Origin of the sequence: Yersinia proxima, assembly GCF_902170785.1 — a bacterium.
Classification (GTDB): Bacteria; Pseudomonadota; Gammaproteobacteria; order Enterobacterales; family Enterobacteriaceae; genus Yersinia; species Yersinia proxima.
Genome location: NZ_CABHYG010000004.1, coordinates 115344 through 230686, shown reverse-complemented (window position 1 = coordinate 230686; position 115343 = coordinate 115344). Strand labels below are relative to the sequence as shown.

Here is a 115343-nt window from a genome sequence, read left to right as displayed (position 1 = left end):
CAATGATGCCGTGAATGGTAACTTCCGCGGCATACTTATGCAATCTTTGTGCGTTAAAATTTATTAATAACCAGCATCAGGGGCAAAAAATAGCATAACATTTGGATTTGAATGCCATCAGAGGGAATTTGTCATGCGATGAATTAATCTGACAGAGCAACCGCAGCAATGGGTTAAAAAATAATCAAAATGAGAATATGTTTGTAAATCAAGGAGTACCGGTTTACTGGAATAAAACCGGTACATACCCGTCATCTTTCAAATTGTAGGTGTGTTGGCCGCTCTCACTTACCCGAATCACTTACTTGAGTAAGCTCATCGGGATGCGTTCGCTTGCCGCCTGCCTACAACTTGAAATCTATAGGGGATACTCTTTTTTTTCAAAATAGCAGGGGTGATGTTGGCTGCATTTTGGTCTGGTTAGTGATCACCCAGAAGTTGGCGCAGGCTGCTGGCTGGGGCTGAGATGCCCATAAAGCGGATATCATCGACCACCCAGCAGGTTCCTTCGCGGATCATCAGCACTTCGTCTTGCCACACCACTGACTGCCCACCGGCCGACTGATGCGTCAAATTGACGCGCAATGGAATATTCCGCGCATCGGTATTGGGAATGGTTGAAGCACTGGCAACATCCGCACTGGTGTTGCCTTCACGCAAACTGCTGAAGATATCGCCATTAATGGTTTGTGTGGTATTTACCGCAGAGGTGCGATTACCCACTTGCTTTCTGGCGGTTTGAATCTGTTCATAAAGCGCCTGACTCAGATAAGGGCGAAATTGGGCTGACAGATTATCATCGGGCAAGCCACTCTTATTACCGACTTGCTGAATTCGCAAGTCATAGAATTTTTGCGCTACTGTGTCCGGCCCACCGTCAATACAAGGTGCCGTGCGACTGCTGATATCTTTGTATGCTGGATCAACGGTATTACTACAAGCGCTAAGCAAAATGGCAAGTGGAAGAATCAGGGCAATATTTTTCTTTTTCATATGATGACCTTAAGTGGAAGAATCTGTTATGAAAGCGATTGTGGTTATTAACGTTATATTAGTATAAACCTATTTCCTGCACTGTCTTTTGCTGCTATTCCGGGCTAAGCGGCTAGTTATTATTAATATTAATCTGAGATTTATATTTTTTACCGGGTTTGCCTTGCAAACCGACAATCCCTTCTGATGGGGCTTTTCGGGCATAACTGACAATTTTAGTGGCTGAATTTAGCCGGGCGCTGCTTGCCATTATTGCACTGTCTTTGCCACATGCATGGCAAACGGTGGTGTTGGCTATATTCATGGAACCACAAAATGGACATTTTATTTCAGGTAGATGCTTCTTAAGATCTTTTTTAGATATGACGCCTAAGGGGGCAACATCTGCTGACACTGACCAAACGAAAGCCGCAGCCCAGCCGATTAATGTCCATCCAAACAGCAGGTTAGCTATAAAAATAGAAGCTGTTTTATTATGGTTGCGATTTTTGGCAATAATAAAAGGAATAAAATAAAGAATAATCAGGATCAAGCTGTTGATGATAGAAGACATGGTTGAACGCCCAGAGTTTTATTATCTATTTAATCACTTACCCTATCAGAGAATGTCTGCGATAAATAAGTGTTGGCTCCCTTTATAACAATGATGGGAGGCGATAACCTTAACATAGATAATGTCGGGTGAGGAAAACACCCGATTTGCTAAAGGCGATTATCAACCACGCAACTTGCCGTGCTCTTTTAACCAACGGGCTGTGCGGATAATGCCTTCATCCAATGACACCTGCGGGCGATACCCTAATTCCAATTCAGCACGGTGAGTATCCAGCGTCAGATCAAAATTAAGTTTAGCGACACCATAATGGGTCAATATCGGTTCCTTTTCGGCTTTATTTCCCAGTTTTTCCATAGTTCGGGCCATGATATCCATCATTGGGTAGGGCACTGAGCGAATACGACACGGCATATCCAACTCTTCCAGCAGATGTTGCACGATGGTGCGCAGCGGGCGGGGTTGCTGATTAGTAATATTATAAACCCTACCAGACTGTGTATTCTGGCTTTGGGTTGCTAACCACATCGCATGTACGGCATTTTCCTGGTAGGTCATGTCCACCAGTGCATCACCGCCACGGGGTAGCAGCAGAGTGCCATAATACTTAATCATTTGCAGCAGACGCGGCAGTATCACGGTATCGTGCGGGCCGAAGAGACCTTGCGGGCGCAAAATAGTGAAATGAGTTTGCGGGTTGGACAGCGCTAATTGCTGAATCACTTCCTCTCCTGCCGCCTTGCTTCGCGCGAATTCATTGGCGAAACGTGCTGGGCGGAAGTCTTCCTGAATATTACGATGGTGGTGATAATCGAAATAAATGGCAGGTGAGGAGATATGAACAAAATTCTCCACACCATAAGCGGCGGCCCATTCGCCCAGGCGGCGTGTGGCGCGGACATTAGCCAGTTCGAAAGCCTGCTCTGTGCCCCATGGCGAGGTAAAACTGGAGCAATGCCACAACGTATCGACATCAGCCAGCATGGCTTTCGCCTGCGAGGAAACCAGATTCGTCAGGTCTGCATGAATAAATTCAGCGCCCATTTTTGTCAATAATGTACCCATCGCCGGGTTATTGCCGGTGGCGATAACTTTGATACCCTGACGACGGAGATATTCAACGGCATTTCGGCCTAACCCACAGGTTGCACCGGTGACCAATACCTTCATAGCGAATTCGGTTCCCACCAAAAATCAGAATGCTAGAGCTTTTATCTATTCATCCAGCAAATAAGATGCCATTCTTTCGTGAAATGCAGCGCTATGCAATCAGAATCCCCCGCTTACTTGAAGTTGCAGCGTTGTTGGCTGCAACTCCAATTAATTTTGGGATGTTGTGCATACTTGAATTTGCAGTGTTATTCGTCGCTCTTGTGGTTGCGTTCGCGGTCATATTGCACCGCTAGCGTAGTGATGCGTTTTGCCATTCCACGGAAAATAAACAGATGAGCTGGCATCATCACAAACCAATACAGTAATCCATTAAAGCCCGCCGGATGCCACCATGCCCGAACATCAAAACTGCGTCGTCCACCCAAATCCTTGATGGTAAAGGTTAACCGACCAAGGCCTGGTGCTTTCATGCCAAACATCATGGCCAACTGACGCAGCGGTTTGAGCGTGATAACTTTCCAGCCATCAATCAGATCACCTAATTCCAGTGTTTCTCTGTCCGGACGGCCATAAACGACACCGCCACCGGCAAGGTCATCCATCCAGGCGCGGGTTTTCCATAATGGGTTGCCATAGAAATACCCCTCTTTGCCGCCAATTTGCTGTACCACATGCCACAATGCTTCGCTGGAAGCCGAGGTATAGAGTTGGCAGCCAGCTTGTTTGGGATAAAAGCCATAACCCGGTCGCCAACGGGCGCGAGCCTCGGGGTCATAGCCCCAGTCGGGCGAATCCACCACTTCGTCTTCACGGCGCAATGTCTCTTTGACAGCATCGTCAAAGCTGATCAGTTGCTGGGGGATAAGTGCTTGTAACGCCTTACCATCCGCAGGTAGATCGTGATTTAGCCCTTCAATCAATGCGCTGGCAATCGATGTAGGCACCGACGTGACCATGTTAATAAAATAAACCGAGATAAAGCGGGTAGGGAGCGGAATGGGAACCAGCCAGCGCCGCTTACCACTGATGGCAATAAAGCGCTCGAACATCGTTTGATAGCTAATGTATTCTGGCCCGGCGACATCAAAAATGCGGCTTTCTAAAGCCGGATGATTGAGTATTTCCGTTAAGTAAACCAACAGGTTTTCCAGCGCAACCGGTGATGATTTCGACCTAACCCAGCGCGGTGGTGTCAGAATTGGCAGGTTATAAACCATATCGCGCATGATTTCAAAAGCGGCAGAACCCGGGCCGACGATAATACTGGCGCGCAGCTCCGTGACCGGAATACCACTTTGACAAAGCAGGTCACCGGTTAGTTTACGGGCAATCAGATGAGGGGAACTGTTATCATCCGGCTGTAATGCACTGAGATAAATGATCTGCTTTACTGACGGACTTTGTTGGAGCGCCGCTTTCATATTGGTAGCGGCCAGGCGTTCCTGCTCAATCAAATCCTGTCCGTCGCCCATACCATGTACCAGATAATAGACGACATCAATATCTTGCAGCGCGGTAATAAGGGTTGAGGGCTGATAAAGATCGACAAAACGGCAATCGACCCCCGGCCAGGGTTGCTCTTTTAGCCACTCGATACGACGAGCTGCCGCCGTGACCCTATGCCCTTGCTGGCTGAGTCTCGGCACCAGATGCTGACCAATATAGCCACTGGCGCCCAGCACCAATATCCGCTGCGGTGTCATGAGCACTGCTCGCTCAAAAACTCACGCCATAGCGTGACGACTTTTTCCAAATCCGTACGGCTAATATTGATGTGAGTAATCATTCGGGTGATGGGGCCAGCACTGATTAATACCCCACGTTCGCGCATCCACGGGCCCAGTTTGGCGGCTAATTCAGCGGATTGTTTAATATACAGCACATTGGTTTGCGCTCCCGGAGCCACTATCTCTACCCCTAGCGCACGCAGTTGTTGTTCCAGCCAGAGGGCATTGTCATGGTCATCTTTTAGTCGCGTGACATTGTGCTCTAATGCATATAGCCCTGCTGCTGCCAGAATTCCGGCCTGCCGCATACCGCCGCCGGTCATTTTGCGCCAACGACGCGCGCGTTTAATGTATTCAGCGCTGCCACACAGTAATGAGCCAACAGGCGCGCCTAACCCTTTGGAGAGGCAGATTGTCAGGGTATCGCAATATTGTGTGATTTCGCTCAGCGGGACATTCAATGCCACGGCGGCATTAAAAATACGAGCACCATCAATATGTAGTGCCAGTTTCTGTTCACGAGTCAATGCCCATGCCTGCTGTAAGTAACTCAGTGGCAATACTTTTCCGCTGTGGGTATTTTCCAAACTTAACAGCCGGGTTTGGGCAAAATGAATATCATCGGGCTTGATCGCAGCTAAAACTTTATCCAGTGGCAAAGTACCGTCATCATTTGCATCAATAGGCTGTGGTTGAATACTACCAAGCACTGCAGCTCCACCGGCTTCATACAGATAGTTATGCGCTTTTTGCCCGACAATATACTCTTCACCACGCTGACAGTGAGTCAACAGTGCCACCAAATTTGCTTGTGTGCCGGTCGGCAGGAATAATGCGGCCTCTTTACCTGACAACCTGGCGGCTTGGGCTTCCAAAGCATTCACCGTCGGGTCATCGCCATACACATCATCGCCGACTTTGGCATTAGCCATGGCCTGGCGCATGGCGGCATCAGGTTGCGTAACGGTGTCACTGCGTAAATCGATCAGCATAATTTTCTCGCGAACAGGGGAAGAGTGGCTTCATCATAGCGAGAATATTAAAACAAAGAAGCCCGACCAAATATTATTTACTTTAAATCGGATATTCATCTCGCAAGTAAGGTCTGTTCGCTGATTTTATTCTGGTTTTTATTTAATTCCATGGGCAATCGCTAGTGCTTTATTCAGTTTACCCAGTACAGTCCCTTGCTTATTGGTGAAATAACGCTGTTCCAACGTGCTGGCATCGGCATCGTAATACAATTTCATATGATACTTATTGAGAAAAGTTTCCAAGTGTCCTTTTTCGATGCCAAAAATCCAGTGTTCACCAATGTTCTTTAATCCTTCTAAAACTTCGGCTGAACCATATGAGGTATTTTCACCGGCGAGGACGTCGGAGTAAACATAATCGAAAATGATTTCACTGCCGTCGGGGGCACAAGAGTCGATGGCTGAAAAAATACGGTTCACCGTGCTGGGAGGGAGATACATAATTAACCCCTCCAATATAAACAGACTTTTCTCACCTTTTTTTCGCGGGATTTCTTGTAGGATAGTGGTTAAATCCTGTTGATTAAAATCAATCGGGATATAACGTAAATTCTCTGGGGTTGGAATGCTAAGTTCTTGTAATTTTGCTATTTTATTCTTTTGAGATATCGGGTGGTCGAGTTCGTAAACTCGGTTTTGCTGTAGCTGATTTTGGAATCGAATCGCCCTGGAATCAAAGCCTGCACCCAGAATGAAAATGTTGGCGAATTCGCTGGCACGCGATTGAAATAATTCGTCTATGTATTTTATCCGGCTAATTAAAAACTCATAGCTACCTGCGGGGATCTGCGGAGAAAGAATATTGCCAGGCATCAAAAAAGATTTTTGTGTCATGGAAAAGAAAGAGGTTAGAGAGTGCGAAATTAATAACGAGATATAATCATCTGTTTTGTATCCTTCTCTTTTCTCACTGTAAGATTTTGCTCTGAGTATGCAGATTAACTCCGCTGAGGGTGAGAAATCTGACATAGTGCTTTTTGTCATTTTATTTATCCCCAATACAAATTCGACTTAATTAAGATTTACGCCGTACATTATGAATGAGGATTTAAATAAAGCAGCCTCATGCGCCCGCTTAATTTTTATCTGGATAGGATATGAAAACTGTTAGCTGGATGGGAAAATGACAACAATTATTTGCCACAGAAGCCGGTATAAAACCGGCCTCCATGACAGGAGAAACAGAAAAGTCACTCTGATGGCGTGAAATCTGCGTCCTCAGCGTAACCAGTTGGTTTTGGCCAGTTCGACTACTTCATCACCTCGGCCATTAATGATAGCTCTAAGCATGTACAGGCTGAATCCTTTGGCTTGCTCAAACTTGATTTGTGGCGGCATTGACAGTTCTTGTTTGGCGGTGACCACATCCACCAAGACTGGCCCTGGATGGGCAAAAGCGCTTTCCAGTGCCGCATCTAACTCAGAGGCTTTTTCTACCCGAATACCTTTGATACCTGCGGCATTGGCGATGGCGGCGAAGTCAGGGTTATGCAAGTCTGTGCCATCGGTTAGATAGCCACCGGCCTTCATCTCCATGGCAACAAAGCCCAATACACTGTTATTAAATACCACAATTTTTACCGGTAATTTTAGCTGCGCCAAGGTGAGAAAATCCCCCATCAGCATGGTGAAACCGCCATCACCACATAAGGCTACAACTTGTCGATTCAGGTCGGTAGCTTGTGCGCCAATGGCTTGTGGCATGGCATTAGCCATAGAACCGTGGTTAAACGAACCCAGTAAACGGCGCTTTCCGTTCATTTCCAGATAACGGGCGGCCCACACGGTTGGCGTGCCAACATCACAAGTGAAAATGGCGTCATCTGTGGCATGGCGGCTGATTTGCTGCGCGAGATATTGCGGGTGAATAGGTTGGTTATCATTGGCGGTGGCCAGCCCATCGAGATCTTTGCGCGTGGTGCGATAGTGCTCCAGTGCCTTGGTCAAAAAGGTATTATCACTTTTGGCTTCTAGCTGGGGTAACAGCGCACTCAACGTGGTTTTGATATCACCGACCAGCGCCATATTGACCGGGCAGTGAGCGCCGATGCTGCCGGGATTGATATCAATCTGAATAATATTTGCATGGGTGGGATAAAACGCGCGGTAGGGGAACTGTGTCCCCAGTAATACCAACGTATCAGCATTCATCATGGCATGATAGCCGGAGGCAAAACCAATCAGCCCGGTCATGCCTACACTGTACGGATTGTCCCACTCAATATGTTCTTTACCACGCAGCGCATGTACTACTGGGGCTTGCAGCATTTCAGCCAGTTTCACCACTTCATCATGGGCATCCGCGCAGCCACTGCCGCACATTAGAGTGATGTTTTTGGCTTGGTTTAATGTCTCGGCCAAGATATTCAACTCACTCATCAGTGGCTGAACTAAAGGCAGTTTAGGTGTTTGCCACACCACGGCGGCATCTTCCGGAGCCGGTTGTAGTGCGACATCACCTGGCAGCACAATCACTGAAACACCACGGTTAAGAATGGCTTTGCGCATGGCAATTTCTAGCACGCGAGGCAATTGCTCCGGATTTGAAACCAATTCACAGTAGTGGCTGCACTCGCGAAACAGTTCCTGTGGGTGAGTTTCTTGGAAATATCCGCTACCAATCTCACTGGAGGGAATATGAGCGGCGATTGCCAGCACGGGCACATGGTTGCGATGACAATCAAATAAGCCGTTAATCAGATGCAGGTTACCCGGGCCACAAGAACCCGCACAGACAGCGAGTTGTCCGGTAAGTTGTGCCTCCGCGCCAGCAGCGAAAGCGGCAACTTCTTCATGGCGTGTTCCCAGCCACTCGATAGTTCCCATGCGGTGCAAGCTATCACTCAGACCATTGAGTGAGTCGCCGGTTACGCCCCAGATTCGCTTAACGCCAGCTTGTTCCAACGTTTTTGCGACCAGTGTTGCCACGGTTTGCTTCATAGTTGTTCCCTCAAGGATTAATGGCGAGTCATTATTCTATACCCGTCATACTTTAAGTTGCTTGCGCGTTGGCTGCTTTCGCTCACCCCAGTCACTTACTGATGTAAGCTCCCGGGGACTTACTCAATTGCCGCCTTCCTGCAACTCGAATTATTTAGAGTATATGAGGCCAAAGTATGGCGCGTTTGACGATTATTGCCGTATTAACCGCATTAATGGAGCAAGAATGATTCTATCAAGCCAGCTGAATATCCCCCTGCAACTGGCAACTGCATGCCAGAACATAACCCTGAGCGATCTCTTCCGGTGTCAGTGTCATGGTGCTGCTGGTGGTGTATTCGCCGTGCAGAATGCGGGTTTTACACGAGCCGCAAACACCCGCGCGACAAGCGGCCATCACTGGTACTTTGTGTTGCTCCAAAGCAAATAACAGCGAAGTGCCAACCGGGACTTTCACACTGCGTAGCGGGTGACTGATAGTCATCGTCAATTCATTGCTACTGTCGATAGCTTCATCGGATGTTCGGAATTGCTCTTTCTGGAAATGGTCACTCGGGACTGCGTGTTCGCGACAATACTGCTCAACCCAATCCATATAAGGTGCAGGCCCGCAAGTCATGACGCGGCGGTGAGTGATATCCGGCGCGACCTGTTGCATCACTTGAGCATTAATTCGCCCGGCTATAAATCCATCCGTCGCATCTGACTCGGCCATCAACGTGAGCTGCAACTGCTGGGGATACTGCTGCAATAGTGTTTGCCAGGCATCGGCAAAAATGACATCTGCCGGAGTGCGGACATTAAAAATGACCCGGATATCGGCTTTTGGCCGTTGCGCGAGTAAATAACGGCACATCGACATCACTGGTGTAACACCGCAACCGGCAGCACACATTAAATAGTGGTCATCATCAAAATGAGCACAGGTAAACTCACCCTGAGCATCGGACAGCCACAGATAATCACCTGCTTTGACCTGCTGAGTCAGCCATTGTGAGCCTTCACCATCCGCTAAACAACGCACGGTAAGCTGGATAAATGGGCTTAAACCAGGTGTAGACGAGAGGGTATAAGCACGCAGGGTTTCATCACTGTTACGAATACTCACCAAAGCATATTGCCCCGGCAAATAAGGATAAAAATCATGATTAATCAGCCTCAGGCTCCAGACGTCGGGGGTTTCTTGCACGATGGAGTGAACTTGCATACGGTTGGGCGTGATAGCAGTAGGGCAATCAGTAGGGATAAAATCAGTCATGGATACCTCATAACAAATCAGGTCATTTGGGGCAAAATATGATTTATGCCCAGCCAGCACAGCAAAGCGCATTGGCCGGGCATAAGGCGGTGACTTAATGACCTAAAATTGCATTCATATCTTGTTCTACGGTAGTAATTGGCCGCATTCCAAATTTCTCATACAGGATTGCCATCAAATTATCGGTCAGGAACCCAGGAGCGGTCGGGCCGGTATAGATATTTTTCACGCCTAATGACAGCAAGGTCAGCAGGATAACAATGGCTTTTTGTTCAAACCATGACAACACCAGGCTGAGCGGTAAGTCATTGACGGTGCAACCCAGTTTTTCTGACAATTTAACCGCCAGCATGATCGCAGAATAGGCATCATTGCATTGACCGACGTCCAGCAGACGCGGTAACCCTTCCAAAGTGCCGAAATCGAGCTTATTGAAGCGATATTTACCGCAAGCCAAGGTCATAATGATGCAATCTTGTGGCACACTGCGGGCAAAATCGGTGAAATAGCTACGTTCTGTGCGGCTGCCATCACATCCGCCGACCAAAAAGACATGGCGCAGTTTTTTAGTGGCAACCAGATCAATCACGGTATCTGCAGCATTTAGCAAGGTTTGACGACCAAAACCGACAGTAATCAAATGTTCCAACTCGTTATACGGGAACCCTGCCATACCCAACGCCTGCTCAATTACTGGTGCAAAATCCTCACCTTCCAGATGATTGACACCCGGCCAGCCAACAATACTGCGCGTCCAAATGCGGTCGCCGTAATTTCCTACATTTGGGTCAATAATACAGTTGGATGTCATCAAGATAGGGCCGGGGAATTTGGCAAATTCTGTCTGCTGATTCTGCCAGCCACTGCCATAGTTACCGACTAAATGTGGATAGCGTTTTAATTCTGGGTAGCCGTGGGCGGGTAACATTTCGCCGTGAGTATAAATATTCACTCCGGTTCCCTGAGTTTGCTCCAACAGCATTTGTAAGTCTTTGAGATCATGACCAGAAATCAAAATAGCTTTACCGGCTACAGGGCGTACATTCACTGATGTCGGTTGCGGGTCGCCATAGGCGTGGGTTTCACCACGATCCAAAATAGCCATGACATTGAAGTTCATTTTGCCAATGCCCATGGCGTTATTCAGTAAGGTATCAACATCGCGCGGTTGTGTGCCCAACCAAGCCATATAGGCATGATATTGCGCATAAATTTGCTCATCGAACTGACCCAGAACATGGGCGTGTTCCATATAAGCAGCCGCCCCTTTCAGGCCATACAGGCACAACATTCGCAGACCATGAATATCATCACCGACCTCAGCTTTGTCATTATTCAGTGCAAATTGCTGGGCTTGTTGTTGCAGGGTAGGGATGTCGTCGGAGTGCAGTTGTAGCTCGGCCAGCGGGTGATCGACTGTAATCGTGCTGTCAATCAGGCGGCAACGAATAGCCAATGATTGGCGCAATAAAATGGCTTCTTTGGCATAACCGACGATGCGATCTGAGTCAAAGTTCACATTGGTCAGCGTGGAGAAAAAGGCTCTGGGTGCAAAGCTGTCAATCTCATGGTCAACAATGCCCAGCTCGCGGGCGGTTAATGCCCAAGCGGACAGCCCTTGTAGTACGGCTACTAATAAGTCTTGTAAATCAGAGGTTTCAGCGGTTTTACCGCACATCCCCTGCGCGTAAGAGCAGCCATTACCCACAGGCGTCCGGATAGTTTGTTCACATTGCACACAGAACATAATTATTTTTCCTTTTAAAGTTGCATTTGTAATGCTTGTTTAAAAGCATAGATGTGCATAAGAGGTTTAAAAAGGCTTTTCTAATGCAACTTTAACTTGTTTTGATTTGGCGCAATTTTTGCTGCGAATGAGAATTTATTCACTATTGGCAGGGAATCACGCAGTGAACCGAGTGGCTCACTGCGCGAATGAAGAATTATGAAGAGAAGAAAGCAATCAAGATTGGCGCGAGCAAGCTCAGTAAAAAGCCGTGCACAATAGCGGCTGGCACCATTTCCAACCCGCCACTGCGTTGTAATACCGGCAGCGTGAAGTCCATGGAGGTCGCGCCACACAAACCCAGCGCGGTGGAACGACTGCTGCGCACCAGTGTTGGAATCAACATAATGGCCACTAATTCACGCGCCAGGTCATTGAAAAATGCCGCACTCCCAATTACAGGGCCGAATGAATCAGTCAATAAAATGCCAGATAATGAATACCAACCAAAACCAGACGCCATCGCCAGTCCGGTTTTAATAGGCAAGCCCATCAATGCTGCAGCGAGCATTCCGCCCGCCAATGCGCTGATCGCCACCACAAAGGCCACAATGGTGCCACGGCGGTTCAATACAATTTGGCGCAGTGTCATCCCGCTATTACGTAATTGAATCCCAACTAAGAAAAGCAAGAAGATCAGTGCCAACTCGCTGCCTTTAGCGGCAAACTGCAACCACGCCCATTGGCTCAATCCCAGTAAGAAACCGACAATGACTACGCCGCATAACTTTAATGATTCCAACGCCATATGTAGACGAGACGGTAATGCTTCCTGACGATGGGTATTTTTCCACGGCGTTTTGCGTTCGAGCAAAAATAACGCCAGTAAATTGGCACAAAAAATACATAGGAAGAAGACACCGGTGTATTGGAAAATAAGCAGCAGGTTCGCACTGAGATTTTCGAGAAATGCCAGGCTGATCCCCATAAAGAATAAAATAACGTAGACCATCCAGCTTAATAGGCGGTTGATCAATTGAATTAATGTTTTGCGGCTAAGTGGGATGAGATAACCAATAATTAACGGCAAAAGAATGATCAGCAATCCTGAATACACGAGTTATACCGTCCTATACCCTTCTCATTGTCGTAATTTGCCGTGCTGTAACGGCAATGACATTGGGTATCATATGCAGATGAATAATGGGCTGTGGCGCAATAAACTATCTAAAATCAAAGGAAGAGTAAAGCAGCACCGGTTATCAGGAGACTTGACCTATAAGGTTTTTTACCTGAGATAATCAGGTAATAGGTTAACGCGGTAATCTGATAGTATCGGTATGAATAAATTCGCACCGGAGGCGTAGCATGTATCTTGAACGCGTAGATATTGTCGGTTTTCGTGGTATTAATCGTATTTCATTGAACCTTGACGATAATACGGTGCTGATCGGTGAGAATGCCTGGGGTAAATCCAGTCTATTAGATGCTCTCACGTTACTTTTATCCCCCGAACCTCAACTTTATCATTTTACCTCGCAGGATTTTTATTACCCAGCGGGTGATGAAAGTGCTAAAGAGCGTCACTTACAAATTATTTTCACCTTTTGCGAAAAAGATATCGGCCATTGGCGCGCCCCTCGTTATCGCCAGTTGACGCCGCTATGGATAAAAAATGACGATGGTTTACATCGTATTTACTATCGAATTGAAGGGGAGCAGGCTGATGATGGCACGGTATGTACCTGGCGCACTTTCCTCGATTTAGAAGGGTGCCCACTGGAATTGCACGATATTGAAAAACTGGCGCGTGGGGTGATTCGCATTCATCCGGTATTGCGCCTGCGAGATGCACGTTTCATCCGCCGGTTGCGTAGCACCACGACTGAAAACAGTAATCAGCCAGATAAAGTGGCATTGAATCAGCAATTGGATCAGTTAAGCCGTGAATTGGTACGGAATCCACAAAAACTGACTAACAACCAACTGCGCCAGGGTTTGGAGGCGATGCGTCAACTGCTAGAACACTATTTCGCCGAACAAGGGTCACAGTCTGCTAACCTGCGTAACCACCGTCACCGGCCACAACCTGAACGTGAAGCCTGGCTCGCCCTCGATAGCATCAATCGTATGGTGGCCGAACCTAACAGCCGCAGTATGCGGTTGATACTTTTGGGTATGTTTTCAACGCTATTACAAGCGAAAGGCTCGCTGAGCCTTGATCCCCATGCACGCCCATTGTTGTTGGTGGAAGACCCGGAAACCCGTTTGCACCCGATTATGTTGTCTGTTGCCTGGGGGTTACTGAGCCAACTGCCGCTCCAGCGCATTACAACTACAAACTCTGGGGAACTCATTTCATTAGTGCCCGTTGAGAGCATTTGCCGATTAGTGCGTGAATCATCCAGAGTCGCCACTTACCGTATTGGTCCTCGTGGCATGAGTTCTGAAGATAGCCGTCGTATCGCTTTTCATATTCGTTTCAATCGCCCCTCAGCGTTGTTTGCCCGTTGCTGGCTATTAGTTGAGGGAGAAACCGAAATTTGGTTGCTGAATGAATTGGCTCGTCAGTGCGGTTACCACTTTGAAGCGGAAGGCGTAAAAGTGATTGAGTTTGCTCAAAGTGGCTTACGCCCGTTACTCAAATTTGCCAACAGAATGGGGATCCAGTGGCATGTGCTGACTGATGGCGATGACGCAGGGAAAAAGTATGCCGCGACAGTACGCAATATGGCGGACAATGAGCGTGATCACGAGCGGGATCGCTTGACCATTTTGCCCGCCCCGGATATGGAGCACTTTTTATATCGCTCGGGCTTTGATGAGGTATATCACCGAATATCCGGTATTCCTGCCAATGCCAAAATGCAGCCACGCAGGGTGATAGAAAAAGCCATTCACCGTACCTCAAAGCCAGACTTAGCGATTGAAGTGACTGGCTACGCCAGAGAACGGGGTATCGAATTCATCCCGCCCTTGTTGAAAAAAATGTTCTCTCGCGTAGTCTGGCTGGCGCGCGGCCGGGCAGACTAGCGGGAAAAAGATTAAATCTGAGTATTCCTAATCACGCGGGAAATGCGCGGCTAAGCCATTTTCGAGTTGTTCAAGTAACTGATAGCGGCGGCGATATTCTGCGCGTTTTTTACTGGCAACGTCCTCAATAGGCTTACGTGCAATTCTGGCGGGTAAATTGAAATGGCCTTCTGAGCACTTCTCCCCACCCAGTGATATCCAGAAGCTATCGTAATCTGCATGTAATTTATCTTTCTTTTTCGCCCGATAGCGCCAGTTTTGATAAATATGGGTGGCGTTACCGACGGCAATAATTTGTGTTATTCCCATCAGTTCAGCCAGGTAACAGGTGGCTTCTAATACTAATCGTTTCGGGAATAATCCATGACAGGCTTTAGTGCAAGCATGAATTTCACTATGTGGGGTTTCGTTATCTGCACCTTGCAACCCACCGATAAACAGCGTTTTTTGGTTTTGGTAATAAGTGAGGCTAAATGTAAGTAATGCCAGGGTTTGTTGTTGCTCATTGGCAAGCATCAGCGTAATTTCACCCTCCTTATTGAGTTTTGGAATAACACCCAAATAAAGAGAATACTTTTCCTCATTTTTGCCAGCTAATTCGGTCAATTTATAAGGCGAATGATGCAAATAGTTGCGGCGTAATAATTCTGGCATACACTGGTTTTCTAACTTGAAATGAGCTTGTAGTACTTCCAGTTTTTGTCGATTACTGAGCGTGTTAGCTAAATATGGGCGATGCAACTTACAGGGTAAGTCTGGTTGGGCGCGTAACATGCTATTGAGAGACGGTTGCTTCACCAGTACACCCAGCAAGTTAAAGGTTAGTTTGGGGCTGATTAAAGTTCGGGCGATAAATTTAAGCCGAAACTGCGATTTTTGCCATGAACCGCCCAGCGCCTGATGACCTTTGAACAGCAATGTAATTAGTCTCCAACGGTTAATATTGTTAGGGATTAATATTGGTGTGTTGTTGATAAGCATGATTAAGTCCGTTATATCAATGTATTTCCGGTGCTAATTGGAACAAATGGGAACTAAACGGAGTCTCAATGCATCTTAGATTCCAACTGTAGTCTGGTGGGCATTTATGTGTTGTTTAGCTAAATGAGTACTGCCGATGTTATTTTCAGCGAGTTGATAAATTTAAAATTAAAAAAGGTAATTGATTTGATGCAGTTCAGTAGCAGTCAGCGCCGATGGTTTATCGCCATTGCCGTTTTAATTATCGGCGGTTTTTTCATTATCAGGCACCTTACGGCACCCACACCGGTTCAATTTCAAACAGTAAAAGTCGCCCATCGTGACTTGCAACAGAATGTATTGGCAACCGGCAAGCTAGATGCAGTGCGCAAAGTTGATGTCGGTGCTCAGGTCAGTGGCCAGTTGGAAAAACTCTATGTGGAAATTGGCGATCAAGTTAAGCAAGGGCAATTGCTGGCGATGATCGATCCGCAACAGGCGCAGAACCAAATCAAAGAAGTGGAAGCGACATTACAGGACTTGAATGCACAGTTGGGGCAGGCGAAAGCTGAACTTCAATTGGCTGCGGTCACCCTGCGTCGCCAGCAAGACCTGGCAAAATTACAAGCCGTGTCACGTCAGGATTTGGATCAGGCGATCACTGCACTGGCAGTGAAAAAAGCGCAGGTTGAAACCATTAATGCGCAAATTAATAAAACCAAAGCGAGTTTGGATACTGCCAATATTAATTTGGATTACACCAAGATTTCGGCCCCGATGGGCGGTGATGTCGTGCAAATCACGACTTTACAAGGCCAAACTGTGATTGCTGCACAGCAAGCACCTAACATTCTGACACTGGCAGACATGAGCACGATGCTGGTGAATGCACAGGTTTCAGAAGCAGATGTGATTCATTTAAAACCCGGCATGAAAGCCTCGTTTACTGTATTGGGGGACCCAGGAAAGCGCTTTGATGGCGTATTAAAAGATATTCAGCCAACACCGGAAAAAGTGAATGACGCAATTTTCTATTCAGCGCGTTTCGAAGTGCCGAACCCCGATCGTCTATTGCGACTGCAAATGACCGCGCAGGTGTCAATTCAGTTGGCAAATGTCCCACAGGCGATGGTTATCCCATTATCGGCATTAGGTGATGAATTAGGGACTAATCGCTATCAAGTCGCGGTACTTAAAGACGGCAAGGAAGAAAAACGCGAAGTGACTATTGGTATCCGCAATAACGTCGATGCGCAGGTTATTTCTGGTTTGAATGTGGGTGAAGAGGTCATCGTTAGCCGCGGTGGCACGGAGGAGGCGTAATGACGGCATTGCTTGAATTAAAAGGCATCCGTCGTAGCTATCAGTCCGGCGAAGAAACCGTGGATGTATTGCAGGATGTCTCACTGACTATTAATGCTGGTGAGTTGGTGGCAATTATTGGTGCCTCTGGTTCCGGCAAATCGACATTGATGAACATCCTCGGCTGCCTGGATAAGCCCAGTGCGGGCATTTATCGTGTGGCTGGTCAAGATGTTGCGGCATTAGACAATGACGCATTGGCTGCATTACGTCGCGAGCATTTCGGTTTTATTTTCCAGCGCTATCATCTGTTACCTCACCTTAGTGCGGCCCATAATGTTGAAGTTCCGGCAGTTTATGCTGGGCTGGGGAAAAATGAGCGTCGTGAACGGGCGAACATGTTATTAACCCGACTGGGGTTGGGGGAGCGCGTCAGTTATCAACCCAACCAGTTATCTGGCGGGCAACAGCAGCGTGTCAGTATTGCCCGAGCTTTGATGAATGGCGGCCAGGTTATTCTTGCTGATGAACCGACAGGTGCGCTGGACAGTCATTCCAGTGTTGAGGTGATGGCTATTTTGAAACAGCTTCAACAGCAAGGGCATACGGTCATTATTGTTACTCATGACCCCACTGTTGCAGCTCAGGCTGAGCGGATTATCGAAATTAAAGATGGCCGTATCATGGCCGACTCTGGTTCGAAAATAACGCAAGACGTTGTCTCTTCTGACGCAATTAGCCTGACGCCACCAGCACCTTCCTGGCAGCAATTAGCCGGGCGCTTTCGTGAGGCATTATTGATGGCCTGGCGCGCAATGTCAGCCAATAAAATGCGTACCGCCCTGACGATGTTAGGCATCATTATTGGTATTGCCTCGGTTGTTTCCATATTAGTGGTCGGGGACGCAGCTAAACAGTTGGTGTTGGCGGATATCAGAGCTATCGGCACGAACACTATTGATGTCTACCCTGGTAAAGACTTTGGCGACGACGATCCCAGTACCCGGCAGGCGTTGGTTTATGACGATATGGCCGCGCTAAAAGCACAGTCATACGTCAGCGCAGTATCTCCAACTATTGCCGGCAGCATGCGGTTGCGTTATGGCAATATTGATGTGGCGGCCAGTGTTTCGGGTGTCAGCGAGCAATATTTCCGGGTGTATGGTATGAAACTAGAACAAGGTACTGCCATTACCCACGAGCAGGTGGAGCGTCAATCACAAGTAGTTGTTATTGATCGTAATACACAGCGCCGCCTGTTCCCCCATATCAAGGATGTTGTGGGACAAGTGATTTTGATTGGCAATATGCCTGCTACTGTTGTTGGCGTGGTGGAAGAAAAACAATCCATGTTTGGTAGCAGTAAAGCACTGCGGGTGTGGGTGCCTTACAGCACCATGGCGAGCCGTTTGATGGGACGATCCTACTTTGATTCGATCACTATCCGGATTAAAGAGGGCTATAGCAGTAAAGAAGCCGAACAACAGTTGGTTAGATTGTTGGCTATGCGCCATGGCAAAAAAGATATATTCACCTACAACATGGATAGTTTGCTGCAAACCGCAGAGAAAACGACTCGTACCATGCAGTTGTTCCTGACACTGGTGGCTGTTATCTCGCTGGTGGTCGGTGGGATTGGAGTGATGAACATTATGTTGGTATCGGTAACTGAACGTACCCGTGAAATTGGTATTCGGATGGCAGTGGGGGCGCGATCCAGTGATGTTATGCAGCAATTCTTAATTGAAGCTATTTTGGTCTGCCTGGTAGGAGGAGCACTCGGTATTTCATTGTCTTTCGCCATTGGCTTGATAGTAGAAATGTTTTTACCCAACTGGCAAATTGCTTTCCCTCCACTGGCACTATTCAGTGCATTTTTGTGTTCAACCGTCATCGGGGTCGTATTCGGTTATCTACCGGCACGTAGCGCAGCTCGGTTAAACCCTATTGATGCTTTAGCGCGTGAATAAATAGGGCAGAGGTTGATTTTGGTTTATATAGCCGCATATTAGATGTATTGGAAATAAAAATGCCAGTCATTATTGGCTGGCATTTTGAATTGTCATAAATGTTGCACTGCGACAAACCGCTTTGGAAATACCTTTGGCCCCAAAGTGTTGAGGTGAGAGTCAGTCCAAGATGTTCAGGAAGATAAATACGCGGTGTCAGGCCAATACAGCGTGTTCCTGCGGTATGGCTTCTTGCAGTACCACATCTAATCCTAGTGGTACAATCAGGCTGGCATGGTTCCCTTTTGGCCCTTGATGGACATCAAAGTTAACCATCTGGCCCGCTTTTAACGTTCGGTAGCCATCCATCTGGATAGTTGAATAGTGAGCGAATATATCTTCGCCGCCGCCCTCAGGGCAAATAAAGCCAAAACCTTTGGCATTGTTGAACCATTTAACAGTACCCGTCTCCATACTTCTACGTTCCTCGCAAGGCTATTCTAGTTCGAGATGAGGTAATCACTGGTTAAAGTGAGCGCGAATTGGTTAAAACTCCAACAGCTCACGAAAATACACTCTAGTGGAAATGGCCTTAACGTCAAGGGGGGCGCTTTTGTCAGAGTAGGGCAGTTCTTCAAAGTTTGATGTAGCTAACGCTATTGTCTTTATTTGGATACAATTTAACCGTCCTTAAGGCGAAAATGCTGACTTCTTTCTCTGGCGGCGTTATGGCATAAGTGATGTTAAAATAATAATAGATATCTGCATGAAATGGTCTTATAACCGGAGTGAGGTATTGCTCCTGTGTGGTTCAGTGAAACGATGGGCAGGCAATGGGTAAGAACAGCGACTGGCTAAATTTTGAACATTTGGTCAAAGATAAACAAATCGAGGCGCTCAAACCGCCATCTATGTATAAAGTGATACTTAACAACGACGATTACACACCGATGGAATTTGTGATTGACGTTCTGCAAAAGTTCTTTTCTTATGATATTGAACGTGCAACACAGCTGATGCTCAATGTGCATTATCAAGGAAAGGCGATTTGCGGTGTTTTTACTGCCGAAGTGGCAGAGACGAAAGTCGCACATGTAAATCAATACGCCAGGGAGAACGAGCATCCGTTGCTTTGTACGCTGGAAAAAGCCTGATTAAGGCAATTATTGGGAGGTGCCTATGCTCAATCAAGAACTTGAACTCAGTCTCAACATGGCTTTCGCCAGAGCGCGCGAGCACAGACACGAGTTTATGACCGTGGAGCACCTGTTGCTGGCATTGCTAAGCAATCCAGCCGCGCGGGAAGCGCTGGAGGCGTGTTCGGTTGATCTGGTGGCGTTACGCCAGGAACTGGAAGCGTTTATTGAACAAACTACACCGACCTTACCCGTCAGTGAAGAAGAGCGCGACACCCAGCCGACGCTCAGTTTCCAACGCGTGTTACAACGTGCGGTCTTCCACGTGCAATCATCAGGACGCAATGAAGTTTCTGGTGCCAACGTGTTGGTCGCCATCTTCAGTGAACAAGAGTCCCAGGCGGCCTACCTATTGCGTAAGCATGATGTCAGCCGTCTGGATGTAGTGAACTTTATTTCCCACGGCGCCCGTAAGGACGAGCCGGGTCAGGCACCGAATACAGAAAATCCGGTGAATGAAGAACAGGCAGGAGGGGAAGACCGTATGGAGAACTTCACCACCAATCTGAACCAACTGGCCCGTGTTGGCGGCATTGACCCACTTATCGGCCGCGATAAGGAGTTGGAGCGCACCATTCAGGTATTGTGCCGTCGGCGTAAAAATAACCCACTATTGGTGGGGGAATCTGGCGTTGGTAAAACGGCCATCGCTGAAGGTTTGGCCTGGCGTATCGTGCAGGGCGATGTTCCTGAAGTTATGTCAGAATGCACATTATATTCCTTGGATATCGGGTCACTTCTGGCCGGAACTAAATATCGTGGCGATTTTGAAAAACGCTTCAAGGCGCTGCTGAAACAGTTAGAAAATGACAAAGATAGCATCCTGTTTATCGATGAAATTCATACTATTATCGGTGCAGGCGCTGCCTCTGGTGGGCAAGTAGACGCTGCTAACTTGATCAAGCCGCTACTTTCAAGCGGCAAAATTCGAGTCATTGGCTCCACCACGTATCAGGAATTCAGCAATATCTTTGAAAAAGATCGGGCGCTGGCACGTCGTTTCCAGAAAATTGATATTACTGAGCCGACGCCGGAAGAAACCGTTCAGATTATCAACGGCCTGAAACCAAAATACGAAGCGCATCATGATGTGCGTTATACCGCAAAAGCGATCCGTGCGGCAGTGGAGTTATCGGTCAAATATATTAATGACCGTCATCTACCAGATAAAGCCATTGATGTGATTGACGAAGCTGGTGCACGTAGCCGCCTGATGCCGGTGAACAAACGCAAGAAAACGGTTAATGTCTCGGATATTGAGTCTGTGGTTGCCCGCATCGCCCGTATTCCGGAAAAAACGGTGTCAGCCAGTGATCGCGATGTGCTGAAAAACCTGAGTGACCGCCTGAACATGCTGGTGTTCGGTCAGGATAAGGCCATTGAGGCGTTATCTGAGGCTATTAAAATGAGTCGGGCAGGCTTGGGGCATGAGCACAAACCTGTTGGTTCATTCCTGTTTGCTGGCCCAACTGGGGTTGGTAAGACAGAAGTGACGGTGCAATTGGCCAAAGCGCTGGATATTGAGCTGTTGCGCTTTGATATGTCTGAATATATGGAGCGCCACACGGTTAGCCGCTTGATTGGTGCGCCTCCAGGCTATGTTGGGTACGATCAAGGTGGCCTGTTGACTGATGCGGTTATTAAGCACCCTCATGCGGTTCTGCTGCTGGATGAAATTGAAAAGGCGCATCCGGATGTGTTTAACCTGCTGTTGCAGGTGATGGATAACGGGACGCTGACCGATAACAATGGTCGTAAAGCCGATTTCCGTAACGTCATTTTGGTGATGACCACCAATGCCGGTGTGCGCGAAACTCAGCGTACTTCCATTGGTTTTAAACAGCAGGACAACAGCACTGATGCGCTGGAAGAGATCAAAAAAGTGTTTACTCCGGAATTCCGTAACCGGTTGGATAACATTATTTGGTTTAACCACTTGTCACCTGCCGTTATTCAGCAAGTGGTCGATAAATTTATCGTTGAGTTGCAGGCGCAATTGGATGCTAAAGGCGTTTCACTGGAGGTTAGTGAAGAAGCTCGTGATTGGTTGTCTGATAAAGGTTATGACAAGGCGATGGGTGCGCGGCCAATGGCTCGGGTGATTCAGGAAAACTTGAAGAAACCGCTGGCTAACGAATTGTTGTTTGGCTCTCTGGTTGATGGTGGCTCAGTCACTGTTGGACTGGATAAAGAAAAACAACAGTTGGCTTATGAGTTCCAGAGTGCGCAAAAACGCAAAACTGAAGGTGCAGTTCACTAAGTTAGCTATCTACTAACTGTGCTGTAGTAACATATTTAGAACAAAATAAAGGGCGATAAGCTAATTCAGCTATCGCCCTTTTTATTTCTTTGCACATTTTGCTTTTATTTGTGTGGTGAATAAATGCACTAAATAGACAAATAAAAGAAAACGCAAAACGCCCTGCCATTAATGGAAAGGGCGCCGGAGGTGGGGACTACATCCTCAGAACTCGCCAGCCTTAAACTGGCGACAGGTTAGCCGATTAACGGCTACGGAAGACAATGCGGCCTTTGCTCAGGTCGTACGGGGTCAGCTCTACAGTGACTTTGTCACCCGTCAGGATGCGGATATAGTTTTTACGCATTTTACCGGAGATATGAGCGGTTACCACGTGCCCGTTTTCCAATTCAACACGGAACATGGTGTTCGGCAGCGTATCAAGAACGGTGCCCTGCATTTCAATATTGTCTTCTTTGGCCATCGAATCCTCTAGGTGTAACTACCTTAGTTTTTAACCGGCAAGATAATGCCGAAAAACCCACATTATGTAAAGAAGTGTTGGCGGTCATCGCACCATTTCAGCAAAATTAGTCTGCCGGTAAGAGGGGATAAAGCCTAATGTGGGGTTCTTTTTAACAGTTGAGTTTTACCTGCATCGTGGATGAAAAATCCAACGATTGCGGTAACCAGCATTCAGCCGGTAGTGGACTAAACTGGAGTTGACTCAACTGTTGCAAAAAAAAGCTGCGTGGGATCTCAATCGCACCCAGCGACGCAGTGTGAGCGTTGAGGACCTGACAGTCAATCAGTTCTCCACCATGATGGGTAAAATGATGACAAAAAACCATTAAAGCGCTTTTTGAGGCATTATTAGCCCTGCTAAACATGGATTCACCACAAAACAGGGTGCCTACTGAGATACCATACAAACCACCAACCAGCTCATTTTCCAGCCAAACCTCTATGGAATGGGCGTGACCCAGAACATGCAACTGGTAGTATGCCTGTTGTACATCATCGCCAATCCAGGTTCCTTCATCACGTTGAGAGGCACAGGCACGAACAACATCTTCAAAAGCGTGGTTGAGCGTAAATCGATAAGGGCAGTTGCGCAGAAAGCGCCGCATACTCCGGCTGATATGTAAATCTTCTGGGTACAATACAGCTCTAGGGTCAGGTGACCACCATAAAATCATTTCTCCAGGATTGAACCAAGGGAAAATCCCCCGTTCATAGGCGGCCAACAAACGAGGAGGCGACAGATCTCCCCCCAGGGCCAACAATCCGTTTGGTTCGCGCAGAGCCAGATCAGGCGAGGGGAACGCAAATGATTGAGAAGATAGCTGTGTGATGCGCATAAATCCCCTTGGTGACACTTACAAGCCCATTTGGGCATCCCCGTTGCTTTTGGAGCCACATCGCTATTGACGATGTACTCACCGCCATTTTCGGCTGTGGCTCTAATGATGGTTTTGGATATGATCATCAATAACAATAATACTGCTTTGGTTTCAGCAGGTTTACTTAATATTAGCTATAAATTTGCTGATTATCTGCCTATGTTTATATCCGTCATACTTCAAGCTGTATGTGCGCTGGCTGCCTTCGTTCACCCCAGTCACTTACTTATGTAAGCTCTTGTGGATTATGAGCCTCATCAGAGGCTCACCTTACGGGCCAGCGCAAGCGCTGTTCAAAATGGTTTACAACCAATTTGTCACTCAGTTGCTGCCTTCCTGCAACTCGAATTATTTAGGGTATAAGCGCTTTATTTACACATCATCTTCATATTAATGCCGCTGATGGAATTGGTAGTAGCGCCCCTTGTTTTGTAACAAGTTTTGGTGACTGCCTTGCTCAACTATCTTCCCTCCATCCATTACACAGATTCGATCCATATATTCCAACCCATACAAGCGATGCGTGACAATAATCAGGCTCTTATGCTGACAGTGTTGGCGCAATAACGTGAGAATATGTTGCTCAGTTTCTGCGTCTAATCCTTCAGTTGGCTCGTCGAGAAGCAGCAGTGGTGCTGGATGCAGTAGCGCACGAGCAATGCCTAGACGGCGTTGCTCACCCCCGGATAATGGTCGCCCACCATCACCCATCCAGGCATTCAGCCCTTCATCGTTATCTAGCAAATTAGGCAAGCCAACTTGTTCTAAAACAATTTTCAGCTGTTCATCTGTTGCAGTAGGACAGGCTAGCAATAGATTTTCTCGCAATGTGCTGCTGAAAATATGCACCCGCTGACTGACCACTGTCATCATTTGGCGCAGTGTCGTTTCATCAAAATTGGCTAAAGGTCTTCCGTTTAGCGTGATGACACCTTCATTGGCATCCCATGCCCGGGTTAATAACTGCAATAGTGTGGACTTACCACAGCCGGTACGGCCTAATAGCGCAATATGCTCCCCAGCGGTCAGTGACAGCGATATATTCTGTAAAACAGGTAATGGCTGCTGTGGGTAAGTAAAACTCAGCCCTGTCACTTCTAGCGCCACCTGCGGGGCTACTGTGGGGCCGCTAACTGGGAATGTTACTTCGGGTTTTTGTTCCATTAGCTGACCAACGCGGGTCGCTGATGCAATGACTTGTCCCAAGTGTTGGAAAGCACCCGCAACGGGTAATAGAGCTTCAAACGCTGCCAACGATGTGAAAACGAACAGTGCCAACAATGCACCAGGATGGCTGTCACTTCCTATTCCGGCAGCGGCAAGCCATAAAATTAATGTAACGGTCAAACCTGAAGCGAGAATCATTAAAGCCTGAGCTAAACCCGCCAATGATGCTTGTTGCTTTTGGCGAGTCATCCAACGCTGCTCAATATCTTCTAATGAAGCGCGAAAACGGTGTAATGCCCCGAAAACCAACAGTTCAGCTTGACCTTGCAACCAAGACGTCAGTTGTGAACGATAACGGCCACGCAGGTCAGTTAAATCACGACCAATGGGTTTACCAGCACGATAGAAAATCAACGGCACGAGCAATAACAACCCGAGCAGAATGGCACCGAGTGTCAGTGCTAAATTGACATCGATGTAACTCAGGCCAAAGGTAACAGCTGCTATGATAACAACGGCGGCAACCAATGGAGATATTACCCGCAGATAAAGATGGTCGAGTGTATCGACATCGGCGACCAGGCGGTTCAGTAACTCGCTCTGGCGAAAGCGAGCAATACCGGCTGGGGAAAGTGGCAAAATTTTCTGGAATGCAAATACCCGCAGATGTGCCAGCACTCTAAATGTCGCGTCATGGCTGACAACACGTTCGGCATAGCGGCCCGCTGTTCGGGTAATTGCAGCACCTCGCACGCCAGCTGCAGGGAGCAGATAGTTAAAAGTATACAATCCTGCGGGGCCAGCAATGGCAGTTCCTGCCAGGAACCAACCGGATAAAGTGAGCAACCCGATACTGGCGAGTAGGGTGATGATTGCCAATACAATACCGAGGCAAATTAGGAACCAATGGCGGCGATACAACGCCAGAAAGGGGAGAAGTGCTCGCATGATTAAAGCTCCTCACTGCGGTGGGACAGCAGATTGGCAAATGAACCGTCAACTTGACTTAAGCTGGAGTAATCACCTTGTTGAATTAAAAGGCCATTATCCATCACCCAGATTTGATCATATCCCAGCGTATCTTCCAACTGATGAGTGACCAGTAACGTCGTTTGCTTACGAGAGGCTTCTTCAAGCGCTTTCATGACCAATTGCTCACTATGTGCATCCAAACTGGCCGTAGGTTCGTCTAATAGCAAGAGTCGACATGGGTTCAGCAATGCTCTGGCAACAGCTACTCGCTGGGCTTGCCCAACAGAAAGTCGCGCTGAATGGTCACCGACCTCCGTATCTAACCCTTGCGGCAAGTCATCGAGAAATTCATTGATATACGCGCGCTCAATCGCTTGTTGTAGTTGGTCATTGCTGGCATCAGGTTGGCCTAACAAAATATTGGTGACCAGCGTCTGCTCCGGCAAGTGCGGATTCTGTCCGACCCAGCTAAGTTGGCTACGCCAGATTTGCGGATCCAGTTCCCGCAATTCTATGTTGTTGACTTTTACTGAGCCGCGATAAGGTAAAAAACCCAATAGCAAGTTAAGCAATGAGCTTTTGCCCGCACCACTCAGGCCAACGATAGCCACTCTTTTTCCCGCTGATAGGGAGAATGTTAGTGGCCCAGCTAAACGAGTACCTGTAGGAGATAATATTTCCAGTTCACTAGCTTCGAGAGCGATGGAACCGGTGCCATCAAGAACTTTATCACCCCGTCCAATAGTTTCACCGTCAGTGTTCAAAAAGGTAACCAGTGATTCAGCAGCACCGACAGCTTGTGCTTTGGCGTGATAAAACGTACCTAAATCGCGCAATGGCTGGAAGAATTCAGGTGCCAAGATTAAAACCAGAAAACCTGCAAACAGTGTTACACCAAGGCCGTAGCTGCCAAAATTCAACTCCCCCAAATAGGAGAAACCGAAATAAACAGCGACGACTGCGATGGAAATGGCGGCGAAAAACTCCAATACGGCAGAGGAGAGGAAGGCCATTCGTAGCACTTCCATCGTGCGGCGGCGAAAATCTTCTGAGGATTCGCGAATTTGGTCTGTTTCCGCTTTGGCGCGGTTAAATAGCCGTAAAGTGTCCAAACCGCGTAAACGGTCGAGGAAGTTACCACTCAGACGGGCCAACGCCACAAAGTTACGCCGGTTAGCATCGGCCGCCCCCATTCCCACCAGTGCCATAAATAAGGGGATCAGCGGCGCGGTGACAAATAGAATTAAACCTGCCGCCCAGTTGATCGGGAAGACAGCAATGAGAATCAGCACCGGAATAAGAACAGCCAAATACATTTGTGGCAGATAGCGAGAATAGTAATCCTGCATATCTTCAATCTGTTCCAAAATAATCGTCGCCCAACTTCCGGCTGGTTTGCCTTTTACCCAGGCGGGGCCGAGTTGTTCTAATCGGTCTAACACCATTTTGCGGATTTGCTGACGCACTTTCATGCCGCAAATAAACCCCACTCGTTCACGTAACCAACTGATCACGGCACGCACGGCGAAGGTTCCTGCCAGCAAACCAAAATCAGTGATTAATTCTGCACGGGGGACTTTGTCGATAATCAAAGATTGCAGCAAGGTGGCCAACAGCCATGCTTGAGCAATAATCAATAACCCGCTGAGGAGGCCAAGTAACATGGACAGGCGGAGCCAACGTTGCGCCGGGGCGCTTTGTTTTTTCAGCCAACGAATCAACTCATACTGTCGTGTTTTATTCATCGGGCAATTTGTCTGCGCAAGGTACGGGAGAATGTCAAAAATGGTTGTCACCTTTCGAGATGGCAAACCAGCGAGGGGCAATATTACCTCGTCACGGCATGAGGTGAAACCATAATGCTTGTGATAGTTGCCGCATTAGGCGATATCTATAATTTGCTGTTTTTCATTGACATGCCGAGATACAAAATAAAGGGTCAATAGAAAGACAAACGGGCAGCCCACATATTTGTCAGCTGCCCGTTTGTCATGATTGAATCAGTTATGTCAGATGCTATTTATCGTTAACTAACCCATCCAAATAGCGCTCTGCATCAAGCGCAGCCATACAGCCTGTACCCGCAGAGGTGATTGCCTGGCGATAGATGTGATCCATAACATCACCTGCAGCGAATACACCCGGAATTGAGGTTTGTGTTGCATTGCCCTGAATACCTGATTGCACTTTAATGTAACCATTTTCCAGTGCCAACTGGTCGCCAAAGATAGCGGTGTTAGGACTATGTCCGATAGCAATAAATACGCCAGCTACCGCTAACTCTTCGGTTTCATTGTTTTTGGTCGATTTCAGCCGCACGCCTGTTACGCCCATATCGTCACCCAGCACTTCATCTAACGTACGGTCAGTATGTAGCACGATATTGCCGTTTTTCACTTTTTCCATTAGACGGTCGATCAGAATTTTTTCCGAACGGAAGCTATCACGACGGTGAATTAGATGAACTTCAGCGGCGATATTGGCCAGGTACAGTGCTTCTTCAACGGCGGTATTGCCGCCGCCGACGACGGCAACCTTTTGGTTACGGTAGAAGAAACCATCACAAGTTGCACAGGCAGAGACTCCTTTACCCTTGAATGCCTCTTCTGATTCCATTCCAAGATAGCGTGCAGATGCACCTGTTGCGATGATCAGTGCATCACAGGTGTACTCGGCACTATCGCCAAATAGGCGGAATGGGCGGTTTTGTAAATCGACTTTATGAATATGGTCGAACAGGATTTCTGTCTGGAATTTTTCTGCATGTGCATGCATCCGTTCCATCAGCGCCGGACCGGTAAGTCCTTCCGGGTCACCAGGCCAGTTCTCGACGTCGGTGGTGGTGGTCAATTGACCGCCTTTTTCCATTCCGGTAATCAATACGGGATTCAGGTTGGCTCGTGCCGCATAAACTGCCGCAGTATAACCCGCAGGGCCAGAACCCAAAATAATCAATTTGCTATGTTTAGCCGTACTCATGAATACCTCTTTCCCACAATGGCGGACAATGTTAACGATTGTAGGGAAATTCGGGCATTAAAAAAAGCAGACAAAAATGTTGTTAGCGATTTGTTTGATAGGTAATGCCTATTTAATGAACTAAGTGTATTAAGAATCGACAGTTAGGGGATAAACAAAGTTGAGCAACGGGCAAATTAGACCAAAATTCATTTTTACGTTATGGGCAAAACAGCCTTAAAAGCCTTTGACCCCATAAAAAATGTGGCTTGCAAGCCGATAACGCAAAAAAAAATTGCCATTTCCCCATGCCAATTTGCACCATTTTATAGCAAATAAATGGTGAAAAAATAGGTTAGGGAAGGGGACTGAGATTTTAATTCTGGCACGTTCTACTGATTTAACTTCTTTTACTTTGACAATCGGCTGTGCATTTGCGAAAACATCATAGGAAGAAGAAATTATCTGCGCGCCATAATTTCAGATTTGGTATCAGTGATACCAAGCGAAAACCCTGGAATGTTTTCGATTAATACTGGATGGCATGTGGAGTATGTTTCCGAGCAACCATAGGGGGGATGTTTCTGCGGTTGTTCGTGATGCGCTATCTCTTCCTCAACGCTAATAATCATCGAGTACCTCGCATGCGGTTGGACAGACAGGGTGTGAGATAACAACGTGTTGATATATTTGCATAAAACAGGCTGCGGGTCGTTGTTTGCAACAAGTCCTCAATCTATTGCAGATTGGAGACTGTCGCAGACTCAAGGAAATTAAGAGAGACTATAAGATGATAGATAATAAAAAACGCCCGGGGAAAGAGCTTGATCGTATAGATCGTAACATCCTGAATGAATTACAAAAGGATGGGCGTATCTCCAACGTTGAGCTTTCAAAACGAGTAGGGTTGTCACCAACACCATGTTTGGAACGGGTTCGCCGCTTAGAGCGTCAGGGCTTCATTCATGGCTATACCGCATTGCTTAATCCACAGTATTTGGATGCATCTTTGCTGGTTATCGTTGAGATTACTCTGAATCGTGGCGCTCCGGATGTGTTCGAGCAATTTAATGCTGCTGTAAAAAATCTTGAGGAAATTCAAGAGTGTCACCTGGTTTCCGGCGATTTCGACTATCTGTTGAAAACCCGTGTGCCTGACATGTCAGCTTACCGTACTTTACTCGGTGAGACCTTGCTTCGCCTACCAGGCGTGAATGACACCCGCACCTATGTGGTCATGGAAGAAGTGAAGCAGAGTAACCGCCTTGTTATTAAAACTCGGTAAACAGGCAGGTGCAAAACCTGAGTAATTTGGTTACACTCCTGTTTATTCATACAGTTTCAGCGCCGGGAGGGTTCTCGGCGTTGTTACTCATACCAATCAACAGGAACCTGGAGAGCCTTTCTTGAGCCAGGAATATACAGAAGATAAAGAAGTTACTTTGAAAAAACTCAGCAGTGGGCGCCGTTTGCTTGAGGCTGTTTTGATTGTAGTAACGATTTTAGCAGCCTTCCTTATGGCCGCGCTGCTCAGTTTCAATCCTTCAGACCCGAGTTGGTCGCAAACCTCATGGCACGAGCCTATCCATAACCTTGGAGGGAGTGTGGGTGCCTGGATGGCCGATACATTGTTCTTCACTTTTGGTGTGTTGGCTTATGCAATCCCTGCCATTATGGTGATGTTGTGTTGGGCCGCATTTCGCCAACGTGATGCCAGTGAACATATCGATTACTTTGCTCTCTCGCTGCGCCTTATTGGTACATTAGCGCTGATTTTAACGTCATGCGGGCTAGCTGCATTAAATATTGACGATCTCTATTACTTTGCCTCTGGTGGGGTAATCGGTAGCCTATTTAGTAATGCCATGTTGCCGTGGTTTAATGGCGTTGGTGCTACCCTGACGTTGCTTTGTATCTGGGCTGTCGGTTTGACACTTTTCACTGGCTGGTCATGGTTGGTTATTGCCGAAAAAATTGGTGGGGTCGTTTTAGGTTCTTTGACATTTATGACCAATCGCTCACGTCGTGAAGAACGTTATGACGATGAAGATGACGATTACCAAATTGAAGAAGCGAATACCGTCGAGCAAGATAAGAGTGTTGGTGCCGCTAATAAAGCGCTAGCAGGTGTCGCCGCGGCTAGCGCGCTGGCGGCCAATTCAGCCCATGCAGATGACGACGATGTTTTGTTCTCGGCACCATCTGTAACTGACACACCTGTCAGCCCAATATTAGATGGGGCAATTCCGACAGATAAAATTGCGGCTGAAAACGATGAACTATTAAATCATTATGATCCATTACTGAGTGCATTACGTGCGACAGATAATGGTAAACAAGCGGTATTAGCTCCTACAGAAAATCCGTCTGAACCCACTATCAACCACAGTGCAGCGCCGATGGCTGATAATGTAGACGCAACGCCGCCACTTTATTCTTTTGAGATCCCACAAGAAGCGACGTCCCCTGCGCCAACACGTATTGTACCACCGGTTGAACGGCCTGAGCCTCAACTGGGTTCATGGGATAAGCCAACAAGCCCTGCCAGCCATTCACCATTCGATTTTTCTGCTGCACAGCGCCATAGCGATCAGGTGGAAAATACACCTTATATGAACCCAGGATTAGGCGCGGATACAGATAGTCTGGCCGCTATGGGTGCCCTCAATCGCTCTGAATCTACTGCGGGGATTGTCGCGGCAAGTGCAGCCGCAGCTACGTTTATGCCAGCATTTACCGCTACCAGTGATAGCAGTTCGCAGATTAAACAAGGTATAGGGCCGGAGTTACCACGGCCTAATCCTGTCCGCATCCCTACAAGGCGTGAGCTGGCATCTTTCGGTATTAAACTTCCGTCTCAACGTATGGCGGAGCAAGAGCAACGTGAGCAAGAGGCACAAGCGCCTCAAACGTCGTTCACAGCAGGTGCTACATCTGAGGATGATGATGCATTAGAGCAGGCAATATTACGTAAAGCCTTTGCCGATCAGCAAGCTGTGCGTTATGGACAATCAGTCGATGCGGGAGTGAATACTTTTTCTGCGGTTGAGCCGGAGGATGAACTAGCTTTGCAAGAGGCGTCATTGCGACAAGATTTTGCCGCGCAGCAGCAACATCGCTATGGCGTAACGCAGGGTGAAAATAGTGACAATAGCCAATATGAACATGCTGTTGTTGAAGAGATACAACCGGTAGATACTCGCAGTGCCTTCACGTTCTCGCCTGTTGCCGATCTGGTTGATGAAAGCCCGCGTGAGCCTTTGTTCACACTGTCTCCGTATGTTGACGAAGCCGCACAGCCTGCACCCGTGCAAAGTTCTTCAGCACCAGAGCACATTGAACAGGTCTCGGCCTATCAGCCACCAGAGGCAAATCAAACTCACCAAGCATATTCAGGTCAATCAACACCAGTGCAACCTACGGCAACGGCACCAGCACAGCCAGTATCACCGGTGCAGCCAACTCCGGCGATGGATAGTTTGATTCACCCGTTCCTGATGCGTAATGACCAGCCTTTGGTCAAACCGACAACCCCATTACCTACGCTGGACCTCCTTTCTTCACCGCCAGCGGAAGAAGAACCGGTTGATATGTTTGCTTTGGAGCAAACAGCTCGCCTGGTGGAAGCACGGCTAGGGGATTATCGGGTGAAAGCGGAAGTAGTCGGGATTTCGCCAGGACCGGTGATTACCCGTTTTGAGTTGGATTTAGCTCCAGGGGTTAAGGCTTCACGCATATCCAATCTTTCTCGTGACCTGGCCCGTTCGCTATCTGCCATTGCTGTGCGTGTGGTTGAGGTCATTCCTGGCAAACCTTATGTCGGGCTTGAACTGCCCAATAAACATCGCCAGACCGTCTATTTGCGCGAAGTACTTGATTGTGCCAAATTCCGTGATAACCCATCACCGTTAGCTATTGTGTTGGGTAAAGATATTGCCGGGCAACCGGTAGTGGCTGATCTTGCAAAAATGCCGCACTTGCTGGTGGCGGGTACAACCGGTTCCGGTAAATCGGTTGGCGTCAACGCTATGATCCTCAGCATCTTGTATAAAGCCACGCCAGATGATGTGCGCTTTATCATGATTGACCCGAAAATGCTGGAATTGTCGGTGTATGAGGGTATCCCTCATCTGTTAACCGAAGTGGTTACGGATATGAAGGATGCGGCGAATGCATTGCGCTGGTGTGTCGGCGAAATGGAACGGCGCTATAAGTTGATGTCTGCGTTGGGCGTACGTAACCTCGCCGGGTACAATGAGCGAGTTGCACAAGCTGAAGCTATGGGGCGGCCAATTCCAGATCCATTCTGGAAACCCTCCGATAGCATGGATATCTCACCGCCAATGCTGGTGAAATTGCCTTATATCGTCGTCATGGTGGATGAGTTTGCTGACTTGATGATGACGGTGGGCAAGAAAGTTGAAGAGCTGATTGCTCGTTTGGCGCAAAAAGCCCGAGCTGCCGGTATTCATTTGGTTCTGGCAACTCAGCGGCCATCCGTGGATGTGATTACTGGCTTGATTAAAGCCAATATTCCAACCCGTATCGCATTTACGGTATCCAGCAAGATTGACTCGCGAACTATCCTTGATCAGGGCGGAGCAGAATCACTACTGGGCATGGGGGATATGCTGTATATGGCACCTAACTCCTCAATTCCGGTGCGTGTTCATGGTGCTTTTGTCCGAGATCAGGAAGTGCATGCAGTCGTTAATGATTGGAAAGCGCGAGGCCGGCCTCAATATATTGAAAGCATTCTCAGTGGCAGCGATGAAGGTGAAGGCGGTAGCCTTGGCCTGGATAGCGACGAAGAGTTGGATCCACTGTTTGATCAGGCGGTGAATTTTGTTTTGGAGAAACGTCGTGCATCTATCTCCGGTGTGCAACGCCAGTTCCGTATTGGGTATAACCGTGCTGCACGCATTATTGAACAGATGGAAGCCCAACAGATTGTTAGTACACCGGGGCATAACGGTAATCGTGAAGTATTGGCTCCGCCGCCACATGAGTAGCCATATTTTGCTCTGAGGCAGTTATTATAGACAGGGCCGCTTTGCGGCCCTTATGCAAAAAAGCGTACACCCCATATTTATCAGAGAATTTTATAAGGTATTCAGAATAATGAAAAAATTGCTTGTTGCTTGCTGTCTGTTATCGGGGTTGATTTCGGCTCACGCGCTGGCCGATGCCAGTTCCGACTTACAAGCTCGCCTGAGCAAGGTGAACAGTTTCCATGCTAACTTCTCGCAAAAAGTGACCAGTTCAGAGGGTACTGCTGTACAAGAAGGCGAGGGTGAATTATGGGTGAAGCGACCTAATTTATTTAATTGGCATATGACTTCCCCTGACGAGAGCGTTTTGATTTCTGATGGTGAAACATTATGGTTCTATAACCCATTTGTCGAGCAAGCAACGGCGACCTGGCTGAAAAATGCGACAGGCAATACGCCATTTATGCTTATCACCCGTAATAATCCGGATGATTGGAAGCAGTATAATGTGAAGCAGAAAGGCGACGATTTTGAGCTGACACCAAAGAGTGCCAGCGGCAATCTGAAGCAATTTGCAATCACAGTAACGCCAACGGGCACCATCAAAAGTTTTACTGCGGTTGAGCAAGATGGGCAACGGAGCGCTTATACGCTGAAAGGCCAGCAAAACAGCTCAGCGGATGCCGGCAAATTTAAGTTTACCCTACCAAAAGGCGTGACGCTGGACGACCAGCGGCAGTGAGGTCAGCGTGAGTAATATGTCCCTCGACTTTTCCCAAAATGAGTTTCAGCCATTGGCCGCCCGTATGCGGCCTTTGACGTTGGAGCAATATATTGGCCAGCAGCATTTGCTGGCTCCGGGTAAACCGTTACCGCGGGCAATCGTTGCCGGGCAATTACACTCAATGATCCTCTGGGGGCCTCCGGGAACCGGCAAAACCACCTTGGCAGAAATTATTGGCCGTTATGGTCAAGCTGATGTCGAGCGTATTTCTGCAGTAACCTCCGGCATTAAAGAAATTCGTGAAGCGATTGAACGCGCACGACAAAATCGCGATGCGGGGCGACGAACAATTTTATTTGTCGATGAAGTCCATCGCTTTAATAAAAGCCAGCAAGATGCATTCTTACCCCATATCGAAGATGGCACTATCACTTTTATTGGTGCCACCACTGAAAATCCGTCGTTTGAACTGAACTCGGCATTGCTCTCCCGAGCCCGTGTCTATTTGCTAAAAGCGCTGACCGCCGCAGATATTGAAAAAGTTATCGATCAAGCGATGTCAGATAGTAGTCGGGGTTATGGTGGGCAGAATATAAAACTGCCAGATGAAACCCGCCGCATGATGTCTGAATTGGTGGGAGGCGATGCGCGCCGTGCTTTGAATAGCCTTGAAATGATGGCGGATATGGCAGAAATAGATGCCAACGGGATGCGAGTATTAACCCCGGATTTGCTGAAAGAAGTCTCAGGGGAGCGCAGCGCTCGCTTTGATAATAAAGGTGATCGTTATTACGACCTCATCTCGGCAGTCCATAAATCAATTCGTGGTTCCGCACCTGATGCGGCCCTGTATTGGTATGCGCGAATTATTACGGCGGGCGGTGATCCACTTTATGTTGCCCGGCGTTTACTGGCCATTGCATCAGAAGATATTGGCAATGCCGACCCTCGCGCGATGCAAGTGGCGATATCTGCGTGGGATTGTTTTACTCGTGTTGGCCCGGCTGAAGGTGAGCGAGCGATTGCTCAGGCAATTGTTTATCTGGCCTGTGCACCGAAAAGTAATGCGGTTTACACGGCGTTTAAAGCAGCAATGCAAGATGCGCGTGATAAACCTGACTTTGATGTGCCGGAACATCTGCGTAATGCACCGACTAAGCTCATGAAAGAGATGGGTTTGGGGGCTGAATACCGTTATGCCCATGATGAACAACATGCTTATGCGGCTGGCGAGAACTATTTTCCGCCAGAAATGGCCTCCACGCGCTACTATTTACCGTCATCCCGAGGTCTGGAAGGCAAAATTGGTGAAAAGCTGGCATGGCTGGCTGAGCAGGATCAAAATAGCCCGATAAAACGCTACCGCTAGCCTTGCTGTTGCGGTAAGGTTAGCGCTATATAGGACTGCTAAGCGGCTGTTTATGCTGCTTACGTGGTGAAATTCTTTTCAATAACCCTTTATACCCTAAATCATGGTGTTGCTAACAATACTGCAATTCCAGTTCAAGGGTGTAACCATAACTACAAGCACAGGACTAGCATGCTCGATCCCAATATGCTGCGCAATGAGCTAGACGCAGTTGCCGAAAAACTGGCTCGCAGAGGTTTTAAACTTGATGTTGAGATGTTGCGCCAACAAGAAGAGCGCCGCAAAGTTTTACAGGTTGAAACAGAAAGTCTGCAAGCAGAACGTAACTCCCGATCGAAACTGATTGGTGCGGCTAAGGCGCGTGGCGAAGATATCGAACCATTACGTCTTGAAGTCAACGAGTTGGGTGAAAAGCTGGATGCAGCCAAGGCTGAACTGGACAAGTTGCAAAACGAAATCCGTGATCTGGCATTGTCGATTCCTAATCTGCCGGATGATTCGGTTCCAGTGGGTAAAGATGAAAACGATAATCTTGAAGTCAGCCGTTGGGGCGAACCACGCCAGTATGACTTTGAGGTGAGAGATCACGTTTCTTTGGGCGAAATGGCTGGTGGGCTTGATTTTGCCGCCGCGGTGAAACTGACTGGTGCGCGTTTTGTGGTGATGAAAGGGCAAATTGCTCGTATGCACCGCGCATTGGCACAGTTCATGCTAGACCTGCACACAGAAAAACACGGTTATCTGGAAACCTATGTTCCTTATTTAGTTAACCATGCGACTCTGTATGGTACTGGTCAGTTGCCTAAATTTGGTGGTGATCTTTTCCATACCAAGCCACTGGAAGAGGAATCTGACAGCAGCAACTATGCATTGATTCCAACGGCAGAAGTGCCGGTGACCAATCTGGTGCGTGATGAGATTCTGGAAGAAGAGTCTCTGCCATTGAAAATGACGGCTCATACGCCTTGCTTCCGTTCCGAAGCGGGTTCCTATGGTCGTGATACCCGTGGCTTGATCCGTATGCATCAATTCGACAAAGTTGAGATGGTGCAGATAACTCGTCCAGAAGATTCTATGGCGGCACTGGAAGAGCTAACCGGTCACGCAGAGAAAGTACTGCAATTACTGGAGTTGCCATATCGCAAAGTGCTGTTGTGTACTGGTGATATGGGCTTTGGCTCCAGCAAAACTTACGACCTGGAAGTGTGGTTGCCAGCGCAGAATACGTATCGCGAAATCTCTTCATGTTCAAACATGTGGGATTTCCAGGCTCGCCGTATGCAAGCACGTTGCCGTAATAAAACTGACAGAAAAACCCGTTTGGTTCATACCCTGAATGGTTCTGGTCTGGCGGTGGGGCGTACTTTGGTTGCAGTGCTGGAAAACTACCAGCAGGCTGATGGCCGTATTCAGGTGCCAGAAGTTTTGCGCCCTTATATGGGTGGTTTGGAATTTATTGGTTAGTCACAGCGAGTCAATATGTCTCGCTTGATTATCAAGTAGTTATAAAGCGCCTTCGGGCGCTTTTTCTTTTTTGGGTTATGGCGGATACACAAAATTTAGCGTGCAGGGATTTATCCAACAACATATCGTGCTATCGACTCTCGTGATGTAATTGACTTTTTTATCACCAGTGGCATGATGCGCTCACTTTTCTTGTCCCGACGGCTTCAATCTTACTATGTCCGCATATTCTCGCCCGGTGCTGCTTTTGCTCTGTGGGCTTTTGCTGTTTACGATTTCTATCGCGGTTTTAAATACATTGGTTCCCTTATGGCTATCTCATCAACAATTGCCGACCTGGCAAGTGGGGATGGTAAGTTCATCGTATTTTAGCGGGAATCTGGTTGGGACATTGATTGCCGGGCGGATTATCCAACAACTCGGTTTTAATCGCAGCTACCATTATTCCTGTATTTTATTCGCGCTGGCGACATGTGGGTTAATGCTGTCGGTTGATTTCTGGAGCTGGTTAGGCTGGCGCTTTTTCGCTGGTGTGGCGTGTGCATTAATTTGGGTTATTGTCGAAAGCGCATTACTACGTAGTGGCACGGTAACCAACCGAGGGCAACTGTTGGCGGCCTATATGATGGTTTACTATCTGGGCACCGTCACTGGTCAGTTACTCTTGGGGGTAGTCTCGACTCAACTACTCAGTGTTATTCCGTGGGTCAGTGCATTGGTCATTACCGCAATGTTGCCGCTGTTATTTGCGCATTTTTCTCATCAAGATAGCGGTGATGTACCCCATATCGCCGTTTGGCCGATGCTGAAGCGCCGTAGTGCGCGTTTGGGGATTAATGGCTGCATTATCTCCGGCGTGTTATTAGGTTCGCTCTATGGTCTGCTGCCGTTGTATTTATCGCATCAAGGAATGAGTGACGCCAGTGTTGGATGGTGGATGGCGTTGCTGGTCAGTTCAGGGATTATTGGTCAGTGGCCAATAGGCAAAATGGCCGACCGCTATGGTCGTTTGTTGGTACTGCGGATTCAGGTGTTTGTGGTGATTCTCGGTAGTATCGCGATTCTGGGTAACTATGCGCTGGCACCGGCACTGTTTATTTTGGGGTGCGCTGGTTTTACCCTTTATCCGGTAGCCATGGCGTGGGCATGTGAAAAGGCGAGTGCTGATGAATTGGTCGCAATGAATCAGGCACTATTGATGAGTTATACCATCGGTAGTCTGACCGGTCCGACCATGACTTCATTGTTGATGCAGCGCTATTCAGACAATCTATTGTTCATCATGATTGCGGGTGTGGCTTTGGTGTATTTAATGATGTTGCTACGTAAACCCGATCAGCAAAAAACACCATTCGCTGCGGTGTAACCACCAAAAAAATACCGCCAGCGAGAAAATCTTGCATGGCGGTATTGATTGAAAATCAGCTAATGTTCTGATGATTATTAGTAGATCACTTTGTGACCATAGCTTTCAAGAATACCTTTCACGCGGTCCATAATCTCCGCGGTAGGGGGCTTGACCCCATCCAGTTTGTATTCTTCGCCCATGGCAATCCATTTGTGCTTACCTAGCTCATGGTAAGGCAACAATTCGATTTTCTCGATATTAGTCATGTTCTGAGTAAATTCACCCAGCATATGAGCGGATTTGTCATCATCTGACCAACCCGGCACAACCACATAACGGATCCAGGTTTTTTGATTGCGTTTTGCCAGGTAACGAGCAAATTCCAAGGTTCGGTGATTGGATACGCCGACCAGATTCTGATGCACGCTGTCATCCATCTGTTTTAAATCCAGCATCACTAAATCAGTGGCATCCAGTAACTCATCAATCACGGGGTCATAACGGCGCACAAAACCATTGGTATCCAGGCAAGTATGAATACCTTCTTCGTGACAGGCGCGGAACCAATCACGGACAAACTCAGCCTGTAAGATGGCTTCGCCACCGGAGGCAGTAACTCCGCCACCAGAAGCATTCATAAAATGACGATAGGTAACGGCTTCTTTGACCAATTCTTCAACGGTAACTTCCTTACCGCCATGGGTGTCCCAGGTATCACGGTTATGGCAATACAGGCAGCGCATGAGGCAACCCTGGAAGAATACGATAAATCGAATACCAGGGCCGTCAACGGTGCCACAGGATTCGAATGAGTGAATGCGGCCAAGTACGGACATTGCAGGTTACTCCAATACTGGATAAATAAAGGCCCCACGAAGGTGGAGCCTTTTAGTCTAATCTATTTTAGTTAGAACTTATATTGACTGTGTAAATGTACGTGTAATCACATCTTGCTGCTGTTCTTTAGTCAGCGAGTTGAAACGAACAGCATAGCCTGATACACGGATAGTCAATTGCGGATATTTTTCCGGATTTTCCATCGCATCTAACAGCATTTCGCGGTTCATTACGTTCACGTTCAGGTGTTGACCACCTTCGATGGACGCCTCGTGATGGAAGTAACCATCCATCAGACCTGCCAGGTTAGCTTTACGAACTTCATCGTCTTTACCCAGTGCGTTTGGCACGATGGAGAAGGTGTAAGAAATACCATCTTTCGCGTAAGCAAACGGCAGTTTAGCCACAGAAGTCAGAGAGGCAACAGCACCTTTCTGGTCACGACCGTGCATTGGGTTAGCACCTGGACCGAATGGAGCACCAGCGCGGCGGCCATCTGGGGTGTTACCGGTTTTCTTACCATAAACCACGTTAGAGGTGATGGTCAGCACAGACTGAGTTGCGACTGCACCACGGTAAGTACGCAGCTTCTGAATTTTCTTCATGAAGCGCTCAACCAGGTCACAAGCGATGTCATCAACGCGTGAGTCGTTGTTACCAAACTGTGGATATTCGCCTTCGATATTGAAGTCGATAGCCAGGCCATCAGCATCACGAATGGTGCTTACTTTGGCATATTTGATAGCAGACAGGGAGTCAGCAGCAACAGACAGACCTGCGATACCACACGCCATAGTACGGTAAACATCACGGTCATGCAGAGCCATCAGTGCAGCTTCGTAGCTGTACTTGTCATGCATGTAATGGATGATGTTCAGCGCAGTAACATATTGTTTAGCCAGCCAATCCATAAAGTGATCCATGCGTTCCATGACTTTGTCATAGTCCAGCACTTCATCCATCATTGGCGCTTCTTTCGGGCCAACCTGGATCTTCATTTTTTCATCAACGCCGCCGTTAATTGCATACAACATGGTTTTCGCCAGGTTGGCACGCGCGCCGAAGAACTGCATTTGTTTACCGACAATCATCGGGCTAACACAACATGCGATGGCATAGTCATCGTTGTTGAAGTCAGGACGCATCAGGTCATCGTTTTCATACTGTACAGATGAAGTATCGATTGACACTTTAGCTGCATATTTTTTGAAGTTCAGTGGCAGTTTTTCAGACCACAGAATGGTCATGTTCGGCTCTGGAGACGGCCCCATGGTGTACAGGGTGTTCAAGAAGCGGAAGCTGGTTTTAGTCACCAGAGTACGGCCATCAACGCCCATACCAGCCAGAGACTCAGTTGCCCAGATTGGGTCACCAGAGAACAGCTCATCATACTCAGGGGTACGCAGGAAGCGAACCATACGCAGTTTCATTACCAAATGGTCAATCAATTCCTGCGCTTCGATTTCAGTCAGTTTACCTTCTTTCATATCACGTTCGATATAAACGTCGAGGAAGGTAGAAACACGGCCGAAGGACATGGCAGCGCCGTTCTGAGATTTAACCGCAGCCAGGTAGCCGAAGTAAGTCCACTGTACGGCTTCTTTGGCGTTAGTTGCCGGACCAGAAATATCACAACCATATTTGGCTGCCATTTCTTTGATTTGACCCAGAGCGCGATGCTGTTCAGCAATTTCTTCACGCAGCTGAATGGTCATTTCCAGGTCTTTACCGTTTTCCAGGTCATCCTGCAAAGAGTTGAACTGAGCCAGTTTGTCTTTCATCAGGAAGTCGATACCGTAAACGGCTACACGACGATAGTCACCGATGATACGGCCACGACCATAAGCATCTGGCAAACCAGTCAGTACACCAGATTTACGGCAGTTCAGGATGTCTTTGGTATAAACGTCAAACACACCTTGGTTATGTGTTTTACGGTATTCGGTGAAGACTTTTTTCAGTTGCGGGTCAAGTTCGCGGCCGTAAACTTTGCAAGAGCCTTCTACCATTTTGATGCCGCCGAATGGGATCAGGGCACGTTTCAATGGTTTTTCAGTCTGCAAACCAACGATGGTTTCCAGATCTTTATTAATGTAGCCAGCATCGTGTGAAATGATGGTCGCTGCTACGTCGGTATCGAAATCAACTGGCGCATGAGTGCGGTTTTCCAGTTTGATACCTTCCATAACTTGCGCCCACAACTTGTCGGTCGCTTCGGTAGAGCCGGCAAGGAAGGACTCATCGCCTTCATAAGGGGTGTAGTTTTTCTGGATGAAGTCACGAACGTTGACTTCTTTTTGCCAGTCACCTTGGGTAAAACCTTGCCATGCTTTGGCCAATTTTTCATTAAGTTCGGTCATAATGCATCTACCTTTTAATGTGAATTTCTTCGAAAACCGTGTGCGGCCACACTTAGTGTTGCTGGTCACCGCGCAGATAAATTACCCAGTAAGTCAAACCTACCAATAATCCGCCACCAATGATGTTGCCGATAGTGACTGGGATCAGGTTATCAATAATAAAGTTACTTACGGTTAAGTTAGCAAATTGCTCAGGTGCTGCTCCTATGGATTGCCAAAATTCTGGGGGCGCGAAGTTTTTAATCACGATACCCATAGGAATCATAAACATATTTGCGATGCTATGCTCAAAGCCGCTGGCAACAAACATGCCCACCGGTAAAATCATCGCAAACATCTTGTCCATTATGGTACGGCCGGAGTAACTCATCCAAACCGCCAGGCAGACCATTAAGTTGGCCAAAATACCTAAACATACTGCTTCAACAAAAGTATGGTGCAATTTGTGGTCGGCTGTTTGTAAAACATTCAAGCCCCATTGACCATTTGCCACAGTATATTGGCCCGCGAACCAAATAAGGCACACGAAGAATAGCGCACCGCACAGGTTCCCAATATAGACATTAACCCAGTTGCATCCCAGTTGACGCCAGGTAATACGGCCACTGGCCTTGGCCACTGTAGTCAGAACAGTAGAAGTGAAAAGATCACCTCCACATACCACCACTAACATTAGCCCCAGGGAGAAACAAATACCACCTACCAACTTGGCAAAGCCGAAAGGCACGCCAGCAGTACCGGTAGTCGCTGTAATATAAAAAACAAACGCAATTGAAATAAACACACCAGCAGTAATCGCTAAATAAAAAGTTTTTAGCGGATGCTTGGTGGCTTTATAGACACCGGCATCTTCGGCTACTTTAGCCATTGCCGCAGGTAATAATGCATCGAAGGGGTTGTCAGCTTTCACACTAACTCTCTCTTAAGGGTTAATAAAGCACAACGAGATACTAGCAAAGCAGTATAGCGTGAAAATTGATGTGGATCATATTGCGAGAGTTTAATTAGCTCTAAAACACTACAAAATGTGTGTCTAATAAGGTTAACTATTTGATTTTTAGGGTAAAAAAATATTTTAAGATTTACAAAAAATTTTGATTTTACTGTTTTAAAGCCGTTGAGAACGTTAACTAAAAGTAGTATTTGTAGCTATTTTAATTCATCGTTGTCATTAAATATTAACTATTTATTCACCTCTTTGTTTGTTTTCTCTGATGGGCAAATAATGTTTGTTTAAAGATGCTGTTTTTACCCTAGAGCGGCGTCAAAAAATAACGTTTTTTTATGACAAAAACAATTATTGGCTGGTGTCATTGGTATTTATTTTGATTAGGAATAATTGCAGAAATTAATAGCCGAAAAATTTGCCATAAAAAAGCGGCGAATGCCGCTTGAGGTTAATGACAAAGTTGCTGATAGTTCAGTGAGTGAAGGGGTTGCCGCACCTAGGGGCGCTCTGGCGACTTACGTCGCTACGACCCCAACGGCACGATCCCCCTTCAATAGACTTTGCCAGCTCCGACAGATAATTAACTGAAATCTATAGAGCCGAAGGGTTACTCGCTTTTTGCCCAATAACGGCGTTTCGCCGCCTGCAATTTAGCGTAAGCACCCAGCAGCGCTTGGTGTGCTGGCAGGGCTTTGAGATCTTCATCCACACTGAACAGGCCATTGAAGCGCTCTTCACCGGCGATGGCAGCGGATGCAGCCTCTACAGCTTCCTGGCCATACATTTTCACGAATGCATTGTAATATTGAGCAGGGTCGCGATCTGGCTCTTGGGTCAACAACAACAGAGTTTGTAGGCAACGATAGTAGTTCGCCTGTTTCGCCGTGAAGACTGAAGAGTTGAAATCTTGTGTCCATTCCACCCAGATCAGCGCTTGCTCCAAATCACCGCCAGCCAGCGCCAGCATAGATTTCAACTCACCCACCCGCAGTGTGTACCAGCCGTTATCTTTACCAGAGGCGATACCCAGCAGCTCACGGACGCGGGCGAAATCATCCAACCCTTCATCATCCAGGGTCTGAATGAGTTCCAGATACTGCTCTGGTTGCCAATCACTGTCTGGTAGCGCTAGTAAGGTATCACGCAGGTGCACACCCATGGTGTTGTTCGCCATCAACAGATCTTCAGCTGGATAAATATCAGACATCCCCGGCACCAAGATTCGGCAAGCATACACCCCTAAGTGTTCATAATCGGCGATGTACACTTCGGCGTCTTCTTGCTTGAAGATAGCCATTAAGGTGGCAAATTCTTCTTCTGTCGTGCCTTTAAAGCTCCAATCCACGAAGGGATAATCAGCCTCTTGTTTAAACATATCCCAGCTGATTAGACCGCTTGAATCGATAAAGTGTGTTTCCAGATTGGTATGTTCGGCGACTTCTTCATCATCAAAGGTTGGTGCGGTGAAGACATCTAAGTCTTTGAGGCTACGGCCTTGCAACAGCTCAGTGACGGTACGCTCAAGAGCCACACCGAAGTCGGGATGTGCGCCGAATGAAGCAAAACATGTTCCGTTTGACGGGTTAAACAACACCACACAAATTACCGGGTATTTGCCACCTAAAGAGGCATCGTATGACAGGATCGGGAAACCTTCCTCTTCCAGTTTTGCGATAGCTTCTACCACGCCCGGATAGCGGTTTAACACCTCGGCCGGGATCTCCGGCAAGCTGATAGATTCCGCGATAATGCGATTTTTCACTGAACGTTCAAACACTTCAGACAATGCCTGTACGCGAGCTTCATTGGCGGTATTGCCCGCAGACATGCCGTTTGAAACATACAGATTGCCGATAATATTCATTGGAATATAGACGGTTTCTAAATCTGACTGGCGAGTGAATGGCAGAGAACAAATACCGCGCGCCGCATTCCCTGACTGCAAATCCACCAGGTCACTGGCGACCAGTTCGTTTTCCGGATCGTAAAACGCCAGCAGACGCTCATCCAGAATGCCTTCCGGCAACAAATCATCTTCAGGAATTGGGAACCATTTCTCATTTGGGTAGTGAACGAAATCACCTTCAGCAATGGCTTTGCCCAGATAGAAGTCGGCAAAGAAATAGTTAGTGGATAAACGTTCGAAATATTCGCCCAAGGCCGATGCCAGTGCGGCTTTCTTGCTGGCACCTTTACCGTTGGTAAAGCACAACGGGCAGTCACGATCACGGATATGTACCGACCAAACGTGAGGAACTGGGTTTAGCCAGGAGGCTTCTTCAATATTAAAACCGAGGTCGCTCAGTTTTTGCTGAAAGCGGGAGATGGAGTCTTCCAGCGCGGCGTCTTTGCCGGGAATAAAGGTTTGGGTCATGGTCTTCACTTTTTTGGCGGTACTAAAAACGCGCAATCATACGGGGTTTTAGTTAATAGCTCCATGTATTCCTAAAGCACAGTAAATGTCACAGTTTTAGTATGGATATTCCGGATAATTCACTAGCTTATAAATAATGGAGTCATAATATGAAATCTATAAAGCTAACTGTTTTAGCCGGAATCTTAGCAGGGATCAGCGGTTCGGCCTTTGCTCTGCCCAATATCACCTTATTGGCGACCGGGGGAACTATCGCCGGTGGCGGTGATTCAGCCACCAAATCTAACTATACTGCGGGCAAACTAGGGGTCGATGCTCTGGTTAATGCCGTGCCAGAAATGAAAAAACTCGCCAATATTCAAGGTGAGCAAGTGGTGAATATCGGCTCTCAGGATATGAATGATGAAGTTTGGTTGAAGTTGGCGAAAAAAATTAATGCTGATTGTGCCAAAACCGACGGATTCGTGATTACTCATGGGACTGATACATTGGAGGAAACCGCCTATTTCCTCGATTTAACGGTTAATTGTGATAAACCCGTGGTGATGGTTGGGGCCATGCGCCCGGCCACGGCTCTGGGTGCTGACGGCCCACTGAATCTCTACAACGCCGTAGTGGTTGCCAGTGACCCTAACTCCGCTAAACGCGGCGTGCTGGTGGCGATGAATGATACGGTGTTAACCGGCCGTGATGTCATGAAAACTAACACCACGTCGGTGCAAACTTTCCAGTCACCTAATACTGGCCCACTGGGCTATATCTATGATGGTAAAGTGAATTATCTTCATCAGCCTGCACCACGCCAGCCTGCCTTTGATATCAGCAAGCTCAATGAGTTACCGAAAGTGGGCATTATTTATAACTATGCCAATGCCTCTGACTTACCCGCTAAGGCATTGATTGAAGATGGTTATAAAGGAATTGTCAGTGCCGGTGTGGGTAACGGTAACCTGTACAAAACAGTATTCGATACACTGGCAACGGCGGCACACAATGGCGTCGCAGTCGTGCGTTCATCCCGCGTCCCCACTGGCTCTACCACCGAAGATGCTGAAGTTGATGATACCAAATATGGCTTTGTTGCTTCTGGCTCACTTAATCCACAAAAAGCACGGGTACTGCTGCAATTGGCATTAACCCAAACGCAAAAACCACAAGATATTCAAAAGTTGTTCCACGCGTATTGATAGATCCAATCTTTGACGGAGGCTTCGGCCTCCGTATCTATTTATTACCTGTAATCTGAAATAAAAATGCTAACTCCATCAACCAGCTACCTTTAATGGGAGTGCGGCAATGCTTTGTCTCTTTTTAGCTGGCAGGATAACAATAAATGAAAACTTTCGATTTCAACCGGATGGCACTGGATAAATTCCCAATCGAATTTTTAGCCGAGGTGGGTATCCGGTGTTTATTCACCTTTGTATTGGTCTTTTTATTTCTCAAACTGAGTGGCCGCCGCGGTGTGCGGCAGATGTCACTATTTGAAGTGGTTATCATTCTGACTCTTGGCTCAGCCGCCGGTGATGTCACTTTTTATGAAGATGTGCCGATGCTGCCGGTGGTCATGGTATTTATCAGTATTATGTTTTTGTATCGCTTATCCACTTTTCTTATGTCGCGCAGCGAAAAAATCCAGCAGTGGATGGAAGGGAAGCCGCTCATCATTATCAGTGATGGGATATTCGTTTGGGAAACCATGCAGCAGGAAAATATTACGCACGATGAGTTTTTTATGGAGTTGCGCCAACAAGGTGTCGAACATCTTGGTCAAGTGCGGCTGGCTATTCTGGAGGTCAATGGCGCTATCAGTGTCTTTTTCTTTAGCAAAGATAAAGTTAAGCCTGGTCTGCCTGTACTCCCTAAATGCTGTATTAAGCCATTAGTTAATATAGAAAAACCGGGTGAATACGCCTGTAGCCAATGTAGCCTGATTATCACGTTATCCAATAATTCTAGCGCGACTTGTCAACGCTGTGGTCACCACCACTGGGTCGAGGCGTTGCGTCATCAACGGGAAAAATGAGTTATCTATCATGCAACAAGGTCATGATTGAGCCACTTTTGGTGAATAACTTCAAATTAATGGCAGCTTAGCGCACAGACTGCTGTCGTAGCGGCCAGGCGTTTCTCCTTTGCTGGCGAATAACCGTTGCAGCAGGCGGAGTCGAATGATAAAACCGAGTGAGGATTTATAACGATGGCAATCTCAGTTGAGTGTGGTGAGGGGAAATGACACAGGTTTATAATTTTAGCGCAGGGCCTGCAATGCTGCCGGTCGAAGTTTTACGTCGTGCGGAACAGGAATTACGTAACTGGCATGGTCTGGGTACGTCGGTCATGGAGATCAGCCATCGCAGTAAAGAATTTATGCAGGTAGCTGAAGAGGCAGAAAAAGATCTGCGCGACCTGATGCAGATCCCAGCCAATTATAAAGTGTTATTTTGCCATGGCGGAGCACGTGCGCAGTTTGCCGCAGTGCCACTGAATTTACTGGGTGACAGCCGCAGCGCTGATTACATTGACGGTGGTTATTGGGCGCACAGTGCGGTCAAAGAAGCTCAGAAATATTGCACGCCGAATGTGATTGATGTGACGACGCATGATAACGGCGTGACAGGCATTGCTCCGATGAAACAATGGCAATTGAGTGATAATGCCGCCTATGTGCATTATTGCCCGAATGAAACCATTGACGGGCTGGCTATCAACGAAGAACCTGACTTTGGCAACAAAGTTGTGGTTGCCGATTACTCCTCATCCATTCTCTCTCGCCCGATTGATGTCAGCCGCTATGGTGTCATTTATGCCGGTGCCCAAAAGAATATCGGCCCAGCTGGTCTGACAGTGGTTATCGTGCGCGAAGATTTGCTTGGTAAAGCGCGCACTGAGCTGCCATCTATCCTTGATTATAAGGTTTTGGCAGAGAACGACTCTATGTTCAACACGCCGCCGACTTTCGCCTGGTATCTGTCCGGTCTGGTATTTAAATGGCTGAAAGAACAGGGTGGTTTAGGCGAAATGGAGAAACGTAATCAGGCTAAAGCTGAATTATTGTATGGCGCTATCGACCGCACTGATTTCTATCGCAATCAGGTCGCGACCGCGAATCGTTCCTGGATGAATGTGCCGTTCCAAATGATTGATCCTTCACTGGACAAATTGTTCTTGAGTGAAGCAGAGGCCCAAGGTCTGCAAGCCTTAAAAGGCCACCGTGTTGCCGGGGGAATGCGTGCCTCTATCTATAACGCGATGCCAATTGAAGGCGTAAAAGCATTAACCGATTTTATGGCTGACTTTGAACGTCGCCACGGTTGATTGCTCTGAGCAGATATCTATCTGCTCAAATTTATTTATCATTATGATTTAAATGTATTTATTTGGAATAACAACAGCCCCGTCCTGTGCGGGGCTGTTGCTCATAAAAGACTGGAGAGTGCTTTTCCCATGCTGGAATCCCTGACTTTACACCCCATTGCCCTGATTAATGGCACCGTTAATTTACCCGGTTCTAAAAGTGTTTCTAACCGTGCACTTCTTCTGGCAGCGCTGGCCGAGGGGACAACCCAGCTGAATAACTTGTTAGACAGTGATGACATTCGCCATATGCTCAATGCTCTACAGGCATTGGGGGTGAAATATCGCCTGTCTGCTGATCGTACCCGCTGTGAGGTTGATGGATTGGGCGGTAAGTTGGTTGCAGAGCAGCCATTAGAACTATTTTTAGGCAATGCGGGCACGGCCATGCGCCCATTGGCTGCGGCACTGTGCCTGGGGAAAAATGACATTGTATTAACCGGCGAACCACGCATGAAAGAACGGCCAATTGGTCATTTGGTTGATGCATTGCGCCAGGGCGGAGCACAGATTGATTATCTGGAGCAAGAAAACTACCCGCCGTTGCGCATACGTGGGGGCTTTCGTGGCGGTAAACTCACCGTAGACGGCAGTGTTTCCAGTCAATTCCTCACGGCACTTTTGATGACCGCTCCCTTAGCTGAACAAGATACTGAAATTCAGATCCAAGGGGAGTTGGTGTCTAAGCCTTATATCGACATTACGTTGCATCTGATGAAAGCCTTCGGTGTGGATGTCGTGCATGAAAACTATCAGGTTTTCCATATTAAAGGCGGGCAGACTTATCGCTCACCGGGTGCCTATCTGGTTGAAGGCGATGCATCTTCTGCCTCTTATTTCCTCGCCGCTGCTGCTATCAAAGGCGGAACCGTTCGCGTAACCGGTATTGGCAAAAAAAGTGTGCAAGGTGATACCAGGTTTGCCGATGTACTGGAGAAAATGGGCGCTAAAATCAGTTGGGGTGATGATTATATCGAGTGCAGCCGTGGTGAATTACAGGGTATCGATATGGATATGAACCATATTCCTGATGCTGCGATGACCATTGCTACCACTGCACTGTTTGCTGACGGCCCGACTGTTATTCGTAATATCTATAACTGGCGAGTGAAGGAAACCGACCGCTTATCCGCGATGGCGACTGAGTTGAGAAAAGTGGGCGCGGAAGTCGAAGAGGGGCAAGACTATATTCGGGTGGTGCCCCCTGCGCAGCTAATTGCAGCCGAAATAGGGACTTATAATGACCACCGCATGGCGATGTGTTTTTCGCTGGTGGCTTTATCTGACACGCCGGTCACTATCCTTGACCCGAAATGTACCGCGAAAACATTTCCTGACTACTTTGAACAACTGGCCCGATTAAGCCAGATGGCCTAATCATCAGCTTAAGATGGGTGTCGCTCGACACCCATTTCTTATTGGTTATATCGGCTAGAAAATAAATATTTCCTGTCTATCTTTCTTATCTCTTCTACACTTCTGCTACCGCCGATGGTTTTATTTTCAGCAACTAAACACCGCAGGGTAACAGTTCACTCCGATGCAGCGTATAATACTGCTCCTGTGTTTGCCCTGCCGGGTAGACAAGAGGTTTTGCCTACCGAAAGGAGAGAGAAATGACGGCGTCAGCCCCGGTGATAACCGTTGATGGACCAAGTGGTGCAGGTAAAGGTACGCTTTGCAAAGCATTGGCTGAATCGTTGGACTGGCGTTTGCTGGATTCTGGTGCGATTTACCGTGTTTTAGCTTTGGCTGCGTTGCATCATCAAGTTGATATCAGCACCGAAGAGGCATTAGTTCCACTTGCCGCACATCTCGATGTTCGTTTTGTCTCACAGAATGGGCAGTTAAAAGTGATTTTAGAAGGTGAGGACGTCAGTAATGAGATCCGCACCGAAACTGTGGGGAATACGGCATCTCAGGCGGCAGCGTTTCCTCGGGTGCGTGAAGCACTACTGCGCCGCCAGCGGGCTTTCCGTGAACCGCCCGGTCTGATTGCTGATGGTCGTGACATGGGAACCGTGGTGTTTCCAGACGCGCCGGTGAAAATATTTCTTGATGCAAGTTCGCAAGAACGAGCACACAGACGTATGCTACAGTTGCAGGAAAAGGGGTTTAATGTTAACTTTGAACGTCTTTTGTCCGAGATACAGGAGCGAGATGATCGCGATCGTAATCGGGCTATTGCACCTTTAGTCCCTGCTACAGATGCGTTGGTACTGGATTCAACCAGTATGTCCATCGAGCAGGTGATCGAACAGGCGCTGGCTTATGCCCAACGAATTCTGGCGTTGCCGTTAAAAAAATAACGACAATGCGGTCAGTTCTGAGCTCTCAACGATTTATTTTTTAAATAAAATTATTTTTGATGAGCACTTTAACCTTGCTGCAAGGATGTGTGGCGAGGCATGTGAAACAACCCCATCCGGCGGGATGCTAGATGGACGTTAAACTTAAGAATCCTGAAGATTATAAACATGACAGAATCTTTTGCTCAACTCTTTGAAGAATCCCTGAAAACAATTGAAACACGTCCGGGCTCTATCGTCCGTGGTGTTGTTGTTTCTATCGATAAAGATATCGTACTGGTTGACGCCGGTCTGAAATCTGAGTCAGCAATTCCAGCAGAACAGTTCAAGAACGCGCAAGGTGAACTGGAAATTCAAGTCGGCGACGAAGTTGACGTTGCACTGGACGCTGTTGAAGACGGCTTCGGTGAAACTCTGCTGTCCCGTGAGAAAGCTAAGCGTCACGAAGCATGGCTGATGCTGGAAAAGGCTTACGAAGAAGCTGCAACCGTTACTGGTGTGATCAACGGCAAAGTGAAGGGCGGCTTTACAGTCGAACTGAACGGCATCCGTGCGTTCCTGCCTGGTTCACTGGTTGATGTGCGTCCAGTTCGCGATACTCTGCATCTGGAAGGCAAAGAGCTTGAGTTCAAAGTCATCAAGCTGGATCAGAAACGCAACAACGTCGTTGTTTCTCGTCGTGCAGTTATCGAATCTGAGAACAGCGCTGAGCGTGATCAATTGCTGGAAAACCTGCAAGAAGGCATGGAAGTTAAGGGTATCGTTAAGAACCTGACTGACTACGGTGCATTCGTTGATCTGGGTGGCGTTGATGGCTTGCTGCACATTACTGACATGGCTTGGAAACGTGTTAAACACCCAAGCGAAATCGTCAATGTGGGCGACGAAATCACTGTTAAAGTTCTGAAATTCGACCGCGAACGTACTCGTGTATCCCTTGGCTTGAAACAGCTGGGCGAAGATCCATGGGTTGCTATCGCTAAACGTTACCCAGAAAGCACCAAGCTGACTGGTCGTGTAACTAACCTGACTGATTACGGCTGCTTCGTAGAAATCGAAGAAGGCGTTGAAGGTCTGGTACACGTTTCAGAAATGGATTGGACCAACAAAAACATTCACCCGTCTAAAGTTGTTAACGTTGGCGACGTAGTGGAAGTTATGGTTCTGGACATCGATGAAGAACGTCGTCGTATTTCTCTGGGCCTGAAACAGTGCAAATCTAACCCATGGCAGCTGTTTGCAGAAACCCACAACAAAAACGACCGCGTTGAAGGTAAAATCAAGTCTATCACTGACTTCGGTATCTTCATCGGCCTGGACGGCGGCATCGATGGCCTGGTTCACCTGTCTGACATCTCCTGGAACGTTGCAGGCGAAGAAGCAGTTCGTGAATATAAGAAAGGCGACGAAATCGCAGCTGTGGTTCTGCAAGTTGACGCAGAACGTGAGCGTATCTCCCTGGGCGTGAAACAACTTGCAGAAGACCCGTTCAATAACTACCTGTCTGTTAACAAGAAAGGTGCTATTGTTACTGGTAAAGTAACTGCAGTTGACGCTAAAGGTGCTACAGTTGAATTGGCAGGCGGCGTAGAAGGTTATCTGCGTGCTTCCGAAGCAACTCGCGACCGCGTTGAAGATGCAACGCTGGTTCTGAACGTCGGTGATGAAGTTGAAGCCAAATATACTGGCGTTGACCGCAAAAACCGCGTAATCAGCCTGTCTGTTCGTGCTAAAGACGAAGCTGATGAGAAAGATGCTATTGCTACAGTTAACAACAAGCCAGAAGAAGGCAACTTCTCTAGCGCAATGGCAGAAGCGTTCAAAGCTGCAAAAGGCGAGTAATAATAACGGGGGCGGTTTTGTCCGCCCCTATACGGTAGTTTAGCTGCAAAGCTTGGAGGTAATATGACCAAGTCTGAACTTATTGAAAGACTTGCTGGCCAGCAATCTCACGTACCGACTAAGGTCGTTGAGGATGCAGTGAAAGAAATGCTTGAACATATGGCTGGAACACTAGCTGAAGGTGAGCGCATTGAGATCCGCGGATTTGGCAGTTTTTCTCTTCACTACCGTGCTCCGCGTGTTGGCCGTAATCCAAAGACCGGCGCTAAAGTTGAGTTGGAAGGTAAGTACGTTCCACACTTTAAGCCAGGTAAAGAGTTACGCGATCGCGCGAATATCTACGGTTAAGTTGTTTTCAACTAATCGCGTTATTATGTAAAGCTGATCGAAACGGTGCCTCTAAGGGCGCCGTTTTTATTTTGGCGTTTCATTCTTTATCCCTTCTAATTTGTTCGTCATAAAACAAGCCTCCTCAATAACACTCCAACACGTTCTCGCTTATTTTAGATACATCCCGCATTTCTTCTGCTGATTCTGTAACACGATCAAATTGTTAGCGAGTCTGCTCGGAACTCCTGTCATTGATACTGGCTCTATAGCCCCTCCATAGCGAAAATCAGCTTGTTACCCATAGGGTGAACGGATGGCAATGAGGCTATTCGGGAGTCATAAAACGGACGGTTGTTTATCACTTTATCAATTGATCATGTTGCACTCGCTATTATTGCCGGACTTTTGCCCCTTATTGCGCTACCTCAGCTGCCTGGTGTTAGGGTTATCAGCATATTGCTGATATTGGGGGCACTGCTATGGGTTAGCGGCAATGCCTATTGTCAGTGCCTGACATTGGCTCTGATGAGTTTTGTATGGGGATGCTGGCAAGGAGATAACCTGTTGATGCAGATTGACCAACTGACTCAGGGAGAGCAGCAAGTCATCGCCACAATAAATACCTCACATTTAGCATGGGTGGAAGTTAATAAGGTCTTATTAGATATTCAACAGGTCAATGGGAAGAGAGTATTCCCGCCGATAAAAGTCACCGTAACATGGCAAAAGGGTCTAAATTACTGTGCCGGGCAGCAATGGAAGTTTTGGTTACGAATGCGAGGAGTGCATAGTCTGCTCAATGAAGGCGGTTTTGATAGCCAGCGCGGGGCGATAGCAAACCGTCGCCCATTACAGGGGCGAATCATTCGGGCTGAATTACTGAATGAGTCCTGTAACGCTCGCCAGCAAACTATCCGTGTTGTTGAACAGCAACTCGGATCCTATGAACAGCGTGAGATACTGCTGGCATTGGCTTTTGGCGAACGAAGCCAACTGGCTCCTCAGTATTGGATGCTGTTGCGCGATACCGGCACAGCTCATCTGATGGCAATTTCAGGTTTGCACATTGCGATGGCCGCGCTATTTGGTGGAATACTGGCGCGAGCGGTTCAGTTTTTACTTCCTGTCAGTCGTGTTGGGCCTCTGTTTCCGCTCATCACCAGTTGGTTTGTTGCACTTATTTACGTCTGGTTAGCGGGGGCGAATCCGCCAGCAGTGAGGGCGGCGATGGCATTAACACTATGGCTGCTACTCAGGATTTTTAGTGTCTCCTGCAGTGCATGGCAAATATGGTTATGGGCATTAGCGCTTATTTTGCTTAGTGAGCCTCTCGCGATACTTTCGGACAGCTTCTGGCTCTCCTGTCTGGCGGTATTTAGTTTGATATGCTGGTTTTACTGGGTTCCGCTTGCCCCGCGTTTTAAAACGGGCTGGCAGGGGCTGGTTATTCGTGGGATTCATTTACAGTTCGGCATGATGCTACTGTTAATGCCACTGCAAATAGTTTTGTTTCATGGCATTAGTTTATTTTCGATACCTGCAAACTTGTGGGCAGTGCCTCTTGTCTCCTTAATTACTGTTCCTTGCGTCTTGCTAGCGCTAGTTTTTACTCTACTTCCCTTTGTCTCTGAAGTGTTCTGGTCGTTAGCGGATATATCGTTAGCTGCGGTGCTTTGGCCGTTGAATCCGATGAGAATGGGCTGGCTATATACTGGCTCGGCATCAATTGCTATCGGATTTGGTGGTTGGCTTGCCATGCTTATCTGGCGTTTTGAATGGTGGCGTAATGACTTCATCGGGGTCATGGTGCTTTGTGTGAATTTAGTATTGTTCACCCAGCGTCGTGATGAATATCAATGGCGTGTTGATATGCTGGATATTGGACATGGTTTGGCGGTGGTAATTGAACGAGAGGGGAAGGCTATTATCTTTGATACAGGTAATCGCTGGGATACCGGTAGCATGGCGTCCAGGGTGATTTTACCTTATCTACGCTGGCGGGGTATCACTATTGAGCAAATTATTCTCAGCCATGACCATCAGGATCATACCGGGGGGATTGCTGAAATTCAGGCCGCTTATCCTATGGCTACGGTTCGTGCTCCTTTTCCCATAAAATACGCGCCAAATGCTTTGCCTTGTAAGCAAGGCTTGGTATGGCAATGGCAAGGTTTGAATTTCGAAGTTTTATGGCCTCGTAAGCAGATTATTAATGCTCAGAATGATGATTCGTGTGTTATCCGTATTGATGATGGAAAACACAGTTTATTATTGACGGGTGACCTCGAGATGAGGGGTGAAAAAGCGCTGATTAAAAGTTCACGGACTAAATTAGCCTCAACATTGCTACAAGTTCCCCATCATGGGAGCAATACATCTTCAACGCCACCTTTTCTGCGGGCTGTGAAGCCGGAATTGGCTTTTGCTTCTGTTGCACGCTATAACCAATGGCATCTTCCGGCGAGAAAAGTGATACAACGTTATCAAAAAAATAACATTATCTGGCGTGATACATCGGTGTCTGGGCAACTAAGTGTCCATTTTTACAGCGATAATTGGCAAATTAATGGTTATAGGGAACAATTAATACCTCGCTGGTATCACCAGCAATTTGGCGTTAGAGGCCATAATGAGTAGAATGGGTCGCTATTTCTTCTGGTGCTGGTATTTGCATGATGAATGATAAAGATCTATCCACTTGGCAGACGTTTCGTCGCCTCTGGCCATTGATCTCTCCTTATAAGACAGGCCTTGTTGTTGCGGCAATAGCATTAATTCTTAATGCTGCCAGTGACACTTTTATGCTGTCGTTACTGAAACCCTTGCTCGACGATGGTTTTGGCAAGGCTAACAGCTCTATTCTAAAATGGATGCCTCTGGCTGTTATTGGCTTGATGGTGGTTCGTGGTGTAACTGGTTTTGTTTCTAGCTATTGCATCTCATGGGTATCTGGCAAAGTGGTGATGCATATCCGTCGCCGCTTATTCAGCCATATGATGGGGATGCCTGTTTCCTTTTTTGACCAGCAATCAACCGGCACGCTGTTATCGCGCATTACTTATGACTCTGAGCAGGTAGCAGCATCTTCTTCTGGCGCACTGGTTACAGTGGTGCGGGAAGGGGCCTCGATTATCGGTTTGTTTATTATGATGTTTTATTACAGCTGGCAGTTGTCGCTGATTTTAATCGTCATTGCACCAATCGTGTCGGTTTCTATTCGCCTGGTTTCTAAGCGTTTTCGTAATATCAGCAAAAATATGCAAAGTACCATGGGGGAAGTGACCACCAGTGCAGAGCAAATGCTGAAAGGGCATAAAGAAGTTTTGATCTTCGGTGGCCAGAAAGTTGAAACTGAGCGCTTTGAAGCTGTCAGTAACCGTATGCGTCAGCAAGGGATGAAATTGGTTTCTGCGTCTTCTATTTCAGACCCTATCATTCAGTTGATTGCTTCCTTTGCCCTGGCATTTGTACTGTATGCAGCAAGTTTCCCAAGTGTAATGGAAACCTTGACCGCTGGTACTATTACCGTGGTTTTCTCAGCCATGATTGCATTGATGCGCCCGTTGAAGTCACTGACCAATGTGAATGCTCAATTCCAACGTGGGATGGCTGCTTGTCAGACATTGTTCACCATTCTGGATATGGAGCAGGAAAAAGACGAGGGTAAACTGGAAGTTGATCGTGCTAAAGGCGAAATAGAATTCCGCCATGTGACGTTCTACTATCCGGGCAAAGATACTCCAGCACTGAATGACATCAATATGCATATTGAAGCCGGTAAAACGGTTGCATTGGTGGGGCGCTCAGGTTCGGGTAAGTCAACTATCGCCAATTTAATGACCCGTTTCTATGATGTCAGCGAAGGCAGTATATTGTTGGATGGCCATGATTTGCGCGATTACCGACTGGGGGCATTACGCAATCAGGTCGCATTGGTGTCGCAAAATGTTCATCTGTTCAATGATACGGTTGCTAATAACATTGCTTATGCCCGTGATGAGCAATACAGCCGTGCTGAAATTGAAGAAGCTGCACGCATGGCCTATGCGATGGACTTTATCAATAAAATGGAAAATGGCCTGGACACTGTTATTGGTGAAAATGGCGTCATGCTCTCCGGTGGTCAGCGCCAGCGTATTGCGATTGCACGAGCGCTCCTACGGGATTGCCCAATATTGATTTTGGATGAAGCCACCTCGGCGCTGGATACTGAATCTGAGCGGGCAATTCAGTCTGCACTGGATGAGTTGCAAAAAAACCGGACTTCACTGGTTATCGCCCACCGGTTATCAACTATTGAGAAAGCCGATGAGATCCTGGTGATTGAGGATGGGCGCATTGTGGAACGTGGTATGCATGCTGAATTGCTAGCGAAAAAGGGCGTTTATGCTCAGCTTAACCGTATGCAGTTTGGCCAATGATTGAGCGTATCTGGTCGGGAAAGTCTTGGCTATATTTGCTCCTGCTGCCGCTGTCCTGGCTATATGGTGCTATCACCTGGCTTATCCGCATCAGTTATACTTTGGGGCTGCGCTCTGCATGGCGCGCCCCTGTGCCGGTTATCATTGTGGGTAACTTAACTGCGGGCGGCAATGGCAAAACACCGGTCGTTATTTGGCTGGTGGAACAGCTTAAACAGCGGGGTTATCGCATTGGTGTTGTGTCCCGTGGTTACGGTGGCAAATCAGATGTGTATCCATTACTGCTCTCAAACAGCACTACAACGTCTCAAGCTGGCGATGAGCCAGTTTTGATTTATCAGCGCACCGGTGCCCCAGTTGCTGTCTCGCCAAAGCGCTCTGATGCAGTCAAAGCATTACTGAAATCTCATGATCTGGATTTCATCATCACTGATGATGGTTTACAGCATTATGCATTACAGCGAGATTTTGAGCTGGTGGTGATTGACGGTGTGCGCCGCTTTGGCAATGGTTGGTGGCTACCGGCTGGCCCGATGCGCGAACGAGCTGGGCGATTGCGCTCAGTTGATGCAGTGATAACCAATGGTGGTATCGCTGCAACTGGCGAGATACCGATGCACCTGGTTGCACGGGAAGCTGTCAATTTGGTGACGGGGGAACGTTGTCCGGCACAGCAACTACAGCATGTTATTGCCATGGCCGGTATTGGTCATCCCCCACGTTTTTTCGCCACATTGAATCTGCTTGGTCTTGCCCCCAAAAAGGAATATGCCTTCGCCGATCATCAGGATTATTCATTAGCCCAACTGAGTTCGCTGACTTCCGGGCCACAAATTTTGCTGATGACTGAAAAAGATGCTGTTAAGTGCCGGGCTTTTGCTCAGCCCAACTGGTGGTATTTGCCGGTAGATGCGCAGTTACCTCCTGATCAAGCTGAACAATTACTGCTGAAGATCCAGGTACTATCCCGCCGTTCTGCGTAATCTCAGTTAGAGACTCAGGGATGCGAGCTTCAGGGCTGCTGCGCATGCAGTGAGCGAACGTTGCTGAGTTTCTTCATATAATTGCAGTTCATCGATAATTTCAGCCCCCAAGTCGTGTTGGAAATTCTGCTTGCTGGAGTGCCCGGTAAAATGACTTTTCTCTTTATCGCCTAAATTTGATTGGAAAATACCGGCGGCACTAACTGGCAGAAAATCTTCATAAACCAACGGCTCGAATTGGATCAATCCGGCATCAATTAACTCATCTAAGGTTAAACCTTGCATTAGGTCTGTTGGGGCTTTAAGGCTTTTCTCTGTCGGGAAATAGCGGAAGAAAGCCAGTTTCTGAGCGCGTATTGTCGGGTAATCATCCGGAAATTGGCTGAACTGCTCGCTAAGAATAGCCATATATTGCGCCGCATTTTCCTCATTCGCCGGAACTTGTAGTTGATCTTGTGCTGCTTGCAGCAAACGGTCATAGAGATGGCGGCCTTTCGCCGTCAGTGCCGCACCGCGCTGCTCTATTTCACCAAAACGGGCAGTATGATGCCCCTGAATAATTTCGCCATTGGGCGAGATAAAAGCGACTTTTTCCTCCATGGCCTTGAAACTGGTTTGTCGCAGCAATATTGGGCAATGGCGTGGAGGTGGCCCTTCGATTACTGCTTTAGGGGTAATGTTGTGCTGTGGCATGGCAATTTGTACTGCGTCTATATCCAGTGTCCTTGGGGTTAAGTGGTTAATATGCGGTCCCTTAAAAGCCACAACATCTGCAATTAGTCGATGCTGATCATGGAGTTGCTGATAAATCTCTGCACTGACAGTCGCCTGGTTATGCCAGCGGAATGTTTCCAGTGACTGAATAATAAAATCATCTGCCTCCTGGCTGGTCAGCCCTCCTGCGGTTTCATGCTTAACAATCAATTCAATAGCACGTGGCGTGAAAATGTTTCTTTTAGCAAGAATATCCGCAGCCCGTTGCCGTAATTGCGGTTGTTCAATCAACTCCAAACGCAGTAAAGAAGTAAAAATTCTGAATGGGCTGGCTTGTAGTGAAGCCTCATGCACAGCACGAAATGCCGTAGAGTGAACGGGGACCCCAGCCGGGGCCAGGTCATAATAGCCAACTGGAAACATACCCATAACGGCAAACAAACGGCGCAAGGTTGCCAGTTCGGCGGCAGTTCCCACCCGGATTGCGCCATGCCGTTCCAGATTTAATCGTTCAATTTCACCGGTTTGACGTAAATGGCGACTCAGCTCTGGCTGTTGCTCCATAGTGTGGCGATTCGTTTCGGCGACTAATTGCAATAAAGCCCCGTATAACGGAACTTCAACCTGATACATATCCGACATTGCACTGGAGAATCTGGCGCGAATCTCGTCGGGTGGGACAAATGGCTGATGGCTCATAATCAGGTTGCTCCTTTGGGCCAACTGAGGCACAAAATTGCCAAATAATGGCGTAGATGTTCAGTTTTTATTTTAGGTTGATATCGGTAAATTGCGGGGATCTCGCGGATAATATTGGTTTTTTATGCGTGGCATCTCATTGATACTACTGTTTGCTACATATTTCCGGATAAAGTAGTTGCATGGGGATATATTTTGTGAGTAAATAGCTGCCGGCCTGTATTACAGACCTATTTATGTGTAAGAGTGTACGAGAGTAAAGCAAAGCAGTTCCTCCCAAGACGTTATCTTTTGATGCCGCTTCAAAGACGAACCTCCTAGTATCTCCGATAAGTAACTCCCATAAGTAATGTTCCTGTTGCAGACCCGCTATTCCAATGGCGTAGAGTGCCTTATGGCAGATTTATTAGTATTTGTATTTGATAGTAAAGGTAAGAATTATGTCTAAGAAGACTGGTCAAGTTAAGTGGTTCAACGAAGCTAAAGGTTTTGGTTTCATTGAACAGCATGATGGCGGTAAAGATGTGTTTGTTCACTTCTCTGCTATCGCAACTGATGGTTTCAAGACTTTGGCTGAAGGCCAGCGTGTTTAATACACCATCCAAGACAGCCCGCGCGGGCCGGCTGCTGCAAACGTTGTTGCTCTGTAATACAGAAATATAATGTTTGAATGATCCTGGAAATTGATGATGCTGATGTGTTAGTCATCTCTCCGGATAGCAAAATTCTAAAACCCGCGATTATGCGGGTTTTTTCATATAATCAAGCTCATAGAGGTTTAATCAGAAAACTTTAGGATGGGCAACTGCATCTAAACAATAAATAAAAATGAGTTGTTAGGATGCCCAGTAAAAGGAAATTTATTATGACGTTAAAAATGGGTCGCGTGAAATGGTTCAATCAGTCTGAAGGCTACGGTTTTATTTCACCACACGACGGTAGTTTGGATGTGTATGTCAGCAAGACAGCTATTGCCAACACCAAAAACAAATCACTAAGTGAAGGGCAGAACGTTGAATTTTCTACTTATCGTAGTATTCACGGGCCGTCAGCAGCAGATGTGATCGCTTTCTAAGCAAACGGCTACCCAAGGGTAGCCGTTAGTTTTTTTGCCTCTGTTCGACAGTTTTTCTGTCGCCGGGCTTTTTTGCAGGTGCTTCTATTTGTTTTTTGCGGTTTAGTTGCTGAAGTTAGCAAACAGCGCAATAATTTTATGGAATACTTTCATTTCTTACTCGATGTACATAATTGTGTGATGTCAGTCACAAAATAATACTCCTCGAAATTCAACATATCAATAACAAAACCAACATTTATTATCCCGACCGTGGGTTGTATTTACTTATCTTGAGGTTGATTAACATAACCCTTTGTTATCAATATCTGATATGCATGATGGCATCGACGCAGTTAACCTGAATCGGCGGATATGGTATCCTCGACCACTTTCCTGCTGGCTAAACTCCATTTTGGAGGATGTATGGACCACCGTTTACTCGAGATCGTTGCCTGTCCTGTCTGCAACGGTAAGTTGTACTTCAATAAAGAAAACCTTGAATTGGTATGCAAAGCTGACAATCTGGCTTACCCGGTGCGTGATGGCATCCCGGTATTGTTAGAAAACGAAGCCCGCCCACTGTCAATTGATGAGAAACACGCATGAGTTTCATTGCTATAATTCCCGCCCGTTATGCTTCAACCCGTCTACCTGGCAAGCCACTGGCGGATATCGCTGGCAAACCGATGGTAGTACATGTGATGGAGCGAGCGTTGGAGTCAGGTGCTTCCCGGGTGATTGTGGCAACAGACCATCCGGAAGTGGTGAAAGCGGTTGAGGCGGCGGGCGGCGAAGTGTGTCTGACCCGGGCCGATCATCAATCTGGTACTGAGCGCTTAGCAGAAGTCATTGAACGCTATGGTTTTGCTGATGATGATATTATCGTCAATGTGCAAGGGGATGAGCCATTGGTGCCGCCAATGATTATCCGCCAGGTTGCTGATAATTTAGCAGCCTCTCATGCAGGTATGGCGACATTGGCTGTGCCGATTGAAAGCAGCGAGGAAGCCTTTAACCCTAATGCCGTGAAAGTGGTGATGGATGCACAAGGCTATGCGCTGTATTTCTCGCGCGCAACTATCCCGTGGGAAAGAGAGCGCTTTGCGCAGTCTAAAGAAACCATCGGCGATTGTTTCTTACGGCATATTGGTATTTATGCTTATCGCGCCGGCTTTGTGCGCCGTTATGTTAATTGGGCACCGAGTCAACTTGAGCAAATTGAGCTGTTAGAGCAATTGCGAGTGTTGTGGTACGGTGAAAAAATTCACGTAGCTGTGGCAAAAGCGGTGCCGGCAGTTGGTGTTGATACTCAAGAAGATTTGGACAGAGTTAGAGCTATTATGCTCAATAAATAATTATTGTTCAGATTTCTACGCCAGACTGATAGGGTCTGGCGTCATTATTCCTGCCTTTATATCCCCACTTTATTCCGATTCTACGGGTTTGATTTTTATTGTGGATGTTATTTGATCTGCATTCTGGAAATATTCAGCCCATCATCTCATTATGAATTATCTATTTCGTCAGATAATCGGACAAAGCCTTATGGAACAGCTGAAAGCTGAGTTGAGTGTCGTGCTTGGGGAGTCTATTACCCGCCTTGAACGCATCAGCGAGCAGCCCTATGCCCACTTGTATGCGATGTATAATCAGCAGGGGCAGGCTATCCCATTGTTGGCAAAGAGTTATGTCTGTCAGGGGATTGCACAGCAAGAGGCCTATAAATTGTCAATGCTCGCGCGCGAAGGCGATATCCGTTTGCCGACGGTGTACGGTTTGGTCATGACCCACCAATCCCCTTATAAAGAAATTCTGTTGATGGAACGCTTACGGGGTGTTTCAGTAGAAGCGCCCACTCGGACAGGAGAGCGTTGGAATGCGCTGATGGATCAGATAGTTGAAGGCGTATTAGCCTGGCACCGGATTGATAGCCATGGCTGTGTCGGCAATGTTGACAGCACACAAGAGAATGATTGGTTTAGTTGGTATCAGCAACGAGTTGAAGTGCTGTGGGCCACGCTATCTAATATGAATTCGCCGGTGATGACTTTGGAAGATCGCGCGGTGCTTTATCGTGCACGGGCATCGTTAAATGCACTTTTCGCCGGTTTTGACGACAGTTCGGTACTGGTTCACGGCAATTTGACTTTGCGCAGTATGCTCAAAGACCCCCGCAGTGATCAATTATTGGCGATGCTTAATCCCGGCCCAATGCTCTGGGCACCGCGCGAGTATGATTTATTCCGCCTCAGTGAAGATGGCATGCCAAGTCAGCTATTTTATCGCTATCTTAGCAAAGCGCCGGTCTCTGAATCCTTTGTGGCGCGCCGCTGGCTTTATACTCTTTGGGAACTGGTTTCCCGTTTTATTCATACCGGCAATTTGGACCGCACTTTATTTGATAATGCTACGCGACAGCTTCTCCCTTGGTTGAACTAATTTATTCATCATTTTTGTTGCCCGTTAACTTTTGCCACAGTAGCCCCAATGTTTCATACCAGGCGCGCTCGGAATGGCCTAAATAGGTTGCTGCCGGAATAGTGCGCTCCCAGCTATGTAATGGGGTAGTAATAGCTAATTGATTGGCTGGGGCAGGAATAGGGTGCAGCCCCTTGGCGGTAAAGAATTTTATCGCTCTGGGCAAATGACTGGCTGAAGTGACTAACAAAAAAGGTTTATCACCCACCACGGTTGCTACTGCTGCCGCTTCTTCAACAGTATCTTTCGGCTGTTCCAAGGCAATAATATCTGCTGCTGGAACCCCTAAACTTTCCGCTACCTGTGCCGCTGTTCTCGCGCTGCTTTGGCTGTTCGGCCCGGCGCTACCGGTAAACACCATTTTGGTGTTGGGATGGGCGCGATATAGCCTGACTCCCTCCGTTACTCTAGGCAAACTATTTGCGAATAAATTAGCACTTGGCGCCCAATTCGGATTAAACGTGTAGCCGCCACCGAGGACAACAATGTAATCTACCGGGTCGTTTCCCTGATATGTGGCGTATTGTTTTTCCAGCAGTAATAATAGGCGATCAGCGACTGGTTGCAGGCTAATAAGTAATAATACCAGCCAACTTAGTGCGAAAAGCGTTTTGCCGCTTTTTTGCCAGCGGGTAAACCACAATAAGATTAACGCCAACCCCATAACGATAAGCAGAAAGGGCAGTGGCATTAATAAGCCGCCGACAAACTTCTTTAGGGTAAAAAGCATAAAAACGGGGACCTTTTGGCTGAAAAAACGGCATTTGGTGATGATTACGGGTCAAGAAGATTTATTCTAAGTCAGGCTGTGCCAAAATAGCAGGTTGGTAGTCATTCTTTTTGTTATAGCCATTGATTTGCGAGTTTCTATCAAGCAAGGGCGGCAAATCAATAGTGATAGCGGAGCAAGTGTCCATGCAGGATCGCAATTTCGATGATATTGCCGAGAAGTTCTCGCGCAATATCTACGGTACGACGAAGGGAATGATCCGTCAGGCGGTGGTGTGGCAAGATATCACCGAGCTGTTAGCGCAGTTGCCGCAACGCCCGTTACGGATCTTAGATGCAGGTGGTGGTGAAGGGCATATGGCTTGCCAATTGGCGGCATTGGGCCATCAGGTTCTATTATGTGACCTGTCTGCCGAGATGATCCAGCGTGCAAAAGTTGCGGCTGAAGAAAAAGGTGTGAGCCACAACATGCAATTTGTACAAAGTGCGGCTCAGGACATCACCCAACATTTAGCACAGCCCGTTGATCTGATATTGTTCCATGCGGTTTTAGAATGGGTTGCAGAGCAACAACAAGTTCTGCAAATACTTTTTAATGCGCTAAACCCAGGTGGCGCGCTATCGTTGATGTTTTTCAATGCCAATGGACTGGTGATGCGTAATGCGGTATTAGGTAACTTTCAATTGGCGATACCGGGCGTTAAAAGACGTCGGCAGCGCTCGTTGTCGCCGCAATACCCTTTAGATCCCCCGACGGTATATGGTTGGCTTGAGCAAATGGGTTTATCCATTAGCGGTAAGACGGGAGTGCGGGTGTTTCACGATTACATGAAAAATAAACAGCAACAAGTTGATGAGTTTGCTGAATTATTGGCGTTGGAACAGCGCTATTGCCGGCAGGAGCCCTTTATCAGTTTGGGGCGCTACGTGCATGTCATGGCGTTTAAGCCGAATCTGAAGGACCCATTATGAGTGAATTTTCCCAGACAGTACCCGAACTGGTCGCCTGGGCGCGGAAAAATGATTTTTCGATTACTCTGCCAACAGAGCGTCTGGCCTTTCTTATGGCTATTGCTACCTTAAACGGTGAGCGGCTGGACGGTGAAATGAGCGAAGGCGAGTTGGTTGATGCATTTCGTCACGTCAGCAAAGGTTTTGAACAAACGACAGAAACCGTGGCAGTGCGCGCTAATAACGCCATCAATGATATGGTGCGCCAGCGTTTGCTTAACCGCTTTACCAGCGAAATGGCCGATGGCAATGCTATTTATCGCCTGACTCCATTGGGCATTGGTATCACCGATTACTATATCCGCCAACGTGAGTTTTCCACTCTGCGGTTGTCGATGCAGTTATCGATTGTGGCGCAAGAGCTGCAACGGGCTGCCGAAGCAGCAGAAGAGGGCGGTGACGAATTCCACTGGCACCGTAATGTCTTTGCCCCACTTAAATATTCAGTTGCTGAAATCTTTGACAGTATCGATATGACGCAGCGTTTGATGGACGAGCAGCAACATAGCGTCAAAGAAGATATCGCAGCACTACTGAACCAGGATTGGCGTGCCGCCATTGCCAGTTGCGAAATGCTGCTGTCAGAAACCTCCGGTACACTGCGCGAACTACAAGATACGCTGGAAGCGGCTGGTGACAAACTTCAGGCGAATTTATTGCGTATTCAAGAAGCCACCATCGGCAATGCCGGTTTGGAGTTGGTTGATAAATTGGTCTTTGATTTACAAAGTAAACTTGACCGTATTATCAGTTGGGGTCAACAGGCGATTGATCTGTGGATTGGCTATGACCGTCATGTGCATAAATTTATCCGTACTGCGATTGATATGGATAAAAACCGGGTATTCGCTCAGCGCTTGCGCCAGTCAGTGCAAAATTATTTTGATAGCCCTTGGGCCTTAACCTACGCCAATGCAGATCGTTTGTTGGATATGCGCGATGAAGAGTTGTCGCTGCGTAGTGAAGAGGTAACTGGGGAACTGCCGCCGGACCTGGAGTTTGAAGAGTTTAATGCCATCCGTGAGCAGTTGGCCGCCATGATTGAACAGGCGTTGTTAGTGTATCAACAACAAAAACTGCCGCTCAATCTGGGGGAAGTCATGCGCGATTACCTCGCGCAATATCCGCGTGCTCGTCATTTTGACGTGGCTCGTATCCTGGTCGACCAGGCAGTTCGCCTTGGTGTGGCCGAAGCCGATTTCTCAGGGTTACCAGCCGAATGGCTGGCAATCAATGATTACGGAGCCAAGGTGCAGGCACATGTCATCAACAAATATTGAAGTAGTAATGCCGGTTAAGCTGGCTCAGGCATTGGCCAATTCACTGTTTCCGGCACTGGATAGCCAGTTGCGCGCTGGTCGTCATATCGGCATTGATGAGTTGGATAATCATGCTTTCCTGATGGATTTTCAGGAACAATTAGAAGAGTTCTATACCCGTTATAACGTGGAGTTAATTCGCGCACCAGAAGGTTTCTTCTATCTGCGGCCACGTTCTACCACTCTTATCCCGCGCTCAGTGTTATCTGAGTTGGATATGATGGTGGGTAAAATTCTTTGTTATCTGTATCTCAGCCCGGAACGTCTGGCTCATGAAGGTATCTTCGCCCAACACGAGTTGTATGAAGAGCTGCTGAGCCTGGCTGATGAGAGCAAATTGCTGAAGTTCGTTAACCAGCGCTCAACCGGTTCGGATTTAGATAAGCAGAAGTTGCAGGAAAAAGTACGCACCTCACTCAACCGGCTACGCCGTTTGGGCATGATCTACTTTATGGGCAATGACAGCAGCAAGTTTCGTATCACTGAAGCGGTGTTTCGTTTCGGTGCCGATGTGCGCAGTGGTGATGACCCACGTGAAGCTCAGTTGCGCATGATCCGCGATGGTGAAGCCATGGCGGTCGAAAATAGTCTGTCACTCCATGATGAAAGCGATGAAAACGACATCACCATGAGAAATGCAACGGACAGTGCAGAGGATGAACAGGAATGATTGAACGCGGTAAATTTCGCTCACTGACCTTGGTTAACTGGAATGGCTTCTTTGCCCGAACATTCGATCTTGATGAGTTGGTTACCACCTTATCCGGTGGTAATGGTGCGGGTAAATCCACCACCATGGCGGCTTTCGTCACAGCATTGATCCCAGATTTGACCTTGCTGCACTTTCGTAACACCACCGAAGCGGGTGCTACCAGCGGCTCTCGTGATAAAGGTTTGCACGGTAAATTGCGCGCCGGCGTATGTTACTCCACGTTAGATGTGGTCAACTCCCGCCACCAGCGCGTGGTTGTCGGGGTACGCTTGCAACAAGTCGCAGGGCGCGATCGTAAAGTTGATATCAAACCTTTTACCATTCAAGGGCTTCCAACTGCGATCCAACCAACACAGATCCTCACCGAGGTTGTCGGTGAGCGCCAGGCGCGCGTGTTGTCATTGCAAGAGCTGAAAGAACGTGTCGAAGAGATGGAGGGGGTGCAGTTTAAACAATTTAACTCCATCACCGATTACCATTCACTGATGTTTGATTTGGGTGTGATTCCAAAACGCCTGCGCTCTTCTGCTGACCGCAGCAAATTCTATCGTTTGATTGAAGCCTCATTGTACGGTGGTATTTCCAGCGCCATCACCCGCTCGCTGCGCGACTATTTATTGCCAGAAAACAGTGGTGTACGTAAAGCCTTCCAGGATATGGAAGCGGCGCTACGCGAAAACCGTATGACCCTTGAGGCCATCCGTGTCACCCAATCTGACCGTGACCTGTTTAAGCATCTGATCTCCGAGGCGACTTCCTACGTTGCCGCTGACTATATGCGCCATGCCAATGAGCGACGCATTCATCTTGATGGCGCGTTGGTGTTGCGCCGTGAGTTGCTGGCCAGCCGTAAGCAACTGGTGACCGAGCAGTATCGCCATGTTGAAATGTCCCGCGAATTAGCCGAGCAAAGTGGGGCTGAATCTGATCTCGAAACGGATTATCAGGCCGCCAGCGACCACCTGAGTCTGGTGCAAACCGCGATGCGCCAGCAAGAAAAAATCGAGCGCTACCAAAGTGATTTGGAAGAGCTGACTTACCGGCTGGAAGAGCAAAATGAAGTTGTCGCAGAGGCCAGCGAACAGCAGGCTGATAACGAAGCCCGTGCCGAAGCCGCTGAGCTGGAAGTGGATGAACTGAAAAGCCAGTTGGCTGACTATCAGCAAGCGCTGGATGTACAGCAGACCCGCGCCATTCAGTATCAGCAAGCATTACACGCGCTGGAACGCGCTCGTGAGTTGTGCCAGCTACCTGAATTAACGGCGGATAACGCCGAAGATTGGCTGGAAACTTTCCAGGCCAAAGAGCAGGAAGCTACAGAGGCGTTATTGCAGCTTGAGCAAAAACTGAGTGTTGCTGATGCCGCACACAGCCAGTTTGAGCAAGCCTATCAGTTGGTGGTGAGCATCGCCGGTCAGGTTAGCCGCAGTGAGGCCTGGCAAACTGCCCGCGAATTATTGCGTGATTGGCCGTCGCAGCAACATTTGGCCGAACGCGTTCAGCCATTGCGTATGCGGTTGTCCGAGTTGGAGCAGCGTTTACGCGCCCAGCAAGATGCCGAGCGTTTATTGCAAGAGTTCTGCAAACGTCAAGGACAAGCCTATCAGCCGGAAGAACTGGAAGAGCTGCAACGTGAATTAGAATCACAGGTTGAAGAGCTTTCCCTCAGTGTTAGTGATGCCGGCGAGCGGCGCATGGAAATGCGTCAGGAACTCGAGCAAATTAAGCTCAAAATTCAGGAATTGACGGCGCGGGCTCCGGTTTGGCTGGCGGCACAAGATGCCCTAAGCCAACTGAGTGAGCAGAGCGGTGAAGCGCTGGAAGACAGCCGTCAGGTGACGGAATATATGCAGCAGTTGCTGGAGCGCGAGCGTGAAACCACCGTCGAGCGTGACGAAGTGGCGGCAACTAAACGGGCTATTGATGCACAAATTGAGCGCTTGAGCCAGCCAAGTGGCGCTGAAGATTCGCGGATGATTGCGTTGGCCGAGCGTTTTGGTGGCGTGCTGTTATCCGAGATTTACGACGATGTGACTCTTGATGATGCGCCATACTTCTCCGCGCTGTATGGCCCGTCTCGCCACGGTATCGTGGTGCCTGATTTGTCATTGGTCCGCGACCAATTGGCCGGGTTGGAAGATTGCCCGGAAGATTTGTATCTCATCGAAGGGGACCCGCAGTCATTTGATGACAGTGTCTTTGCCGTCGAAGAACTTGAAAAAGCGGTGGTGGTGAAAATTGCCGATCGCCAATGGCGTTACTCCCGCTATCCCGAAGTGCCACTGTTTGGTCGTGCAGCCCGTGAAAATCGACTGGAAGCGCTGTATCAAGAACGCGATAGCCTGGCAGAGCGCTATGCGACGCTGTCGTTTGATGTGCAGAAAACACAACGTTTGCATCAAGCATTCAGCCGGTTTATTGGTTCTCATCTGGGGGTAGCATTCGACTCTGATCCGGAAGCAGAGATTCGGTTGCTGAATACCCGCCGTGGTGAAATCGAACGCGCTCTGAACGCGCATGAAGAAAAAAATCAGCAACAACGTCAGCAATTTGAACAAGCCAAAGAGGGCATTTCAGCCCTTAACCGTTTGATCCCGCTGGTTTCGTTACTGCTTGACGATACTCTGACAGACCGTGTTGAAGAAATTACGGAAGAGCTGACAGAAGCACAAGAAGCGGCACGCCATATTCAGAAACACGGCGCGTCCCTGACTAAACTTGAACCGCTGTTGGCGGTGCTGCAAAGCGATCCGCAGCAACACGAGCAGTTAAAAGAGAACTATACACAGGCGCAGAATAGTCAGCGTCAGGCCAAGCAGCAAGCATTCGCCTTAATTGAAGTGGTGCAGCGTCGCGCGCACTTCGGTTATACCGACTCTGCGGGCATGTTGACCGAAAACTCTGATCTCAATGATAAACTGCGTCAGCGCCTGGAACAGGCAGAAGCGGAGCGCACTCGCGCCCGTGAGCAGTTACGTCAATATCAGGCGCAGTTTACTCAATACAATCAAGTGCTGGCGTCATTGAAAAGTTCATATGATGCCAAACGTGACATGCTCAAAGAGTTGAGTCAGGAATTGGTGGATATTGGCGTTCAGGCTGATGCCGATGCTGAAGCCCGCGCCCGCACCCGTCGTGATGAACTGCATGCTGCACTAAGCACTAACCGTTCGCGCCGTAATCAGTTGGAAAAACAACTGACTTTCTGTGAAGCCGAGATGGACAGTTTGCAGAAGAAACTGCGTAAACTGGAGCGGGATTATCATCAGATCCGCGAGCAGGTGGTTAATGCGAAAGCGGGTTGGTGTGCGGTGATGCGCATGGTGAAAGATAATGGTGTTGAGCGCCGTTTACATCGCCGAGAGCTGGCCTATATGGATGGTGATGAGTTGCGTTCTATGTCGGATAAGGCGCTGGGGGCATTGCGTCTGGCGGTAGCGGATAATGAGCATTTGCGCGATGTGCTGCGCATGTCTGAAGATCCCAAACGGCCTGAGCGTAAAATCCAGTTCTATATTGCGGTGTATCAGCATCTGCGTGAGCGTATTCGTCAGGATATCATCCGCACTGATGATCCAGTTGAAGCCATTGAGCAAATGGAAATTGAGCTGGGTCGTTTGACCGAAGAGTTGACCGCCCGCGAACAGAAGCTGGCCATCAGTTCGAAAAGTGTGTCGAATATCATTCGTAAAACCATTCAGCGCGAGCAGAACCGGATTCGTATGCTGAATCAGGGCTTGCAAGCGGTATCATTCGGCCAGGTTAAGAGTGTGCGGCTGAATGTAAATGTGCGCGAAGCTCATGCGACCTTGCTTGATGTGCTGTCTGAGCAGCAAGAGCAACATCAGGACTTGTTCAACAGCAACCGCCTGACCTTCTCTGAAGCACTGGCAAAACTGTATCAGCGCCTGAACCCGCAAATGGATATGGGGCAACGTTTGCCGCAAACCATTGGTGAAGAGTTACTTGATTATCGTAACTATTTAGAGCTTGAAGTTGAAGTTAACCGTGGTGCAGATGGTTGGTTACGTGCTGAGAGTGGCGCACTGTCTACCGGTGAGGCTATCGGTACTGGTATGTCTATTCTGGTGATGGTGGTACAGAGTTGGGAAGAAGAATCGCGCCGTTTACGCGGTAAAGATATTTCGCCGTGCCGCTTGCTGTTCCTCGATGAAGCTGCGCGTTTGGATGCAAAATCTATCGCGACATTATTTGAACTGTGTGAGCGGTTAGAAATGCAATTAATTATTGCTGCGCCAGAAAATATCAGCCCAGAAAAAGGGACTACCTATAAGCTGGTGCGAAAAGTCTTCCAAAATCATGAGCATGTACACGTAGTTGGTTTGCGCGGTTTTGCAAACGAAATACCAACATTGCCACCGATACCTGTTGAGCAATGACGTTGTGGTTAATTATTGCTCAATAAGAGCGTAATAATAATTAATTCACTTGAATGGCCGCTTAGCGGCCATTTTTATTTATTGTCACATCTGAGGGTTATATTTTATAAGCAAGGGAAATCTGTTAGCGTACATAAATGGTTAAATTTATATTATTGGCTACTTAGTGGTATTTCTGTTTGTATAATAATATTAATACCCAAAGAAATGGTGTTGCAGTTAACCAATGAATTGTGCTGAACCGCTAACATACTGCGACTTCAAGGAAGAAGGGTTACGACAAACTATGACGTACTTAGATAAGCATACCGGGGGCATAGAATGTCGGTAGAGAAAAGAAATCCGCAACGCGCATTCGCGTTATATTGCGCTTTAATTTGTAGCCTGATGCCGACATTTACCGCATCGGCCACAGCGCCTATCATGCCTGTAGATTCATCGTCGGCGCGCTCACCGGCATCACAAAGCATGTCGGTGGCACAAAGCCGTTCCCAATTATTGGCGGTATTACCGAAAAACGTTACGCCGTTCTATTCTTCTGAATTGGCTGTGCTTTATGCAGCAAACCATATGCAGCCAATGTGGCAAGACCGGGCCGCTGTTCAGCATTTCCAGCAACAATTAGCGGAAGTGGCACTTTCCGGTATTCAACCGCAATTTATGCAATGGGTGAAATGGCTCAGTGATCCGGCCATTACCGGTTTGGCTCGCGATGTTATTTTATCCGATGCGATGCTGGGCTATTTGCACTTTATCTCAGGTGTCGGTGCGAACGGCAGCGTCTGGTTATACAGTAATGTGCCGTACAAGATGGTAATGCCGCCTGCTACGATCCTAAATCGTTGGCAGCAAGCGGTGCATGAGGGCACCACTGCCCCATACCTGGCATCCCTGGCACCGCAGCATCCTCAATACGAAAAAATGCATCAGGCGCTGAAAGAGATGCTGGCAGACCGACGCCCATGGCCACAAATGGCTAATGGCCCGAGTTTGCGCCCAGGTCAGTTAAGTGACGATATTCCTGCTTTACGGGAGATTCTCGACAGAACCGGCATGTTGCATCCGGTTGCGTCGGCACCGGCACAAACGCCGGAAGTCATTCCGGTTGATAATCCAGCGGTGGCAGTGGTGAATGACGATCTCTCCGTCGATGAAGAGAAAAATCGCGCCCAGGCCCATAGTTTGGTGGTTAGTCCATCAGCGGCACCCGTTGCCGATACGCCGGTTACTGGCGGGGTGGTTGCTCCATCTTCTGCACCAGTGACGGCGACAGTGACCGATAATGTCTATACGCCAGAGCTAATGGAAGCCGTCAAACGTTTCCAGCGCTGGCATGGGCTGAGTGATGATGGAGTTATTGGTGCCCGGACGCGTGAGTGGTTGAATGTTTCTCCGCAGACAAGGGCGACATTGTTGGCATTGAATATTCAGCGTTTACGTATTTTGCCAGGGCGGGTGGATAACGGCATCATGGTTAACATTCCAAACTATTCACTGAATTATTATAAAAATGGCGCACAGGTGCTTTCGTCTCGAGTGATTGTCGGTCGCCCAAGCCGTAAAACACCATTAATGAGTAGTGCGCTGAATAATGTGGTGGTGAACCCGCCGTGGAACGTGCCAACCTCTCTGGTGCGTCAGGATATCGTGCCGAAAGCACGTTACGATTCCAGTTATTTCCAGCGCCATGGTTATACCGTATTGTCCGGTTGGAGTAATGATGCTGAAGTCGTCGACCCTTCAATGATCGACTGGAGTATGATTTCACCGAACAATTTCCCGTACCGCTTGCGCCAGGCACCAGGTGCCAGCAATTCATTAGGGCGGTTCAAATTCAATATGCCAAGCTCAGATGCAATCTATCTGCATGACACGCCAAATCATGGCTTGTTCCAGAAAGATATACGCGCGCTGAGCTCAGGTTGTGTGCGGGTGAATAAAGCCTCTGATTTGGCCAATATGTTGTTGCAGGATGCAGGCTGGAATGATGCTCGGGTATCTTCGGCCTTAAAACAAGGTGACACTACTTATGTCAACATCCGCCAACGCGTTCCGGTACAACTCTATTACCTGACGGCATGGGTGGCTGATGACGGCAAACCGCAGTTTAGAACAGATATTTACAATTATGATATGACGGTGAGATCAGGTTCACAAATCTCCCATCAGGCCGAACTTTTGCTGCAATAAATGCAGTAAAACTCAATAACTAATGGTCTCAATACCGGGTTGTCTTATGGGCGTTCCTAATGGGATGCCCCATAAACTTGGACTAAACGCACAGTGAATGCGTACTGCATACGGGTTGACTGGCTTTCCGTAGGCGGTTAAGGTTCGGGACGGCACATATATACCCAAAGTCATTGGGGTTGCAGCCAACACAATTGCGACTTCAAGTCATAATGGGATCGTGCTTACTTTTGACATTCTTGCCGGGTATTAACAGAGATCATGGATAAAATTGATAATTATCGCCGTAAATGGCTAGCGTTAGGCGGGGTAGCACTCGGGATGTCACTGCTCCCAGGGCAAGCATTCGCGACCCTTTCAACTCCTCGCCCACGCATCTTGACCCTGAATAACTTGAATACAGGTGAGTCCATAAAAGCCGAGTTCTTTGACGGTAGAACTTATAATAAAGATGAACTTTCCCGCTTAAATCATCTATTCCGCGATTATCGAGCCAATAAAGTCAAAACTATCGATCCTCGCCTCTTTGATCAGCTATACCGCCTGCAAGGCCTTCTCGGTACAACTAAACCGGTGCAGCTGATTTCAGGTTATCGCTCACTTGATACAAATAATGAACTGCGCGAACGGAGCCGTGGTGTGGCCAAACACAGTTTCCACACACAAGGGCGAGCGATGGATTTCCATATTGAAGGTATTCAATTGAGTAATATCCGTAAAGCGGCATTAAAAATGCGCGCAGGTGGTGTAGGATATTACCCTCGCAGTAATTTTGTGCATATTGATACTGGGCCAACACGATCCTGGTAACGCGTATTTTTATGCCAGTGCTTTGAATCTATCCAGGGTGCTGGGGTTGGAGTTCTATGAAATATCAAATTATTCCAGTGACGGCTTTTAGCCAAAATTGCACACTCATCTGGTGCGAAGAGACAGGGCAGGCTGCCCTGGTTGACCCTGGTGGTGAAGCCGCCAAGATCATTGCAGAAGTTGCTCGTCACGATATTAAGATTAGCCAGATCTTATTGACCCACGGTCATTTGGATCACGTGGGTGCTGCTGCTGAATTAGCTGCACATTTTCAGGTGCCGATTTATGGGCCAGAAAAAGAGGATACCTTCTGGCTGGAAGGGCTACCCGCCCAAAGCAGAATGTTCGGGTTGAGCGAATGTGAGGCCTTTACGCCAACGCGTTGGCTGGAAGAGGGCGATAAAATCACTGTGGGCGCAACTGAACTCTCAGTGTTGCATTGTCCAGGGCATACGCCGGGACATATCGTCTTTATCGATCAGAAAGATCGTTTGGCGTTAGTTGGGGATGTTATTTTTAATGGTGGTGTTGGGCGCAGTGATTTTCCGCGTGGTGATCATCAGCAACTGATTCATTCTATTCGGACCAAATTGTTGCCTTTGGGTGATGATATGACATTTATTCCAGGTCATGGCCCGATGTCGACGATCGGACATGAGCGGCAGACTAACCCATTTATACGCGAAGAACCTGCTGTTTGGTAACAACAGCTGTTTAGAGTCATAAACGCTTAGCTGAAAGACAGTACTGAATCACAAGGAAGGCACCATTCGGTGCCTTTTTTATATTATATTTAACGAACTGTTAAAGCATTTTGTGAAGTCATAATCAGCTATTTATGTGAACTATGAAGATAATGCTAGTGTTCATCACGTAAGCATTACCTCTGAGATATCCATAAGACGTAACATGGCTGAAAGATATAACTGATATTGACCCGGCAGGCGTTTTTCTGCCGTTTGAGTTCGTAATATTAACGAGCGCCTTGCAATGGAATCCACTATGCCATTTCGTCGTTTCAGACTGAATAAGTTCCTGTCCCGGCTAGGTTTTTCTTCTATGGTATTATTGCTGTTTCTATTGTTGGGCGCCGTGGTTATTTATGCGCAAACAAAAAGCAATATGCATCAGGATGCCGAAACCAAGTTATTCCAGGCTAGGGCGCGTTTCGACCAGATATTTAATAATTTGCAGCATGCGGCTATCCAGGTAGAGACAGGGCTTGGGAAACCTTGTTTACAAGTGGTACAGAATTTACGCGATCAGGTGGTATTGATTCCGGATGTTCGCTCTGTTTCTTTGGCTAAAGGCAGTAATATTTATTGTTCTTCAATATATGGGCCACTTTCCGCCCCTTTTGATTTAGATATATTTGTTAATGGACAATTGGAGTTAATGCAAGGTAATGATGTGACACCTGACCGTGCATTAATGGTCTACCGACATATTCGGGGTGATTACAGTATTTTGGTTGCCGTTGATGGTTATTATTTGCGCAGCATTCTTAATCTATTGAGCAGTGATATTGAGCTGCACCTGAGGGTTGGTAATAGATGGATGGATGCTGCTGGAGAAGTACATTCAGGTCGTCCTCCCAATAAAGGTGAGCCTTTATATCTGGCCTCAGATAAGTTCGCTTATTCATTAAGTACCGCATTGTCTAATCAACAATATTTGGCTTATGCCTGGCAATATGCTCGGGGTAGCTTGATTTTCTTTATCTTAATGAGCATTGGATCGGCGGCACTTGTTTTCTGGTTATCGGGAAGGGCTGCATCTCCCACGCAAGTATTAAAACAGGCATTAGAAAATAATGAATTTATTCCTTATATGCAGCCGATCGTCAGCGGCAAAGACCAATGCTGGATTGGTTGTGAAGTATTAATGCGTTGGCAACATCCAGGCCAGGGTTTAATTCAACCGAATCAATTTATCCCTATGGCGGAGGACAGTGAACTTATCGTGCCGATGACCCGTTCTCTTATGCAACAAGTCAGTGCGAAGTTTGCACCTTACGTCAATCAATTATCTGAGGGTTTTCATTTTGGTTTTAATATCAGCGCCAATCACTGTCGTGATCTTAGTCTGGTAGATGACTGCCGTCATTTTATTCAGGCTTTTGGTGGTAATAAAATTAATATCACGCTGGAATTAACTGAGCGGAAATTGATAGTTGCCGATGCGACTACAGATAAATTATTTGCTGAACTTCATGCTTTAGGTGTCTTTATTGCCATCGACGACTTTGGTACAGGTCATTCGAGTTTGACTTATTTGCAGAAATTCAAAGTCGACTTTCTCAAGATTGACCAAAGTTTTGTCGGCATGATTGGTTCAGATGCGTTGTCGAGCCATATAGTAGGAAATGTTATTGATCTAGCCACTCGGTTGGGGCTGCAAACTATTGCCGAGGGTGTCGAAAATGAGACTCAAATGCGTTATTTGCAGTCCCATAGAGTGGATTATTTGCAAGGTTATATGTACGGGCGGCCTATGCCAATGAACGAATTTGCCAGGTATTTATTTCATTAAAATTTTGGCCTGACAGATAAAACAAAGGGTGCCAGGGGCACCCTTCTTACGGATTCGTCACGGTGACTTAATTAGAGCACAGCAACGATAGCTTCACACAATGGTGCCATATTATCTGGCGTCATACCGGCAACGTTAACACGGCCAGAATTTACCGCATAAACGGCGAATTCATTGCGCAGACGCAGCACTTGTTCTTTGGTCAGACCACTGAATGAGAACATGCCATTCTGGTTTATGATGAAGCTGAAATCTTGTTTAGCACCTTTCTCTTGCAAGGTGTTAACAAACAACTGACGCATACGATGAATACGCTGGCGCATACCGGTCAGTTCTTGTTCCCAAATAGCACGCAGCGCAGGGTTACTCAGTATGGTCGCAACCACTGACGCACCATGAGCTGGTGGGTTGGAATAGTTAGCACGGATAACCGCTTTAACCTGACTAAAGGCAGTATCAGCCACTTCGCTGCTTGCGGCAACAATGGTGCAAGCGCCCACACGTTCATTGTATAGACCGAAGTTTTTGGAGTAAGAGCTGCAAACGATCAGTTCTTGATGCTGTGCGGCGAAAATACGCAGACCCTGAGCATCTTCTTCTAAGCCTTTGGCAAAACCTTGATAAGCAAAATCAAACAGTGGTAGCCAACCTTTAGCCACTGACAATTCAGCTAATTGGCTCCACTGGGCTTCTGTTGGGTCAATCCCTGTAGGGTTATGGCAGCACCCATGGAACAACACGACATCACCTGCCTGAGCTTCTGACAGGCTATTTAATAGCCCATCAAAGTCCAGCGCATGGTTAGCTGCATCATAATAGGCATATTCAACGACTTCTAACCCAGCAGCGGCGAAGACATTTTTATGATTTGGCCAGCTTGGATTACTGACCCAGACACGTTTGGCACTGGTCTGATGGGCGATAAAATCAGCCGCGATACGCAGGCCACCTGTACCACCAGGGGTTTGAGCGGTGCGCGCACGTTTATCAGTAATAATCGCACTATTGGCACCGAACAGCAGTTCCTGAGTACAACGGGCGAAATCGGGCAGCCCTTCAATTCCCAGATAGTTTTTGGTGACTTCATTTTCCAGCAAATACTGCTCAGCTTTTTTGACGCTGGTCAGCACCGGCGTTTTCCCGGTTTCGTCTTTATAGACACCAATCCCCAGGTTAATTTTATTAGGGCGGTCATCCGCGCGGAAGATATCGGTCAGACCCAGAATAGGGTCCGCAGGTGCAGCAGTGATTTTTTCAAACATGTCAGAGGCTTCCATGGCTTAGCGTTAAGCAAACAGAACCATCAGGGTAGCGCCAGTTGCGGCCTTTGCCAACCGTTTGCGATAAAAAGAAATGAATGTTGTGAGGCGGGGGGATTCGGGGTGAAAAATCGGCAAAATAGCCTGTTCGGCAGCGCAATATCCCTATTTTAGTCAAGGATAAAAACAAAAAGACAGAGCCGAGGCCCTGTCTTTTTTAACTTAGGTCAGCAGATAAACTGCTTGATTAAGTTTAACTTAGAACTGGTATACCAAGCCAACACCAACAACGTCGTCAGTGTTCAGACCGTTAGCAACAGTAAACTTGTCTTCGTCCAGCAAGTTGATTTTGTAATCAACATAGGTAGACATGTTTTTGTTGAAGTAGTAGTAAGTACCAACAGAAACATATTTCAACAGGTCGTGGTTAGTATCTGTGTTGTTGTTCAGATCCTTACCTTTGGACTGAACATAACCCAGTGATGGGCGCAGACCGAAGTCGAACTGGTACTGTGCAGTGATTTCAATATCACGAGTCTTGTTCGCAATACCGTCATTACCGAATGGAGTCAGGTTCTGAGTTTCAGCATACATTGCTGCCAGGTATACGTTGTTTGCGTCGTATTTAGCACCAACGTTCCATGCCTGAGCTTTATCGCCTTCAGCTACATACAAACCGGTTGCCGGTGTAGCGTTCAGGTGAGCATTTTTCTGAGCAGTAGTACGGTTAGCTGTAGAGTAGCCAGCACCGAAACTTACGCCATAACCGATGTCATAAGTTGAAGACAGACCGAAACCGTCGCCGTTTTGAGTGCTCAACAGACCATCACGACCATTTTCGTTTTTGCCTTGATATTGCAGAGCAAAGTTCAAGCCATCAACCAGGCCGAAGAAGTTGGTGTTACGGTAAGTTGCCAGGCCAGTAGAACGGCCAGTCATGTAGTTGTCAGAGTTGGAGATTGAATCACCACCGAACACTGGCAGCATGTCAGTCCATGCGTTGACATCATAGATTACGCCGTAGTTACGGCCGTAGTCGAATGAACCGAATTCAGCAAATTTCAGACCAGCAAAGCCCAGACGGGTTTTGTTGCCTTCAGCGCCTTGAGATTCAGCGTTGTTAGCCTGAATGTTATATTCCCACTGGCCGTAACCGGTCAGTTGGTCAGTAATTTGGGTTTCACCTTTGAAGCCGAAACGAACATAAGATTCGTCGCCGTCTTGTTTAGCGTTGTCAGAGAACTGGTGACGCGCGTCAACTTTACCGTACAGGTCAAGTTTGTTGCCGTCTTTGTTGTAGATTTCTGCTGCATTAGCTGCACCAGCTACTAACAATGCTGGGATTACTACTGCAAGAATATTGCGCTTCATCATTATTATTACCCTCATTGGTGTTATTCGGACACCTGCCACTGCCGCCAATAATTTTTTTGGAACTATTGTTGAGAGTTTGGTGTCGTCTGTGTCTGAACGCAGTGTTCCATTCACGAGGGTTATAATCCAGACCGAAAATGCTACCAATTACCTGAATATGTTTCATTGGGAAACTATGTGTTACTAAATGTAAATATTAGGGAACTTTGTGACTCAGATCGAACTTTAAAAAATGATAAAAGCCAGCTGAGCTGGCTTTTATTTGTACAAAATCACAATTTTTTTCTAAATGACGAACTTAGAAACTGGCATTTCTCGGTGTACGTGGGAACGGAATAACATCCCGAACGTTTTGAACCCCTGTTACATATGAGATCAAACGCTCAAATCCAAGGCCAAAACCTGAATGTGGCACAGTGCCATAGCGACGCAGATCACGATACCACCAATAATCTTCTTTATTGAGGCCCATCTCTGCCAAACGTGCATCCAGCACATCTAAACGCTCTTCACGTTGTGAACCACCGATAATTTCACCAATGCCTGGCGCGAGAACATCCATTGCTGCCACGGTTTTGCCATCTTCATTCATACGCATATAGAATGCTTTGATATCTTTTGGATAGTTTTTGACCACTACCGGCGCTTTAAAGTGTTTCTCAGCCAAATAACGCTCGTGCTCAGAAGACAAATCTATGCCCCAAGAGACATCATTCTCAAACTTCTGGCCGGATGCCAGCAAGATCTCAATAGCATCAGTGTAGTCAACCTGAGCAAAATCTGAGGTGACAAAGCGCTGCAAGCGATCAACCGCATCTTTATCGACACGTTCGGCAAAGAATTTCATGTCATCAGCGCGTTCGTTTAACACTGCCTGGAAGACGTATTTCAGCATTTTCTCAGCTAAACCGGCGACATCATCTAATGATGCAAAGGCGACTTCTGGCTCTACCATCCAGAACTCGGCCAAATGGCGGCTGGTGTTAGAGTTCTCAGCACGGAAAGTCGGGCCGAAAGTGTAAACTTTGGATAACGCACAGGCGTAGGTTTCGCCGTTTAGCTGGCCGGATACCGTCAGGAATGCTTCTTTACCGAAGAAGTCTTCACTGAAATCGATAGCACCGGTATCAGTGCGCGGCAGGTTTTCCAGATCTAACGTCGATACACGGAACATTTCACCCGCACCTTCAGTATCAGATGCAGTGATTAGCGGTGTTGAAACCCAAAAATAACCGTTCTCATCGAAGAAACGGTGAATAGCTTGTGCCAAAGTATGGCGAACACGAGCTACTGCACCGATCAGGTTAGTGCGCGGACGCAAGTGAGCGACTTCGCGCAAATATTCGATACTGTGACGTTTTGCTGCCATCGGATAAGTATCGGGATCATCAACCCAACCGACCACTTTGATAGCGGTTGCCTGAATTTCAAAACTCTGGCCTTCACCCGGTGATGCCACTACGGTGCCAGTTACTTCTACTGAACAGCCGGTAGTTAAATGCAATACTTCGTCCTGATAATTAGGCAAAGTATTATTTACGACGGCCTGTAACGGGTCAAAGCAGGAACCGTCATAAACGGCAACGAAGGAGATACCCGCTTTAGAATCTCTCCGGGTACGCACCCAACCGCGCACGGTGACTTCACTGTCAACCGCAGCACGGCCTTGCAGTACGTCGACTACAGGCACTACGCTCATAGATTTCTCTCTTTAATAGTTTTGGATAATTTTGATATCGAAATAGTTAACAACCCAAAGAAATGGGGATGTTGCTATGTTACTTGTGGCGGTGCAGGACACAAGTAGAAATCATCAGTTCAGTGCAACATTGTTATAAAAATATACGACACAAACAGAGAAATGATTGAATAGTGGGATATAGAAGAGTAAAGCGAGGAAAAAAGTTCCAATTAGAGTGGGGCCGGGCAAGCATCTGCCGCCCGGCAATGACATGTTAGCTGGCCTTCTTAACCAACGGCAGAGCGAATGCTTCACGTAATTCATCAACAAACGCGGGATCATGACAAATAGTTTTACCTGGGCTATCAGAAAGTTTAGCCACCGGTTTGTCATTACACTCAACCAGTTTAATCACGATATTCAGTGGTTTGATGCCCGGAATATCACAGGTTAAACGCGTACCAATGCCAAATACTAACTTAATCCGTTGGTAGAAGTGGCGGTATAGCGACAACGCTTTTTCCAGATCCAGATTATCTGAGAACACCAATGTTTTGCTCATTGGATCAATACCCAGCTTTTCATAATGAGTAATCGCCTTTTCACCCCATTCAACGGGATCACCCGAGTCATGGCGTAATCCCTGATAGCGGTCAGCGAATGTTTTATCAAAATCGCGCAGGAATGCATCCATAGTAATGCAGTCGGTTAATGCCACACCAAGCTGATTTGGATACTCATCTAACCAGGCTTGTAACGCGACGCGTTGGCTGTTGGCCAGCACCGGGCTAATTTGTTGATGCGCCTGGAACCATTCATGAGCTTGAGTGCCAACCGGTGCTAATGACAATTTCCGTGCTAAATCGTAGTTACTGGTGCCCACCAGGTAAGGGAATTCGTCTTTTAAATCACTCACAATCGCGTGCTGTATCTCGCGAGAGAAACGACGGCGTGTACCAAAATCCATTAACTTGAAATGCGTAATATCAATATCCGCACTGAGCACTTTAAATTGCTGAAGTTTATTGCGCAGTTGCGCCACGGCCTGCTCGGTAGTGACATGTGTCGAGCGGCGGCGATGGACGATTTCACTGATTACCGCTAACAGTGGCACTTCCCACAATATTGTTTCGCACCACAAGCCGTTAATGCGAATATCTAATTTACCGTCATTATCAGACACAGCGACTTGCTCGGGATTGAAACGAAAAGCCCGTAACCAATTCAAATAGTCATCTTTAAAGAAGGGCAAACCGGAGAGGTAGAGATACTCATCATCGGTCAGCGCCAATTGGCTCATTAATGTTATCTGGTGGCGGATTTCGTCGGCATATTCGCCCAGCAACTCATCACCACGGCAGCGGAACTCAGCGGCAACGGTAATATGGCGATAACGATGGAACACTGCTTGCTGCATATGAAGTTTATAAGCATCTGTATCAAGCAATGAAGTCAAAATCGGTGAGGCGTCTTGGGTCATGGCGCTATATAGCATCCTCGTAGGAGCATTTTCCACAGTATAAAGTCGCAGAAGTATACCGGTATTGTCCTGTTATTGAAGCCTCATCACACCACAAATGCTCATCAGAGGTCTAGGATTAAACGTGCCATCGGCGCTCACCTGGGTTTTTTTCACAATTGTGATACATTGACAAGACTATCTGAGTCTAAGGCGAAGTCGCTGGCAGCCGTACTTTGAAGATAAGGTTTTGAACCCAAAGTTTGGCGCTAAAACGACCCTAAATACAGACTTGATAATCATATCCACAGATGACGTCCAAAGGGTTTCTATGACACAACAGCCGCAAGCTAAATACCGTCACGATTATAAATCGCCGGATTACACTATCACCGATATTAATTTGGATTTCGCACTTGATGCGCAAAAAACCACGGTAACAGCGATCAGCCAGCTAAAACGTCAAACAGCAGACGTGACACCGTTGGTTTTAGATGGTGAGGATTTAACGCTCGTGAGTATCAGCGTTGACGGGCAAGCATGGCCACATTACCAGCTACAGGATAACTCGCTGGTTATTGAACAATTACCGGCAAATTTTACGCTGACAATCGTCAATGATATTCACCCTGCAACGAACAGCGCACTTGAGGGGTTATATCTTTCCGGTGAGGCGCTCTGCACCCAATGTGAAGCCGAAGGTTTCCGCCATATTACCTATTATTTAGACCGCCCTGATGTGCTGGCGCGTTTTACCACCCGCATTGTCGCTGATAAAGCACTTTATCCTTATTTACTCTCCAACGGTAACCCGGTGGGGCAGGGCGTTCTGGATGATGGCCGCCATTGGGTAAAATGGGAAGACCCGTTCCCAAAACCTTGTTACCTGTTTGCTTTGGTCGCCGGTGATTTTGATGTGTTGCGTGATAAGTTCATTACCCGATCGGGGCGTGAAGTTGCGCTGGAGTTGTTTGTTGATCGCGGTAATCTGGATCGTGCCGACTGGGCGATGACCTCATTGAAGAACTCCATGAAGTGGGATGAAACCCGTTTTGGTTTGGAGTATGACCTCGACATTTATATGATTGTGGCGGTTGATTTCTTCAATATGGGGGCCATGGAAAATAAAGGGTTGAATGTTTTCAATTCAAAATATGTTCTGGCAAAAGCAGAAACGGCGACAGATAAAGATTATCTGAACATTGAAGCGGTTATTGGTCATGAATATTTCCATAACTGGACGGGTAACCGGGTCACCTGCCGTGATTGGTTCCAATTAAGTTTGAAAGAAGGCTTAACCGTATTCAGAGATCAGGAATTCAGTTCTGATTTAGGCTCGCGGTCAGTTAATCGTATTGAAAACGTGCGAGTTATGCGTGCCGCTCAGTTTGCCGAAGATGCCAGCCCGATGGCTCATGCCATTCGCCCAGATAAAGTCATCGAGATGAACAACTTCTATACCTTAACTGTGTATGAGAAAGGGTCAGAAGTTATCCGCATGATGCATACTTTGCTGGGTGAACAGCAATTCCAGGCTGGTATGCAACTCTATTTTGAACGCCATGATGGCAGCGCGGCGACCTGTGATGATTTTGTGCAGGCAATGGAAGATGCATCTAATGTCGATCTGTCTTTATTCCGCCGCTGGTATAGCCAATCCGGTACACCAATACTGACGGTACGTGATGATTATGATGCTGAAAAACAGCAATATCATCTGCACGTTAGTCAGAAAACGTTGCCAACCGCTGATCAGCCAGAAAAACTGCCATTGCATATCCCACTGGATATTGAACTCTATGACAGCAAAGGCAATGTGATTGCATTGCAGCGCAATGGTTTACCGGTTCATCATGTTCTGAATGTGACAGAGGCCGAACAGACCTTTACCTTTGATAATGTAGAGCACACTCCGATCCCGTCCCTGTTGCGGGAATTCTCTGCACCGGTCAAATTGGATTATACCTACAGCGATCAGCAACTCACGTTCCTCATGCAACATGCGCGCAATGAATTTTCTCGTTGGGATGCAGCGCAAAGTTTGCTGGCAATCTATATCAAACTTAATGTTGCCAAATACCAACAAAAACAGCCGCTGAGTTTACCTAACCACGTCGCTGATGCTTTCCGTGCCATATTGCTTGATGACAATCTTGATCCCGCGTTAGCCGCGCAGATCCTGACATTACCATCAGAAAATGAAATTGCGGAACTGTTTACCACGATTGATCCGCAGGCTATCAGTGCGGTGCACGAGGCTATTACCCGCTGTCTGGCAAACGAGTTATCGGACGAATTATTGGCCGTCTATGTGGCGAATATCACTCCTGAATATCGTATTGAGCACAGCGATATTGCCAAACGATCACTGCGCAATACTTGCCTGAGCTATTTGGCCTTTGGTGATGCAGAGTTTGCGAATAAACTTGTTTCTTCTCAATATCACCAGGCTGACAATATGACGGACTCGCTGGCAGCATTAGCCGCCGCAGTTGCTGCTCAGTTGCCTTGCCGCGATGAATTACTGGCGGCCTTTGATGTGCGCTGGAATCATGATGGTTTGGTGATGGATAAGTGGTTCGCTTTGCAAGCCACCAGCCCTGCGGCGGATGTTTTGACACAGGTACGTGCTTTACTTAAGCATCCTGCATTTAGTCTGAGTAATCCCAACCGTACCCGTTCGCTGATTGGCAGTTTTGCTTCCGGTAATCCGGCCGCATTCCACGCCACTGACGGCAGCGGTTATCAATTCCTGGTAGAAATACTCAGCGATTTGAATACCCGTAACCCACAGGTTGCCGCTCGTTTGATTGAACCATTGATTCGTTTGAAACGCTATGACTCTGGCCGTCAGGCCCTGATGCGTCAGGCTTTGGAACAATTGAAAACACTGGATAATTTATCTGGTGATTTGTACGAGAAGATAACCAAAGCATTGGCCGCATAAATAGGTTGTTTGTATGATAAACAGAGGACAGCGATGCTGTTCTCTGTTTTTTTATCCCCTGAAATACCTTCAGTCTTTGCATGGCTTTACGTCGCAAACGTTTACTTTCCTGAGAGATGAATTTACCATTCCCGCATCAACGGCTAGTCACCGCTCGCTCAGGAGATCACATGTATTATCCACTCGCCAAAAAAGCATTATTTCAGCTTGATCCAGAACGCGCCCATGAATTCACTTTTCGTCAGTTAAAACGTCTTACCGGCACACCATTGCAATTTTTGGTTAGCCAATCCGTGCCAACCAAACCTGTAAGCTGTATGGGCCTGTCATTCAAGAATCCATTAGGTTTGGCTGCGGGTTTGGATAAAGACGGCGAGTGTATTGATGCTCTTGGCGCGATGGGATTTGGTTTTATTGAAGTCGGGACGGTAACACCAAAGCCACAGCCAGGAAATGATAAACCAAGATTGTTTAGGATCGTCGAGGCTGAAGGCTTGATCAATCGTATGGGATTTAATAATCATGGGGTTGATAACTTAATTGAAAACGTCAAGAAATCACATTTTGGCGGTATTTTAGGTATTAATATTGGCAAGAATAAAGATACGCCGGTAGAACAAGGCAAAGAAGATTACTTGATTTGTATGGATAAAGTTTATCCTTACGCCGGATATATCGCGATTAATATTTCATCACCCAACACCCCAGGATTACGATCTTTACAGTATGGTGAAGCGCTGGATGATTTATTAGCAGCAATTAAAAATAAACAAACTGAATTACATCAGCGTCATCATAAGTATGTTCCTGTGGCGGTAAAGATCGCCCCGGATCTTACTGAGGAAGAATTGATCCAAATAGCGGACAGTTTGGTTCGGCATAATATAGATGGTGTTATTGCCACTAATACCACTTTAGATCGTTCCCTCATTCAGGGATTAAATTATTGCGAACAAGCTGGTGGTTTAAGTGGCCGCCCATTGCAATTGCGTAGCACTGAGGTGATTCGCCGTTTATCACAAGAACTGCAAGGTCGGTTACCTATTATTGGGGTGGGTGGAATTGACTCTGTCATTGCCGCACGAGAAAAAATGGCTGCGGGTGCTTCATTGATTCAAATTTATTCCGGATTTATCTTCCGTGGGCCAGGTTTGATTAAGAATATCGTTACTCATATCTAATTATTTATCTTCATTATTGGCCGGGGGGTTTATTTATTCCTCCGGCTCGTCTATATTTTACCCCAATGGATTAAATATACATCAAAAGCCTTATACCCTAAATAATTCAAGTTGCAGGAAGGCGGCAACTGAGTAAATTCCGATGAGCTTACTCAGGTAAGTGATTCGGGTGAACGAAAACAGCCAACGAACATGCAGCTTGAAGTATGACGGGTATATACGATTAAGTGCAATTAGATGGGTGATAACTCAAATTGTTGAGTCAATAATGTTGGTGAGCGTGGCGGGAAGGGAAAAATATGCGAATTAAACCAGACGATAAATGGCGTTGGTATTTTGATACCGAACATGACCGACTTATGTTGGATTTAGCTAATGGTATGATATTTCGTTCGCGTTTCCCGTCTAAAATGTTAACCCCTGATGCATTTGATGAATCTGCATTTTGTGTTGACGATGCAGCGCTTTATTTTGAGTTTGAAGATCAATGTCGCCAAATTAAAATGGGGCATGAGCAACGTTCGGAATTGATATTAAATGCGTTGGTTGCTTTCCGTTTTCTTAAACCATTAATGCCAAAAAGCTGGTATTTTGCACAACAGGCCAAAGCATGGATGCCACAGAATGCAGAATTGGCAGCAGTAAAAGTATTGGAGAACGGAGAAGAGATTAGTTTGTTAGTGGTTGAGTCCGGTGACACCGCCAGTTTGTGTTTATTAGCGCAGCCCCAGGTAGTATTAGCAGGGCGTCAGTTAGTATTGGGTGATGCGATAAAGATAATGAATGACCGCTTAACACCATTGGTTATTGAGAAGCCCTATACCGCCCCAGCCTTTAATCTTGACCGGGCGGTTTAGTTAATCAGTTGCAGCTTATTTGCCGCTAAGCGTAATATCTCCTTTTGGAATGCAACTACAACAAAGAACCGTTCCGTCATTTCCAATAGCACTTTGTTTTAAAGGTGCGACCTCGCCATCGACTAACGTAATTCTGCAACAGCCACATATTCCTGCCCGGCACGAGTAAGGAATGCGGATATTTTGTTGCTCCAGCTGTTCCAATAATACTTGTTGATTATTACCGTTAAAGCGAATGCCATTATATTCAATGGTTACAGCTTTGGATTGATCCTGCGGTGCGGCAAGACTTTCAACAACCGCTCCAGCGCCATAAGGGCGCGGTGGCTTGGTTGACAGAACTTCTACTTCATCCCCAATCCGAATGATACCGCTGTTCCTGGCCACCATATTCTGACCAAAATCGATATCACCATTCTCGGCGGTTCGGAATGTTTGCAGTGTTTGCAATGGTTCGCCGGTTGGATGCTTGCGACCGCGCTCAACACTGACCGTGGTTAATACGCAGCGGCTACAGGGCTTCACCAAATCAAAGGTAATATCACCCACGCGGATAACCTGCCAACTGTCTTCCGCGAAAGCGCTGGCACCGGTCACCAGTAAATTAGGGCGGAATTGCTCCAGTTTAATGCTGCTGGGGCAGCGTTGTTGCAATTCTTTAAATGAGGCTTCGTTAATCAACAGATAAGGGAATCCATCCGCGAATGACAATGGGATTTCCGGCATGGGTTTTACCCTGCGCGTTAATTCTGGCCCCAGCCAGCGTAATTGTACTTCTCTTTGAAAATAACCACTGAGCCAGTTGTTAATAGCTGCAGGAGCAATGAGCGCGGTAAAATGATTCCCCCAAACTTCTGTCGGTTCGGCATTGGCTAAAAAATCATTAAAGCGGATACTGGCACTCTCGCCGTCAGGGGCGGTGAGATATAAACCGTCTGACATTAAGGCGGGGGTAAACATCACCATCTTCGGATATTGGCGCGCAGTAATAAAAGTGCCATCCGGTTCGGTAATCATAAAGACGCGGTCAAAGGCCAATCCACTGCTGCTGACTTGTGCATGAGAAAGCTGCAAGCCGCGCATGGATTTTACCGGATGAACATAAAGTCGGGAGAGGGTAATCACCATTGCCTCCGTGCGAGTATTAAATAAGAGGGAGCAACTTTATGACAAGCTGCTGGGATTAGCTATAATGCGCAACAATTTTCTTTTTGGTGATAGTGCGATATGAACTCTCTGTTTGCCAGCACGGCGCGTGGACTGGAAGAACTGTTAAAAAGCGAACTCGAAGCGTTGGGCGCTCACGACTGTAAAATAGTGCAGGGCGGGGTACATTTTCAGGGCGACGATCGACTCATGTACCAAAGCCTGCTGTGGAGCCGTTTGGCTTCGCGCATTTTGTTACCGCTCAATGATTTTAAAGTTTATAGCGATTTAGATTTGTACCTTGGGGTGCAGGCGATTGATTGGCCATCAATTTTTGGTGTGGATAAAACCTTTGCCGTACATTTTAGCGGCGTAAATGACGAAATCCGCAATAGCCAGTATGGGGCATTAAAAGTTAAAGATGCCATCGTCGATAGCTTTACTCGTAAGCTGGATCAGCGCCCAACAGTGGCTAAACAGCAGCCAGATATCCGGGTGAATGTGTTCCTGCAACGAGAGATGGCCAGTGTCGCGCTGGATCTCAGTGGCGAAGGCTTGCATCAGCGCGGTTATCGTGACCTTACCGGTCAGGCGCCGCTGAAAGAAAATTTAGCTGCGGCGATTATTCAACGTTCTGGCTGGCAACTGGGCACACCGATGGTCGATCCGATGTGTGGTTCAGGTACATTGCTGATTGAAGCGGCCATGATGGCATCTGATCGCGCACCGGGTCTGCATCGCGAGCATTGGGGCTTTACCGCCTGGAGTGCTTTTAACGAAGAGCTGTGGCGTGAATTAACCACTGAAGCGCAAGTTCGCGCGCGCCGTGGTTTGCAGGAGACGACCTCGCGCTTCTTTGGTTCTGATATTGATCGGCGTGTGATTGAGATGGCTCGGGCCAATGCTCGTCGCGCTGGTGTAGCTGAACTGATTAGCTTCAATGCCAATGATGTCAGTAAATTGGTAAATCCATTACCGGAAGGGCCAGTCGGTACGGTTATCAGTAACCCACCTTATGGTGAGCGGTTGGACAGTGAGCCAGCATTGATTGCGTTGCATAATATGCTCGGCCGCATCATGAAAACGTCATTCGGTGGCTGGCGTTTATCTCTGTTCAGTGCCTCGCCGGAACTGCTGAGCTGCCTGCAATTGCGTGCAGAGCGCGAATTCAAAGCCAAAAATGGCCCGTTGGATTGCGTGCAGAAAAACTACCAATTAGCGGCAAATCCACAAGGTGCGGCGGGTGTTCAGGTTGCTGAGGATTATGCTAACCGCCTGCGTAAGAATGTGAAAAAGCTGGATAAATGGGCTAAGCAACAGGGCATTGAGTGTTACCGCCTGTATGATGCTGACTTGCCAGATTATAACGTGGCCGTTGACCGTTATGGCAGCAAGGTGGTAGTGCAGGAATATGCGCCGCCGAAAACGATTGATGCACAAAAAGCGCGTCAGCGTCTGTTTGATGTGATTAATGCCACTTTGGCGGTGTTGAATTTGCCTTCCAATCAGTTGGTATTGAAAACCCGCGAGCGGCAGAAAGGCAAAAACCAATACGAGAAATTGGCCCAGAAAGGCGAGTTCCTGCTGGTGAGTGAATATAATGCCAAGTTATGGGTTAACCTGACCGATTATCTCGATACCGGCCTGTTCCTGGATCACCGTATTGCCCGTCAGATGCTGGGCAAAATGAGTCAGGGTAAAGACTTCCTTAACCTGTTCGCGTATACCGGTACTGCCAGTGTACATGCAGGTTTGGGGGGCGCGCGCAGTACCACTACCGTCGATATGTCGCGCACCTATTTGGAATGGGCGGAGAAAAACCTGCGGGCAAATGGTTTAACTGGCCAGCAGCACCGCTTGATTCAAGCCGATTGCCTCTCCTGGCTGAGTAACACCGATGAGCAATTCGATGTGATCTTCATTGATCCACCAACGTTCTCCAACTCCAAGCGTATGGAGACCACCTTTGATGTTCAGCGCGATCATTTAGTGCTGATGAAAGAACTTAAACGGTTACTGCGCCGTAAGGGAACAATTATGTTCTCAAACAATAAGCGCGGTTTCCAGATGGATTTGGACGGGATAAAGGCGTTGGGATTAGAAGCGAAAGAAATCACTGCGCAAACACAATCTGAAGACTTTGCCCGCAATCGTCAAATCCACAACTGCTGGCTGGTGACTCACAGCCACGAGGAAAAGTAGAAACTATGTCGTTAATTAGCATGTCCGGTGCCTGGCTGTCGTTCAGCGATGCACCTTTATTAGATAATACTGAATTGCATATTGAGGCAAACGAACGTGTTTGTCTGGTGGGTCGCAATGGCGCGGGCAAATCCACCTTGCTGAAAATTCTGAGCAAAGAAGTACCTTTGGATGATGGTCGCATCATTTATGAGCAGGATTTAATTGTTGCCCGTTTACAACAAGATCCACCGCGTAATGTGGCCGGCACGGTGTTTGACTTTGTTGCAGAAGGTGTTCAGGAACAAGCCGAGCATTTGAAGGCTTATCACGCCACGCTGCATGAGGTTGAACTTGATCCGAGCGAAAAAAACCTCAATCGCCTGGCGGCATTGCAGGAAATTCTGGATCACCAGGGTTTATGGCAATTAGATAGCCGCATTCAGGAAGTGCTGAAACAGTTGGGTCTGAATGCAGATGCCGAGCTTTCCTCACTGTCGGGCGGCTGGTTGCGTAAAGCGGCATTAGGTCGCGCGTTGGTTAGTTCACCAAAAGTATTGCTGCTGGATGAACCGACCAACCATTTGGATATTGAAACCATTAACTGGCTGGAAGGCTTCCTGAAAGAATTCCAGGGCAGCATTGTCTTTATTTCCCATGACCGTTCCTTTATTCGCGCGATGGCAACACGCATTGTCGATCTGGACCGCGGTAAATTGGTGTCATGGCCAGGTAATTACGAACTGTATCTTGCCAGCAAAGAAGAAGCGCTGCGGGTCGAAGAGCTGCAAAACGCTGAATTTGACCGCAAACTGGCGCAAGAAGAAGTGTGGATACGCCAAGGCATCAAAGCACGACGCACCCGTAATGAGGGGCGTGTTCGCGCCCTGAAAGCACTGCGTATGGAGCGTTCACAGCGCCGTGAAGTGATGGGTACGGCCAAGATGCAAGTGGAAGAAACCGTGCGTTCGGGCAAAATTGTCTTCGACCTGGAAAATGTTAATTATCAGGTTGGTGGCAAAGTTTTGGTGAAAGATTTCACCGCTCAAGTACAGCGCGGTGACAAAATTGCGCTGGTGGGGCCGAATGGTTGCGGTAAAACCACCTTGCTGAAACTGATGCTCGGTCAGCTTAAAGCCGATAGCGGCAAAGTCCATTGTGGCACCAAACTGGAAGTGGCCTATTTTGACCAGCATCGTGCAGAACTTGATCCAGAGCGCACGGTGATGGATAACCTGGCTGAAGGTAAGCAGGAAGTGATGGTCAATGGCCGTTCACGCCATGTTCTGGGCTATCTGCAAGACTTCTTGTTCCACCCGAAACGCGCTATGACGCCAGTGAAAGCGTTGTCTGGTGGTGAGCGTAACCGTCTGTTATTGGCTAAATTATTCCTTAAACCAAGTAACTTGCTGATCCTCGATGAACCGACCAACGATCTGGATGTGGAAACACTGGAATTGTTGGAAGAAATGGTTGATAGCTATCAGGGCACAGTCTTGTTGGTTAGCCATGACCGCCAATTTGTTGATAACTCGGTAACAGAGTGCTGGATCTTTGAAGGCAATGGTCAAATCAGCAGCTTCGTCGGTGGCTATTATGATGCTCATCAGCAGCGCGCTGAGGCGAAACCTATTCGTCAGGTTGCACCAAAAGTTGAAGAAACCAAAGCAGCAGCACCAGTAAAAAGCGCAGCTCCAGCGGCAAAACGTCCTGGCAAGCTGAGTTATAATCTGCAACGTGAATTGGATCAGTTACCGCAGCAATTAGAAAAACTGGAAAATGAAATCAGTGGGTTACAGGCTGAGGTCAGTCATGCTGATTTCTTCTCCCGCCCACACGAAGAAACACAACGAGTTTTGAAAGCATTGGCCGATGCTGAACAGGCATTAGAAGTGGCGTTTAGTCGTTGGGAAGAGCTGGAAGCTCAGAAAAACGGCTAAAACGTGTTTACGCCGTTCTGTCAGGTGACGTGATATCCGACTTTATGATGATATTATGTCTATTGTTATAGTACGTTACTTGATAGAACGGTGTTCAATCCTCTTTATATAAAAGGGGAGCAGCCGTGAGGGATTCGATATTGTGTTCTGTAATTCAGCCTGAGCACGGCGAGCACACTGGGCAGTCAGGGAATGTCATCCTGTGCCGGCAGTGCGATATGTCAGTGGCCTTACCCTCCTTGCCTTATGGCACCAAAGCGGTATGTCCGCGCTGTAAAACCACACTGACCGCGCGGTGGGATGAACCACGTAAACGCCCGGTTGGTTATGCTATCAGCGCACTCTTTATGCTATTGCTGGCTAATATGTTCCCCTTCGTTAATATGCGTGTGGCGGGGATCACCAGCGAAATTACCCTGATTCAAATACCCAAAGTGATGGTGGCAGATGACTATGCCAGCATGGCAACACTATTTATGGTTTTGGTTCAGTTGATCCCGGCTTTCTGCATGGTGGCCATCATTTTGCTTTGTCTGCGAGTGCGTATGCCGCACCGTTGGAAAGCACTGATAGCAAAAGCACTCTTCCAATTTAAAACCTGGTGCATGGTCGAGATTTTCCTCGCCGGTGTGCTGGTTAGTTTTGTTAAATTGATGGCCTACGGCGAAATCGGCATTGGCAGCAGTTTTGTCCCTTATTGCTTATTCTGTTTATTGCAGGTGCGCGCTTTTCAATGTGTCGACCGCCATTGGATGTGGCAGGATATTGCCCCCGCACCCGCGTTACCTCATCCATTGATTGCGGGCCGAACCGGTTTGCGCCAAGGACTGCGCTCTTGTGCGTGCTGTACGGCCATTTTGCCGCAAGACCTGGTGGAATGTCCTCGCTGTCACACTCATGGTTATATCCGCCGCCGCAACAGTTTACAGTGGACAATGGCATTATTAGTCACGTCAATCATGCTGTATATCCCCGCTAACCTGATGCCCATTATGATTACCGAAAGTTTGGGGAATCAGATGAACTCCACCATCATGGCTGGGGTGATTTTCTTGTGGAGTGAAGGTTCTTATCCGGTGGCAATGGTGATCTTTATTGCCAGTATTATGGTGCCATCATTAAAAATGTTAGCGATCGGTTGGTTATGTTGGGATGCAAAAGGCAAAGGTAATACCGATACTGAACGGATGCATTTTATTTATGAAATAGTAGAGTTTGTTGGCCGCTGGTCAATGATTGATGTTTTTGTTATCGCGGTGCTGTCGTCATTGGTGCGTATTGGGCAACTGATGAGTATCTATCCGGCGATTGGTGCCCTGCTATTTGCCATGGTGGTTATTTTGACCATGTTTGCTGCATTAACCTTCGATCCTCGTTTAACCTGGGATCGGATAAGTGAAACAACCCAAAAGGAGCCGCAAGGTGACGGACAATAATCCCAGCCAAGGTGTGGCAGAAATTGAAAAAATCAAGCGGTGGTCCCCGGTATGGATCATCCCGATTGTCACTGCGCTGATTGGTGCATGGATACTGTTTTATCACTTTAGCCATCAGGGGCCGCAGGTGGTTATGACCACGTTGAACGCTGAAGGTATTGAAGCCGGTAAAACCAAAATAAAGAGCCGCAGTGTTGATGTTGGCATCGTTGAGCAGGTCACGCTAAGTGAAGACCTTAACCATGTGATCGTAAAGGCGCGGTTGAATTCCGGCATGAATACGTTGCTACACAGTGATACTGTTTTCTGGGTGGTCAAGCCGCAGATTGGCCGTGAAGGTATTTCTGGCTTGGGAACTTTGCTATCAGGGGCTTACATTGAATTGCAACCGGGTGGCAAGGGTAAGCCATTAAATGAGTTCGCATTATTGGATTCTCCACCACTTGCCTCGCCGGATGCCAAAGGGCTGCGCATCATACTTGACAGTGAGCAAGCTGGGCAACTGAACGCTGGCGATCCCGTGTTGTTCCGTGGCTATCGTGTCGGTTCAGTGGAAACCAGTGCTTTTGATGCGAAATCACGCCTGATGCGTTATCAGCTATTCATTGGCGCACCTTATGACAGCCTGGTCACCAGTAATGTGCGTTTTTGGAAAGACAGTGGGGTGGCGGTAGATCTCTCCTCACAAGGGATGCGTGTCGAAATGGCCTCTTTGGCGACTTTATTCAGTGGCGGTGTCAGCTTTGATGTGCCAGACGGTTTAGAGCCGGGTAAGCAAATTACCGAAGCGAAGGCGGAGTTCAAACTGTTTGATAACCGCAGTAGCATTCAAAATTCGCTATACACCGAACACGAAGATTTCTTGCTGTTCTTCTCTGATTCTGTGCGTGGCTTACAAGCTGGAGCGCCGGTTGAGTTCCGGGGGATTCGTATCGGGACTGTCGGGGATGTGCCTTTCTTCGCTGAAGGGATAAGGCAACGTGTTGATAATGATTTCCGTATTCCGGTGTTAATCCGCATTGAGCCAGGCCGTTTCCGCGAAGACTTAGGCCCGGATGCTAATTTTGAAAAAATACTGAAAACGGCCAAAGAACGCGGTCTGCGTGCCTCGCTGAAATCAGGCAACCTGTTGACCGGCGCACTGTTTATCGATCTGGATTTTTACCCGGATGCCAAACCGTGGAAAGGGCCACTGGAAGTGGCGGGTTATCCTTTGCTGCCAACCGTCAGCGGTGGTTTAGCGCAGATTCAGCAAAAAGTGATGCAAACACTGGATAAGATTAATAATCTGCCGCTGGACCCAATGGTCACTGAAGTCACCAAAACACTGGCTGAAAGTCAGAAAACCATGCGTGAAACCCAGAAAACACTGGAATCACTGACGGCACTCACTGCCAGCCCGGCAATGCAGGATTTACCGAAAGATCTGCAAAAAACCTTGAATGAATTGAATCGTAGTATGAAAGGTTTCCAGCCTGGTTCACCGGCCTACAATAAAATGGTGGGTGATATGCAGCGGTTAGATCAGGTGTTGCGTGAATTACAGCCAGTGTTGCGGACGCTGAATGAAAAGAGCAATGCGCTGGTATTTGAAGCGGCAGGAAGTCAGGATCCTCAGCCTAAGAAGGCCAAAAAATGATGAAATGGATGGCAGTTATCGCAGCACTGTTGCTCAGTGCTTGCAGCAGTACACCCAGCAAAACGTACTACCAGTTGCCCGCTCTCAGTGCGCCTGCTGGTGCGACGAGTAGTGTTGCATCACGGCAACTGTGGGTTGAGCATGTTGGTGTGGCGGATTATCTGGCGGCGGCGGGTGTGGTGTATCAAACCAACGATGTGCAATACGTGATTGCCAGCAACAACCTCTGGGCAAGCCCATTGGATCAGCAGTTGCAGCAAACCCTGGTCACGAATCTGAGCAATGCGCTGCCGGGCTGGCTGGTCTCCTCACAACCACTCGATAGCGATCAGGATGTCCTGAATGTCACTGTCACCGGGTTCCATGGCCGCTATGATGGGCGCGCCATCATCCGTGGTGTTTGGATACTCAAACGTCAGGGGCAACTGATTAAACAGCCGTTCGATTTAGAGCTTAAACAGGGCGAAGATGGTTATGATGCACTGATTCGCACTTTGGCTGAGGGTTGGCAGCAAGAGGCTAAGTCGATAGCTACCCAGTTGCGGTGATTTAAGTCATATTTTGTTCCAAATTTGTCTAATCCTCTTTCATCGATAATGATAAATTTATCGTGAAAGGGGATTTTTCATTATATATCAAATAATTAACACCATTCACCCCAAATCAATCACTTAGCAAATTCAGCGTGCATAGCTCACAAATATGACATTGGCGTGAATTTTGCGCATTGCTTTTCTGTTTCCTAAGGTCTATCACTTAATTGTGACTGAACATAAAGTAGTCACTGTTTTCTTTCCACCAGACCGAAAGATGAGGGAAACGAGGCATGAAGAGACAGAAAAGAGATCGCTTGGAAAGAGCGTTGTCACGTGGTTATCAAGCAGGTATTTCAGGGCGTTCAAGGGAAATTTGCCCCTATCAATCTTTAGACGCCAGATCGCATTGGTTAGGAGGTTGGCGACAAGCCATGGAGGACAGGGCTGTGACCGCTTAAGCGGCTCTCTGTCAGACTAAGGGATAACCTCCGCATTATGCGGAGGTTATTGGTCATTTTAATCGATCCAACGTTTCAGCAAGATACTCGCATTCACCCCGCCAAACCCAAAACCATTCGACAGTGCATAGGTCATTGCGTGAGGTTGCGCCTTACCTGCTATCACATTCAGCCCGGTGGCGGCTGGGTCAAGATTCTCCAGATTCAATGTTGCGGGCACGATTTGGTTCCGCAATGCCAGCACGGTGAAAATAGTTTCCAGCCCGCCAGCAGCACCCAACAAGTGGCCAGTAGCCGACTTAGTTGATGTGACAGCTAAGGTATCACCCTCGCCGAACAAATGTTTAATCGCGTTGATTTCACCCAAATCACCTACCGGTGTCGAGGTCGCATGAGCATTGAGATGCTGAACCTGTGCGGGTGTAATACCTGCCTGGCGTAATGCAATCTTCATGGCACGATAGGCACCATCACCGTCTTCTGCACCGGAGGTCATATGATAAGCATCGGCACTAGTACCGTAGCCGACAATCTCGGCTAATGGTTGAGCACCACGCGCCAAAGCATGTTCCAGCTCTTCAATAACCAGTAAGCCAGCACCTTCGCCCATCACAAAGCCATCACGGGCGCTGTCGAATGGGCGAGAGGCTTTTTCAGGAGCATCATTAGAACCGGTTGATAATGCGCGCGCAGCCGCAAAACCCGCCAGGCTAACTTTATCAATCGCTGCTTCGGCACCACCGCACAGAGCAATGTCCGCTTCATCATTGCGGATAAGACGAACTGCATCGCCGATGGCCTGAACACCGGCCGCACAAGCAGTCACCGGCGCGCCAATCGGCCCTTTGAAATGATGCTTAATCGAAACGTGACCTGCGGCCAGGTTTACCAAAAATGAGGGGACGGTAAAAGGTGACAGCCGTTTTGGCCCACGACTATCCGTGGTACGTACCGCATTTGCAATGGATGGGAAACCACCAATGCCGGAGCCAATAATGGTCGCAGTGCGTTCTTGTTTCTCGGCATTATCGGCCTGCCAGCCAGCATGGGCAATGGCTTCATCTGCAGCGGCCATGGCAAATTCAATAAAGCGATCCATTTTCTTTTGATCTTTTGGCGCAACAGCTTTATCTGGATCGAAGCCTGCTTCTGGATCTGCTGCGAGTGTTGGCACTTGCCCACCAATTTTTGCCGGCAAATCACCGACAATTTCATCTGGCAGAACACGGATACCCGACTGCCCGGCAAGCAGGCGTTGCCACACCATATCGATACCGCAGCCTAATGGGGAAACCACACCCATTCCTGTAATTACTACACGGCGCATGTTCATTATTTTTCCTTTGAAGACTCAATTGAATGGGTGGAAGGTCTAACATTGGCTACATCTTTCTCATGCATCAATGCCAACCGTTTATTAATTATATCGCTCCTGACCGAGCCTGCCGCGATGGTGACATCCTCTGCGCGAATAGGTTGCTGAGTACCATTGTCCAGCAAAATTGGATCGACCGGAGTACCGGTACGGCGATCGGTGAGAATGACCGTAGGGCCATCTGGCGAAAAATGTTGATTACCCCAGTGAAACAGGGCAGCAATCACTGGGAAAAAATCATTACCGCGTTCTGTCAATAAGTATTCATATCGGGCAGGGCGAGAGTGATAAAGTTGCTTTTCCAGAATACCGCTTTCCACCAAATATTTGAGGCGGCGGGTGAGAATGGTGGGGGAAAGTTGCAAACTCTGCTGAAATTCATCAAACCGCGTGAGCCCTTGAAAGGCATCACGGATAATCAGTATGCTCCACCATTCTCCTACTCGTTCAAGAGCACGGGCCACTGGGCAGGGCATATCTTGAAAACGAGTTCTTTGCATATCACTCCCCGGGTATTTTTTATGGGTATAGCAAGCGGTGTCAAAATTAACTGTCTTTAGTTACTACATTTATTGTAGTAACTAAAGTTAAAAAAAATGCCAATGGCATCGTAGTTAATGTGCAGGGGAGTTAACTGCCCCTGCACGGGGAAACGAATTTAACTATTAGAAAGCGTTAGTATCTTTAAACAGGCCTACTTTTAAGTCGGTAGCAGTATAAATCACTTTGCCATCTACCAGCACTTCACCATCAGCCACACCCATAATCAATTTACGCATAATAATGCGTTTAAAGTTAATACGGTATGTCACTTTCTTGGCATCTGGCAGAACTTGCCCAGTGAATTTCACTTCACCGACGCCGAGTGCACGGCCTTTGCCTTCGCCACCCAACCAGCCAAGATAGAAACCAACTAATTGCCACATGGCATCAAGGCCCAGGCAACCAGGCATTACTGGGTCACCGATAAAATGGCAACCGAAGAACCATAGATCCGGATTGATATCCAGTTCCGCTTCCACATAACCTTTGCCATATGTGCCGCCGTCTTCTGTCATTTTAACGACACGGTCCATCATTAACATATTGCCTGCTGGCAATGGTGGCCCGCCAGCACCAAACAGTTCACCACGGCCTGATGCTTCAAGGTCTTCTTTTGTATAGGATTCGCGTTTATCTACCATGTTCTCAGTAAGCCTTATTTTAATGAAGTGCGCAGAATAGCGTACAGCTGTACGCTGAGCAAGTCCGATCAGCCCTGGTTGAACCAGTTCAACCAACGTAATGGCCATGGCCAACGGCGTCTGTCCTGCGGATTTACTTGTGAGATTCGCTCTTGAATTATACCTAATAAGCTAGGTTGTTGCTCATCGGCATAAATCATACCCGTTAGTAAAGGCAATGCTTCAGCGACGGTATCGACAGCCCACAAATGGAACTGACCTTGCTGCACGGCCTCAATCACCGCTTGATTCAAGCATAAATGGCGGACGTTGGTGGCCGGTAAAATAACCCCCTGACTGCCTGTAAGCCCGCGACGTTGGCAAGATTCAAAGAAGCCTTCAATTTTTTCATTCACGCCGCCAATAGGCTGTACGTTACCAAATTGGTCAACTGAACCTGTCACTGCGATTTGCTGGTTAATCGGCTGTTGTGACAGGGCGCTGATCAGTGCGCAAAGTTCTGCCAGCGATGCACTGTCGCCATCAACCTCTCCATAGGATTGCTCAAAAACAATGGAGGCTGAGAACGGCAGCGGCTGATCAAGTTCCAGTTCTGAAATCAGGAACGCTTGCATAATCATCATGCCTTTAGCATGAATGTTGCCGCCTAACTCAGCTTTACGTTCGACATCAACAAACTCGCCGTCACCTAAATGAACAACGCAGCTGATACGTGCAGGTTCACCGAAAGCATAAGGGTGCCCCGGATATTCCAATACCGACAGGCCATTAATTTGGCCGACAACCTGGCCTTCGGTCTCAACCAGAATTTGTCCTAACTCAATTTCATCTTGCATCCGTTCAGCAAGATAGCTATTACGCCAGTCGCGGGCATTGAGTGCGACTTCAAGCGCATTGGCGGTAATAGTGTCTTCTTCGGCATAGAGTGCAGCTTCAGCTAACTGGCGAGTGAGCCATTGCGGGCATAATGGCAGGCTCCCTTGGTCACCGCTATAACGCACCGCCTGACGGAATAGTACCGGCCAGGCATCGGCGGATAACGCAGGCAACTGCTTTTGCTGCAACAGCGCATTGATATAGCCGCACCACAACGTCATGCCATCAATATCGACTAACGGCAGTTCAACTTCGAATTCACCATAAATAGCCAGTTCGCCAAGCTCAGGTTCCATATCATGAAAATCACCCAGGCCAAGACGATCGCCGACCAGAATCAAACGCAGATCCAGTGGCATTGAAGGGATATGTACCGGTAGAGGACGAGTTTCGTCAGGTGACAACCAGTCGAAGCGCTGCTGAACTATCATCTGCTTCAGGCGTAACCACATCAATGGCTGCGCCTGTAATGATCGTACCGACAGGATCAATACACCGCCATTAGCTTGATGAACCAAGCCTGGCTGGAGACTTATTTGATCTTTATGCCATCTAACACAGCCAAACAGCTGTTCTGGTTCTACCCATTCCTGATAGAGGCAGCGCGAAGTCGCCGCAAATGGCTCATCACCGCGTTGAGCGGGTTGCCAACTGACCTGGTGTCCATGCACAAGGTAGTCTCCGCCAAACAAGGCTGAGGCCTCAGGCTGGAGCTCTTTAACAGCTTGTGCGATCAATGCCAGATACTCAGTGCTTTCCTGTGCTTTAATCAACATAAAACGCGGCAGTGATTGTGGATGACAAAATAGTGTCATTCCATTTTCAAGCCGGGGTTGAATCGCCGAGAAAGAAACAGGCTCCAACTGGGAGGCAGTAGCAAATAACGCTTCATATGGCGTTGTGTTCGGCAGCAGTGACTGCCATTCAAGTCTGTTATTGGTCAAAGTGATAGATGCAATCGTCAAAAAGGGAAAGGGCGATTATACAAGAATAAACCAGACTTCATATACGTAGAGTAGTAGTTGGTGGCAAGGAGTAAGATATCGACAGTATTCCGTACAAAAAATAAACTAAGTATGCACTTTTAGTAGGGTGAAATTCTGCGTAAAACTGTTATGCTTAACTTAAGTTACACGGTCACTAAAGAGCTCACGATGAAATATCAGCAACTGGAAAATCTGGAAAGCGGTTGGAAATGGGCGTATTTGGTTAAAAAGCACCGTGAAGGTGAAGCCATTACTCGTCATATAGAAAACAGTGCAGCTCAGGATGCTGTCGAGCAATTGATGAAGTTGGAAAGTGAACCCGTGAAGGTGTTGGAGTGGATTGATACGCATATGAATATGCAACTGGCTACCCGGATGAAGCAGACTATACGGGCCAGGCGCAAGCGCCATTTTAATGCGGAACATCAACATACTCGCAAGAAATCAATCGATCTGGAGTTTCTGGTGTGGCAACGTTTGGCAGCGTTGGCAAGGCGTCGAGGTAATACTCTTTCAGAGACCGTTGTTCAGCTAATTGAAGATGCGGAACGTAAAGAGAAGTATCAGAATCAGATGTCGTCGTTGAAACAGGACTTGCAAGATATTCTTGGTAAAGATGTTTGAGCTGCACAGCTATGAATCAATATCAACACGGCTAAATAGTGAAATTAAGAAAATGTGATTTGACTCGATTTTCTTAATTTCACGATAAAAAAAACCCCGCAATGCGGGGTTTTTTACGAAAGCAGTAAACTTAAGCCTGTGGCTGAGTTACAACTTCTTTGTAGCCTTTAACTTCGATCTCTACGCGACGATCTGGTGCCAGGCACTCAATCAGAGCAGCACGTGGTTTCACGTTGTCACAGGTATTGCCTGTAACAGGGTTCGCTTGGCCTTCACCGCGAGCGGTGATTTTGTCAGCTGGGATACCTTTAGAAACCAGGTAATCACGCACGCTGTCAGCACGACGCTGAGACAAAGCTAAGTTAGGAGCTGGTTGACCGATACGGTCAGCAAAGCCCAGAACCACTACAGAACCGTCTTTAGGATCGATAGAGCTCAGTTGTGCGTACAGTTGGTCCAGAGCTTGCTGGCCTTCTGGTTTCAACGTTGCTTTGTTGAAAGCAAACAGCACGTCAGATTTCAGTGTGAAACGCTTGGTGTCAACAACTGGAGCTGGAGCTGGAGCCGGAGCAATTGGAGCTACTGCATCTTCCTGACCGAAACGGTAAGAAACACCTACGCTCAGCATGCCGTTGTCTGGACGAGCACCAACGGTAGCTTTATCACCGATGTTGCTAACCCATTGGTATTCCATACGGGTTGCCCAGTTTTTGGTCCATGCGTATTCAGCACCCAGCGCTACCAGTGGAGAAACACCGGTGTCATGAGCACTATAACGTGCGCCATCAATAGAACCATCGGTATCTGCACGCCATACCATACCACCCAGACGAGTGTACACGTCCAGATCCTGAGCTACTGGATAGCTCAGTTTAGCAGCCAATTGGACGCCTTGAGCTTTGAATGCGCCATTGTTAGTGTCGCCTTTGTAAGGCATACGGCCAAGCCAGTCGTATCCCATTTCAAAGCCGAGGTATTGGTTTGCTTGGTAACCCAAGAACGCACCAGCACCTACTTGGTCTTTATGAGTAGGACCGTCATTGTTAATGATGGAACCTGTGTCTTGGAACTGAGACCAACCCAGTTTACCACCGGTATACCAGGTGTTATCTTTCGGTGCGGCTTGCGCTACTGTAGCGAAACCAGCCAGTGCCACTGCTAATGCGATAGCTGTCTTTTTCATTTTACGCCTCGTTATCATCCAAATAGGCAATGAGCTTTAAAAGCTAAGCCCTTGGTTAAAATTCTTCGTCAAGGTTTTAACGCTCCCGTTAATCACGCTGCCAGTATAATTTGGCGTTTTAGAGCAACCTTGGCGATGTAAAGTCTACAACGTGGCGAGAAAGTTACAAGTGTGATGTGATAAACCGGCTGAAAAAAAAGCGAAATAGTGCATAATCTTTAACGATTTAGCAGTAAAAAGCAGTATTTCCTAGACCTTATTTTCCGCCGCAAGCCGCATTCTGACTCGCTTTATGCCGATTTCGCAGGAGTAAGCCCTAAATATTGTAATAATTCATGGGATAAATCCTAAATTTACTTAATGATACAAAGAAGAATGAATTTTTAACGTTGCGCACTGTCCTTGGTCGAGTTTTGTGTCATTCAGCGGGCGCATAACAAACCCATAAGCATTACCTAACTTTGCTGCCATACGCAATCTAATGCGGTCATTTTCTGACAACTCGGGCAGCCATCCAAGAACGACACTGTAATTCCCCGTCAACAACGCTTTTTCCATTGCATCAACAGTGGACAATGGATTGATCTGCCTTGCCTGAACAACTTTACTCATTGGTAAACCCGATTGCTGTAACCACAAACGACTCAATTTCTGTTGTGGAGTCAGCCACAAGAGCCATCGGGATTGTTTGCCAAGCTGCTGTAATAAAGGAAGCAGTAATTGTGCTACCGCAGGCTGATTTTCACTGTACACAAGTTCACTGATAAGGCCACTATCTGTTGGTGCATCAACTCTTTCCTGTGCGTCACGGGTAATAAGAGAATGATAATTAGCATTATAAGGTTTTAGTGATTGAGTACGCATGATGAACCTCGCCTGTGGTTTCCTGTATGTATATACAGTAGTCACTGTTTGTTCGAAGATCAACTAAATTTTTACAAGACGCTTCGCATTATTGCGATGTAAATACGTAAAAGTTGATTTTGTGTTTGGCTCGGTTATCCATATTGCGTATTTTCTAATTAGTTGTTCCTCTTACACTTATTACAACAGAAAAGGGACGTTGGATCGGATTTTTACTAAAGGAGTAGTGATGAAAAAAGTATCAGAGGACAAGATAATGCAGGCTCAGTGCCGTTTTGATTTTTTGGGCCAAATCACAGTCCGCTCACAATTTGGTGGTTATGGCCTGTTAGCCAATAACATTATGTTTGCAGTCGTTTCGGAAGGGGAGTTGTATTTGCGTGCGAATGACTTGGTTGAAAGTTTATTCCGCACCAGAGGGATGGTTAATCTTATTTATGCCAAACGTGGTCTTCCTGTTTCACTGCGTTATTATTGGGTTGATTCGGCATTGTGGGAAGATGATCTTGCATTACGTCACTTTGCAAAACAGGCGTATCAAGGGGCTAAATTCGAAGTTTTAAGTAAAAAAGGCCCCCCAGTTCGTTTGAAGGATTTGCCCAACCTCAGTGCCAGCCTTGAACGGCTCTTATGGAAAGTCGGTATCCAGAGTGCGGCTGAACTGAAACTTGAGGGAGCTAAGCGTTGTTATCTGAAGCTACGCGCATTAAGGCGCACATTAGGCGTCAATGTATTATTGGCACTTGCGGGGGCGATCAGTGGCCATCACTGTGCAGTGTTGCCGCTAATGATGCGGAGCGAGCTGATTGAATGGTTTGAAATACACATTCGGTCGGCGGATGTCGCGCAATATGAAACAATCTAGAGCAGGGCCATTAATGGAAACTGGCCCTGGACTTCATTAGCCAGTCTGGCGAATGCGTTTATTCAGTTCACTCAACTCAGGTAATAATTCGAGCAATAAGCCAATCTGTTGTAAAACCAATTGATCTTTGCTCTCCGGCTCAGGATTACAGCTCTGTAGCCGGGTTAATAAGCTCGCTAATACTTGTGCCATTTTTGTACTATCGGGTTGTCCTTGCTCAAGAGCACCTTCAACATAACAAATAGTATCGTCGAGTAAATTCAGCGTGGCTGTATTGGTCAGTTTTTCGCGGTGAGCACCTAATGCAGAAATATAACTCAGCATGGTGTGGTTGAGGCAAAGTAAGCGAAATGCCGCCTCCTGTGTTGCTTTGTCGTTCTTCGGCTCCGCTGACATATTTGAAATAACAGAGGCCAATTCAGCATCGCAATTATGTGCATCACGCCGGGCAATACGGTATGGCAAGCTATTATCTTTACCTTGATAATATTGCACTAAAATAGCATCCAGATAACGGCAGTTCGCATTAAGTGTTTTGTGAACCACGGCAGGAAGTTGGCGGAATTTCCAATCAGGCCAGATAAAGCTCACCGCGACCCAGGCAATAGCGCAACCCAGCAGCGTGTCAAACACCCGCGGCGCGGCAACTTCAAATCCTTCCCCGAGCAAGTTAAAACATAATAAAACCAACAAAGTAATGAACATTGTCGCGTGAGCATACTGAACATTGCGGAAAGCAAAAAATAGTACGCCAGTAATGACTATCAGGATTAACTGGCCCTCAATGGAAGGCACGAAATACAGGATGGGTAGTCCGATAAGGATACCAGCCAAGGTGCCAATGATACGTAATGCCAGACGACGCTTTGTTGCATTGTAGTTGGGCTGGCAGACAAAAAGGCTGGTCAATAAGATCCAATAACCATGGCGCATGCCGGTAAGTTGAATAAACGCATAACCCACGCAAAGCACAACGGACATGCGCACAGCATGACGGAAGAGCGCTGATTGAGGGGTTAAATGACGGCTGATGCGTAACTTGATATCACTCCATCCAGTGAGGCGGTCGTCGGATAAGCGACTTTCAGGCTGTGGGCCTTCAGCTAATACTTGTTCTGATTCAATGCCAGCCAGTTGAGCATCAATAGCTCTAAGGTTTTTGAGGAGATGAGACAGTGCCTTGACTTGCGGTACATTCTCATTTTGTGCTAATTCCCGAGCCAATGCAGCATCTAAAAATGTGAATGCTCGTTCGAAACGCGGGTCGTGCTGGTATTTCTGTCTCATCAGAATGGATTGAGAGAGTTGCCTACAGGCGCGAGCCTGCATGCTCAGTAAACGTTGAAAGCGGAACAATACGTCGCTGTAGCGGAATTTTTCTCGCAATACCTGATATTGAACATGTGATGAACTGGCGCGCTCATGAATATCTTGCGCGACAAAATAATAGTGGAGGGTGCGCCGGGTTTCGCGCTGACCACGATCACCTTTCAACCGTGTAACAAGTGAGGTTTTGGCTTGGTTCAATGTAGAGACTAATGTACCGTTAGCCATTGCAACGTCTATAAGCGGTTGATTTACATCTGATTCTATGTCGGGATCAAATAAATTGGCTTTTGCTTCAAGATATTGGGCCAGATGTTGGTAGCAGCGGGCCAGATTATCCTGCAAAGGGCGGATAGGGAAAATAAGGTGCCCACAAAGGGTCAGAACATTATACCAAACGGCACCGAGAATCAGTAACAGGGGTTGCTGATACCAAATATGGTACATAGATGTACCTAACATGGTGTAGATGGCAATTAATAATGCGCCAAAGGCGATAGTGGCATAACGTTGGCCTAATGCACCGAGCAGAATAAAGCCACAGGTTGAAAAGGTTAGACCAAGGGCAAAAAGCCAAGGATAAGGAAATAACAGTTCAATAGAAGCTGATGCGACAAAAAAACATATCAGTGTAATGAATAAGTTGCGTAACCGCCCAGCCAGGCGGTCATCAAGGTCTGTTAGTGCTGCGGCTACAACTCCCAGTGTCAAAGGGATTGTCAATTTAGGTTGGTCAATCCACCATGGAACCGCCGTTACACCTACCAACGCGATAAATATACGAACATGATAAAGCAGGCTGCTATTGTAGATATAACGACGTAAACCAGTGACGAAAGTGAGCACAAAAAACCTCTAAAAACAGAAAATTCAGCGTTGCTGATACTGGCGTTGAGCGTTAGCCATTCTCGCTTGTTGTGCCATTTCTACAGAAACGACACGGCGACCCACTGGCCATAATGCGATAGCAGCAATCTTAAAATTAGCGATCCCAACTGGAATCCCAATTATGGTGATGCATTGCACAATTCCTGTTGCAATATGTGATAAACATAGCCACCAACCAAATAAAATAAACCAGACGATATTCAGTAAAGAACCTCCAGCGGAAAGCAGAGCATTACTTTTTTCTGGGTATAATTCATTGACATGGATCGCCTCATTGCCATAAGGGAGAAATGATAACTTGGTGATCTCCCAGCAAGAGCGCGTTAATGGTAAGGTGAAAATCAGGATGACGCTGACCGCGGTTGCCAATAGCCAGCCTAATGTGGTGAAAAAACCGCCTAAAACAAAATTAAGAATATTCAGTACAGTACGCATAGTGATTAATCTGCCTAGCTGAATAAAAAACCGCAATGCGGATGAGTGATAACAAGTGCTATCTATTCTATACCTATAGCGCCGGTTAGTTTCCTTTGTTAACTATCGGATACCTGTTGTTTAAACTCAATTATTTTATTTACACTCCATCATGTTATTTCAATTCACTTAATACGAGTTATGGCGCGCAGATATGGAACTTAAAGCGACATCTTTTGGCAAGCATTTGGCTCAGCACCCCTATAACCGGGTGCGCTTGCTGAATGCGGGCATCGAAGTATGCGGTGATAAACATCAATACCTGATTCCTTTTAACCAGTTGGTTAACATTCAATGTAAGCGCGGTATTGTTTGGGGCGAGATGGAATTTGAGCTTCCGAATCAGCAAGTTGTGCGTTTACATGGCACCGAATGGCAGGAAACTCAGCGTTTTTATCATTATTTACTGGGCATCTGGCAACAATGGAGTGAGGAGATGAGCCGGGTGTGTGTTGACGTTTTGCATAAACAAATTGAACTGATTAAGCGAATTGAACAACAGGATAAATGGTTTAAACGCAGCGAGTTAACACAGGTGCAAGCATCTATCCATGAGGCTTTTACCTCACTGCCGATGCCGGTTCAGCGTTTAATCGAATTTGACTCTTGTCGCGCAGATTATGAACTTTGTTTGCGTTGGCTGGAGCATGGCAACCGAAGTGTTGACCGCCGCAATCAGCAATGGACTCATCGCATGTTGGAGGAACATCGGGATTTCTTCCAGAGCGTTGAAACTTCTCCGCTAAATGAGTCGCAAAGTCGGGCCGTCGTCAACGGCGAGGATTCGGTATTGGTGTTGGCCGGTGCTGGCAGTGGCAAAACTTCTGTATTGGTTGCGCGAGCGGGTTGGTTACTGCGTCGCAACGAAGCTCTGCCTGAGCAGATTTTACTGCTCGCTTTTGGTCGCCAGGCCGCGGATGAAATGAACAGCCGCATCAAGCAGCGCCTTGGTGTGGATGATATTCAAGCCAAAACTTTCCACGCGCTTGCCTTGCAGATAATTCAGCAAGGTAGCCGTAAAACTCCGGTGATAAGCAAACTGGAGTCAGACAGCCAGGCCAGGCGGTCGCTGCTTATCAAACATTGGCAACAGCAGTGCAGCGAGAAAAAGGCACAAGCCAAAGGGTGGCGCGAGTGGTTAACCGACGAGCTTGAATGGGACATTGATGATGGCGAATTTTGGCGTGACTCGAAGCTCGCAGCCCGATTAGCCGGGCGGCTCGAACGCTGGTTAGGTTTGATGCGAATGCATGGGGGGAGTCAGGCTGAAATGATTGAGCAGGCTGATGAAGAAGTGCGTGATCTCTTCCAGAAACGTATACGGCTCATGGCTCCGTTATTAAAAGCATGGAAATCAGCGCTAAAAGAAGAAGGCGCGGTTGATTTCTCCGGCCTGATTCATCAAGCCGTCAATTTGCTGGAAAAAGGGCGCTTTATCAGCCCGTGGAAACACATTCTGGTTGATGAGTTTCAGGATATTTCGCCACAGCGTGCCATGTTGCTGACCGCTTTACGCAAACAAAATAAGCAGACCTGCCTGTTTGCCGTGGGTGATGACTGGCAGGCGATATATCGTTTCAGTGGCGCAGAACTTTCACTCACCACCGCTTTCAATCAGAATTTTGGCGAGGGCGCTGAATGTGCATTGGATACTACCTATCGATTTAATGACAGGATTGGTGAGATTGCGAACCGATTTATTCAGCAAAACCCCTACCAGTTGAAGAAGCCCCTGAATAGCTTGAGTAAAGGTAATAAAAAATCGGTCGTCATCTTGCCGAATGAGCAACTTGAATCGCTGTTGGATAAGTTAAGTGGGTTTGTTAAGAATGATGAGCGAATTCTTATTTTAGCTCGTTATCACCATTTGCGACCCGAAATTTTGCAAAAAGCAGCCACTCGTTGGCCAAAATTAACCATTGATTTTATGACGATCCACGCCAGCAAAGGTCAACAGGCCGACTATGTGATTATTGCTGGTTTACATGAAGGGAATGATGGTTTCCCGGCAGTAGCGCGGGAGTCAATTTTGGAGGATGTGTTGTTACCGGCCCCAGAAGATTTCCCAGATGCGGAAGAACGGCGCTTACTTTATGTCGCCATGACGCGGGCAAAACATCAAGTTTGGTTACTGCAAGATACAGCCAACCCTTCTATTTTTGTTAACCAACTTAGTGAGTTAGGGGTGCCTATCCAACGTAAACCCTAGTCAACATGGGCCGATTTTGTGCAAAACGAAACCCGGAGGTATTATCACTCCGGGTTTTATCATTATTTCAAGCGTTGCTGTAAATAGCGTTCGTAATCCGGGATAGCAATAGTCACTTCACTGCTAAATAAGTCGGAGCCAATCAAAAAATCGGCGGTAGAGCGGTTAGTCGCAACCGGAATGTTCCAGACAGTTGCCAGGCGTAGCAGGGCTTTGACATCAGGATCATGTGGGACGGCATTGAGTGGATCCCAGAAGAAAATCAAAATATCAATTTTCTTCTCAGATATCAGCGCTCCCACCTCTTGATCCCCCCCCATTGGGCCACTGAGCAGGCAGTGGACATCAATGCCTGTTGCCTTTTGTACCAGGTTTCCAGTGGTGCCTGTCGCATAAAGTTCGTGTTGTGACAACAGATCTTTATTCTGCATGACCCAGTCGAGCAGTGACTTTTTGCAATGGTCGTGGGAAACCAGGGCAATATGCTTGCGCGCCGCAATAGTGCGGGTGGTGAGTTCCATCAACTTTTCCTTCAATGTATCCGTCATATCTCAAGCTGCATGGGCGTTGGTTGCCTTCGTTCATCCCAATTACTTACTTGTGTAAGCTCTTGGGGATTTACTCAGTTGTCGTCTTCCTGCAACTCGAACTATTTAGGGTATGAATGCCAGTGGTATGCAAACAGATTACTGAAATGGCGTTTTAGTGCATAGCAATAACGTAAAGAAATGCGAGGAAACAAGCATAAGCCGATGTTTAAGAACGATCTCCGGCTAAATCTGTCACTTCACAGGTTGTTTTTTAGCCCACAGCAAAAAACGTTGTTGAGTCTCTGTATCGGCTTGCAAGAACCAATATTGCAGCATCTGTTCTGCTACATTTTCACCCTGTAAATTGGTGGTTTTTTGTGGGGAATTCGTTCCTGCAACTGCAATAGTGGTTCCCGGCACTGCGCTCACCGGTGAGGGGGGGATGGTAGCAAAAGAGGGAACCGAAGCACTGAATTGGCCAACGTTATAAGTTGCCATGGCTGTTTCCAGGGTTGCAGCAGTATTAAGATTATCCTGATGCAATACATCGTGGCGTACCGATAATGGCCGCCCATTATCGCCGATTAGCTGATATGACGGATTTTTAGAAAACTTGTTACCATCCCTCTCAGTCTCGATTGCGGGTAATTTTATCGCCACTGACCGGATATTGCGGGTGTTAAACACCACCACTAATGGCGGGGAGGAATACAACACTTTTGGGTCAGTCGGGAGAGGTTTGGCAACTTTGAATAGAATTTGATGCTGGCCGCTATTCAGCTCCAGGCTATCAGCCCCTTTGAGTAAAGAACCTGACATATTCTTGCCATCGACCACCAACAGGTCAATTTCCGGCGCGAGTTTTAAGGTCGTGGCTATAGCTGAAGTACTACAGCAAACGGCCAAAATCCCTGCGACCACCAGACCAAATTTCATGTGTTACTCCTGAGGTGATATCCACTTACATTGTCAGACACGCTAGATTATGTGTCAAAGTCTTTCCGGTTGCCCATATTTATTTACTTTCTGAAACATTCGGTATAAATGTGCTGCTGTTATCTTAATGAATTTTAAAGATAAAGAAGTCAATCTAACAGCTATTACTGCCATAACTATTACACCAAATCAATTAGGCGGCGTTTATCATCGGTTTTCCGAGTGATATACGCTGAGATGTCGCCTAATATTGGTAAATCCATCCGGATACAGATGGATTGGAATATTCTTTTAGCGCATCAGAGGAACTGACAAATGCACGATAAAGACATTGCTGACATTCTCCAACAGGTGAAGACGATTGCATTAGTGGGAGCCAGCGATAATCCCGCGCGACCCAGTTACCGCGTGATGAATTACCTGCTAGAGCAGGGATACCAGGTAACCCCCGTCAGCCCTAAACTGGCTGGAAAGACGTTACTGGGTCAGTTGGTTTATGCTGAATTGGCCGATATTCCTTATCCAATTGATATGGTTGATGTATTCCGCAATGCTGATGCGGCATATGGGGTTGCGCAGGAAGCTATTGCTATCGGAGCCAAGGTGTTGTGGCTGCAAATCGGCGTTATCAATGAGCTGGCTGCAACATTAGCCGCAGATGCCGGGTTAAAGGTTGTTATGGATCGCTGCCCTAAAATTGAAATTCCGCGATTGGGATTAGAGAAAGAGTAATATTTTGGGCATCAATAGTCTTAAATTTCCCCTATAAAAAACCCGGCAACCAGTGCCGGGTTTTATCAAGAAATTTTAACGTCTAGTTGCGCAGACGCGGAGCCTGCAACTGATGACGGATAGAGGCTGCCAGTTCATCTAATGAAGGTTGTTCAGGATGGGCATCCATATCTTCATAAGTTAGCTGTGCCTCTGCCAGATAAGTATGTACCGGTTGCCCCTCATCATCTTCAATCACCACGTGATACCAAGGGGAAAAACGCAACGTGTCGTTGTTTGCAACTTCATCAGGTGCGGGTGGTTCAAGCGAATATTCAGGATCGATATCAATCACTACACCCAAGTAGCCGTGGAGGCGGTGGCGAACCTGCTGCCCGATACCGAATTTGCTCGCGATCATATAACCTCCTGGGAAACTATTACGCTGCTTTCTATATGAGGGCAGCGCAGGGCATTTCAAGTCACATTATCCGACACGCAAATCCTTTCAGGTATAAACCTTCAGGGTATGTCGCGATAACCGGGTGATCCGCTGCCTGACGGAACTGTTCTATAAATTGTATATCATGACCTGCATCTAACGCAGCATCGGCTAAAATTTTCTGGAATAAGTCGGTTGGCATCAAACCAGAACAAGAGAAACTTAATAAGATACCGCCTGGACGTAAAAGCTGTATCGCCAACATATTGATATCTTTGTAGCCGCGGCAAGCACTGGCCAGTTGGCTTTTATTTTCCACAAATTTCGGTGGATCCATAATGATCATGTCAAACTTTTCCCCTTGTGCGCGATAGTTGCGCAGCAATTGGAATACATCATCACGGATGAACTCTGCTTTGCTCAGGTCTAACTGGTTTAGCTCAACATTTTGTTTAGCGATATCTAACACGGATTGTGAAGTATCAACACTGATAACTTGTTGGCAATTCCCCATCAGCGCTGCAACAGCAAAGGCTCCGGTATACGAGAAGCAGTTTAGAACACGGCGGCCATCGGCATAATTACGCGCCGCCAGGCGGCTATCTCGCTGGTCTAAATAAAAGCCCGTTTTATGACCATGCTGGATATCCACCAGCAATTTCATTCCGTGTTCAGTGATAGGTAACAGTGTTGGAGGCACCTCGCCACAGACAGTACCTTGGGTCAGCTCCAGGCCTTCTTTTTTCCGTACTGAAACATCGGAGCGATCATAAATCGAGCATTCCGGGTAGCACTGTTGCAATGCACTGACTAACGCTGCACGTTGATATTCCGCACCTGCCGACAGCAACTGCAATACCAGGAAGTTTTGGAAACGGTCAATGGTAATTCCCGGCAAACCGTCGGACTCACCGGCAATGAGACGGTAGCCATTTAAGCCATCACGTTGTGCCAGCCAGTCCCGCCAGCTCTGCGCCTGCTGTAGACGGCGCACAAAGAACTCGCTGTCGATAACTTCATCTTGTTGGAATGTCCAAACTCGCGCCACAATTTGTGACTCAGGTGAATAGGCAGCGCGAGCCAGCCATTTCCCTTGGCTGTCAAGAATATCGATAGTTTCACCAGCGCTTGCATTGCCTTCAAGACGTTGCACTGCCCCAGAGAAGATCCACGGATGTCGACGGAGTAAGGATTTTTCACGTCCTTTGGCAAGAAATAGGTGCATTATAATATTCTTTTTAAGATCAAATAGTTAAGATTGACAAGTCATTACCAATCAAAAGAAGGACACAATGATATAGCAATATCATGTCACTCACTACCACGACTGTCTTGATACCAGGCACTCACGTAGGCGGCTTAGCCTCTTATCGGTTACTCATTCACATTCGATAGAAAGGCTGAAATTTTTTTCACTAACATATTCATAGAGCTATAATTACTTTCTTGGTTCAAACTTTCTTTATAACAGGAGTCACATTATGACGAATAAGCAAACTCACGTAGAACTCACCGAAAAGCAAAAAGAAGAAATTGATTTAATTGCGCTACAGCGGGTTGATGCCATGAATAGTGACGAGTTTCTGTGTAACACTATTGACCAAAAAATTCATTCGATGGAAGAACATCTTAAATCCTATTTCCAGTCGCGTTTTTCGTTCCATTTGAAGCAAAAAAACAGCGAGAAATAGAGGTAAATCCAGTTGGAAAGCATAAAAGAAATCATCATTTATCTCTCTCAGTCATTACAGCTTTTATTGGAATTCTTGTCTGTTATTTGTGTTTTTGTCGGGTTAGTAAAGTCACTGCCTACTGCAATAACAAATTTTAAGAATCAGTCCATACTCCACTTAATGAGAACTCGTTTTGGCACATGGCTGGCATTGGCACTGGAGTTCCAATTAGCGGCTGATATCCTGGCTACGACAATTAACCCTAGCATGGAGGAGTTGATCAAGCTGGCCATCATTGCTGTTATACGAACATTCCTTAATTACTTCTTGTCTAAAGAGTTAGAGTCGGCGGAAAGTAATTTTGCCAACGCCAGCGCGCACCATGGGAAAAAGTAACAAAAGATGAGGAACTGATATGGCAAAAGTATGCACTGCTGCTTATGTATATGGCGTTGTTCAAGGTGTGGGGTTTCGCTATAGCACGCAACGCCAGGCATTGGCGTTAGGGGTCACAGGGTATGCCAGAAATTGTGATGACGGCAGTGTAGAAGTTGTGGCTTATGGCGAACAACAAGCGGTTGAGCAATTGATGGAGTGGATTAAGCAGGGCGGGCCACGCGGCGCGAGAGTTGATCGCCTGCTGACTGAGCCTTATCCGGCCACTCCATTTGAGACATTCAAAATTCGCTATTAGATGACTAACCAGCAGGGCGCATCAGTATTAAATACATTTCACCGGCTTGGGCAATCCGGCAATTTTTGTGGCCTGTTTTGCCGGCCCTTTAGGGAATAGACGATAGAGATAGCGGCTATTGCCTTTTTCTTCACCGTATTTCTGCGCCATAGCTTTAACCAGCATACGGATTGCCGGTGACGTATTGAATTCCTGATAAAATGCACGCACAAAACGTACCACTTCCCAGTGAGGTTCGGTGAGTGTGATACTCTCTTGTTCAGCCAGTATTGGGGCCAGAGCTTCGCTCCAGTCAGCGCTGTTTTTCAGGTAACCCTGCGCGTCGGTTTCAATCGTGCGTCCTTCAAACTCCAACATACAACCTCAGTTATCCTATCAATCAAACGGCTGCTAATTTAGCAAACATTTGTCTGTATCCCAAACAAGTCTGAAGCCCCATGGGGGAGATGGGCTAAAGACTTTAGCAAAGGGCTATTGTACAGTGAGTCATCATCATGATGATTAATTCAGCATTCAATAATCAGATGATGTCTTTTTAGCCGATTAAACACAAACGAGCTTTACAAGCGGCGGTGGT

90 protein-coding genes and 1 pseudogene are annotated in these 115343 nt (G+C 47.4%); 50 read left to right on the top strand and 41 right to left on the bottom strand.

Annotation, left to right across the window (positions count from 1 at the left end; all coding sequences use genetic code 11):
• Positions 1–420 precede the first annotated feature (420 nt).
• The 10 genes from FTB31_RS03040 to FTB31_RS02995 all read right to left on the bottom strand — a co-directional run bounded on the left by FTB31_RS03040 (position 421) and on the right by FTB31_RS02995 (position 12461).
• Entirely contained in the window at positions 421–993 is a 573-nt protein-coding gene (locus FTB31_RS03040; protein ID WP_050078484.1) for a lipoprotein, read from the bottom strand.
• A 112-nt stretch (positions 994–1105) separates the two neighbouring features.
• Positions 1106–1546 (bottom strand): superinfection immunity protein, encoded by a 441-nt coding sequence (locus tag FTB31_RS03035; protein ID WP_050078483.1) that lies wholly within the window; start codon positions 1544–1546, stop codon positions 1106–1108.
• Between the two features lie 162 nt (positions 1547–1708).
• Positions 1709–2716 (bottom strand): NAD-dependent epimerase/dehydratase family protein, encoded by a 1008-nt coding sequence (locus FTB31_RS03030; RefSeq protein WP_077294897.1) that lies wholly within the window; start codon positions 2714–2716, stop codon positions 1709–1711.
• Positions 2717–2904: 188 nt separating this feature from the next.
• A complete protein-coding gene (locus FTB31_RS03025) occupies positions 2905–4362 on the bottom strand; it encodes a DUF2867 domain-containing protein (protein ID WP_050078481.1) in 1458 nt (485 codons plus the stop codon).
• On the bottom strand, positions 4359–5378 hold the full coding sequence (ltaE, locus tag FTB31_RS03020) for a low-specificity L-threonine aldolase (protein WP_050078480.1): 1020 nt from the start codon (positions 5376–5378) through the stop codon (positions 4359–4361). The genes FTB31_RS03025 and ltaE overlap by 4 nt, the downstream gene beginning before the upstream one ends.
• 138 nt (positions 5379–5516) lie before the next feature.
• Positions 5517–6404: a class I SAM-dependent methyltransferase gene (locus tag FTB31_RS03015; RefSeq protein WP_050078479.1), complete on the bottom strand. Its 888-nt coding sequence runs from the start codon at positions 6402–6404 to the stop codon at positions 5517–5519.
• Between the two features lie 234 nt (positions 6405–6638).
• Entirely contained in the window at positions 6639–8360 is a 1722-nt protein-coding gene (poxB, locus tag FTB31_RS03010; protein WP_077294893.1) for a ubiquinone-dependent pyruvate dehydrogenase, read from the bottom strand.
• Positions 8361–8595: 235 nt separating this feature from the next.
• The gene (hcr, locus tag FTB31_RS03005; protein ID WP_227722035.1) at positions 8596–9618 is read right to left on the bottom strand and encodes an NADH oxidoreductase; all 1023 of its coding nucleotides are present in this window, start codon (positions 9616–9618) and stop codon (positions 8596–8598) included.
• Between the two features lie 94 nt (positions 9619–9712).
• Positions 9713–11365: a hydroxylamine reductase gene (hcp, locus tag FTB31_RS03000; protein ID WP_050078477.1), complete on the bottom strand. Its 1653-nt coding sequence runs from the start codon at positions 11363–11365 to the stop codon at positions 9713–9715.
• A 196-nt stretch (positions 11366–11561) separates the two neighbouring features.
• Positions 11562–12461 (bottom strand): lysine exporter LysO family protein, encoded by a 900-nt coding sequence (locus tag FTB31_RS02995; RefSeq protein WP_050078476.1) that lies wholly within the window; start codon positions 12459–12461, stop codon positions 11562–11564.
• Between the two features lie 251 nt (positions 12462–12712).
• On the opposite strand from FTB31_RS02995, the gene FTB31_RS02990 reads away from it, so the two are divergent.
• A complete protein-coding gene (locus FTB31_RS02990; RefSeq protein ID WP_227726880.1) occupies positions 12713–14377 on the top strand; it encodes an ATP-dependent endonuclease in 1665 nt (554 codons plus the stop codon).
• 27 nt (positions 14378–14404) lie between these two features.
• Here the strand turns inward: FTB31_RS02990 and FTB31_RS02985 are convergent, their stop codons facing one another.
• The gene (locus FTB31_RS02985) at positions 14405–15358 is read right to left on the bottom strand and encodes a VirK/YbjX family protein (protein WP_227720094.1); all 954 of its coding nucleotides are present in this window, start codon (positions 15356–15358) and stop codon (positions 14405–14407) included.
• 189 nt (positions 15359–15547) lie between these two features.
• Between FTB31_RS02985 and macA the strand changes: the two genes are divergently transcribed.
• Together macA and macB are read left to right on the top strand one after the other, a co-directional pair.
• Positions 15548–16660, top strand: a complete 1113-nt coding sequence (macA, locus tag FTB31_RS02980) for a macrolide transporter subunit MacA (RefSeq protein WP_050078491.1) — start codon at positions 15548–15550, stop codon at positions 16658–16660.
• Positions 16660–18609 carry a macrolide ABC transporter ATP-binding protein/permease MacB gene (macB, locus tag FTB31_RS02975; RefSeq protein ID WP_227724474.1) on the top strand — a complete coding sequence of 650 codons (1950 nt, stop codon included), beginning with the start codon at positions 16660–16662 and terminating at the stop codon, positions 18607–18609. Before macA ends, macB begins: the two co-directional genes overlap by 1 nt.
• A 195-nt stretch (positions 18610–18804) precedes the next feature.
• On the opposite strand, the gene cspD is transcribed toward macB, so the two are convergent.
• Positions 18805–19062, bottom strand: coding sequence for a cold shock-like protein CspD (gene cspD, locus FTB31_RS02970; RefSeq protein ID WP_050078472.1), 258 nt, complete (start codon positions 19060–19062; stop codon positions 18805–18807).
• A 359-nt stretch (positions 19063–19421) separates the two neighbouring features.
• Here cspD and clpS point away from each other — a divergent pair, with 359 nt between their 5' ends.
• Entirely contained in the window at positions 19422–19742 is a 321-nt protein-coding gene (gene clpS / locus FTB31_RS02965; RefSeq protein ID WP_050078471.1) for an ATP-dependent Clp protease adapter ClpS, read from the top strand.
• A 25-nt stretch (positions 19743–19767) separates the two neighbouring features.
• On the top strand, positions 19768–22044 hold the full coding sequence (gene clpA / locus FTB31_RS02960; protein ID WP_050078470.1) for an ATP-dependent Clp protease ATP-binding subunit ClpA: 2277 nt from the start codon (positions 19768–19770) through the stop codon (positions 22042–22044).
• Between the two features lie 244 nt (positions 22045–22288).
• On the opposite strand, the gene infA is transcribed toward clpA, so the two are convergent.
• The 5 genes from infA to trxB form a co-directional block, all read right to left on the bottom strand.
• Positions 22289–22507 (bottom strand): translation initiation factor IF-1, encoded by a 219-nt coding sequence (gene infA, locus FTB31_RS02955; protein WP_002211347.1) that lies wholly within the window; start codon positions 22505–22507, stop codon positions 22289–22291.
• Between the two features lie 151 nt (positions 22508–22658).
• Positions 22659–23384, bottom strand: a complete 726-nt coding sequence (gene aat, locus FTB31_RS02950; RefSeq protein ID WP_227731090.1) for a leucyl/phenylalanyl-tRNA--protein transferase — start codon at positions 23382–23384, stop codon at positions 22659–22661.
• A 432-nt stretch (positions 23385–23816) separates the two neighbouring features.
• Positions 23817–25541: a heme ABC transporter ATP-binding protein/permease CydC gene (gene cydC / locus FTB31_RS02945; RefSeq protein WP_227731089.1), complete on the bottom strand. Its 1725-nt coding sequence runs from the start codon at positions 25539–25541 to the stop codon at positions 23817–23819.
• A 2-nt stretch (positions 25542–25543) separates the two neighbouring features.
• Positions 25544–27310 (bottom strand): heme ABC transporter permease/ATP-binding protein CydD, encoded by a 1767-nt coding sequence (gene cydD / locus FTB31_RS02940; protein WP_050078466.1) that lies wholly within the window; start codon positions 27308–27310, stop codon positions 25544–25546.
• Positions 27311–27581: 271 nt separating this feature from the next.
• Positions 27582–28544, bottom strand: coding sequence for a thioredoxin-disulfide reductase (gene trxB / locus FTB31_RS02935; RefSeq protein ID WP_046050702.1), 963 nt, complete (start codon positions 28542–28544; stop codon positions 27582–27584).
• A gap of 769 nt (positions 28545–29313) precedes the next feature.
• Between trxB and lrp the strand changes: the two genes are divergently transcribed.
• From lrp to FTB31_RS02905, 6 genes are all read left to right on the top strand, one after another.
• Positions 29314–29808 carry a leucine-responsive transcriptional regulator Lrp gene (lrp, locus tag FTB31_RS02930; protein WP_002211340.1) on the top strand — a complete coding sequence of 165 codons (495 nt, stop codon included), beginning with the start codon at positions 29314–29316 and terminating at the stop codon, positions 29806–29808.
• Between the two features lie 121 nt (positions 29809–29929).
• Positions 29930–33535, top strand: coding sequence for a DNA translocase FtsK 4TM domain-containing protein (locus FTB31_RS02925; RefSeq protein ID WP_227731088.1), 3606 nt, complete (start codon positions 29930–29932; stop codon positions 33533–33535).
• A gap of 109 nt (positions 33536–33644) precedes the next feature.
• The gene (lolA, locus tag FTB31_RS02920) at positions 33645–34256 is read left to right on the top strand and encodes an outer membrane lipoprotein chaperone LolA (RefSeq protein WP_050078464.1); all 612 of its coding nucleotides are present in this window, start codon (positions 33645–33647) and stop codon (positions 34254–34256) included.
• A 7-nt stretch (positions 34257–34263) separates the two neighbouring features.
• A complete protein-coding gene (locus tag FTB31_RS02915; protein WP_050078463.1) occupies positions 34264–35607 on the top strand; it encodes a replication-associated recombination protein A in 1344 nt (447 codons plus the stop codon).
• Positions 35608–35778: 171 nt separating this feature from the next.
• Entirely contained in the window at positions 35779–37071 is a 1293-nt protein-coding gene (gene serS / locus FTB31_RS02910; protein ID WP_050078462.1) for a serine--tRNA ligase, read from the top strand.
• Positions 37072–37288: 217 nt separating this feature from the next.
• Positions 37289–38437: an MFS transporter gene (locus FTB31_RS02905; protein WP_050078461.1), complete on the top strand. Its 1149-nt coding sequence runs from the start codon at positions 37289–37291 to the stop codon at positions 38435–38437.
• 77 nt (positions 38438–38514) lie between these two features.
• On the opposite strand, the gene pflA is transcribed toward FTB31_RS02905, so the two are convergent.
• The 4 genes from pflA to ycaO all read right to left on the bottom strand — a co-directional run bounded on the left by pflA (position 38515) and on the right by ycaO (position 44939).
• A complete protein-coding gene (gene pflA, locus FTB31_RS02900; protein WP_005171041.1) occupies positions 38515–39255 on the bottom strand; it encodes a pyruvate formate lyase 1-activating protein in 741 nt (246 codons plus the stop codon).
• Between the two features lie 78 nt (positions 39256–39333).
• Positions 39334–41616, bottom strand: coding sequence for a formate C-acetyltransferase (gene pflB / locus FTB31_RS02895; protein WP_005166521.1), 2283 nt, complete (start codon positions 41614–41616; stop codon positions 39334–39336).
• Between the two features lie 52 nt (positions 41617–41668).
• The gene (gene focA / locus FTB31_RS02890; RefSeq protein ID WP_050078460.1) at positions 41669–42526 is read right to left on the bottom strand and encodes a formate transporter FocA; all 858 of its coding nucleotides are present in this window, start codon (positions 42524–42526) and stop codon (positions 41669–41671) included.
• A 646-nt stretch (positions 42527–43172) separates the two neighbouring features.
• The gene (gene ycaO, locus FTB31_RS02885; RefSeq protein ID WP_077174139.1) at positions 43173–44939 is read right to left on the bottom strand and encodes a 30S ribosomal protein S12 methylthiotransferase accessory factor YcaO; all 1767 of its coding nucleotides are present in this window, start codon (positions 44937–44939) and stop codon (positions 43173–43175) included.
• A gap of 149 nt (positions 44940–45088) precedes the next feature.
• On the opposite strand from ycaO, the gene ansB reads away from it, so the two are divergent.
• The 10 genes from ansB to lpxK all read left to right on the top strand — a co-directional run bounded on the left by ansB (position 45089) and on the right by lpxK (position 58181).
• Positions 45089–46126 carry an L-asparaginase 2 gene (gene ansB / locus FTB31_RS02880; protein WP_050078459.1) on the top strand — a complete coding sequence of 346 codons (1038 nt, stop codon included), beginning with the start codon at positions 45089–45091 and terminating at the stop codon, positions 46124–46126.
• 146 nt (positions 46127–46272) lie between these two features.
• Positions 46273–46965 carry a DUF421 domain-containing protein gene (locus FTB31_RS02875; protein ID WP_227731087.1) on the top strand — a complete coding sequence of 231 codons (693 nt, stop codon included), beginning with the start codon at positions 46273–46275 and terminating at the stop codon, positions 46963–46965.
• A gap of 206 nt (positions 46966–47171) precedes the next feature.
• The gene (gene serC, locus FTB31_RS02870) at positions 47172–48257 is read left to right on the top strand and encodes a 3-phosphoserine/phosphohydroxythreonine transaminase (RefSeq protein ID WP_077173891.1); all 1086 of its coding nucleotides are present in this window, start codon (positions 47172–47174) and stop codon (positions 48255–48257) included.
• A gap of 129 nt (positions 48258–48386) precedes the next feature.
• Positions 48387–49673 (top strand): 3-phosphoshikimate 1-carboxyvinyltransferase, encoded by a 1287-nt coding sequence (aroA, locus tag FTB31_RS02865; RefSeq protein WP_227731086.1) that lies wholly within the window; start codon positions 48387–48389, stop codon positions 49671–49673.
• Positions 49674–49912: 239 nt separating this feature from the next.
• Positions 49913–50605: a (d)CMP kinase gene (cmk, locus tag FTB31_RS02860; RefSeq protein WP_005159905.1), complete on the top strand. Its 693-nt coding sequence runs from the start codon at positions 49913–49915 to the stop codon at positions 50603–50605.
• Positions 50606–50773: 168 nt separating this feature from the next.
• Positions 50774–52447, top strand: coding sequence for a 30S ribosomal protein S1 (gene rpsA / locus FTB31_RS02855; RefSeq protein ID WP_004391091.1), 1674 nt, complete (start codon positions 50774–50776; stop codon positions 52445–52447).
• A 63-nt stretch (positions 52448–52510) separates the two neighbouring features.
• Positions 52511–52795, top strand: coding sequence for an integration host factor subunit beta (ihfB, locus tag FTB31_RS02850; protein ID WP_005159907.1), 285 nt, complete (start codon positions 52511–52513; stop codon positions 52793–52795).
• Positions 52796–53128: 333 nt separating this feature from the next.
• Entirely contained in the window at positions 53129–55414 is a 2286-nt protein-coding gene (locus FTB31_RS02845) for a ComEC family protein (RefSeq protein ID WP_227731085.1), read from the top strand.
• 35 nt (positions 55415–55449) lie between these two features.
• Positions 55450–57198, top strand: a complete 1749-nt coding sequence (msbA, locus tag FTB31_RS02840; protein ID WP_020283040.1) for a lipid A ABC transporter ATP-binding protein/permease MsbA — start codon at positions 55450–55452, stop codon at positions 57196–57198.
• Positions 57195–58181: a tetraacyldisaccharide 4'-kinase gene (gene lpxK / locus FTB31_RS02835; protein WP_077173893.1), complete on the top strand. Its 987-nt coding sequence runs from the start codon at positions 57195–57197 to the stop codon at positions 58179–58181. The genes msbA and lpxK overlap by 4 nt, the downstream gene beginning before the upstream one ends.
• Positions 58182–58187: 6 nt before the next feature.
• On the opposite strand, the gene hglS is transcribed toward lpxK, so the two are convergent.
• The gene (gene hglS, locus FTB31_RS02830) at positions 58188–59594 is read right to left on the bottom strand and encodes a 2-oxoadipate dioxygenase/decarboxylase HglS (RefSeq protein WP_227731084.1); all 1407 of its coding nucleotides are present in this window, start codon (positions 59592–59594) and stop codon (positions 58188–58190) included.
• 440 nt (positions 59595–60034) lie between these two features.
• On the opposite strand from hglS, the pseudogene FTB31_RS02825 reads away from it, so the two are divergent.
• The 5 genes and pseudogenes from FTB31_RS02825 to FTB31_RS02805 all read left to right on the top strand — a co-directional run.
• Positions 60035–60184 (top strand): annotated as a pseudogene (locus FTB31_RS02825) (cold-shock protein); the annotation flags it as partial.
• A 275-nt stretch (positions 60185–60459) separates the two neighbouring features.
• A complete protein-coding gene (locus tag FTB31_RS02820) occupies positions 60460–60669 on the top strand; it encodes a cold-shock protein (protein ID WP_049605340.1) in 210 nt (69 codons plus the stop codon).
• A 405-nt stretch (positions 60670–61074) separates the two neighbouring features.
• On the top strand, positions 61075–61257 hold the full coding sequence (locus FTB31_RS02815) for a Trm112 family protein (RefSeq protein WP_004700032.1): 183 nt from the start codon (positions 61075–61077) through the stop codon (positions 61255–61257).
• Positions 61254–62006: a 3-deoxy-manno-octulosonate cytidylyltransferase gene (kdsB, locus tag FTB31_RS02810; RefSeq protein WP_050078450.1), complete on the top strand. Its 753-nt coding sequence runs from the start codon at positions 61254–61256 to the stop codon at positions 62004–62006. The genes FTB31_RS02815 and kdsB overlap by 4 nt, the downstream gene beginning before the upstream one ends.
• 190 nt (positions 62007–62196) lie before the next feature.
• The gene (locus FTB31_RS02805) at positions 62197–63090 is read left to right on the top strand and encodes a YcbJ family phosphotransferase (protein ID WP_050078449.1); all 894 of its coding nucleotides are present in this window, start codon (positions 62197–62199) and stop codon (positions 63088–63090) included.
• 1 nt (position 63091) lies between these two features.
• Here FTB31_RS02805 and elyC read toward each other — a convergent pair whose 3' ends face one another.
• Complete coding sequence (elyC, locus tag FTB31_RS02800) at positions 63092–63859, bottom strand: envelope biogenesis factor ElyC (RefSeq protein ID WP_227731083.1); 768 nt, start codon at positions 63857–63859, stop codon at positions 63092–63094.
• Between the two features lie 185 nt (positions 63860–64044).
• On the opposite strand from elyC, the gene cmoM reads away from it, so the two are divergent.
• From cmoM to FTB31_RS02760, 8 genes are all read left to right on the top strand, one after another.
• Positions 64045–64830: a tRNA uridine 5-oxyacetic acid(34) methyltransferase CmoM gene (gene cmoM, locus FTB31_RS02795; RefSeq protein WP_050078446.1), complete on the top strand. Its 786-nt coding sequence runs from the start codon at positions 64045–64047 to the stop codon at positions 64828–64830.
• On the top strand, positions 64827–66149 hold the full coding sequence (mukF, locus tag FTB31_RS02790; RefSeq protein ID WP_050078445.1) for a chromosome partition protein MukF: 1323 nt from the start codon (positions 64827–64829) through the stop codon (positions 66147–66149). The genes cmoM and mukF overlap by 4 nt, the downstream gene beginning before the upstream one ends.
• A complete protein-coding gene (mukE, locus tag FTB31_RS02785) occupies positions 66130–66858 on the top strand; it encodes a chromosome partition protein MukE (protein WP_050078444.1) in 729 nt (242 codons plus the stop codon). The genes mukF and mukE overlap by 20 nt, the downstream gene beginning before the upstream one ends.
• Positions 66855–71300 (top strand): chromosome partition protein MukB, encoded by a 4446-nt coding sequence (gene mukB / locus FTB31_RS02780; protein ID WP_077294876.1) that lies wholly within the window; start codon positions 66855–66857, stop codon positions 71298–71300. The genes mukE and mukB overlap by 4 nt, the downstream gene beginning before the upstream one ends.
• Positions 71301–71621: 321 nt before the next feature.
• Positions 71622–73490: a L,D-transpeptidase gene (ldtD, locus tag FTB31_RS02775; protein ID WP_227731082.1), complete on the top strand. Its 1869-nt coding sequence runs from the start codon at positions 71622–71624 to the stop codon at positions 73488–73490.
• Positions 73491–73751: 261 nt separating this feature from the next.
• Positions 73752–74300, top strand: a complete 549-nt coding sequence (locus tag FTB31_RS02770; RefSeq protein ID WP_050078440.1) for a YcbK family protein — start codon at positions 73752–73754, stop codon at positions 74298–74300.
• A 56-nt stretch (positions 74301–74356) separates the two neighbouring features.
• The gene (locus FTB31_RS02765) at positions 74357–75004 is read left to right on the top strand and encodes an MBL fold metallo-hydrolase (protein ID WP_050078439.1); all 648 of its coding nucleotides are present in this window, start codon (positions 74357–74359) and stop codon (positions 75002–75004) included.
• A gap of 298 nt (positions 75005–75302) precedes the next feature.
• On the top strand, positions 75303–76832 hold the full coding sequence (locus FTB31_RS02760) for an EAL domain-containing protein (RefSeq protein ID WP_050078437.1): 1530 nt from the start codon (positions 75303–75305) through the stop codon (positions 76830–76832).
• Between the two features lie 71 nt (positions 76833–76903).
• Here FTB31_RS02760 and FTB31_RS02755 read toward each other — a convergent pair whose 3' ends face one another.
• The 4 genes from FTB31_RS02755 to pncB all read right to left on the bottom strand — a co-directional run bounded on the left by FTB31_RS02755 (position 76904) and on the right by pncB (position 82626).
• Positions 76904–78094 carry an amino acid aminotransferase gene (locus tag FTB31_RS02755; RefSeq protein WP_050078436.1) on the bottom strand — a complete coding sequence of 397 codons (1191 nt, stop codon included), beginning with the start codon at positions 78092–78094 and terminating at the stop codon, positions 76904–76906.
• A 255-nt stretch (positions 78095–78349) separates the two neighbouring features.
• Entirely contained in the window at positions 78350–79462 is a 1113-nt protein-coding gene (gene ompF, locus FTB31_RS02750) for a porin OmpF (RefSeq protein ID WP_175628008.1), read from the bottom strand.
• Between the two features lie 301 nt (positions 79463–79763).
• Complete coding sequence (asnS, locus tag FTB31_RS02745) at positions 79764–81164, bottom strand: asparagine--tRNA ligase (protein WP_004709981.1); 1401 nt, start codon at positions 81162–81164, stop codon at positions 79764–79766.
• 256 nt (positions 81165–81420) lie between these two features.
• Positions 81421–82626: a nicotinate phosphoribosyltransferase gene (pncB, locus tag FTB31_RS02740; RefSeq protein WP_050078434.1), complete on the bottom strand. Its 1206-nt coding sequence runs from the start codon at positions 82624–82626 to the stop codon at positions 81421–81423.
• Between the two features lie 310 nt (positions 82627–82936).
• Here pncB and pepN point away from each other — a divergent pair, with 310 nt between their 5' ends.
• From pepN to FTB31_RS02725, 3 genes are all read left to right on the top strand, one after another.
• Positions 82937–85552 carry an aminopeptidase N gene (pepN, locus tag FTB31_RS02735; RefSeq protein WP_227731081.1) on the top strand — a complete coding sequence of 872 codons (2616 nt, stop codon included), beginning with the start codon at positions 82937–82939 and terminating at the stop codon, positions 85550–85552.
• 170 nt (positions 85553–85722) lie between these two features.
• Positions 85723–86733, top strand: a complete 1011-nt coding sequence (gene pyrD, locus FTB31_RS02730) for a quinone-dependent dihydroorotate dehydrogenase (RefSeq protein WP_050078431.1) — start codon at positions 85723–85725, stop codon at positions 86731–86733.
• 299 nt (positions 86734–87032) lie between these two features.
• Positions 87033–87590 carry a cell division protein ZapC gene (locus FTB31_RS02725; RefSeq protein WP_050078430.1) on the top strand — a complete coding sequence of 186 codons (558 nt, stop codon included), beginning with the start codon at positions 87033–87035 and terminating at the stop codon, positions 87588–87590.
• A 15-nt stretch (positions 87591–87605) separates the two neighbouring features.
• Here the strand turns inward: FTB31_RS02725 and FTB31_RS02720 are convergent, their stop codons facing one another.
• Positions 87606–88718, bottom strand: coding sequence for a YcbX family protein (locus FTB31_RS02720; protein WP_072081936.1), 1113 nt, complete (start codon positions 88716–88718; stop codon positions 87606–87608).
• Positions 88719–88817: 99 nt separating this feature from the next.
• Between FTB31_RS02720 and rlmKL the strand changes: the two genes are divergently transcribed.
• From rlmKL to rmf, 6 genes are all read left to right on the top strand, one after another.
• Positions 88818–90938: a bifunctional 23S rRNA (guanine(2069)-N(7))-methyltransferase RlmK/23S rRNA (guanine(2445)-N(2))-methyltransferase RlmL gene (gene rlmKL, locus FTB31_RS02715; RefSeq protein ID WP_050078428.1), complete on the top strand. Its 2121-nt coding sequence runs from the start codon at positions 88818–88820 to the stop codon at positions 90936–90938.
• A 5-nt stretch (positions 90939–90943) separates the two neighbouring features.
• A complete protein-coding gene (locus FTB31_RS02710; protein ID WP_077173901.1) occupies positions 90944–92857 on the top strand; it encodes an ABC transporter ATP-binding protein in 1914 nt (637 codons plus the stop codon).
• Between the two features lie 140 nt (positions 92858–92997).
• Positions 92998–94293, top strand: coding sequence for a membrane integrity-associated transporter subunit PqiA (gene pqiA, locus FTB31_RS02705; protein WP_026017889.1), 1296 nt, complete (start codon positions 92998–93000; stop codon positions 94291–94293).
• Positions 94280–95932 carry an intermembrane transport protein PqiB gene (gene pqiB, locus FTB31_RS02700; RefSeq protein WP_050078426.1) on the top strand — a complete coding sequence of 551 codons (1653 nt, stop codon included), beginning with the start codon at positions 94280–94282 and terminating at the stop codon, positions 95930–95932. The genes pqiA and pqiB overlap by 14 nt, the downstream gene beginning before the upstream one ends.
• On the top strand, positions 95929–96480 hold the full coding sequence (gene pqiC, locus FTB31_RS02695) for a membrane integrity-associated transporter subunit PqiC (RefSeq protein ID WP_227731080.1): 552 nt from the start codon (positions 95929–95931) through the stop codon (positions 96478–96480). The genes pqiB and pqiC overlap by 4 nt, the downstream gene beginning before the upstream one ends.
• Positions 96481–96758: 278 nt before the next feature.
• Positions 96759–96926, top strand: coding sequence for a ribosome modulation factor (gene rmf / locus FTB31_RS02690; protein WP_002228015.1), 168 nt, complete (start codon positions 96759–96761; stop codon positions 96924–96926).
• A gap of 58 nt (positions 96927–96984) precedes the next feature.
• On the opposite strand, the gene fabF is transcribed toward rmf, so the two are convergent.
• The 4 genes from fabF to FTB31_RS02670 form a co-directional block, all read right to left on the bottom strand.
• On the bottom strand, positions 96985–98259 hold the full coding sequence (fabF, locus tag FTB31_RS02685; protein WP_077294865.1) for a beta-ketoacyl-ACP synthase II: 1275 nt from the start codon (positions 98257–98259) through the stop codon (positions 96985–96987).
• Positions 98259–98801, bottom strand: a complete 543-nt coding sequence (locus tag FTB31_RS02680; protein WP_050078423.1) for a winged helix-turn-helix transcriptional regulator — start codon at positions 98799–98801, stop codon at positions 98259–98261. Before FTB31_RS02680 ends, fabF begins: the two co-directional genes overlap by 1 nt.
• Positions 98802–98966: 165 nt before the next feature.
• Positions 98967–99485, bottom strand: a complete 519-nt coding sequence (gene fabA, locus FTB31_RS02675; RefSeq protein WP_005160035.1) for a bifunctional 3-hydroxydecanoyl-ACP dehydratase/trans-2-decenoyl-ACP isomerase — start codon at positions 99483–99485, stop codon at positions 98967–98969.
• Positions 99486–99553: 68 nt separating this feature from the next.
• The gene (locus tag FTB31_RS02670) at positions 99554–101305 is read right to left on the bottom strand and encodes an AAA family ATPase (RefSeq protein WP_050078486.1); all 1752 of its coding nucleotides are present in this window, start codon (positions 101303–101305) and stop codon (positions 99554–99556) included.
• 210 nt (positions 101306–101515) lie between these two features.
• On the opposite strand from FTB31_RS02670, the gene matP reads away from it, so the two are divergent.
• A complete protein-coding gene (gene matP, locus FTB31_RS02665) occupies positions 101516–101971 on the top strand; it encodes a macrodomain Ter protein MatP (RefSeq protein WP_005170880.1) in 456 nt (151 codons plus the stop codon).
• A gap of 130 nt (positions 101972–102101) precedes the next feature.
• Here the strand turns inward: matP and ompA are convergent, their stop codons facing one another.
• Positions 102102–103154: a porin OmpA gene (ompA, locus tag FTB31_RS02660; protein WP_174847095.1), complete on the bottom strand. Its 1053-nt coding sequence runs from the start codon at positions 103152–103154 to the stop codon at positions 102102–102104.
• A gap of 357 nt (positions 103155–103511) precedes the next feature.
• On the bottom strand, positions 103512–104018 hold the full coding sequence (sulA, locus tag FTB31_RS02655; RefSeq protein WP_050078421.1) for an SOS-induced cell division inhibitor SulA: 507 nt from the start codon (positions 104016–104018) through the stop codon (positions 103512–103514).
• A gap of 229 nt (positions 104019–104247) precedes the next feature.
• Here sulA and FTB31_RS02650 point away from each other — a divergent pair, with 229 nt between their 5' ends.
• Positions 104248–104883, top strand: a complete 636-nt coding sequence (locus tag FTB31_RS02650; protein ID WP_050078419.1) for a TfoX/Sxy family DNA transformation protein — start codon at positions 104248–104250, stop codon at positions 104881–104883.
• 36 nt (positions 104884–104919) lie between these two features.
• Here FTB31_RS02650 and yccS read toward each other — a convergent pair whose 3' ends face one another.
• Positions 104920–107055, bottom strand: coding sequence for a YccS family putative transporter (gene yccS / locus FTB31_RS02645; RefSeq protein WP_227731079.1), 2136 nt, complete (start codon positions 107053–107055; stop codon positions 104920–104922).
• Positions 107056–107079: 24 nt separating this feature from the next.
• On the bottom strand, positions 107080–107532 hold the full coding sequence (locus FTB31_RS02640; protein WP_050078417.1) for a YccF domain-containing protein: 453 nt from the start codon (positions 107530–107532) through the stop codon (positions 107080–107082).
• Between the two features lie 193 nt (positions 107533–107725).
• On the opposite strand from FTB31_RS02640, the gene helD reads away from it, so the two are divergent.
• Positions 107726–109780 (top strand): DNA helicase IV, encoded by a 2055-nt coding sequence (gene helD / locus FTB31_RS02635; RefSeq protein WP_227731078.1) that lies wholly within the window; start codon positions 107726–107728, stop codon positions 109778–109780.
• A 62-nt stretch (positions 109781–109842) separates the two neighbouring features.
• Here the strand turns inward: helD and FTB31_RS02630 are convergent, their stop codons facing one another.
• Together FTB31_RS02630 and FTB31_RS02625 are read right to left on the bottom strand one after the other, a co-directional pair.
• Positions 109843–110301, bottom strand: a complete 459-nt coding sequence (locus tag FTB31_RS02630; protein ID WP_050078414.1) for a methylglyoxal synthase — start codon at positions 110299–110301, stop codon at positions 109843–109845.
• Positions 110302–110562: 261 nt separating this feature from the next.
• Positions 110563–111246: a DUF2057 family protein gene (locus FTB31_RS02625; RefSeq protein WP_175627978.1), complete on the bottom strand. Its 684-nt coding sequence runs from the start codon at positions 111244–111246 to the stop codon at positions 110563–110565.
• Positions 111247–111561: 315 nt separating this feature from the next.
• Between FTB31_RS02625 and FTB31_RS02620 the strand changes: the two genes are divergently transcribed.
• Positions 111562–111978 carry a CoA-binding protein gene (locus FTB31_RS02620; RefSeq protein ID WP_050078412.1) on the top strand — a complete coding sequence of 139 codons (417 nt, stop codon included), beginning with the start codon at positions 111562–111564 and terminating at the stop codon, positions 111976–111978.
• A gap of 82 nt (positions 111979–112060) precedes the next feature.
• Here the strand turns inward: FTB31_RS02620 and hspQ are convergent, their stop codons facing one another.
• Together hspQ and rlmI are read right to left on the bottom strand one after the other, a co-directional pair.
• Positions 112061–112378 carry a heat shock protein HspQ gene (gene hspQ, locus FTB31_RS02615; RefSeq protein ID WP_050078411.1) on the bottom strand — a complete coding sequence of 106 codons (318 nt, stop codon included), beginning with the start codon at positions 112376–112378 and terminating at the stop codon, positions 112061–112063.
• A gap of 61 nt (positions 112379–112439) precedes the next feature.
• Positions 112440–113630, bottom strand: coding sequence for a 23S rRNA (cytosine(1962)-C(5))-methyltransferase RlmI (gene rlmI, locus FTB31_RS02610; RefSeq protein WP_175628009.1), 1191 nt, complete (start codon positions 113628–113630; stop codon positions 112440–112442).
• A 250-nt stretch (positions 113631–113880) separates the two neighbouring features.
• On the opposite strand from rlmI, the gene FTB31_RS02605 reads away from it, so the two are divergent.
• Genes FTB31_RS02605 through yccX form a run of 3 tightly spaced genes read left to right on the top strand, consistent with a single transcriptional unit; the run spans position 113881 to position 114766 of the window.
• Positions 113881–114090: a hypothetical protein gene (locus FTB31_RS02605; RefSeq protein WP_050078407.1), complete on the top strand. Its 210-nt coding sequence runs from the start codon at positions 113881–113883 to the stop codon at positions 114088–114090.
• Positions 114091–114102: 12 nt separating this feature from the next.
• Positions 114103–114468 carry a DUF1622 domain-containing protein gene (locus tag FTB31_RS02600; protein ID WP_050078406.1) on the top strand — a complete coding sequence of 122 codons (366 nt, stop codon included), beginning with the start codon at positions 114103–114105 and terminating at the stop codon, positions 114466–114468.
• Positions 114469–114487: 19 nt separating this feature from the next.
• Positions 114488–114766 (top strand): acylphosphatase, encoded by a 279-nt coding sequence (gene yccX / locus FTB31_RS02595; RefSeq protein WP_019079837.1) that lies wholly within the window; start codon positions 114488–114490, stop codon positions 114764–114766.
• A 27-nt stretch (positions 114767–114793) separates the two neighbouring features.
• On the opposite strand, the gene tusE is transcribed toward yccX, so the two are convergent.
• Positions 114794–115123 (bottom strand): sulfurtransferase TusE, encoded by a 330-nt coding sequence (gene tusE / locus FTB31_RS02590; RefSeq protein WP_077173908.1) that lies wholly within the window; start codon positions 115121–115123, stop codon positions 114794–114796.
• Between the last annotated feature and the right edge of the window lie 220 nt (positions 115124–115343).

Excerpts from the sequence above, each read along its gene's own strand:
- FTB31_RS03040 (WP_050078484.1), bottom strand. The coding sequence starts at position 993 with ATGAAAAAGAAAAATATTGCCCTGATTCTTCCACTTGCCATTTTGCTT.
- FTB31_RS03035 (WP_050078483.1), bottom strand. The coding sequence starts at position 1,546 with ATGTCTTCTATCATCAACAGCTTGATCCTGATTATTCTTTATTTTATT.
- FTB31_RS03030 (WP_077294897.1), bottom strand. The coding sequence starts at position 2,716 with ATGAAGGTATTGGTCACCGGTGCAACCTGTGGGTTAGGCCGAAATGCC.
- FTB31_RS03025 (WP_050078481.1), bottom strand. The coding sequence starts at position 4,362 with ATGACACCGCAGCGGATATTGGTGCTGGGCGCCAGTGGCTATATTGGT.
- ltaE (WP_050078480.1), bottom strand. The coding sequence starts at position 5,378 with ATGCTGATCGATTTACGCAGTGACACCGTTACGCAACCTGATGCCGCC.
- FTB31_RS03015 (WP_050078479.1), bottom strand. The coding sequence starts at position 6,404 with ATGACAAAAAGCACTATGTCAGATTTCTCACCCTCAGCGGAGTTAATC.
- poxB (WP_077294893.1), bottom strand. The coding sequence starts at position 8,360 with ATGAAGCAAACCGTGGCAACACTGGTCGCAAAAACGTTGGAACAAGCT.
- hcr (WP_227722035.1), bottom strand. The coding sequence starts at position 9,618 with ATGACTGATTTTATCCCTACTGATTGCCCTACTGCTATCACGCCCAAC.
- hcp (WP_050078477.1), bottom strand. The coding sequence starts at position 11,365 with ATGTTCTGTGTGCAATGTGAACAAACTATCCGGACGCCTGTGGGTAAT.
- FTB31_RS02990 (WP_227726880.1), top strand. The coding sequence starts at position 12,713 with ATGTATCTTGAACGCGTAGATATTGTCGGTTTTCGTGGTATTAATCGT.
- FTB31_RS02985 (WP_227720094.1), bottom strand. The coding sequence starts at position 15,358 with ATGCTTATCAACAACACACCAATATTAATCCCTAACAATATTAACCGT.
- macA (WP_050078491.1), top strand. The coding sequence starts at position 15,548 with ATGCAGTTCAGTAGCAGTCAGCGCCGATGGTTTATCGCCATTGCCGTT.
- macB (WP_227724474.1), top strand. The coding sequence starts at position 16,660 with ATGACGGCATTGCTTGAATTAAAAGGCATCCGTCGTAGCTATCAGTCC.
- cspD (WP_050078472.1), bottom strand. The coding sequence starts at position 19,062 with ATGGAGACGGGTACTGTTAAATGGTTCAACAATGCCAAAGGTTTTGGC.
- clpS (WP_050078471.1), top strand. The coding sequence starts at position 19,422 with ATGGGTAAGAACAGCGACTGGCTAAATTTTGAACATTTGGTCAAAGAT.
- clpA (WP_050078470.1), top strand. The coding sequence starts at position 19,768 with ATGCTCAATCAAGAACTTGAACTCAGTCTCAACATGGCTTTCGCCAGA.
- infA (WP_002211347.1), bottom strand. The coding sequence starts at position 22,507 with ATGGCCAAAGAAGACAATATTGAAATGCAGGGCACCGTTCTTGATACG.
- aat (WP_227731090.1), bottom strand. The coding sequence starts at position 23,384 with ATGCGCATCACACAGCTATCTTCTCAATCATTTGCGTTCCCCTCGCCT.
- cydC (WP_227731089.1), bottom strand. The coding sequence starts at position 25,541 with ATGCGAGCACTTCTCCCCTTTCTGGCGTTGTATCGCCGCCATTGGTTC.
- cydD (WP_050078466.1), bottom strand. The coding sequence starts at position 27,310 with ATGAATAAAACACGACAGTATGAGTTGATTCGTTGGCTGAAAAAACAA.
- trxB (WP_046050702.1), bottom strand. The coding sequence starts at position 28,544 with ATGAGTACGGCTAAACATAGCAAATTGATTATTTTGGGTTCTGGCCCT.
- lrp (WP_002211340.1), top strand. The coding sequence starts at position 29,314 with ATGATAGATAATAAAAAACGCCCGGGGAAAGAGCTTGATCGTATAGAT.
- lolA (WP_050078464.1), top strand. The coding sequence starts at position 33,645 with ATGAAAAAATTGCTTGTTGCTTGCTGTCTGTTATCGGGGTTGATTTCG.
- serS (WP_050078462.1), top strand. The coding sequence starts at position 35,779 with ATGCTCGATCCCAATATGCTGCGCAATGAGCTAGACGCAGTTGCCGAA.
- FTB31_RS02905 (WP_050078461.1), top strand. The coding sequence starts at position 37,289 with ATGTCCGCATATTCTCGCCCGGTGCTGCTTTTGCTCTGTGGGCTTTTG.
- pflA (WP_005171041.1), bottom strand. The coding sequence starts at position 39,255 with ATGTCCGTACTTGGCCGCATTCACTCATTCGAATCCTGTGGCACCGTT.
- pflB (WP_005166521.1), bottom strand. The coding sequence starts at position 41,616 with ATGACCGAACTTAATGAAAAATTGGCCAAAGCATGGCAAGGTTTTACC.
- ycaO (WP_077174139.1), bottom strand. The coding sequence starts at position 44,939 with ATGACCCAAACCTTTATTCCCGGCAAAGACGCCGCGCTGGAAGACTCC.
- ansB (WP_050078459.1), top strand. The coding sequence starts at position 45,089 with ATGAAATCTATAAAGCTAACTGTTTTAGCCGGAATCTTAGCAGGGATC.
- FTB31_RS02875 (WP_227731087.1), top strand. The coding sequence starts at position 46,273 with ATGAAAACTTTCGATTTCAACCGGATGGCACTGGATAAATTCCCAATC.
- serC (WP_077173891.1), top strand. The coding sequence starts at position 47,172 with ATGACACAGGTTTATAATTTTAGCGCAGGGCCTGCAATGCTGCCGGTC.
- aroA (WP_227731086.1), top strand. The coding sequence starts at position 48,387 with ATGCTGGAATCCCTGACTTTACACCCCATTGCCCTGATTAATGGCACC.
- cmk (WP_005159905.1), top strand. The coding sequence starts at position 49,913 with ATGACGGCGTCAGCCCCGGTGATAACCGTTGATGGACCAAGTGGTGCA.
- rpsA (WP_004391091.1), top strand. The coding sequence starts at position 50,774 with ATGACAGAATCTTTTGCTCAACTCTTTGAAGAATCCCTGAAAACAATT.
- ihfB (WP_005159907.1), top strand. The coding sequence starts at position 52,511 with ATGACCAAGTCTGAACTTATTGAAAGACTTGCTGGCCAGCAATCTCAC.
- msbA (WP_020283040.1), top strand. The coding sequence starts at position 55,450 with ATGATGAATGATAAAGATCTATCCACTTGGCAGACGTTTCGTCGCCTC.
- lpxK (WP_077173893.1), top strand. The coding sequence starts at position 57,195 with ATGATTGAGCGTATCTGGTCGGGAAAGTCTTGGCTATATTTGCTCCTG.
- hglS (WP_227731084.1), bottom strand. The coding sequence starts at position 59,594 with ATGAGCCATCAGCCATTTGTCCCACCCGACGAGATTCGCGCCAGATTC.
- FTB31_RS02820 (WP_049605340.1), top strand. The coding sequence starts at position 60,460 with ATGACGTTAAAAATGGGTCGCGTGAAATGGTTCAATCAGTCTGAAGGC.
- FTB31_RS02815 (WP_004700032.1), top strand. The coding sequence starts at position 61,075 with ATGGACCACCGTTTACTCGAGATCGTTGCCTGTCCTGTCTGCAACGGT.
- kdsB (WP_050078450.1), top strand. The coding sequence starts at position 61,254 with ATGAGTTTCATTGCTATAATTCCCGCCCGTTATGCTTCAACCCGTCTA.
- FTB31_RS02805 (WP_050078449.1), top strand. The coding sequence starts at position 62,197 with ATGGAACAGCTGAAAGCTGAGTTGAGTGTCGTGCTTGGGGAGTCTATT.
- elyC (WP_227731083.1), bottom strand. The coding sequence starts at position 63,859 with ATGCTTTTTACCCTAAAGAAGTTTGTCGGCGGCTTATTAATGCCACTG.
- cmoM (WP_050078446.1), top strand. The coding sequence starts at position 64,045 with ATGCAGGATCGCAATTTCGATGATATTGCCGAGAAGTTCTCGCGCAAT.
- mukF (WP_050078445.1), top strand. The coding sequence starts at position 64,827 with ATGAGTGAATTTTCCCAGACAGTACCCGAACTGGTCGCCTGGGCGCGG.
- mukE (WP_050078444.1), top strand. The coding sequence starts at position 66,130 with ATGTCATCAACAAATATTGAAGTAGTAATGCCGGTTAAGCTGGCTCAG.
- mukB (WP_077294876.1), top strand. The coding sequence starts at position 66,855 with ATGATTGAACGCGGTAAATTTCGCTCACTGACCTTGGTTAACTGGAAT.
- ldtD (WP_227731082.1), top strand. The coding sequence starts at position 71,622 with ATGTCGGTAGAGAAAAGAAATCCGCAACGCGCATTCGCGTTATATTGC.
- FTB31_RS02770 (WP_050078440.1), top strand. The coding sequence starts at position 73,752 with ATGGATAAAATTGATAATTATCGCCGTAAATGGCTAGCGTTAGGCGGG.
- FTB31_RS02765 (WP_050078439.1), top strand. The coding sequence starts at position 74,357 with ATGAAATATCAAATTATTCCAGTGACGGCTTTTAGCCAAAATTGCACA.
- FTB31_RS02760 (WP_050078437.1), top strand. The coding sequence starts at position 75,303 with ATGCCATTTCGTCGTTTCAGACTGAATAAGTTCCTGTCCCGGCTAGGT.
- FTB31_RS02755 (WP_050078436.1), bottom strand. The coding sequence starts at position 78,094 with ATGTTTGAAAAAATCACTGCTGCACCTGCGGACCCTATTCTGGGTCTG.
- ompF (WP_175628008.1), bottom strand. The coding sequence starts at position 79,462 with ATGAAGCGCAATATTCTTGCAGTAGTAATCCCAGCATTGTTAGTAGCT.
- asnS (WP_004709981.1), bottom strand. The coding sequence starts at position 81,164 with ATGAGCGTAGTGCCTGTAGTCGACGTACTGCAAGGCCGTGCTGCGGTT.
- pncB (WP_050078434.1), bottom strand. The coding sequence starts at position 82,626 with ATGACCCAAGACGCCTCACCGATTTTGACTTCATTGCTTGATACAGAT.
- pepN (WP_227731081.1), top strand. The coding sequence starts at position 82,937 with ATGACACAACAGCCGCAAGCTAAATACCGTCACGATTATAAATCGCCG.
- pyrD (WP_050078431.1), top strand. The coding sequence starts at position 85,723 with ATGTATTATCCACTCGCCAAAAAAGCATTATTTCAGCTTGATCCAGAA.
- FTB31_RS02725 (WP_050078430.1), top strand. The coding sequence starts at position 87,033 with ATGCGAATTAAACCAGACGATAAATGGCGTTGGTATTTTGATACCGAA.
- FTB31_RS02720 (WP_072081936.1), bottom strand. The coding sequence starts at position 88,718 with ATGGTGATTACCCTCTCCCGACTTTATGTTCATCCGGTAAAATCCATG.
- rlmKL (WP_050078428.1), top strand. The coding sequence starts at position 88,818 with ATGAACTCTCTGTTTGCCAGCACGGCGCGTGGACTGGAAGAACTGTTA.
- FTB31_RS02710 (WP_077173901.1), top strand. The coding sequence starts at position 90,944 with ATGTCGTTAATTAGCATGTCCGGTGCCTGGCTGTCGTTCAGCGATGCA.
- pqiC (WP_227731080.1), top strand. The coding sequence starts at position 95,929 with ATGATGAAATGGATGGCAGTTATCGCAGCACTGTTGCTCAGTGCTTGC.
- rmf (WP_002228015.1), top strand. The coding sequence starts at position 96,759 with ATGAAGAGACAGAAAAGAGATCGCTTGGAAAGAGCGTTGTCACGTGGT.
- fabF (WP_077294865.1), bottom strand. The coding sequence starts at position 98,259 with ATGAACATGCGCCGTGTAGTAATTACAGGAATGGGTGTGGTTTCCCCA.
- FTB31_RS02680 (WP_050078423.1), bottom strand. The coding sequence starts at position 98,801 with ATGCAAAGAACTCGTTTTCAAGATATGCCCTGCCCAGTGGCCCGTGCT.
- fabA (WP_005160035.1), bottom strand. The coding sequence starts at position 99,485 with ATGGTAGATAAACGCGAATCCTATACAAAAGAAGACCTTGAAGCATCA.
- matP (WP_005170880.1), top strand. The coding sequence starts at position 101,516 with ATGAAATATCAGCAACTGGAAAATCTGGAAAGCGGTTGGAAATGGGCG.
- ompA (WP_174847095.1), bottom strand. The coding sequence starts at position 103,154 with ATGAAAAAGACAGCTATCGCATTAGCAGTGGCACTGGCTGGTTTCGCT.
- sulA (WP_050078421.1), bottom strand. The coding sequence starts at position 104,018 with ATGCGTACTCAATCACTAAAACCTTATAATGCTAATTATCATTCTCTT.
- FTB31_RS02650 (WP_050078419.1), top strand. The coding sequence starts at position 104,248 with ATGAAAAAAGTATCAGAGGACAAGATAATGCAGGCTCAGTGCCGTTTT.
- FTB31_RS02640 (WP_050078417.1), bottom strand. The coding sequence starts at position 107,532 with ATGCGTACTGTACTGAATATTCTTAATTTTGTTTTAGGCGGTTTTTTC.
- helD (WP_227731078.1), top strand. The coding sequence starts at position 107,726 with ATGGAACTTAAAGCGACATCTTTTGGCAAGCATTTGGCTCAGCACCCC.
- FTB31_RS02630 (WP_050078414.1), bottom strand. The coding sequence starts at position 110,301 with ATGGAACTCACCACCCGCACTATTGCGGCGCGCAAGCATATTGCCCTG.
- FTB31_RS02625 (WP_175627978.1), bottom strand. The coding sequence starts at position 111,246 with ATGAAATTTGGTCTGGTGGTCGCAGGGATTTTGGCCGTTTGCTGTAGT.
- FTB31_RS02620 (WP_050078412.1), top strand. The coding sequence starts at position 111,562 with ATGCACGATAAAGACATTGCTGACATTCTCCAACAGGTGAAGACGATT.
- hspQ (WP_050078411.1), bottom strand. The coding sequence starts at position 112,378 with ATGATCGCGAGCAAATTCGGTATCGGGCAGCAGGTTCGCCACCGCCTC.
- FTB31_RS02605 (WP_050078407.1), top strand. The coding sequence starts at position 113,881 with ATGACGAATAAGCAAACTCACGTAGAACTCACCGAAAAGCAAAAAGAA.
- yccX (WP_019079837.1), top strand. The coding sequence starts at position 114,488 with ATGGCAAAAGTATGCACTGCTGCTTATGTATATGGCGTTGTTCAAGGT.
- tusE (WP_077173908.1), bottom strand. The coding sequence starts at position 115,123 with ATGTTGGAGTTTGAAGGACGCACGATTGAAACCGACGCGCAGGGTTAC.